The following is a 112762-nucleotide window of genomic DNA, read 5'->3' as shown; positions in this document are numbered from 1 at the left end:
CCAGGAGGTCAATATCGCCTCCTGTGAAGGGTTTCGGATGCCGGCCCGTGCGAGCTGGGATGGTCCGGGTTGAGGGCCGGCGTTCGAAAGCCTCCAGTGGAGGAAGCCGCGGCCCGGGGCCGTGCGCTATGGGGATTTCGCGGCGCGGCCTAGTTGGCGGGCTCGTGCGAGGCGTGGATCGAGGGCGCTATGTTCTGTCCGGGATGCCCGGCAGCCTGAGGTTTGCTGCGCCTGGGACGGATGCGGGCCCGCCGCAATCTCCATTTCCGTCGTCGGGCCGAAGAAGATCGCCCGCTCTCTGGCTGAGACCGGTTGTGGTCCGTCTGGGTGTCGCCCCGGCGCCATCGTCATGATGTGTCGATCCTGACGGCGAAGATGGTGCGCGGCGCTGTGCCCGGCGCGAAGCGCTCGACGAGGATCATGCGGCCACCGCAGCAGGGGCAAGGTGGCCTCCGCTCATCGACTGGATCGGATTGTTCGGCCGAGATCTCTGCTTCACGATCTGCCGTCATGGCGTCCGGTGTTGGCGCCGCGATGATCTGCCTGATGCGGGCGATGGTGCCGGCGCGCCGGCTCGAGGCGAGCAATCCATAATGCCGGATGCGGTGGAATCCGTCGGGCAGGACGTGGAGCAGGAAGCGGCGGATGAACTCGAAGGCCGTCAGCGTCATGGTCTTGCGCCAGGTCTCGCCGGCGGAGCGGGCGCGATAATCCTTCCAGCGGAACGTGACCCCGTGCCGATCCATGGCAATGATGCGGCTGTTGGCGATGGCGACGCGGTGGGTGTAGCGGGCGAGATAGGCCAGCACGGCCTCAGGTCCGCCGAAGGGGCGCTTGGCATAGACGACCCAGTCGGCTCGTCGCAGCGGCGCCAGCACGGTGGCGAAGGCCTCGGCTTCGGCCAGATGGGCGAGATCGCCATGGAAGGCGAGCCGCCCGGAAGCATTGAGAGCGGCGAGCCCTTCGAGGAAGAGCCTGCGGAACAGCCGCGAGAGCACGCGCACGGGCAGGAAGAAGCCAGGCCGGCACGGGATCCAGCGAGCGCTGTCAGGCGACAATCCGCCTCCGGGTGCGATGATGTGGAGATGGGGATGATGGGTCATCGCCGATCCCCAGGTGTGCAGCACCGAGGTGAAGCCGATGCGGGTACCGAGATGCCGGGGATCGCTCGCGATGGTGGCGAGCGTCTCGGCTGCTGCCTTGAACAGAAGGCCGTAGACGGCGGCCTTGTTTTGGAAGGCGATGGCCGCGACCGGTGCCGGCAGGGTGAAGACGAGATGATAGTAGGGCACGGGCAGCAGGTCGGCCTGCCGGTCCGCGAGCCAGTCCTTCGCCGCCGCGCCCTGGCATCGTGGGCAGTGCCGGTTGCGGCAGGAGTTATAGGCGATCGTCGCGTGATCGCAGTCGCCGCAGGCCATGACATGGCCGCCGAGCGCAGCCGTCCGGCAGGCCCGGATTGCACCGATCACCTTGAGCTGGCCACGGCTGAGCCGATGGCGCGCGAGGAAGGCGTCGCCATGTCGGTTCAGGATGTCCGCGACCTCCAGCGAAGGCCGCGCCATGATCGGCGCGGAGCGTTACGGCGGCGGCGGCGGCGCCAGCAGCGCGAGCGGGCTGGTCACCTCGCGCAGCGTCTTCAGCGCGACGCGGGTGTAGACGGCGGTGGTGTCGAGCTTCCTGTGGCCGAGCAGGACCTGGATCACCCGGATATCGGTCTTCCGTTCCAGCAGATGCGTGGCGAAGCTGTGCCGCAGCGTGTGCATCGACACCCGCTTGTCGAGCTTCGCCGCAACGGCTGCGGCATGGCAGGCCCGGTTGAGCTGGCGCGTCGTGATCGGCTGGCCCGGCTGCTGGCCGGGGAAGAGCCAGCCACGCGGGCGCTTCACCCGCCACCATTGCCGCAGGAGGTCGAGCAGGTCGGGCGCGAGCATGACATAGCGGTCCTTGCGGCCCTTGCCCTGCTCGACCCGGATCAGCATGCGCGCGCTGTCGACGTCGGCGACCTTGAGGTTGGCGATCTCCGACACGCGCAGGCCGCAGCCATAGGCGATACTCAGCGCGGCCCGGTCCTTCAGGCTCCGCGCATGGGCCAGCAGCAACGCCACCTCTTGCGTGTCCAGCACGACTGGCAACCGCTCCGGCGTCGGGATCCGCGCCATGCGGTCACCGAAGCCGGTCCGGCCCAGCGTGACGTGGAAGAAGAACCGCAGCGCCGTGCATGCCAGGTTCATCCGGGCGTAGCTGGCGCCGAGCGAGGCCAGGTGAAGCTGATAGCGCCGCAGGTCCTCCGGCTCGGCCCGGTCCGGCGGCAAGCCAAGGAAGGCCGTGAACTCACGCACCTGCCGGACATAGTCGCGCTGCGTGTGCTCGCTAAACCGGCGGATGGTCATGTCCTCGATCATCCGCTGGCGTAGCGGACTGACGGTGACGGGATCGATCATGGAAGCCTCCGAGGATCAGGGAAAACGACCCTGAAATCCTCGAATGCAGCGCCTCACAGGCAAAATCTCAGCAATTACCGAGCCGCAGCGCACTGCCGCGAGAGCGGCTTAGTCCATTGGCGCTAGGCTCCCTGACGGCAGGCAGCCTGCTCGCGGCACTGGGCGAAGGCTGGCGGCAGATTACCGGAGCTTCGGCTTGCGATAGCCCCGCGTTTCCCGCGTCACCCATTCGCGGAAAGCCATGACGCTGTGCAACTGCGCCTTTCGCTCGGGATAGACCGCGAAATACGAGTCTCCGGACAAGATCGGCGGGCCGAACGGCATGTGAAGTTCGTTGCGGGCGAGCTCCGCTTCGATATAGCAGGTCGGGACGATGGCGATTCCTATGCCTTGGAGCGCGGCATTGATCAGCATTTCGGTGTGCGCAAAGCGTGTTCCCTGGATTCGCCCTTGGTAGGTGAGCCCCGACAGGCGCAGCCAATGCAGCCATATGCTGGGACGGCTCGCGTTCTGAAGCAGGGGGAAGCCGGCAAAGTCCTTGTTATCCAGCCTCGTCCCAAGCGGGATCAGCTTGGGTGAGGTCACGACGGCGATCTCTTCGGCGAACAATTCGACCGATCTGGCATTGAGCCATGTCCCCACGCCTCGCAGGATGGCAACGTCCAGCCGCGTCGTCTCGAAATTGAGATCGGCGGGCGCTAGCGTGACCTCGACCGGGATGTCCGGATATGCGTGGATGAACGTCTCGATGCGCCGGGGCAGCCAACGGGCCCCCAAGGTCGGATGAGTGCCGATCATCAGCGAGCTGTCGACGGAGCGCCCGCGCACGGCATCGATTGTGATTTCCTGGAGCTTGTCGAGTGTCAGCGCAAGCTCGCGATAGTAGTTCGCACCCACCTCCGTGAGAACGAGGCGCGGCCCGGATCGATGGAAGAGGGAGACGCCGAGAAATTTCTCGAGATTATGGATTTGCCGGCTGATGCCGCTCTGCGTCAGTCCGAGATCTTCGGCCGCCTTCGTGAAATTCATGAACCGCGCGGCGGCCTCGAAAGCGTGCAGAGCTGATAACGACGGCAGATAACGTCTCATGAGAACCTCGCGGCTATCATGATTAAAAGTCATCTTAGAGGAAATTTTCAACGTTTTTGTTTCGTGCCGGGCTCATTCAAACTCTCTTCGACCGGCTCATAAAGTCGGGCATGAGCAACTGATCCGAGGGGGACAGTGACCTGCTCAGGCGTGCAAAATCCAAGCCGCAAGCGAACCGGAGAGGGGAAGAGTATGGACAGGCGTGAATTCAACAGGCTCCTGGGCTTGGGCGGGATTGCCGCTGCAGCGGGCCTTTACACCGGCAAGGGTGCTCTCGCCGCCGGTTCGCTGGAGCGAGTGAAATCCTCCGGCACCTTGCGCATCGCCGCAGTCGCCGATGGCGCTCCCTACTACCAGAAGATGGTGACGGACGGCAGCTGGCGCGGATTCTACGTCGATATCTGCCAGAAGCTGGCGGATGATCTCGGGGTCAAGCTCTCGATCCTCGAAACGACCTGGGGCAACTCGGTGCTGGATCTCCAGGCCGGCAAGATCGACGTCTTCTTCGGCCTGAATCCCACGCCGGAACGGCAGAAGGTCATCGATTTCTCTGGCCCCGTCTTCAAGAACGCCTTCACGATGGTGACCAAGAAGGGGCTCGGCGCGAAGAGCTGGAGCGATTTCGACAAGCCGGAGATGCGGATCGCGGTCGATGCCGGCTCGTCGCATGACGCCGCGGTGACGCGGCTGGCGCCGAAAGCGCAGGTCTCCCGCTTGAAGACCGCCAGCGACGCGACCGCGGCGCTGCAGGCCGGGCGTGTCGATGCGCAATGCCTGGTGCTGATCCTGTCGCTCTCGCTGCGCGCCAAGAATGCCGCGCTCGGCGATATCGTGATGCCGACGCCGGCCGATTTCACCACGTCGAATGCCGGTTTCCGGCGCGAGGAAGACCAGTCCTGGCGCGAATTCGTCGATGGCTGGATCAGCAAGCAGCGCGAGAGCGGTTTCGTGAAGAAGGCCATCGTCAAGAACATGGAACTTGTCGGCGTCAAGGAAAGCGACTTTCCTCCCGGTTTCGAAATCTGATCATCCGGCACGGCGGGGCTGCGGCCCCGCCACGCCTGATTTCGGTCGCGGGAATTCAAGACCATGTATGAATGGGATTTTTCGATCCTGTGGGGCTACCGTTGGTTGTTCCTGCAGGGGCTGGGGGTGACCGTGGCCTTCACCGCCGCGACCATCGCCGGTGGCCTGACCATCGGCATGACGGCGGCGATCTGCCTCCTGTCGCGTTTCAGAATCCTGCGCGGGTGTGCGCTCGGCTTCATCGAGATATTCCGCTGTACGCCCGTCCTGGTTCAACTGATCTGGTGCTACTATGCATTGCCGCTGATCGCGGGCATCGAAATGACGCCGATCTCGGCCTCCCTTCTCGCCTTGTCCTGCTATGGCGGCTCGTTCTACGCCGAGATCATCCGCGGTGGCATCGTCTCGATCGACACCGGCCAGTCCGAAGCGGCCTCGGCGCTCGGCATGACGCCCGGGCTCGCGATGCGCCGCATCATCCTGCCGCAGGCGTTGCGCCGGATGTTGCCGGCACTGATGAACCAGTCGATCCTCCAGTTCAAGAACACCTCTCTCGTATCCGTCCTGGCCGTCCCGGACCTGGTCTATCAGGGCCAGATCGCCGCGCATGACAGCTTCCGCCCGCTGGAAACCTATACGGCCGTGGCCGTCGCCTATTTCGCGATCCTTTTCCCGCTGACGCTTTATGTGCGTAGCCGCGAACGGCGCCTGGGAGCTGCCCGATGACGGCGAAAGCACCGATGATCGAGATCGCGCGACTGCGTAAGCGCTTCGGGCAGCTCGAGGTTCTCAAGGATATCAATCTTCAGGTCGAGCCAGGCGGCGTCGTCGCGTTGCTCGGGCCGTCAGGCTCCGGCAAGTCGACGCTGCTGCGCTGCATGAACCTGCTCGTGCAGCCCGATGACGGCACCATCCGCGTCGGCGAGACCACCTTCCGCTTCGGCCCGGCCATGGAGCAGCCGAAGGCCAAGTCGCTGGCGGCGTTCCGTTCCCGCACCGGGATGGTGTTCCAGAGCTTCAACCTGTTTCCGCACATGTCCGTCCTCGGCAACGTCATCGAGGCTCCGATCCATGTGAAAGACCTGGACCGAAAAACGGCGATCGACCAGGCCATGGCACAGCTCGAAAAGGTCGGGCTTGCGGACCGGGCCGCTCAAATGCCCGACACCTTGTCCGGCGGGCAGAAGCAGCGTGTGGCAATCGCCCGCGCGCTCGCCATGGAGCCCGAGGTCATGCTGTTCGACGAGGCGACCTCGGCCCTTGATCCCGAGCTAGTCGGCGAAGTGCTGCAGGCGATCCAGAAGCTTGCCGCGGACGGCATGACGATGGTCATCGTCACCCATGAGATCCCCTTCGCCCGCGATGTCGCGGATCGCGTGGTCTTCATGCGCGACGGCTATGTCGTCGAGGAAGGACCGGCCCGCGAGGTGATAGATAGCCCTCGCATGGACGCGACCCGCAGCTTCCTCAGCCACTTCCATCGCGTGGGTGACCGCACGGGCACAGCCACGCCATGAGTGCAGCCCGGCGCATTTACCTGGTGACGGGGGCAGCGAGCGGGATTGGGCAGGCGACCGCGCTCGCATTGTCCGGCCCCGATGCCGGACTGCTGCTCCATACGCGGGCCAACAAGAGCGGCCTCGAGGCTGTCGCCCGCGCGGCGTCAGAACGTGGCGCCGAAGTTGCGACCGCGCTCGGCGATCTCGCCGATCCCGGTTGCCCGGCCGCGTTGGTGGAGGCCGCCGCCGCTCGCTTCGGCCGGCTCGACGCCCTGATCTGCGTCGGCGGCGCAGCACGGCGCGGTCCAGCAAGCGCCCTCTCGCAAGAGGAGCTTCACACCGCGCTCGACGAAAGCGCCCTTGCCCTCGTCGCATTCCTCAAGGCCGCACGCCCGCTGCTCCTGACGAGCGCGGCGCCGCGGCTCATCGCAACCTCTTCCTTCACGGCTCATCTGTTGCGGAGCGATCTCGATGCCTTCGCGGCAACGGCCGCCAGCCGGGCCGCGCTCGAGACCACCGTCCGGCTCCTGGCACGCGAGGTCGCGGCAGATGGCATCACCATCAACGCCGTGGCACCGGGCCTGATCCGCAAGGATGCGGGACAGGGCAGCAAGCTCTCGCCTGAAGCGATCGCGCGGATGGAAGCCATCGTCCCGATCGGGAGGCGCGGCACACCCGAAGAGGTCGCCGCGGTCATCGCTTTTCTCGCCTCGCCGGCAGCATCCTACGTCACCGGTCAGATCTGGCACGTCAATGGAGGGCTGCTGTGAGCGCCGAAACCATCGAACGCATCAGGGTTTTCCTGATCGAAAGCCCGATCAAGATGCAACGTCAGCAGGGTGTCGGCGACGTCAAGGGCACGGTGAAGCGCGTGCTGCTCGAGCTGACCTCGTCTTCGGGCATCGTCGGCTGGGGTGAAGCTGCGCCCTGGGAGGTGTTCACCGGTACGGCGGAGGCTGCGGTCGCGGCCCTCGACATCTATCTGCGTCCGCTCGTCATCGGTGCACGGGTCGATCGTATCCGCGCGCTCACCTTGCAGATGAAGAAGGCGCTCGTCGGTCATGGCGAGGCCAAGCTCGCGATCGAAACCGCGATGTTCGACATCCTCGGCCAGGCGTCGGGGCTCTCGATCGCCACTCTGCTCGGCGGGCGCGTTCGCGACACGATCCCGCTGTCCTTCTCGATCGCTGACCCGGATTTCGCCGCGGACATGCGCCGCATGGAGGAGATGGTTCCGAAAGGCAACCGCATCTTCAAGGTCAAGACCGGCGTGAAGAGCCATGAGGAGGACGTGGCGCATCTCGAAGCCATGCGGAACGCCTTCGGCGACACGATCGACCTTCGCATCGACTACAATCAGGCGCTCCAGCCGTTCGGGGCGATCAAGAAGCTGCGCGACGTCGACCAGTTCAAGCCGACCTTCATCGAGCAGCCGGTGCCGCGGGATTGCCTGACGGCCATGGCCTCCTTCGCCGCGGATCTCGATACGCCGATCCTGGCCGACGAAAGCTGCTTCGACATGCGCGACCTGCAGGAGGTGATCCGGTTGCAGGCGGCCGATGCCATCTCGGTCAAGCTCATGAAGGCGGGCGGCATGCTGAACGCGCAGGCCTTGATGGCATTGGCCGATCTCGCGAGCCTGCCCGGCTATGGCGGCACGCTCTACGAGGGCGGCATCGCGCTGGCCGCCGGCACGCAGTTCATCGCCGCGACGCCGGGCATCTCGCTCGGCTGTGAATTCTACATGCCTCATCACGTTCTCACCGAGGACGTGCTGGAGGAGAAGATCGCGAACCGCAATGGCGAGGTCGTCGTGCCGGACGGACCTGGCCTGGGGATTCGCGTGTCCGAGAGATCCTTGAGAGCGAACGCACGCATTCTCGCGGAACGCTGACGCTCGACTGAAACCCACCTCTGCTCGCCCCCGCCGCTCCCGGCCGCCGCCGTGACGGAGAGGAGAGCTATTGCCCGAATGCCCGGAGGAAACGGGTCATGCCCAACGTCGCTCCAACACACAGCCTGATCATCGGCAGCGGCATCGTCGGCGCCTGCTGCGCGCTGGAACTGGCGCGCGCGGGCCATGCCGTCACCCTGATCGATAGCGGCGAGCCGGCTGGGCGGCAGTCCGCCAGCTATGGCCATGGCTGCTGGATCAGCCCGGCTTCGGTCGTGCCGATGTCGATGCCCGGCCTGTGGAAGAAGGTTCCTGGCTATCTGCTCAACCCGCATGGGCCGCTGGTCATCCGGTGGCGTCATTTTCCGCGGCTCGTGCCATGGCTGCTGCGCTTCCTCCGGGCCGGCTCCTCCGTGCCGCGCGTCGAGGCGACGGCCAGAGCGCTGGACCGGTTGCTCCACGATAGCCCGGATCGCCACGAGGAGCTGAGCCGCGAGGTCGGTGCGCCCGAGCTGATCCGGCGCGAAGGTCTGCTCTATGCCTATCCCGACAGGCGGGCCTTCGAGGCGGAAAGCCTGTCCTGGCACCTGCGGCGAATGACGGGATTGCGATGGCGAGAACTGGACGCCGCTGCCTTGGCCGCACGAGAGCCCGATCTCGACAAGCGCTACACCTTCGGTGTCCTGGCTGAGGCTGGCGCGCATTGCACCGATCCAGCTGCCTATATCGCGGCGATCGTCGCGGCGGCGCGTTCCCAAGGTGCCAAGATCGTCAGGGCGACTGCTCGCGAGATACTCCGCGACGAAACGCGCGTCCGCGGCGTACGCACCGACACCGGCGTGATCGCCTGCGACCGGGTCGTCATTGCGGCTGGGGCTTGGTCGAAGCGTCTCGCGCGCTCCGGGGGCGATCGCATCCCGCTGGAGAGCGAGCGAGGCTACCATGGCGTCATCGCGCTGGACGTCGGCGGCCCGCGCCACCCGGTGATGCCGAGCGACGGCAAGATGGCGAACACGCCCACAGTCGCCGGGCTGCGGTTGTCCGGCCAGGTCGAGCTGGCGTCGCTCGATGCGCCGCCGAACTGGAGCCGCGTCGATATCCTGATGGCGCATGCGCGCGGAACCTATCCTGCGCTCGCCGGCACTCAGGAGAAGCCGGTCGACCGATGGATGGGCCATCGGCCATCAACGCCTGACGGCTTGCCGGTCATCGGTCGCTCATCCCACTCGCCCGACATCTTCTACGCTTTCGGACACGGCCATGTCGGCTTCGCCGCAGGACCGGCGACGGGGCGCATCGTCGCCCAGCATGTCACCGGCCTGCCGGATGCGCCCGACATCACTGTGTTTTCGCCGCGCCGCTTCCGGCTTTTGGCGTGAGCGCCTGCGAATAGCGGCCCGGCACCCCTGCCGGTCGCCCCCGGCTTTGCCGATGCCGCCATCGCGTCGTTCGGCCCCATCCCTTGCTTTTCAGGAGACGAGACAATGCGTGGTGCAGATATCCTGGTCGAGATGCTGATCGGCTACGGCGTCGAGGTGGTGTTCGGCGTTCCCGGCGATACGAACGTGCCGTTCTATGAGGCCCTGCAACTGCGGGAAGGCCGCATTCGCCACGTCATGGCGCGCGACGAGCGCTCTGCCGGCTACATGGCCGATGCCTATGGCCGTTTCACCAGGAAGCCCGGCGTCTTCGAATGCCCGTCGGGCGCGGGCGCGATGTATTCGCTGCCGCCCGTCGCCGAGTCCAACGGCTCTTCTGTTCCCGTCATCCTGTTGACGATCGACATCCCCCTGCCCGGCGAAGGACGTGGGGTGCTGACCGAGCTCGATTGCGCGCGCCTCTTCGAGCCTGTCACCAAGATGTCGGTACAGGTGAAATCCGCCGAGAAGCTACCGGAGATCATCCGCCGCGCTTTCCGCGTCGCCTGCTCCGGCAAGCCGGGCGCAGTCCATCTGCAGATTCCGGAGGATATGTTGCTGGCCGGGGTCGATCCGGACCGGATCTCCCTCCATGTTGAGAGCGAATGCATCGAATTCCCCGCCTATCCGACGCTGCCGCCCCCGGAGAAGCTCGACACGATCATCGCCTTGCTGACCGCGAGCAAGCGCCCGCTGATCGTCTCCGGCGGCGGCGTCAATCGCTCCTGTGCAGGCCCGCAGGTGACGGAGCTGGCGGAGCGGCTGAACATACCGGTCTGCACGACGATGACCGGGCAGGGCACGATGCCGGACGACCACCGCCTTGCGGTCGGCGTCATCGGCGATAACGGCTTCCACCCACATGCCAACTGGGCGCTGGAAAATGCGGATTTCGTGCTTTTCATCGGCTCCCGCATGGGCTCGGTCGTGACGATCGGCTGGACCTTCCCGAAGATCACGCTGAACAGGCGCGTCGCCCAGATCGACATCGACCCGGAGATCATGGCGAACAACTACGAGAATGTCGTCTCGGTCCAGGGCGATGCCGGCCTCGTTCTGGAGCGCCTGATCGATCTGGTTCCCGTCGAGGTCGACGCTGGCAGAACGCAGGAATGGGTCGACGAGCTCAACGAGCTGCGAGCAAATTTCTGGGCGAACGCCGAAGTCCTGTTGAGCTCGGAAGCGACGCCGCTCCGTCCGGAGCGCGCCGTTCGCTGCTTCAACGAGGCGCTGGAACGCTATGGCAAGCCGGCTTTCATCTATTCGGATGCGGGCACTCCGACACCGCATATGACGCGTTTCCTCAAGCTCAGGGATCGCAGGACCCGCTTCGCGATCCCGCGCGCGTTCGGCGGCCTCGGTTCGGCGCTGCCCGCCACGGTCGGCGCCTGGTTCGCTGACAAGGAACGCCGGCCGATCGGCATGTTCGGAGATGGCTCCTTCGGGATGTCGGTCGGCGAACTTGAGACGCTCGTCCGCCTGCAGGTGCCCGCCATCCTCCTGCTGTTCAACAACGGCACCTTCGGCTGGATCAAGGGGCTTCACCGACTGAAGGGCCACAACCAGTGCTTCGGTGTCGATTTCACGCCGCCGCGTGGCCAGGCGATCGCCGAGGCTTTCGACGTGAAGGCCTGGACGGCGACGAATTCCGAGGAGCTCGATGCCGCGTTGGCAAGCGCTTTTGCCCATTCCGAAGGGCCGTGCCTGATCGACATCCATGTCGAGTCGATCGCTGACCGGGTGCCGCCGGTCTATTCCTGGTTGAACAAGCGCGGCCGCGATCCGCTCAGCATCGTTGCGGAGGATGTGCGCTATTTCTAGCGGGGCCGCGGCGCTGGTCAGGCTGTCGACATGTCTGACCAGCGTCGGTCAAAATCGCACCTTTCGTTCTTAAAATCGCCTTTAGAAAATGAAGCTGCGGCGCGACGGCGAGGTGTCAGCACTCCGCACTCGCGGATGTCCGCTTTCGAGGGTAGCGGGACTTGGTGGCCTGCCCGAAGGTGGACCTCGTCAGGACACGTCAGCGCGCCACGCTTTGCATTCTTCCGTCGACATCGCAGTCGCTACGGCGCGGCTCGTTTCGGGTCCAGAATCAGATCATCGGAAAGCGCCACAGAGGAGGCCGATCGCTCTCGGCCTGGGTCCGGCGAAGCCGCGTCGAGTGTCCCAAAGAACTCGCTGACTTGACTTCTGATCCGCCGTGCTTCGCCGTCGAGGTCGCGAGCCAGCGCCATCACTTCGGTCGCACTGGTGTTGGACAAGTCGGCCGCCTGGCGCACGGCCCTGGCGCTGGATAGAACACCTTTCGCATCGTCTGCCGCCGCCCGGATGGTAAGCGCGATCTGGGTGGTCGAGCGGCTCTGCTTGGCTATCTCGTCGGAGACGCCCTGACCGCTCGTCTGCGCGCCCAGCATCCGAGCCCGGATGCTCTGGAGTGCCTCGATGCAGTGTTGACTCGCCAACTGGATCGCCTCGATCTGGCGGCTGATCTCGTTGGTCGCGCCGCTCGTCTGGGCGGACAGGGACTTGACCTCGGAGGCGACGACCGAAAACCCGCGACCAGCCTGCCCGGCGCGGGCCGCCTCGATTGTGGCGTTGAGAGCCAACAGATTGGTTTGGCTGGCGATTTCGCTGATCAGCGTGGAGACGTTGTCGATCTGGTTCGTCGCATCCGCCAGTTGCGCGATGGCGAGGTCGGTCCGGTCGGCTTCGGCGATTACGTCGGCGGCGGTGCTGACCGAGGCCACCACTCGCGCCGCGATCTCGCGCCCCGTGCTGGAAATGCTCTCGGCGTCGGCAGCTACGCTGGCGACATGGTCGGCGGCGCGGCTGGAGGCCACCTCGGCCCGCTCGCTACCTTGGCGCGCATGCCCCGCCGCCGCCATCATGCTCTCCGATAGGCTCGCCACACTTTCGATCATCCGGCCGAGCCGGTCGAGCGAACTGCGCAATTGGGCGTCGAAGGCTGTTACGCGGGATTTCATGGCGGCGTCGCGCCGCAGCAAGGCCTCGCGCGCGTCGCGGAGCTGCAGCTTCTGCATATGTTCGGAGGCCGTCTTTTCGGAAGCAGCAAGTTCGGTAAGCGTGACGCCGTGCTGCCGCAGCAGCTTGGCGATCCAGATGGTCAGAAGGCTGATCATAAGGACGAAGAAGGCGACGACCCCGCCGAGGATCAGCGCCCGTTTTTTCCAGTACCGAAAGACCAACTCTCCAGGCATCGCGACGCTGATCTGGAGCGGGTAATCGCGAACAGCCTGGGCTAAGATCAACCCCTTGTCGCTGTCTTGAGGGCCGGCAATGTTGGTCCCAACGAACATGGTGCCGATGGTTTCGGCCGCCTGGGGCAGGTCGCGGAACAGGGCGGAATGGCCGGCATGCGAGCGCGCGACAGCGTCGTCAGCGTTCGGCAGGCTGGCAAGCAACACACCATCGCGGCGAAAGAGCGCGACCTGGACGAGCGCATCAGCCCGTGCCTTGTCGTAGAAGGCGTTCAGAAAACCAGTCTCGATTTCGACCATGGCGAGGCCGACCACGGCTCCGCTCCTGTTCTTGATCTTGCGGGACAAGGCCATCGTCCGCCCTGTCGCGCTTTGGCGGGGGACGGGCGCGGCCAGATGCAGCGTCAACGCAGGATCGGCCATATGGGCCAGGAAGGATTCCTTGTCCTTCAGGCTGACCGCGGGCCGGGGAAAGGACCGTGTCGAGCTGACGACTTCGCCGTGGATGTCGACGATCGTCACTGCGGTGATCTGCGGGATGGCGCGAGTGCGCTCAATCAAGGCATCGAAATGCTGGCGCGTGCCGAACTTCGCGCGAAGATCGTCGGGCGAGACGATATCGGTTCCGCTGCCGGCTTCGGACGAACTGCGTAACACCAGATCTGCGGTCGCGAGCGTATGGTGGGTTTGTTCAGTGAGCAGCGCCGCGAGAGTGCTGAGTTGCTGCCGCGATACATCGGTTGCAGTCTGGCGCCCCTGCCAGAGCGCCAAACCAGCAGTCCCGGCAATGATGGCGGCGGCGGCCAAGCCGCTCCATGCCATCAAGCGAGCGCGCTTGCCGATGGTTTCGCGCATGTCGGGTGCCAGGAGCTGAACAGCCGGCCTCGCGGTATCCGTCTTCACTGGCGCAAACTTTTGTCCAACCGAGTGGGCGCGATGGCTGTCAGCTGAATGTGGCAGAGAATGGTAACCCTCGCGTTAAGGCTTTTGCACCTTTAGAGCGTATTCCTCTCATCGCGACGCAAGGCCAGCCGGTGGTCGTATTCGGGCTGCGCGAGTTCATGAGCCTCCCGCTCGGTAAGCGCCGAAGGCCCCTTCTTCAGGTTCGCCTAGCGCTTCTCGATCTCTGCGAGCAGCTCCAGGTGCTTGATCTTCGCTTCCGCCGGATCGCGCGCGTGCCGAGGCTCTGCTTCTCCTCAAGCTTGCCGACGAGCTTCCGGAGATCGTCGGGGACGCGCTTGCGGAGCCAATAGGTGCCGGTCTTCGGATGCTTCCAGGGGCACGACATTGCGAGAGCCATTATGTACCACCCGTATGTACCACTCGGGCGGCTGCAAGCTCTTGATTTTCCCAGTCTCTCTGGAAAATCAACCCCTTGGCGGGATGATGGCGGACAGGGAGGGATTTGAACCCCCGATACCCTTGCAGGTATGCCGCATTTCGAGTGCGGTGCATTCAACCACTCTGCCACCTGTCCGCGGTCGCCTTCGGTCGAAGCGAGGCGGTTACTACACAAACCGCGCCCAGGGGGCAAGCCTCCCGAACAGGAGAATTCCACTCTTCACAGCCGCTTTCGCTTGACCTCCCCCGGCCTTGCGACTATCGAGCACCGTCCGGCGTGGGGAAACCCGCGCCCGATCTCTTTTGGCATGTGCGCTGCGTCGCATGCCGGCAAGAGCAAGCCAGACCACGCAATCGACTGCCAAAAAGCCGTCCCACGGGCCTCCATCCGGAAGCCGCGACAGGACGGGGCCGAACATGGAGGACAAAATGTTCGCAGTCATCAAGACCGGCGGGAAGCAGTTCCGCGTCACCGCCAACGACAAGATCACCGCTGCCAAGATCGAAGGCAACGCCGGCGACACCGTCGCGTTCGACTCGGTGCTGATGCTCACCGAAGGCGAGAAGACCACACTCGACGCCAAGACCCTCTCCGAGATCACCGTCGTCGGTGAGATCGTCGAGCAGGCTCGCGGCGAGAAGGTCATCGCCTTCAAGAAGCGCCGCCGCCAGAACTCCAAGCGCAAGCGCGGCTTCCGCGCCGAGCTGACCGTCATCCGCATCACCGACATCCTCACCGGCGGCAAGAAGCCGGAGATGAAGAAGGCCGATGCCGCTGCCCCGGCCGCCGCGAAGGCCAAGGCTGCCAAGGCCGAGGCTGGCGAGACCGAGGCGCCGAAGAAGGCCGCGGCCAAGAAGGCCCCTGCCAAGAAGGCCAAGGACGAGGCGTCCGAGGCCTGAGACCGGGTTTCCCGGCGCAGATAATCTACGCCGGATCACCATCGCCGAGACTGATCGTCCCGGTCTGTCGCTCCTGACAGAATGGTGCTCCGGCATTTCGTATCCGAGACGGGTGGCTTTCGCCGCCGATTCGGGTTAGAGAGACACGACAAGTTTTGAGGTAGGGCGTTATGGCTCACAAAAAGGCAGGCGGCTCGTCGCGTAACGGCCGTGATTCTGAAAGCAAGCGCCTCGGCGTGAAGAAGTTCGGCGACCAGGCGGTCGTTTCCGGCAACATCATTATTCGTCAGCGCGGCACCAAGTGGCATGCCGGCGCCAATGTCGGCATGGGCAAAGACCATACCCTCTTTGCGACGACGAATGGCCGAGTCCGATTCACGACGAAACTCGGCCGAGCTTTCGTCAACGTAGTCCCGGCCCAAGAGGCCGCAGAGTAAAAGGCGGATAGGGAAATCTCTCGATCCGCCGGTTCCATCGAACCGAACGGATCAAGGGGTAAAAGGCCCGAAACGGGTCTCCCGAAGGTCAGCGAAGGGGAGATGGGACCAAAATCCCAGCTCCCTTTTTTCGTTTGCGCCGACGGAGAGACGATATGTTCCCCGAACTGACCCGCGACGATGTCTTCCGGCTCGAGACCCGCCGTCTCTGGCTGCGTTGGCCCCGCATGGCTGATGCCAATGCCACCCTGCGCCTTGCCGGTGAAAAGGCGGTGGCGGAGATGACGGCATCGATTCCCCATCCCTACCCGTCCCAGGCGGTCGAGCCCTTCATCTTCGCGATGCGCAAGGGCAATGCGCTGGGCGAGCATCTCGCGCTGGCCATCACCCCGCGTTCGAAGCCGAACGAGCTGATCGGCATGATCAGCGCGCACAAGCAGGCGACGGGCGTGCCTTTCATCGGCTACTGGCTCGGCACCCCGCATTGGGGCAAGGGCTATGCGACCGAGGCGGTGCAGGGCCTGATCGACAGCCTGTTCTCGCTGATCGACCTACCCGCGATCGAGGCCGACACCCGCGTCATCAACCCGGCCTCGCGGCGGGTGCTGGAGAAGTCCGGCTTCCGATCCGAGGGCTCGTTCCTGAAGTCGCTGCCGGCGCGCGGCGGGCTGTTCCCCTGTGAGCAGTTCCGGCTCGACCGCTCGACCTGGGCGGCTCTGAAGAGCTGGAGCGCCAGCGGTTGGACTCATGCGCCCGAGCAGGAGTCCGACGAGGAGCCGGCGCGCACGCCGACGCTCGGCATGCCTCCGCGCCGCCAGCAGGAACAGGCCGAGCCCTGTTCGGCTTGAGGAGCGAGTCAGCCAAGGAGACAGCCTCCGCGCCGTCATTGCGAGGAGCGAAGCGACGAAGCAATCCAGGGGCGGCAGAGTTCCACGTCCCTCTGGATTGCTTCGCTGCGCTCGCGATGACGGAAAGGGTCAGGCGAGATCTTCGTAGAGGTCTTGCCATAGTGGATTGAGAGTCTCGATCAGCGCGAGTTTCTTCGCTCGCGAGCCCGCTTTGATCTGCTTTTCGCGCGCGATCGCTTCTTCCATGCGCTCGTGATGCTCGAACCAGACGAGCAGCTTGCAGCCATAGCGTTGCGTGAATCCCGGAGTCATCCCGACTCGATGCTGCCATGCGCGTTCGCCGAGATGGCTAGTGACGCCGACATAGAGCGTCCCATTGCGCCCGCTCGCCATGATGTAAACGGATGGCTCACGCATCGTCCTGCCCCCGCAGGCAAGATAGCGAAGCCTGCCCTGCCCGTCATTGCGAGCGCAGCGAAGCAATCCGGGGAGACTGGGTTGAACCGTTCAGCCCTGCCGCCCCTGGATTGCTTCGTCGCTTCGCTCCTCGCAATGACGGTCGAGGTTCGAGCCTTACTTCACGAAGGTCCCGTGCAGTTCGTCCTCGATATGGACGCGGATGATCTCCTCGAAGCTCGACTCCGCCTTGAAGCCGAGCGCCAGCGCCCGCTGCGGATTGAAGTTGCGCGGCCAGCCGGCGACGATCCCGTCGATCACCGGGTCGGTCTCGCGGCGGATGCGCTTCACGACGTTCTCGCCGGCGACCTTGCGCAGCGCCTCGATCTGCTCGGCGACGGTGCAGGAATAGCCCGGCATGGTCAGCGCCCGGCGCGGGCCGATCGCGGCCGTATCCATCGTCGCGGCATGGATCAGGAAGCCAACGGCCGAGCGCGGCGAGGCATGCCAGTGGCGCACCTGATCGGAGACCGGCAGCACCGCCTCCTCACCGTTCAGCGGCTCGCGGATGATGTTGGAGAAAAAGCCCGAAGCAGCCTTGTTCGGCTTGCCCGGCCGCACGCAGATCGTCGGCAGGCGGATGCCGACGCCATCGAAGAAGCCGCGCCGCGAATAATCGCTCAGCAGGAGCTCGCCGATCGCCTTCTGCGTGCCGTAGCTGGTCAAGGGCGTGGTGAAGAACTCGTCCTCGATCTTGTCGTGGAACGGCGCGCCGAACACCGCAATGGAGGAGGTGAAGACGACGCGCGGCTTGTAGCCGCTGCCGACCCGGCGGATCGCCTCGAACAGATAGCGCGTACCGTCGAGATTGATGCGATAGCCCTTGTCGAAATCGGCCTCGGCCTCGCCCGAGACGATCGCCGCAAGGTGGACGATGAGCTCGGGCCGCGTCGCGATCAGCTTTTCGGCCTCGCCCGGGAGCGACAGGTCGGAGATCACCGCCTCGAAATCGAAGGGCGCGGCCGGCGGCGGCGAAGCGACGACGACGTCCTGCGCCGTCACGCGGGTCACCGGCTTGCCGCCGAGTTGGCCGTCGCGCGCCAGGCGCTCGATGAACTTGCGCCCGACCATGCCGGCGCCGCCGAGAACGAGAATATGCATCGGTTCTGTCCTGAAGGTTCGCTTTTAAGTTTCGTCAGTTCGGAAGGTGGCCGCCGAGATCGTCGGCAATATGGACACGGATGATCTCGTCGAAATCGCGTTCGGCCGTGAAGCCCAGCGCCAGGGCGCGCTTCGCGTCGAAACGGGTCGGCCAGCCCGCGACGATCGCCGCGGAAGCGGGATCGGGCGCCCGCCGGATCAGCTTCACCGCCTTGACGCCCGCGATGCGCCGGAGCGCCTCGATCTGCTCGCCGACAGTGACGCAGACGCCGGGCATGGTCAGGTTGACGCGCGGGCCAAGCTGCTCGCGCGAGAGACCAGCGGCATGGATGAGGAAGCCGACAGCCGAGCGCGGGCTCGCATGGGTGAAGAGCACCTCATCGCTGACCGGCAGCAGCGCCTCCAGGCCTTGCAGCGGCTCGCGAATGATGCCGGAGAAGAAGCCGCCGGCCGAAGCGTTGGGCTTGCCCGGCCTGACCACGATCGAGGGGAAGCGGATGCCGACGCCCTCGACGAAGCCGCGCCGCGAATAGTCGGCCAGCAGCAATTCGCCGATCGCCTTCTGCGTGCCGTAGCTCGTCAAAGGCGTGACATGGAATTCGTCGGAGATCGAGGCTGGGAACGGCGCGCCGAAGATGCCGCTGGAGCTGGTGAAGACGAGCTTCGGCACATAATCCGCGCCGCCTTCGTGCCGGATCGCCTCCAGCAGGTTCAGCATGCCGTCGAGATTGACGCGGTAGCCCTTGTCGAAATCGCGCTCGGCCTCGCCGGAGATGATCGCGGCCAGGTGGAAGATCAGGTCTGGTCGCAACGCCGCGAGCTGCTTGGCGACGGCGGCATCACCGGCATCCTCGACGCGGATCGTCGCACGATCCGCAAGCTCCGGCGGAAGCGAAGCGCGCACGACATCGGTCAGCGTCAGCCTGTCGATCGCCTTGCCGGCGCATTGGCCCTCGCGGGCCAGACGCTCCGCCAACCTGCGGCCGACCATGCCGGCCGCACCCGTGATCAGGACATGCATGAGATCTCCCTGTCCGGTTCGTGTCTCGGGTCGCTCTTGCCGGCAACCGCGTCAGGAGAATGGAGGGCGATGGGCGCCCTCCACCCCGAAGTCAGGCTTCAGAGGGCGAAGCCGCCATCCGCCAGATGGATCTGGCCGGTGGTGTAGCTCGACTCGTCCGCCGCGAGATAAACCGCGAGCGCCGCGATCTCCTCGGCCGTGCCGAGCCGGCCCATCGGCTGCCGATCGATAAAGGCCTGCCTTGCGGCGGCCTCGGTCGTCTTGGTCGCCTGGGCGAGGTCCTTGATGCGCTGGTCGAGCGAGGGCGACTGGATCGTGCCGGGGCAGATCGCGTTCGCGCGCACGCCCTTCTTGATGTAGTCGGCCGCGACCGCCTTGGTCAGGCCGATCACCGCCGCCTTGGTCGCGCCATAGGCATAGCGGTTCGGGATGCCGCGCACCGAGCCCGCGCCGGACGCAATATTGACGATCGAACCCGCGCCCTTCGCCAGCATGGCGGGCAGGAAGGCCTGGATCGTGCGGTGCATCGACTTGACGTTGAGGTCGAAGGAGAAGTCCCAGGCCTTGTCGTCGGTGTCGAGCACCGTACCGTGATGGACGAAACCGGCGGCGTTCACGAGGATGTCGACGGGACCAACCTTCTCGGCGAAGGCATTGACCGCCTTGGACGAGAGCACGTCGAGCTTGCGCTTCTTCGCCTTCGGAATGCCTTCCAGCAGCGCGACATCCTTGTCGGTTGCCCAGACGGTGGCGCCTTCCGCGACGAAGGCCTCGGCGATGGCCCGGCCGATCCCCTGCCCCGCGGCGGTGACGACCGCGACCTTGCCCTTCAAACGTCCTGCCATGCTCGTTTCCTTTTATCAGCCGGCTTTTGCAAAGGTCTTGCGCATATGGGTCAGCCGGCGGTCGGCCATGTCCTCATGATGCGTGATGGCGTAACCCAACCGCTCGTACCAGCCGATGCGCTGGGTCAGCTTGGCGTTGGTGTAGAGATGCACTGAAGCATAGCCGAGCGCCCGCGCCCGCTCATCGGCGAAGCCCATCAGGGCCGAGCCGAGTCTGCGGCCCGCGGCTTCCGGCGCGACAGCCACGCTCCAGATCGTGAAGTCCTCGGGTTCGATATCGAGCACCAGCGCGGCTTCCAGCTCACCGCCCGCGCCTTCCGCGAGCCAGACCTCGTGCTCCGCGACGACCTGCGTGTAATCGGCGATGCGCGGCAATGAGGGTACGCCGATGATGCTCTCGTTCGGCGTATAGGCAGCGTTCTTGAGGGCGAGGATCGCTGGAATATCGGCCAGACCTGCCCGTCGCAGCGGAGCGGCGCCCGCCTGCCCCGCGATCTGGTTGAAGGCGCCGAGCGCGAGCTTCTGCTGCCCTTGCGCGTCGAAATTGGACGGCGCCAGCCAGCGCCGGAAGGCCTGAGCCCGCACCGGCCATTCGCCGTCGAGGATCGAGAACCAGGCGGTATCGCGATTGGCGCCCTTCACCACCATGTGCTGGCGGAACAGGCCCTCGAACTGGAAGCCGAAGCGCAAGGCGGCGCGCTTGGACGGCTCGTTCAGGTTGTTGCACTTCCACTCGTAGCGGCGATAGCCCAGCGAGAAGCCGTAATCGCCGACGAGATAGATCGTCTCAGTCGCCGCCCGCGTCCGCTGCAGCGCCGGGGAATAGGTGATCCAGCCGACCTCGAAAACGCCATGTTCGGGCCGGATCTCCATGATCCAGAGATGGCCCTTGGCCTTGCCGTCGGCCTTGTCGACCACGGCGAGCGGCACGATGCCGGCCTTGGCGACCATGCTCTCGAGCAGGGTGCGATAGGTTTCCTTATCTTTCGGCGGGGCAGCCGGCAGCCAGTCCCAGACGCTGTCCCGCGCGACATCGGTGGCCCAGATATCGTCGATATGCTTATCAACGTCGAGCGGCTCCAGCCGGCAATACTGGCCTTCCAGGACCTTGGCCAGCGGGAACGGCGGCGCTTTCCAGGCGAGAAGCGTCATGATGCCGCCTTTCCTTTCCAGCCCGTGAGATCGTGCCGGACCTCCCAGCCCGCACCGAGCTCGCCGGCAATGGCATGGACCAACGCCACACCTTCCGACTCCCAGGCCAGGCGCTCGACGACGTCGCCGAAATCGGAAGCCGATGGCTCGCTCTCGTCATAGATCGCGTCGAAGGCATCCATCCAGGCTTCGAGCCGGTCCGCCAGTTCCTCGGACAGGCCGACATCCTCGGCATCCACAGCCTTGCGCTTGCCCTTGGCATCGATCTGCCAGAGGCCGCTGAGGCCGAGCCATTCCGGCGCGAGCAGGAGTGTGCCGCTCATGAGCGCTCCGCGAGGTCTTTGGTGAAGAACGGGTTCAGCGGCGCGGAGGGGCCGTTGCCGGCAAAGCCCTTGAAGCTGCCCTCCTCCGCGATCAGGCGTGTCGCTTCGATGAAGGCGGCCCAGGCCGCCCGCGCCAGCGCCCCGCCGATCGAGATGCGCCGCGTGCCGGCAACCGCGACATCCGCGACCGACAGCCCGAAATCGCCATAGATCAATGTGTTCACCGGCTTGCCGCCGGCCGCAGCGACGATCGTCGCGATATCGGCGGAGGTCTTGGGGCCGGGTGCATAGAGCACATCGGCACCGGCCGCCGCATAGGCCTCGATCCGCCGCACCGATTCCTTCAGCGCCTCGGGATGCCCGGTCAGGAAGCACTCGGCGCGCGCCGTCAGCACGACACCCGAGCCGGTCTCGTCGATCGCCTTGCGGGCCGCCTTGATCCGCTCGACCGCAAGCTCGAACGGATAAAGCGGCTCGTCCTGGCGTCCGGTCGCATCCTCGATCGAGAGGCCGGCGACACCGGTCGCGACGCAGAGCTTCACATTGGCGGCGACACCGTCAGGCGTATCGGCATAGCCGTTCTCGAAATCGGCGTTGATCGGCAAGTCCGGGACCGCCTTCACGATCTCGGCGATATGGCTAAGCATCATATCGCGCGGCACGTCCTGGTCGGCGCGCCCCTGCGTGAAGGCATAGCCCGCGCTCGTCGTCGCCAGCGCCTTGAAGCCCTGCCCGCGCAGCCAGCGGGCCGAGCCGAAATCCCAGGGATTGGGCATCACGAAGCAGCCGGCCTCGTGGAGCTTGCGAAAGGCTTCGACCTGCGGGCTCTGTGCCATGATTTAAATCGTTTCAAATGGAAGCGGAACGAAGAGCTGCCATAGTGTCGAGGGTCGTATCGTTTGTCAGCCCCGTTGAACGCGCGTCGCGCAGCGAACGCCGTTGCGCAGGCGGAATGGCGTGGGGAGCAGCGCGGGCGGAAACGTAGGCGGAAGAGCGCCAGTGCCGCGTGTCATCCCGCACGCGCCGCGGCACGAAGTGCCGCTGCGCAGATGCGGGTTCGTACGACGAGAAGGCGCCCTTGCCGCGCTCGAAAAGGCGCCTTTTCTGGGTGACGGTCCCGTGTCTGCGCCGCGGCATTGCATGCCGCAGCGCGCACGGGATGACACCCTGCCTATACCCAGAGCACCCGCTCAGTGGTTGTCGCGCGGGATACCGAACTTCTTGTGGATCTTCTGGTACTTGACCGCCGGCTTGAGGACCATGCCCTCGGAGAGTTCGTCGACGATCTTGCGCTGGATCTCCTGCCAGGGCGTCTGGCTCTTCGGATACTTGTAGCCGCCCGAAGCCTTGAACGCCGCCTTGCGCTCGGCCAGCTCCTCATCCGAAATCAGGATGTTGGCGGTGCGCTTCTTCAGGTCGATGCGGACCTTGTCGCCCATCTTGAGCAGCGCGAGCCCGCCGCCGGTCGCCGCTTCCGGCGAGGCATTGAGGATCGAGGGCGAGCCCGAGGTGCCGGACTGGCGCCCGTCGCCGACGCAGGCGAGCGCGGTGACGCCCTTCTTGATGAGGTAATCCGGCGGCCGCATGTTCACGACCTCGGCTGCGCCCGGATACCCGATCGGGCCGACGCCGCGGATGAACAGGATGCAGTGCTCGTCGATGGCGAGCGCCGGATCGTCGATGCGGTGGTGGTAATCCTCCGGCCCGTCGAAGACGATGGCGCGCCCCTCGAAGGCCATCGGGTCCTTCGGGTTCTCCAGATAGCGCTTGCGGAATTCCGGCGTGATCACGCTGGTCTTCATGATCGCGGAATCGAACAGGTTGCCGGAGAGGTTGAGGAAGCCCGACTGGGCCTTCATCGGCTGGTCGTAGCTCTTGATCACCTCGCGGGCGATCGAGAAGGCGCCCTTGCAGTTCTCTTCGAGCGTCTTGCCGTTGGCGGTGATCGCGGGCTTGAGCTTGCCCTTCTCGATCAGCTCCGCGATCACGGCAGGCAGGCCGCCGGCGCGGTAATAATCCTCGCCGAGATATTCGCCGGCCGGCTGCAGGTTCACCAACAGCGGGATCTCGTAGCCGATCTTGGTCCAGTCCTCGTTGTCGAGCTTGACGCCGATATGCTTGGCGATGGCGTTGACATGGACGGGCGCATTGGTCGAGCCGCCGATCGCCGAATTGATGACGATGGTGTTCTCGAACGCCTCGCGCGTCAGGATCTTCGAGGGGATCAGGTTCTCCCAGACCATCTCGACGATGCGCTTGCCAGTGAGATAGGCCATCTCGTAGCGGTCTCGATAAGGCGCGGGGATCGCGGCGGCGCCGGGCAGCGTCATGCCCATGGCTTCCGCCAGCGAGTTCATCGTCGAGGCCGTGCCCATCGTGTTGCAGTGGCCGGCGGACGGCGCCGACGAGGCGACCAGATCGACGAAGCCCTTATAATCGATCTCGCCGGCCGCCATCATCTGGCGCGCCTTCCAGACAATCGTGCCGGAGCCGGTGCGCTCGCCGCGGAAGGAGCCGTTCAGCATCGGCCCGCCCGGCAGCGCGATCGCCGGGATATCGACCGTCGCGGCCGCCATGATCTGGGCCGGCGTGGTCTTGTCGCAGCCGGTGGTCAGCACGACGCCGTCGAGCGGATAGCCGTAGAGGATCTCGACCAGCGAGAGATATTGCAGATTGCGGTCGAGCGCCGCGGTCGGCCGTTTGCAGGTTTCCTGGATCGGATGGATCGGGAATTCGAAAGGCACGCCGCCCATCTCGCGGATGCCGTCGCGGACGCGCGATGCCAGCTCGATATGGTGGCGGTTGCAGGGCGCGATATCGGAGCCCGTCTGGGCGATGCCGATGATCGGCCGGCCCGACTGCAGCTCTTCCCGCGACAGGCCGAAATTCATCGTGCGCTCGATATAGAGCGCGGTCATGTCCGCATTGTCGGGATTGTCGAACCACGCCTTCGAGCGCAGCTGCTCGGGCTTGATGCGCCGAACGGGCTTCTTGCCGGGTGCCTTGGCCATCTCGTTTCCTCTCGTTCGGCGCGGCGCTGGCGGCCGCTTGCCGATCTCTCATTCAAACGATTTGAGACTAGCCATCATGCCCATCGCCTGCGGCTCGGCAAGGCCCAATCTGACTGATAGTCATACTATTTAATCATGCTGTATGCAGCATGCAACAATCCTACGATGCGTCGCCCGCGCTTGCCAGCCATGCCGGTTTGGCGCCAAGACAGGCATCTGAAGATTTCGACACCGATGATGCCGCAGCCATCTGCGCCGTCATTCCGGGGCGCCGCGCAGCGGCGAGCCCGGAACCCAGAACCGATGCGGTTTCTCGCAAGCCGCGGACCGAACGGACGCGCGTCGTAACGCACCGTCTCGGTTCTGGTTTCCGGGCTCAGGCCTTCGGCCTGCCCCGGAATGACGGTGAGGTTCCAGCGGGATCCGAGAACTGCCGCCGAGGAAACGCGCCATGACCCTTCACGTCGTCCCCTCCTTCTCCCGCATCGGCGAGGAGAACGCCTTCGCCGTGCTGGCCCGCGCCACCGAATTGCAGCGCCAGGGCAAGGACATCATCAATCTCGGCATCGGCCAGCCGGACTTTTCGACGCCGGACCATATCGTCGAAGCGGCGGTGAAGGCGCTACGCGACGGCCATCACGGCTACACCCCGGCCAACGGTATACTGCCCCTGCGCGAGGCGGTCGCCGCCGACCTGCACAAGCGCTTCGATGTCGAAGTCTCGCCCGAGAGCGTGATGATCGTGCCCGGCGGCAAGGTCACCATGTTCATGGCGATCCTGATGTTCGGTGAGCCCGGCGCCGAGATCCTCTATCCGGACCCCGGCTTCCCGATCTACCGCTCGATGATCGAATACACCGGCGCGACGCCGATCCCGGTGCCGATCCGCGAGGAGAACGGCTTCGCTTTCTCGGCCGAGGAGACGCTGGCGCTGATCACGCCGAAAACCCGGCTGCTGATCATCAACTCGCCGGCGAACCCGACCGGCGGCGTCACGCCCAAGGCCGAGATCGACAAGCTCGTCGCCGGGCTCGCCAAGTTCCCAGATGTCGCGGTGATGTCGGACGAGATCTACGACCAGATGGTCTATGACGGCGAGAAGCATGTCTGCCTTCTCAGCTATCCGGAAATCCGCGACCGGCTGATCCTGCTCAACGGCTGGTCGAAGACCTACGCCATGACCGGCTGGCGGCTCGGCTACTCGGTCTGGCCGAAGCCCTTGCTCGACAATGCCCGCAAGCTCGCGGTGAACTCGCATTCCTGCGTCAACGCCCCCGCGCAATGGGCGGGGCTGGCGGCTCTCACCGGCCCGCAGGACGCGGTGCACATGATGCTGGCGGAATTCGACCGGCGCCGGAAAGCGGTGGTCAAGGGCCTGAACGGCCTGCCCGGCGTCTCCTGCATCGAGCCCAAGGGCGCCTTCTACGCCTTCCCGAACGTCTCGCAGACCGGCTGGAAGGCGAAGAAGCTGGCCTCGGCCCTGCTGGAGGAAACCGGCGTCGCCACCATCGGCGGCCCCGATTTCGGCGTCCATGGCGAAGGCTATATCCGCCTCTCCTATGCCAACTCGCTGGAGAACATCGAGAGGGCGCTGGAGCGGATGAAGACCTTCCTCAGCACGGCGAAGGCGGCCTGAGAAGCTAAGCGCCGCGTCATGGCCCGCTCAGCGCGTCATTCTCGGGCGAAGCGAAGCGCAGGCCCGAGAATCTCATGACCAGAAAGCACTGGTTTTCGAGATGCTCGGGTCAAGCCCGAGCATGACCGCCAGGGCGGTCAATTCCGCGCGCTGGCGGTCACGCCGGGATCGACCTTGAAGCTCGACGCTTCGATCACGGCCGTGCCGATCATCGTCTTCACGGAGATGCGCACCGGCACCATCACATCGGTGCCCGCGATCGGCGCGAGCCAGGTCGTGATGTCCCGGTTCTCCGCCATGAACTTGGTGCTGGGCCGGAGCGCGCGGTGGCCGGCGATCGGCACGAAGCGCGCCTGGCAGATCGAGACCGGGCCGCTGTAGCCTTCGAGCTTCACGTTGCGGGTGCCGGCGCTCGACAGCTTGATGTCGTAGCGCGCCGCGCCGTCGAAGATCGGCAGCGTGCGGTTGCAGGCGCCGTCCTTGCCCTTGCCGTTGACCGGCATCAGGAAGGCGCTGAGCGGGTCGAGGATATTGCGCTTGTGCCCCTCGTTGAGCGGCACGCGATCCGGCTTCTCGTCGATCGGCGGCTCGATATCGATGCCGGCGACGGCGCCTTCGGCCAGCGCCATCCGCACCGTCCGGCTCTCGCTGGAATTGGCCGAGCTGACCGCAAAGGTCTTCGGCGCGAGCCTGCCACCGACGAGCGTGCCCGTCGCCGCGCCCGAGCCGCGCCCGCCCGTGACGCCACCGGCTATCCCTGTGAGCTTCGCCGACATGTCGAGCTTGTAGCCGGAATTGTCGATGCCGCCGCTGAGGCTCGCCGTGCCCAGGGTGATTCCCAGGAGCGAAACATCATAGCGCGCGTCGAGCGAGGCCGCGTTGACCCCAGCGCCCAGACAGGCGGCGAGGACGAGGCCCGCGAGGGACGATGCGACGGCGGACTTCATCCATTGTCTCCGGGACGGCGCGATCCTGCGCTGAATGCACTCTGAATCGGCCCGAATCGTGACCGCCTTCCCCGCGCAGCGAAGCGACGGCCGGTTGAAGCATCGGACCGCGATCTTTACACCCCGTTAACGCTGAAGGGGATGTGAACGGCTTGCCGGAGTTTTCCTTGACGCAGGCCGCGCCCTTGGCTATGGAACCCCGACTTCAAATTGACTTCCGGTGCTCGCCGGCACGTCGCGTGTCGGTTTTTTTGTTTGAGCGCCCCCGGGAACGTAAGGAACGATATCATGGCCCGCCGTTGCGAACTGACCGGGAAAGCCACCCTCACCGGCCACCTCGTCAGCCACTCGAACCGCAAGACGAAGACCGTCTTCCGTCCGAACCTCGTGAACGTCACGCTGCAGTCGGACGCGCTCGGCCGTTCGGTGCGCCTGCGCGTTTCGGCCAACGCCCTGCGTTCGGTCGAGCATCGCGGCGGCCTCGACGCCTTCCTGCTCAAGGCTGCGGCCGGCGACCTCTCGACCGGCGCGGCTTCGCTGAAGCGCGACCTCGAGAAGAAGCTCGCCGCCAACTGAGCGGTTAGCCTCTCCGGGTTTGAAGGAAGCGGCCGCAAGGCCGCTTTTTTCGTTTGGGCTTGGCACACGCTCCGCCGTCATTGCGAGCGAAGCGAAGCAATCCAGGGGACTGGGTCGAACCGTTCAACCCAGTCCCCCGGATTGCTTCGTCGCTCCGCTCCTCGCAATGACGGAGGGGCATCCTCTACGGAAGCAGCTCGAATTCCAGCAGGACCGTGCGCTGGAGGAACGAGAAATTGTCGTCCGAGATCAGGGTGAGGATCGTACGCCCCTGCTCCTGATGGACCGACAACCCCTCCATGTTATCGATCTCGAAGCCGAGATCGGCCTCGATCAGGCGCTGTCCATCCACCAGCGCGCCCGGCCGGATGTCGCGGCCAACGATTCGCCTGATCCGCATACCGACGCCCCGCAGCGGCTGATACCAACGCTCCAGCACCAGCAGGTCGCCGGAGGGCAGGAAGGCGAGATCGGTGATGTCGTAGCCGTCATGCCTGGTAACCTTGAACAGGCCGGGCTGGGGACCGCCGAGAATGGCGCCGAGCGTCGGCTCGTTCTCCTTGCCGGAACGTTCCGCAATCGCGACCAGCGCCCCCTTCAACGGCCCCGCAGGGATCACGCCGAGCGCCTCCAGCCCGCGATTGCGCGGCAGGCGCTTGATCTCGGGCGGCACCGGCACGGGCCGCGCACGCGCCTCGACGCCGTCGCGCGCCCAGTCGAAGCGGGCGATCTCGTGCTTCCGCTCGATCCCGACGAACGCCGTGCCATCATGGATGCAGAGGCTTTCCGTGTCGTAGAGCCCCGAGCGCACAAGCGGCCGGCCGGAGCCGCCGAGAATCGCCGCCATCTCGACCTCGTCGAGCCCGCTCAGCTTGCCGTTGCTGGAAGCGACCTTCGCGGTCAGCCAGTAGCCACGATCCGTCACCGCGACGAGATCGCGCCCGCCATTCAGGCGCGCGAGGCCCGAAAAGCCGCCGAAGCGCGGATGGCCGGACGAGAGCACGAGCCCACTGCGGAACTGCAGCGCGCCGAAGCGGCGCTGCTCCGGCCGGCGCGGCTCGAAGGCAGAGAGCGGCCGTGCCGAAATCCCGACGGGGAAGCGGGTCTGCTCCGCCGCACGCGCCGCACCGGGCAGCACGAGCGCGCCGAGCCCTGCCAGCGCGGCGCGGCGCGTGAGACGCATCAGTGCCCGCGGCGCTTGGAACCGGAGCCCGCGGGCCCGTCCTCTTCGAAGAGCTCGGCGAGCTTCTCGGTCATCACCCCGCCCAGTTCCTCCGCGTCGACGATCGTCACGGCGCGGCGATAGTAGCGTGTCACGTCATGGCCGATGCCGATGGCGATGAGCTCGACCGGCGAGCGCGTCTCAATCTCGGCAATGATATGGCGCAGATGCCGCTCGAGATAGTTGCCGGCATTGACCGAGAGGGTGGAATCGTCGACCGGCGCGCCGTCCGAGATCACCATCAGGATCTTGCGCTGCTCGGGCCGGCCGAGAATGCGCTTATGCGCCCAATCCAGCGCCTCGCCGTCGATATTCTCCTTGAGCAGCCCCTCGCGCATCATCAGGCCGAGATTCTTGCGCGCGCGCCGCCAGGGCGCGTCCGCCGCCTTGTAGATGATGTGGCGGAGGTCGTTGAGGCGGCCGGGATTGGCCGGCTTGCCCGATTGCAGCCAGGCCTCGCGTGACAGGCCGCCCTTCCAGGCGCGCGTCGTGAAGCCGAGCAATTCGACCTTGACGCCGCAACGCTCCAGCGTCCGGGCGAGAATGTCGGCGCAGGTCGCCGCGACCGTGATCGGCCGGCCACGCATCGAGCCGGAATTGTCGATCAGCAGGGTGACAACCGTGTCGCGGAAATTCGTGTCCGATTCCTGCCGGAAGGAGAGCGGCTGGAACGGATCGAGGATGATGCGCGGCAGGCGGGCCGGGTCGAGCGCGCCTTCCTCCAGGTCGAACTCCCAGGTACGGTTCTGCTGCGCCATCAGGCGGCGCTGCAAGCGGTTGGCGAGGCGCGCGACCACGCCCTGGAGATGGGCGAGCTGCTTGTCGAGATAGGCGCGCAGGCGCGTCAATTCCTCGGCGTCGCAGAGCTCCTCGGCCGTGACGACCTCGTCGAACTTCTGGGTATAGGCCTTGTAGTCAGTCTGCGGCCGCTCGTTGCCGCGGCTCTCGCGCGGACGCGGCGCCTCGCCGGCCTCCTCGGATTCGGAGTTCTCGTCCTCCTCGTCCCAGTCGCCGGCCGGCGCGTCGGTCGCCTCGGAGGCACCCTCCTGCAATTCCTCGGTCGCATCCTCGCTGACTTCGACCTCGGAGCGGTCGGCGCCGCTCTCCTGCTCGGATTCGCCTTCCTGCTGCTGCTGGTCCTCGGAAGACTGGTCCTGGTTGTCCTCGTCCTCCTCGGATTCGTCGCCCTGCGCGGTCTGCTCTGCCATGTCGAGCGCGGCCAGCATGTCGCGCACCGTGCGGGCAAAGCCGCGCTGGTCCTCGATCGTCTTCGTCAGCCGATCGAGTTCCGAGCCGGCCTTGGCCTCGATCTGCTCTCGCCAGAGCTCGACGACCTTCTCGGCCGCCTTCGGCGGCTTCAGGCCCGTCAGCCGCTCGCGCACCATCAGGGCGAGTGCATCCTCCAGCGGCGCGTCGGCCCGGTCGGTGATCTCCTCGTAGCGCCCGCCGCGATGATAGCGGTCCTCCAGCATGGCGGTGATGTTGCCGGCCATGCCCGACATCCGCCGCGAGCCGATCGATTCGACACGGGCCTGCTCGACAGCGTCGAACACGGCACGGGCCGCATCGCCTTCCGGTGCGGTGCGGCGGTGGATCGCGGCGTCATGGCAGGCGAGCCGGAGCGCCATCGAATCGGCATGGCCGCGCAGGATCGCGACATCGCCGGGGCTGAGCTTGCGCGGCGGCTCGGGCAGACGCGCCCGCTCGCCCACGAGCGAGGGCTTGTCGGCGGCGAAGACGATTTCCATCTCCGGCTTGCGTGCGATCGCCTTCATCGCGCCCGAGATCGCCCGCTTCAGCGGCTCGGCCGGGGCTTCCTTCGGCGTTCCTGGCTTCCGGTTCGAGATACTCATAGCGCCTTCGTGAAATGATGGAGCGTTTGACCGGCCACCGGATAGTCCTCCATCCGGCCGCACTCGCGATAACCGAGCCGGGGATAGAACCCCGGCGCCTGGATGCTCATCGTCGAGAGATAGACGCCGCGCGCGCCGTAATCCCTCGCCTGCTGCTCGGCCTCAGCCATGATGGCCGCGCCCTGCCCTGTGCCCCGCTGGCTTTCATCGATCCAGAACAGATCGACATGTAGCCATTCCCATTTCAGCTCGCCGACCAGCCCGCCGAGGATCGTGCCATCCGCAGCGCGCAGGCTGATCGTCAGCGGCGTGCCGTTGCGGGGGCCGACCCGGACCTGGTTATGGGCGCTCAGGCCACGCAGCACGGCGGCACGCGTCTCGTCCTGCTCGGGCTCGACCGTGATCGCGACCACAACCCCTCCTAGCGCGAACGCCCGTCGTACGGCGTCGGCGACAATTCGGTCGGCTCGACGCCGCCAAGGCAGCGGACATTGACCGCGACCATCGGCGTGCCGTCGGGTCCGTTCGCCCGAGCGAAGGCCTCGATGCCGCAGGTCTCGCAGAACAGATGCTGGATCTTCTGCGTGTGGAAGCGGTACTCGGTCAGCGCATCCTCGCCCTTGGTCAGGGTGAAGGCGCTGGCGGGCGAGAACGCGAGGATCGAGCCACGGCGCTGGCAGTAGGAGCAGTTGCAGGTGAGCGTCTTCCCGAGATCGGCCTCGACCTCGTAGGCGACCCGCCCGCAATGGCAGCTTCCCTGATACTGCGCCATGGCGCGTGTCCTCTCGTTAGCTGAGCACCACGTTCGCGGCGCTCTCCGGCAGTTCCTTGCCGAAGGAGCGCTGGAAAAACTCGGCTACCAGCGTGCGCTCCATCTCGTCGCACTTGTTCAGGAAGGTCACGCGGAAAGCGAAGCCGATATCGCCGAAGATCGCCGCGTTCTCGGCCCAGGTGATGACCGTGCGCGGGCTCATCACGGTCGAGAGATCGCCGTTCATGAAGGCGTTGCGGGTAAGATCGGCGACGCGGACCATCTTGTTGACGACGTCCTTGCCGTCCGGCGTGCTCTGGTAGTGCTTCGACTTCGCCAGGACGATCGCGACTTCGTTGTCATGCGGCAGGTAGTTCAGCGTGGTGACGATCGACCAGCGGTCCATCTGGCCCTGGTTGATCTGCTGGGTGCCGTGATAGAGGCCGGACGTGTCGCCGAGGCCGACCGTGTTGGCGGTGGCGAACAGCCGGAAGGCGGGATGCGGGCGGATGACGCGCTTCTGGTCGAGCAGCGTCAGCTTGCCGGACTGTTCCAGCACGCGCTGGATCACGAACATCACGTCCGGGCGGCCGGCATCGTATTCGTCGAAGACGAGCGCGATGTTGTTCTGCAGCGCCCAGGGCAGGATGCCGTCCTGGAACTCGGTGATCTGCTTGCCTTCCTTCAGCACGATCGCGTCCTTGCCGACGAGGTCGAGGCGCGAGACGTGGCTGTCGAGGTTGACGCGGACGCAGGGCCAGTTGAGGCGGGCGGCGACCTGCTCGATATGGGTCGACTTGCCGGTGCCGTGATAGCCCGAGATCATGACGCGTCGGTTATGCGCGAAGCCGGCCAGGATCGCGATCGTGGTGTCGCGGTCGAAGCGGTAATCGGGATCGAGGTCCGGCACATGCGGATCGGCTGCGGAGAAGGCCGGCACTTCGAGATCCGAATCGATCCCGAAAGTCTGGCGCACCGACAGCTTCATGTCGGGCAGGCCGGGCGCAGTCGTCGTCGTCATCATCTTGTCTCCAGGCGCGGGGCCATGACCGGAATTCGCCGGTTAACCCAGAGCCGACCGAAGAGGGAGGCGGATCGTCCCTCATTAGAGCGAAAGACCGGAAGCGGCAATTCGCAAAGCTGCACCCCGGCCCTCGCAAAGGGCATGCCGGCTCACCGTTCGGAAGGTCTCGCCTCCGCGAGGAGTTCCTTCACGATCGCTGCCGAGCGGGCCGCGCCGTCCCGATCGATCGGCAAGGCCGGCGGCTGGGCGCCGATGGCCTCGCCGACAGCATCCGCCAGGGCCACCGCATCCCCGACGAAATCGCCGGACAAGCGGAAGCACCGAGCCAACCCCGCCCGTTCCATCGCCTCGGCCCGGACCGTCTGCTCGGTCTCGTTGCCGGCATCGAAGGGCACGACGATCGCCGGCCGGCCGGCCGCAACGAGGTCGAGCACGGTATTGTAGCCGGCCTGGCTGATCGAGACCGTGCAACCGGCGAGCAATGCGGGAAAGTCCGGCCGCGCCCGCTCGATTACGACCTTCTCCGGAGCTTCAGCCGCGAGCAAGGCGAGATCGGAATCCGTCATGCCTCGCCCGGCGAGAAGCCGCCAGCGGCGCCCGGAGCGATCGAGGCGCGCCGCCGCGACCGCGCAGGCGAAAAGCGGCAGGGCGGCGGCCGAGCCGCCGCCCGAGACGATGACCTCGCCATTTTCCTGCACGGTGCCGGCCGGCCGGTCATCGGCGAGGTAGCCGGTATAGCGCAGCTTTTCGGCAAGCCCCTCCCCGACCGGCCATGACCGGTCGAGCGACAGGAAGCCGGCATCGCCATGGACCAAGACAGCATCGAACAGCCCGGCGATCCGCTCTTCGGCCTCGGCGATCCGGTCAGAACGCGGCGTCACCAGCACGTCGCGCACCGAGGAGAGCACAAGTGCCTCGGGCCTTGCCGTCTTCGCCGCCGCGATCAGCGACAGGAACTCCTCGGCCAATTGCCGCCGACCGAAGGGGAAATGCTCGGCGATCACGACATCGGGCCGCAGCCGCGCAGCCAGTTCTTCCAGCATGGCGATGCGAACGGCCTTGCGCTGCGGCTCGATCGGCTGGCCCGCTTCGTCGAGCAGCGTGCGGAAATCGGTGCCTTCGGTCCTGATGACAGGCAATTGCACGAAGGCGAAGGGCTCGCCGTCCATCGCGCGCAACGGTACGCCGCCACTGGCCAGCGTCACGGCAAACCCACCTTGCGCCAGCGCCCGCGCCAGATTCGCAGCCCGGACCAGATGGCCGCTACCGAGCAGATGCGTCACTGCGATCAGGACGGAGGCGCTCATACCCCCACGCCCGTCGAACGGCGCAGCATCGCAGCAACCCGGTCGAGCCCGGCCGCGGCTGAGAAATCCTGCGTCAGACGCGCGTAAGCCGCGTCGCCGAGAGCAGCCCGCTTCCCGGGTGCCCCCGCCAGCTCGTTCAGCGCAGCCGCCAAGGCCGCGACATCGCCCGGCGGCACCAGCAAACCTTCGACGCCATCGCGCACGAATTCCGGAATTCCCGCGAAATCGGTCGCGACGATCGGCAGGCCCTGGCTCGCCGCCTCCATCACCACATTGGGCAGGCCGTCGCGGTCGCCGTCGCCCGCCTCTTTCGAGGGCAGCACGAAGAGATCGGCCGCCCGCAAGGCGGCGATGACCTCGTCCTGCGCCTTTGGCCCGGCCCAGACGATCCGGTCGTCGAGCCCGAGCGCCTGCGTTTGCGCCTGCAAAGCCTTCAGCTTCTCGCCGCCGCCGATATGCGTCAGCCGCCAGTTCAGCGTGCAGGGCAGCTTGCCCAGCGCTTCCAGCAGGTCGTCAAAACCCTTCTTCGCCACGGCACGCCCGATGGTGACGAAGCGCACCGGATCGTCCGGGTCCGTGCCGTCTCGCAGCGATCGCACGCCCGGCGCCGGAAAGCGCGCGAGATCGAGCCCGTGATAGAGGAGCCCGACCTTGTCCGGCTGGTCCGAGAGACGTTCCAGCTCGCGGTGCCCGTCGCGCGTGCAGGTCACACCCCAGTCAGCGGAGGCGATCTTCTCGCGTTTTTCCCAGTCTTCGGTCGTCCAGATGTCCTTGGCATGGGCCGAGAACGACCATGTCAGGCCGCCGAGCAAGGCGGCGTAGCGGATCACCGAAGCCGGCGTATGCAGGTAATGCACATGCAGATGCCGGATATCGCCAGGCAACTCCCGCGCCATCACGCAGGCCTGCCCGAAACGGCGCCAGCGATTGCGCGTCCGGTCGCGAGTGAGATCGCGCAGGAAGACCGGCAAGAGCCGCAGCAAACCCGGCCTCAGCAGGGCCGCCAGTATTCCGCGCGCCACGCGAGCCGGCTCGTCGTGCAGATATTCCGGCAGATAGCGCACCGGCGCCGTGATCTGCTGGTGCATCAGATGCTTCGCCGCGTCGGTCGGATGGCGCAGCGACCAAATCTCGAAGGGGAGGCCGCGCTGCTGCAAGCCGAGCAACTCCTGCGCGATGAAGGTTTCCGACAGGCGCGGATAGCCCTTCATCGCGACCGCGATGCGCGGAGCCGTGCCCTCCGTCATCGCCGCCCGATCAGCATGAAGCGCGTATAGTTCTTCGTCGGCCGGGCGCCGGCGAACCAGACCTCCGCCAGCCCTGCCTGCTCGCGGAAAGCCTCGAGCGAGGGTACGCAGCTGCGATGGTCCGGCTCGCGAAAATAGTCGTTGGACTGCAGCACCAGCGGCAGACCCTGCGGCAAGGTCGCGATCCAGCCCGGCACGTCGGCGAGATGCTCGCAGCTCGTATTGATCACGAGCCCCGGCTTCGGACACTGCGCCGCGAAATCCATCGCCATCATGTCGGCCGTCATCGCCCGGAAGCGCCCCGCCGCAACATGGCGATGGTTCAGTATCTCAGCGATCGGCGCGCAGGTCGGGTCGATATCGAGGCTGACGATCTCCGGGATCGTAAGCCTTTCATCGTCGAGCAGCAGCGCGCCGAGCACGCCATACCAGGCGCCGAGCACCCAGACCGGACCTTCGGGCTTCGGATAGGTCTCCGTGAGCGCCTCGACCAGCCATTGCTTCGAGGCGATCTGCTTATGGTTGCAGGCAATCGAGAGGTCGGGCGGCGCGCCCTTGCCGTAGAGTCGCGCGATGTCGGCGACGATGCGGTTCCCCGACAGCGTCGCCATGCCGCGCAGCAGGTCGTGAAAGGCCTCTTGGGACGGCTCGGGTGTCATGCTTCAGTCGTCATCAGGGGAAGACGGCGGACCATAGACATGCGCGCCCGCAAAAAACCAGCCGCCCCGCGCAAGGATTAGTCCTTTTCGCCTGTCTCACCCTGTTCCTGCACCACCTCTGCCGACGCGGTCAGCTCACCGCCGGCCACCACAGGCACCGGCACCGCCACATCCTCGCGCTTGCGGCGGGCGATCTCCGGTGCGCTGGCGAAGCCATAGGCGGTCAATGGCTTTTCACGTCCCTTGATCGCGATCTTCAGGGGTGTCGTCCCGGCATAGCTGCGTGCGCTCGCCCGGATCGTGTCCTCGGAGACCACGATATCGGCGAGCACCCGCCGCGTCGCCGATTCGAGCTGGCTCGCGACCATGACCGTCTCGCCAACCGTGATCTCGCGCCGGCCGAGATTGTCGTTCTCGACCGCGCCGGTGATGGCGTCGCCGGTATGGATACCAATGCCGATCCGCAGAGGCAGCGGCAGCGCCGCCCCATATTCGCGGTTGAGCGCATCGACCGCGCGCACGATGTCGCCGGCGGCGGCGATCGCCGCCTGCGCCCCGCGCCCCGGCGTCCCCTCCAGGCCGAACACGGCCATGAAGCCGTCGCCATAGAAAGCGTCGATCCGCCCCTCATGCGCGGTGATCGCCTGCCCCATCTCGTCGAAGAAGCGGTTGAGCAGCCCGATGAGCTCGCGGGGCAATTGCCGTGCCGAGAGGGCCGAGAAGGCCCGGAGATCGGCCACCACCACGGTCAGGCCGCGCTTGCCGGCGGCATCGTCGAGCTCGAACGGACGCGCCGCCCCCGCATTGAGCCGCGAGGCGAGCAGAATCTGCACCTGCAGGTCGTCGCGCGGCCTGATCTGGCAGGCGAGCCGGACACCGTCCGGCGCCGAGATCCGCCGCAGCAGCTTGGCCTCGTTCGGGCCGGGCTTCGGCAGCTTGTCGTTGCCGTCCATCACCAGCACGCGGCAGGTGGCGCAGCGCGCCCGCCCGCCGCAGAGCGCGGCATGCGGAATGTTGAAGCGCCGAAACATCTCCAGCACCGTCGGCCCCGGCGCCAGCCGGCGCGTACCGTGGCCGACGAAGCGTACGGTGATCTGACGGGTCGTGCGGACCCTGATCTCGCGGATGCCGACGAAGAGCAGGAAGGAGGCGACGAGGCCATAGAAGGCGCCCTTGCCCCACATCACGTCGCGAACGAACATCGCCGTCTGGGCGTCGCTGACGAGTTCCGCCGGCATCGCCAGCCGCTCGGCCTCCCGCGCACCGACCGAAAAGCCGATCAGCGCCAGGACCGGGATCAGGATCGCCGCCAGCAGGAACGGGTCACGCCAATGGCGATAGCTGTCGCGGGCGCGCAGCATGAAATGGATGCCGATGATGCCATGCGTCCAGACAAGCAGCAGCAGCAGCGACTGGGTCATCGCCAGAGCCGGCCAGAGCCGGCGCAACACGGAACGATAGCTCTCGTCCACGCCGAAATAGATGCCCATGATCCGCGTGCTGATGATGTGGTCGACGAGCAGCAGCGGAATGGCGAGGCCGAGCGCGATCTGCAGCATCTCGCGCAGCGGCATCTTGAAGGTGCGCCGCTGCACAACCCGCAGCAGCGCGAAGACCGGATGAACGATCAGCGCGCCATAGAGCGCGACCGTGCCCGGCCAGGAATGCCAGAAGCCGTAGCGCCAGTCCTGCACCTTCTCCATGGCGTCGAGGCCAAGGATGCCGACGGCGTGGTTGAGGAAATGGGTCGTCGCGAAGACGAGCAGGATCAGCCCGGAGACGAACCGGATGTCCCGGCTCCAGGACGAGACCTGGTCCATGCTGGCGCCCATGCTGCCGCGGGGCGTCACGGTGCGGTTGGTGCCTGCGGCTTGCGGCCGGTTCATGCGCTGATCGACCTCGTCAAACGGTTGCGTGCCGATTCAGCAGCACGGAGGCGAGCCGGTGGACCCGGTCGGCCAGATCCCGACAGACCGCGAGGCTGAACTCGGGCACGGTCTGGAGCAGTTCGAAGAACAGGTCCTTCGGAATCCGCAGCGCCAGCACCTGCGACTTGGCGCGAATGGTCGTGCTGAACGGCTTGCCGCTGAGCAACGCCACATCGCCGGTGATGCTGCCGGTATCCTTGACGAAGGCCCGCTCCTCGCCGTCCTCGCCTGGTTGCAGGATTTCGACCTCGCCTTCCATGATGACGTAGACGCCTTCGAGCCGCTCCTGAGGGTGGATCAGGACGGCGCCGGGCTCGAACTGCAGGCGCTCGCCCATCAGGGCGACGAGCTTGAGCCGCGATGCCGGCATGCCCTGAAACAGCGGCAGGCTGCGCAGGCAGCCGAGATCGGTTTCCAGACTCATGACCGCGCCTCCACTCGCCCGGTGTCTTCGAAGCGTGATGCCCGATCGTTCGCCGCGTCGGGCGTGTCCTGCGCCTCGACCGTCCCGGCTTCTCCGTGGAACACCACCCGCAACGGGACGTCTCCCACGAGTTTAGCATCTCCGACCAGAAGAAACAGCGTCATCCCCGTGCAGTAGCTGCGCAGGCGGGCGACGATCTCCTTCGGCTCGTCCGAAATCGCGAGCAGCGCCGAGATATCGAGCACCGCGATCTGCGGCGCCTTGACCAGCGCCTCGACCAGCGGGATCGCCTGGCGCAGCCTGGCCGGCAGGAAGCGCCCGCGGATGCCGCTCTCGGTATCGAGCCCGAGCCGGTAGAGCGCGTCCCCCAGCCCCGAACGGGCGAGCGCCTGCAGCACGATCTCACCGACCTTGCGGGCAGCATCGGGCACGCCGTAGCCGATGCGCCCGAACATCAGGTTGTCGCGCACGCTGGCTCCGACCATCACCTTGTCGGGATCGTAGAAATCGACATCGTCGACCGCGCCGGCCGGGAGGTGCTTGCGGAAGCTCTCCCGCGCCCGGAGGATGCGGCGCTCCAGGCGGGCGTCGATCAGGTTCAACCTGTGCTTCGGCTCGATATAGCCGAGCGCCAGCGCGACGAGATCGCGTTCCGTCTCCGGATCGAGCGGGTTGCGCATGTCGTGCTTGGCCAGGACATCCGCCAGCTCGCTCAGGCGTTCGAACTCGAAGTTGGCGCCGAATGAATAGCGCTCGAACAGCGCATGGCCCGGCGGCAGGCCGGTGAAGATTTCGACCACGGTCGCGACGATCCGCCCGCCCATCTCGGCCAGCGGCTCGATCAGCGCCTCCGCCTTCAGGATCGAATGGGCATAGGGCTCGAACAGCAGGGTCGCGCTGTCGAAGCGCGCCGTGGTTCGCGTCCCGAAGATCAGGTTCTCGATGATCGGCGCATTGCGATTGTAGCGATCGAGCACGAAAGGCTCGATCAGGTCGCCCTGCTTGATCCGCGCGAGCTCGGCCGCGACCACGCGGCGCGCCTCGATGATGCGCTCGATCGCCTGCTCGCTGACGGGGCGCAGCACCTTGCCGCCGAGCCCAAGCTCATAGACCTCCTGCGTGCAGCCGAAAACGTCGAGCAATTCGTGGATTCGCGCGGCGAGCTCGGCCGCGTCGGTCACGCCGACCCCGGCATAATCTGTCCAGTCCGCCTCGAACGGGAAAGGCGAATTGCCCGAGCGGACCGCCTCGACGAAGCGGCGGTGCTCCGACGGGGGCACGACGCCGCGGGCTTTCAGGTCGGGGCGCCGGCGCCTGAGCGGCAGCAGGATGTTGTCGCGCATCGAGCCGGCGATGATCTCGGGCTCATCGCCGGAATAACCGATGATATGGCTCGCCCGCTCGACCGACATGCCCGCCAGCGGCTCGCCATCGATCAGCACGCGGCCGGTATAGCTCGTCGCCTGCCGGCCGAGAATCCGGCCGAGCACGTCCTTGCCGCCGCCTTGCGGGCCGATCACCACGACCATCCCCGGCCGGGCCAAGCTGAACGAGAGCGGCGTCAGCAGCGGCTGGCCGCGATTGTCCAGCATCTGCACGGCTTCGAGCCGGATCTCGCCCTTCGCCGGCAGGTCCGCGACGCCGTTCTCCTCCTCGAGGACGAGGGTCTCGTCGCTGTTGAACTGGGAGATGACCTGATCGTACTTGATCGTCACGTCGTTGCGCTGCTGGTCCCAGTCGATCAGTTCCTTGATCGGCGGCGGCAGGTCGCGATAGGCGGCGATCACCGCGACGAGCTGGCCGATGTCGAGCCGCCCCTGCAGCGCGAAGAAGCCGCCGATGGCGTAGAAGAAGAACGGCGTGATCTGGGCCAGCAGGTTGTTCAGGAACTTGACCGCGAATTTCCGCTTGTAGAGCGCGTAGCGGATGTCGAAGAGCCGGCCGAGCCGGCCGGCGATGTCGGACTGGACATAGGCCGTCGCGCCGTGCCCCTGGATCATCGGCCCGGCATCGACGATCTCGCCGATCCGGCCCGCGAGCTGGCGCGAGGCGATCTGGCGTTCGCGGCCGAGCCTGAGCTGCTCGCGCCGCAGGATCGGGATGATGATCGCCTGCGCGAGCACGATCAGCAGCGCGATCGAGCCGAGCCAGAAGCTCTGCGCCATGATGAAGACGAGCGCGGTCAGCGCCTGGCTGAGCAGGAAGACCGGCTGGATGAAGGCATCGCCGACGAAGCCGCCGACCGGCTCGATCTCGTCCTTGATCATGCTGGCGATCTCGGCCGGCTTGACCGCGCGGATCTCCTCCGGCCGGAAGCGCATCAGCTGGCTGAACAGGTCGTAGCGCATGCGCCTGAGCATCCGCTCGCCGAGGATGCCCTTGCGCACGTTGATGACGTATTTGAAGGCGCCGTTGATCAGGACCAGCAGCAGGAAATAGATGCTCAAGCCCAGGAGCAGGCCGTACTGGCCGACCTGGAACCCCTCCGAAATCCTGTAGCTTGCCCCGCCGAGCCAGGACGGCATGTGCAGGGTGAAGTCCATCAGCGTGGCGGTGGTCTTGCCGTTCCGGAAAGCTCCGCCCTGGATCGCATCGTTGACGATGCGCTTGGGCACGTCGAACGAGGCCCAATTGAAGGGAATCGAGACAAGGATGATCAGCAGGACGACGACCTGCTCGGCCCGGCTCTTCTGCCAGATGTAACGGAAGAGATTGGACTCCAAAGGGCAATCCTGTACCGAAGCGCTCGCGGCGCGAGCTCGAACGGGTCCGGCGGGCCCGAAGCGACCATATGTGGTGAGGTTGCAGCCGAGTGCAATGCGCGCCAGGCTGCAGCCATGCTGGCGTGGCGAACGGGAGGCATCGGTCATTTTCGGGGGAGCCGTAAAGGGGGTCGTCGCGTCGGGAGCGCTCTGCTGCGCGGTTGCCCTCGGCCTTGTCGGCGCGCCTGCCGCCCCGGTACGCGTCGAAGCCACGCAGCGCATCCTGCATGACGACTTTGATCGGGGAGGCTTCGCTCCCGAAGGCGGCCTGTTCTACAAGAACAACCCCGAACAGCGGGCAGGGCGCGTGATTTTCAGCGATGCCACGCCCGATCGCGGTATCGGCGCCCTGACCTTGATCGCGATGCCCTCCTGCCCTCCGCAGTCGATCGAGTGCAGCGAGCGGGCGGAGGTCTGGGAGCGCCCGGACGTGCTCGCCCCCTATGATCGGTCTGTCTGGTACGGCTTTGCCCTGCGCCTCGACGCCCCGCTCCCCCGGGATGATCGCAGATATGTGATCGCCCAATGGAAACGCGAGATCATCCCGGGCGCCGCGGGCGACTACTCACCCTTCCTGGCGCTGCGGCTCTACCGCGGCCGCCTCGGCATCACCGTCGAAACCGACCGGATTCTCTCCTACCCGATCGGCGGCGATGCACGCCCCGAAGGCTGCCTTCCGGGCGAGGCCCTCGTGCTGGACCGGCCCGGCACGCGCCAGACACGCGCTCTCGTGGCAGCGGAAAGCGGCGCGACGCGCGAGAATTATCCGAGCTATTTCAATGCCTGCGCACCCGGGATCCAGGTCACGCACCATGCAGACCTGCCTTCGCCGCAAAAGGGCTGGATCGACTTCGTCATCCGCTCGCAGCCCGGCCCACGCGGTGACGGCCATATCGAGGTCATCGCCGACGGCGTCCGTATCGTGACCGTGGAAGGCCATATCGGGCATAGCGGCCCCGGCCTCGACGACAACCAGTATTTCAAGATGGGGCCCTATCGCGCCCCGGCGCCCCTGCCCTGGAGCATCAGCTTCGACCATTTCCGGCGCGGGCCGCGTTGCAGCGATGTCATCCGCCTCGGGCAATGCCCGCCGGAACCACAAGTGTCGAAAGCGATTGGCAAGTTACCGCTTTCGACGTCTAGTAACGTCAGAAAGGAAGTGGAGCGTTAGGCTCCGGGGACGTATCGCGTCAGACCATGGACATCCTGCGTATCAGCGACCTGCGTATCGGCTTCACGATCCACGGCCTCGCCCGTGACGTCGTCAAGGGCGTGAGCCTGCGCGTCCCCGCGGGCAAGACCGTCGCGCTCGTCGGCGAATCCGGCTCCGGCAAATCGGTGATCTCCCAGGCCATCATGGGCCTGCTGCCCCGCGCCGGCGGCGTCACCGGCGGCGAGATTCTGTTCCGCGACCCGCAGGCCCCTGGAACCGTCGTCGACATCGCGGCGCTGCCCGCCGAGGGCGGGGAGATCCGGGCGCTGCGCGGCGGGCGCATCGGCATGATCTTCCAGGAGCCGATGTCCTCGCTCTCGCCGGTCCATACGATCGGCAACCAGATCGAGGAGGCGCTGCTCCTGCATCGGCCGATGCCGAAGGCGCAGGCCCGCGAACTGATCGAGGCGATGCTGAAGCGCGTCGGCTTCAAGAACCCGAAGCGGGCCTACGGCCTCTACTCGTTCGAACTCTCCGGCGGCCTGCGCCAGCGTGCCATGCTCGCCATGGCGCTGATCTGCCAGCCGGCCCTGCTGATCGCCGACGAGCCGACGACCGCGCTCGACGTCACCATCCAGGCCCAGGTGCTCGACCTGATGCGCGATCTTCAGGCCGAGATGGGCATGGCGATCCTGCTCATCACGCACGATCTCGGCGTCGTCGCCAACATGGCCGACGAGGTGGTGGTGATCTTCCACGGCGAGATCATGGAGCGTGGCCCGGTCGAGGACATCTTCCGCCGGCCGCGCCACCCCTATCTCAGAGCCCTGCTCGACGCCTCCCCGCATTTCGACATGCAGGATGGCGAGCGGCTGGTCGCCCTGCGCGAGGCCCGCCCGCGCCCGGCCGTCACCGCCCCGCCGCCGAAGCCCTCGGCGGACGCCGCCCCGCTCCTCAGCGTCCGCGGCCTGCACAAGACCTATGTCACGGGCTCGCGCAGCTTCTTCGGCAAGGGCAGCCAGACCAGCGTGAAGGCGGTCGACGATGTCGGCTTCGACATCAGGCGCGGCGAATGCCTCGGCCTCGTCGGCGAGAGCGGCTGCGGCAAGACCACGGTCAGCAAGATCGTCATGCGCGCCGTCACGCCCGATTCCGGCGAGGTCATCTTCGACGACGGACGCGAGCGCGTCGACGTGCTCAAGCTGCAGGGCGAGGACCTCCGCCATTTCCGCCCGCGCGTCCAGATGATCTTCCAGGACCCGGTCTCGTCGCTGTCGCCGCGCATGACCGTGATGAACATCCTGCGCGAGCCGCTGGTGATCCACGATCGTGGCAATCCGGCCGAGCAGGACGAGCGCGTGCGCAATCTGATGCAGGATGTCGGGCTCGATATCCGCTTCCTCAACCGCTACCCGCATTCCTTCTCCGGCGGCCAGCGGCAGCGCATCGGCATCGCTCGCGCGCTCGCGCTCGACCCTGAACTCATTATCTGCGACGAGCCGGTCTCGGCGCTCGACGTCTCCGTGCAGGCGCAGATCCTCAACCTGCTCAAGGACCTGCAGGCCGAGCGGGGCCTGACCTTCCTGTTCATCTCCCATAATCTCGCGGTGGTGAACTACATGGCGGACCGGATCGCGGTCATGGCCAATGGCCGGATCGTCGAGCTCGCGCCGCGCCATGCGCTCTTCACCCGGCCGGCCCATCCCTACACCAAGGCGCTGCTGCGCTCCGTCCCCTTCGCCGATATCGACCGCAAGCTCGACTTCAAGCTGGCCGCGCCCGGCGGCGCCTCGGACGACAGCCATTGGGGCAAAGCCTTCAAGGCCGGGCCCGACGAGGCGGCGCTGGCCCACCTGCCGCTCGGCGACGGCCATTACGTGCTGGCGCGGCCGAACGCCGATATCCGGGAGCTGGTGCCATGACGCAGCGCCGCCCGCATCCGACCCGCCGTACCACGCTGCTGCTGGGCTCCGCCGCCGTCGCGGGGCTGAACTTGCCACGCCTCGCGCAGGCGGTCCCCTTCTCGGGGACTGCGATCGACAGCCCGTTCTTCGCGGATCGCGTCTCTTCCGGCGCGCTGCCGCCGATAGCGGCACGCCTGCCCGCCACGCCTCGGATCATCGACCTGGAGAAGCTCGGGCGGCAGTCCGGCCGCCATGGCGGCAATATCCGCATGCTGATGGGCGACCAGCGCGACATCCGCATGATGACGCTCTACGGCTACACCCGGCTGATGGTCTACGATATCAACCTCGAGCTCGTGCCCGATGTGCTCGAGAGCTGCGATGTCGAGGATGGCCGCATCTTCACGCTGAGATTGCGCCAGGGCCATCGCTGGTCGGACGGATCGCCCTTCACCTCCGAGGATTTCCGCTACTGGTGGGAAGACGTCGCCAACAACAAGCGGCTCTCGCCCGGCGGCCCGCCGCAGGCCCTGTTCTCGGCCAACGAGCTGCCCGTCTTCGAGGTGCTGAGCGAAACCGAGATCCGCTACAGCTGGAAGACGCCGAACCCGATCTTCCTGCCGGCCCTGGCCGGGGCGCAGCCGACCTATATCTTCATGCCCTCCGCCTATCTCAAGCAATTCCACGAGCGTCATGCGCCCAAGCACGAGCTGAGCCAGCGGGTGAAGGAGAACCGCGTGCGCGACTGGGGCGCGCTGCATGAGCGGCTGTCGCGCATGTACCGGCCGGAGAACCCGAAGCTGCCGACGCTGGAGCCCTGGCGCAACACGACGCCCCTGCCGGCCGAGCAGTTCGTCTTCGAGCGCAACCCCTATTTCCACCGCGTCGACGGCCAGGGCCGCCAGCTCCCCTATGCCGATCAGGTGACGCTGACCATCGGCACCAGCTCGCTCGTGCCCGCCAAGGCCGCGGCCGGCGAGGCCGATCTCCAGGCCCGCTACATCCGGTTCGACAACTACACCTTCCTGAAGGAAGCCTCGAAGCGGATGAATTTCGACGTCAAGCTATGGAGGCGGGCCGAGGGCGCCTATTTCGCGCTGATGCCCAACCTCAACGCCATCGATCCGGTCTGGCGCGACCTCAACCGCGACCTGCGCTATCGCCGCGCGGTTTCGGTCGCGATCAACCGCAAGGACGTCAACAAGGTCATCTTCTTCGGGCTCGCCAAGGAAAGCGGCAACACCGCCCTGCCGGAAAGCCCGCTCTTCGATCCGCGCTTCGTCTCGCTCTGGACCCAGCACGATCCGGCGCTGGCGAACCGGCTGCTCGACGAGATCGGGCTGACGAAGCGCGACGATGACGGCATCCGCCTGCTCTCCGACGGGCGCAGGCTTGAATTCACCATCGAGACGGCTGGGGAGAACACCGAGGAGACCGACATCCTCGACCTGCTGAAGCAGGATTTCATCGATGTCGGCATCAAGATCTACCCGCGCTCGACCCAGCGCGACGTCTTCCGCCGCCGCATCGTCGCCGGCCAGACGGTGATGTCGGCCTGGGCCGGCATGGACAATGCGCTCGTCACCTCGGACATGGAGCCGGACGCGCTGGCGCCGACCTCCTCGGCCCAGTTCCAGTGGCCGCGCTGGGGCCAGTTCATCGAGACCAGCGGCCGCGAGGGTGAGCGACCGGCGCTGCCGGAGGTCGATGAACTCGTTCGGCTCTACGAGGAATGGCGGGTAAGCTCGACCCGCGATCAGCGCCGCGCCATCTGGCACAAGATGCTGGCGATCAATGCCGAGCAGCTCTTCACCATCGGCGTGATCAACAGCACGCTGCAGCCGATCGTGGTCTCCAAAGATCTGCGCAACGTCCCGGAGCAAGGCCTCTACAGCTTCGAGCCCGGCGCCTTCATCGGCCGCTACATGCCCGATACCTTCTGGTTCGACCGGCCACAGGCCGATCAGCAAGCGCCCAAGGCCTGATCCGTGCTGCTCCGCTACATCCTCAAGCGCATCCTGCTGATGATCCCGACGCTGCTGGTCACCAGCGCGTTGATCTTCACAGTGATCAACCTGCCCGAGGGCGACTACTTCGAGACGCTGGCGGCCGAGATGCAAGCCCAGGGCGAGAAGGCGGACATGAGCCGCATCGAGTTCCTGAAGCAGGAATACGGCTTCGACAAGCCGCCGGTCGAGCGTTATGTCCGCTGGGTCGCCGGCCTGCTCCAGGGCGACATGGGCTATTCCTTCGAGTACCAGCGGCCTGTGCGGGAGATCGTCGGCGACCGCCTGCTGCTGACCATGATGGTCTCCTTCGCCACCATCATCTTCACCTGGATCGTCGCTTTCCCGATCGGCATCTATTCGGCCACGCACCAGTATAGCTGGGGCGATTACGGCCTCACCTTCCTCGGCCTCGTCGGGCTCGCCGTGCCGCATTTCCTGCTGGCGCTGGTCTTCATGTATTTCGCCAATATCTGGTTCGGCACCTCGATCGGCGGCCTGGTCGACCCCGCCTATCTCAACCAGCCGATGAGCTGGGCCAAGTTCAGGTCGGTGCTTGAGCACCTCTGGATTCCCGTGATCATCATCGGCGCCGGCGGCACCGCGGGCATGATCCGAGCGCTGCGCGCGAACCTGCTCGACGAATTGCAGAAGCAATACTACGTCACCGCCCGCGCCAAGGGCCTGCCGCCCGGCAGGGCGCTGCGGAAATACCCCTTACGCCTGTCGCTCAACTTCTTCATCTCGGATATCGGCGACATCCTGCCCTCGATCGTCTCGGGCGCCGAGGTCGTCGCCATCGTGCTCTCGTTGCAGACGACCGGCCCGCTCCTGATCCGCGCGCTGCAGAGCCAGGACATGTATCTCGCCGGGTCCTTCCTGATGTTCCTCTCCTTCCTGACCGTGATCGGCGTGCTGATCTCGGACATCGCGCTCGCCATCCTCGACCCGCGCATCCGCCTCCAGGGAGCCGCGACCAAGTGAAGGCGACCACGCTCTCCCATCTGCCGCCGGACGGCTCAGCCCTGCCCCACGAGGTCTCGACGGCGCCGTTCGAGCCCTATGCCACCGAGGCGATGACGCCGGAGCAGGAGCGGATCTACCTCGCCTCGCAATGGCAGTTGATGTGGTGGAAATTCCGCAAGCATCGGCTCGCGGTCATCTCGGCGGTGGTGATCTTCGTGATCTACGCCATGGCGGCCTTCGCCGAGCTCCTGGCGCCCTATCACTACACGACGCGCAATACCGACTTCATCCGGGCACCCAGCCAGAGCGTCCATCTCTTCCACGAGGGCGATTTCGTCGGCCCCTTCGTCTACCCGTACACGATGCGCCTCAACATGGAGAACCTGAAGCGCGAATACGACGTCGACACCACGCGCCCGCAGAAGCTGCGCTTCTTCTGCCAGGGCGACGACTACCTGTTCTGGGGGCTGATTCCCGGCAACCGGCGCCTCGTTTGCGCGCCCGAGGGCGGCACCTTCTTCTGGCTCGGCTCCGACCGGCTCGGCCGCGACATGCTCTCGCGCATCCTCTATGGCGGGCGCATCTCGCTCTCGATCGGCCTGCTCGGCGTCTCCGTCTCCTTCGTGCTCGGCGTCATCATCGGCGGCATCGCCGGCTATTACGGCGGCCGCGTCGACCTCGTAATCCAGCGCATCATCGAGATCGTGCAGTCGCTGCCGCATATCCCGCTCTGGCTGGCGCTGGCTTCGATCCTGCCGCCTTCCTGGAGCCCGCTGCTGGTCTATTTCGGCATCACGGTGATCCTCGGCCTGATGGACTGGACGGGCCTTGCCCGCTCCGTGCGCTCGAAACTGCTCTCGCTGCGCGAGGAGGATTATGTCGTCGCCGCCCAGCTGATGGGGGCGAAGCCGCGCCGCATCATCGCCCTGCATCTGGTGCCGGGCTTCATGAGCCATCTCATTGCCTCCGCCACGATCACGATTCCCCGGACGATCCTCGGAGAGACCGCGCTCTCCTTCCTGGGCCTGGGCCTCAGGCCGCCTATCACCAGCTGGGGCGTGATGCTCAACGAGGCTCAGAATATCAATGTTGTGGCGCTCTATCCCTGGCTGCTCTATCCGGTCGTGCCCGTGATCGTGATCATCCTCGCCTTCAATTTCCTCGGCGACGGCCTGCGCGACGCGGCCGATCCCTACCGCTGAAGCAGCACACCGCCACCGCCACGAAGCTCCCTTTGCGCATCGCTTTCCACACCCCGCTCAATCCGGTCGGCGACGGCGGCGTCTCCGGCGACCGCCGCATGGCCCGCCAGCTGATGGCCGCACTCGAAAGCCTCGGGCATGTCGTCGAGCCGGTCGCTGCGCCGAAGACCTATTTCCGCGAGGCCGACCCCGCCCGCTTTTCCCGCTGTGCAGCCGATGCCGCGCGCCTGCGCGACGCCTTGCTCGCCGGATACCGGGAGGGCCAGCCGCGCCCGGATCTCTGGTTCACCTATCATAACTATTACCGCTCGCCCGACTTCCTCGGCCCCGAGATGGCAGCGCAGCTCGGCATCCCCTATGTCACCGCCGAGTCGAGCGATTCCGCACGGCGCGCTACCGGCCCATGGGCCGCGCAGACGGAAATCGTGCGGCACGGGATCGCAGCCGGCGATGTCCATTTCTACTTCACCGACCGCGACCGGCAGGGCCTCGAACCCTGGCGAAATGCGGGAACGGCCCTGCTTCCCCTGCCCCCCTTCGTCACGCTCGGCCCGGATCACGCGCAGCGCGCCGCCCTGTCCGGCCCGCCGCGCCTGGTCACCGTCGCGATGATGCGCTCCGGCGCCAAGCTCATGAGCTATCTCGCGCTCGCCCGCGTCCTCGATCGCTGCCGGGACGAGGACTGGGCGCTCGGCATCATCGGCGACGGCCCCTGCCGCGCCGAGATCGAAGTCGTCTTCGCCGGCCTGCCGGAGAGCCGCGTCACCTGGCATGGACAGCTCGAGCGCGAGGCCACGCAAGCCGAGCTCGCCCGCAACGACGTCTTCATCTGGCCCGGCATCGGCGAGGCCTATGGGCTGGTCTATCTCGAAGCCCAGTCGGCAGGGCTACCGGTCGTCGCCTTCGACAGCGGCGGCGTCGCCGAGACGGTCCGAGCCGGCGAAACCGCCCTGCTGGTTCCCGAACATGACGAGGCCGCCTTCGCCGCCGCGCTGAGTACGCTGCTGCGCGACAGAGCACTGCGCGAAAGCATGGGCGCCACCGCGCGCCGCTTCATCCGCAGCGAGCGCACGACGGAGCGTGCCGCCGAAAGACTGGCCGAGGGCCTCGCCCTCGCCGTTCGGAACCGCAGCACCAAGCCACGCGGAAAAGCCACGCCATGAACGCCACATCCTGGCAGGCGCTCGCCCTGGAACTCGATCGCTGGAGCGCGGCCGGCCGAAGGATCGACCTCTGGCTGCGCGACGACGACGCCGTCGCGCCAAGCCCCGCGCTTGATCGCCTCTCGGACCTCACCGAACGCTTTGCGGCCCCGGTCCTGCTGGCCGTCATCCCCCTGCTGGCCGAGCCCGCCCTGTCGGCAACCTTGCGCAGCAAGCCATTGCTGCGTCCCTGCCAGCATGGCGCCACACACCGCAATCACGCGCCTAAGGGCAGCAAGAAATCGGAATTCGGCGCCGAGCGTGAGGCAGCCGAGGTCGATGCGGAGATCGCATGCGGCTGGCAGCGCCTGCGCGATCTCCTCGGCGACGACACGCTGCCGATCTTCGTCCCGCCCTGGAACCGTATCGCGCAGGATCATGCCGCGCGCCTTAGCGCGCTCGGTTTCGCCGGCCTCTCCTGCTTCCGCGGCTATCGTCACGGTGCGGCGGGGGGGCCGCTCCTCCTCAACACCCATATCGACATCATGGACTGGCATGCCGGTCGGATCGGCCGCGCCGCCGCGGACATCCTGGACGAGCTCGTCGTCCTGCTCGCGCAGAGGCGGCAAGGCGAAACCGGCGACATCGCGCTGGGCCTTCTCCTGCATCACCGCGACCATGACGAGGCCGCCTGGACCTTCCTTTCCGACCTTATGCGCGCCGCCGCTCACCCGGCCGTCCGCGTGATCGATCCGGGCACGCTCATCCGGCCGTCCGGCGGCTGCCGGAAAGACGTTTCCGGCTTGCGATGACGTGATCCGCGCCCGGTGGATTATCGCAACAGACAGCTGCGCGACGGGCTTGGATCGTCCCCAGTGACCCGCTATAACCGTTCCAGAGTTTTCCAGCTGCGTTCGTCCTCGCCAAGAGGTCGTCTGGCCTTTTCCGGAGGGCGACGTTCCGATGCTTTCAAACGTCGTCGATCTCGCCGGCGCCGAACGCGCGCCGCGCAGCTCCCATGCGCCGCGCGTCCTGATCTACAGCCACGACACCTTCGGGCTCGGCCATATCCGCCGCTGCCGCGCCATCGCCAACGCGCTGATCGCGAGCTTCCCGCATATCTCGGTGATCATCGTCTCCGGCTCGTCGGTCATCTCGAGCTTCCAGTTCGGCGACGGCATCGACTATGTCCGCATCCCCGGCATCGAGAAGCAGAGCGACGGCAGCTACGAGCCGCATCACCTCAACCTCGACCTCAGCGATACCATCCGCCTGCGCACCGACATCATCAAGCAGACGGTCCTGTCCTTCGATCCCGACGTCGTCATCGTCGACAAGGAGCCGGTCGGCCTGCGCGGGGAACTGAAACCCTCGCTCGACATCCTGCGCCGGCGCGGCGCCCGCATCGTGCTCGGCCTGCGCGACGTGCTCGACGAGCCCGCTGCGGTGCTGGAGGAGTGGAGCCGCAACGGCGCGCTCGAAGCGCTCGACACCGTCTATGACGACATCTTCGTCTACGGGCTGGAGAACGTCTACCAACCCCTGACCGGCCTGCCGGGCCAGCAACGCTTCGCCGACAAGGTCCGCTACATGGGCTATCTCAAGCGCGCGGTGCCGAGCCCGATGCCGCCGAACCGCTATCCGCGCATCACCAAGCAGCCCTTCGTCCTGGTCACGCCGGGCGGCGGCGGCGACGGCGCCGGCGTCATCGACTGGGTGATCTCGGCCTATGAGGCCGACCCGACGATCGAATTGCCCGCGCTGATCGTCTTCGGCCCCTTCATGTCGCGGGAGAAGCGCAAGGAATTCGCCGAGCGCATCGCCCGCAATCCCAAGCTGGAGGGCCTCGGCTTCGAGCCGCGCCTCGAATTGCTGATGAACCGGGCGCACTGCGTCGTCGCCATGGGCGGCTACAACACCTTCTGCGAGATCCTCTCCTTCGACAAGCCGGCCCTGATCGTCCCGCGCGTCAGGCCCCGCCTCGAGCAGGCGATCCGCGCCGGCCGCGCCGACGAGCTCAATCTGGTCGACACCCTCTACGATCCCTCCCAGACCGGCGAGGGCGAACGCGATCCGCGCGTGATGGCCGCCGCGCTTCACGCGCTGCCGCGGCGCCCGCCCCCGTCGCAGGCCTTCATGCCCGACCTGCTCGACGGCCTGCCTGCGATCAGCCGTGCGCTCGCAGGCGATCTCTCGCTGCCCGTCCGCGGTCGCGCACTGGCGCAGACGGCTGCGACGAGCTGACCCACGGCCCAACCGTCGCCAGCCTCGTCCGGGCGCTGGCAAAGTCCCTCGCACCGTCCTAAGCCTGTTCTCATGACGTTTTCGAACACTCTCGTGTCCGTCGCGGTCGGCGCCGTCGCCATCGTGCTCCTGCTCGGCCTCATCAACATGCTGCGCGGCGGCAGCGCCAACACCTCGCAGCGATTGATGCGGCTGCGGGTCATCCTGCAGTTCGTCGCAATCGTCCTGATCGTCATCGTCCTGTGGTGGCGCAACGGCTGAGCGCCTGCGACAGCAGGTGCAAGCCTTTGAAATAAAAAGAATACCAGAAACATCCGCTTGTTGAGGAAGGATCGACCTGCCGGGTTTTGCCACATTCCGGACACGAGTATGTGTGTTTCACTAACGTCTCTTCACCCGCTCACCACCGAAGGCCCATGGTCCGCGTCGCGTTGCTGTCCCTTGCCGTTTGCCTGGCCGCCTCTGCCACTCACGCGCAGACCCGGTCGCTCTCGAGCAGTGTCTCCAGCTACGCTCCCGCCGCCGAGCCGCCCGCTCCGGCCTGGGAGGCCCGCGTCGGCGCCGGCCTCGCCAATCCCGGCGGCCGGGAGAGCGGCCTGCCGAATCTGAGCGCGGACCTGCTGTCGCCGCGCCTCATTCCCTTGAGCGACCGTATCGCCGCCGCCTTCATCCCCCGCTTCAACATGGGCGCGAGCGTCAACCTCAACGGCACGCGCTATGCCTATGCCGGCGCGACCTGGTCTTTCGACGTGACGCGCGACATCTTCGTCGAGGCGAGCCTCGGCGCCGCGCTGAACGACGGCAAGAACGGCCTGGTCGTCCCGGAGAATCGTCTCGCCCTCGGCTGCAATACCGGCACGCGCGAAGCCGCCGCCCTCGGCTTCCGGCTGACGGACCGCTGGAGCCTCGTCACCACGCTCGAGCATTTCAGCACGGCCGGCTGCGCCGACAAGCCGGGCACCGCCAATCGCGGCCCGGCCAATATCGGCGCCAGGCTCGGCTACACTTTCTGACGGATCGAGTTCTTCGAGCCCCACCCGGGGAATCTGGCTGGAAACTCCAGCCCTCATCCTGAGGAGCCGCGTCAGCGGCGTCTCGAAGGATGTTCCAGATGTCCCCGGAGCCTCCTGGAGCATCCTTCGAGACGCCATTTCTGCCGAAATGGCTCCTCAGGATGAGGGCTCAGGGGATTGCCAATCAGACTCTCGGAGTGAGGGCTGCGGCTTCCGGATCGGCGCTCGGCGCAGCGATGCCGCAAACGCGCTTCCGTCCGGCCCGCGCCGCGCTATAAGCGTGGCATGGTCAAGCTCAACCGCATCTACACGCGCACCGGCGACAATGGCACGACCGGCCTGACAAGCGGCCCGCGCCGGCCGAAATTCGACCTGCGCGTCGCCGCCTACGGCACTGTCGACGAGACCAATGCCTGCCTCGGCCTCGCCCGCCTGCATGCGGCAACGGAAGATGCCCTGGTCGACGCCATGCTCGGCCGCATCAGCAACGACCTCTTCGACCTCGGCGCCGATCTATCGACGCCGGAGACCGGCCAGCCGCTTGCCTTCGAGCCGCTGCGAATCATTCAGGCCCAGGTCGACCGGATCGAGGCCGAAATCGACGAGCTGAACGCGGATCTCGCTCCCCTGCGCTCCTTCGTCCTGCCCGGCGGCACGCCGGCCGCGACGCATCTCCATCTTGCCCGCACCGTCAGCCGCCGGGCCGAGCGCCTGATGACCGAGCTTGCCGCCACCGAGGGTGAGACGGTCGCCCCACCCGCGCTGAAATACATCAACCGCCTCTCGGACTTCCTGTTCGTCGCCTCCCGCTACCTCAATGCCAAGGCAGCAGGCGACGTGCTCTGGGTGCCCGGCGGGAATCGCTGAGATCAGCCATGTTCGTCCCCCTGCATGACGGCGTGCCGCTGCGCTTCATGCGAACGCCCTACATCACCTACGGGCTGATCGGCGCCAGCCTCGCCCTTCAACTCGTGCTGCTGCTCTGGCCCGGCGAGGAAGCGGAGCTGGCGATCATGGCCGGCTTCGGCATGATTCCCTCGGTGTTGTTCGGCACGGCACAATTGCCGGAGGGCCTCGCCCATCTCCCGGCCTGGGCGACCCTGTTCAGCAACATCCTGCTGCACGCCAATCTCGCGCATCTCGTCGGGAACATGCTGTTCCTCTGGGTCTTCGGCGACAATGTCGAGGATGCGATGGGCCATGCCCGCTTCCTCGTTTTCTTCTTCCTCTGCGGGCTCGGCGGTTCGCTCTTCCATGCCGGCCTGTATCCGGATTCGCAGCAGCCGCTGATCGGCGCCTCCGGCGCCATCTCCGGCGTCATCGCCTCCTATCTGATGATCTATCCGCAGGTCCGCATCTGGGGCCTCGCCTTCAACTGGATTCCGATCCACATCCCCGCCATCTATGCGCTCGGCGGCTGGATCCTGCTGCAGGCCGCCTCCGCCCTGTTCGGCGCCGACGGCAATGTCGGCTGGTGGGCGCACCTGGGCGGGCTGGCGACAGGCGCCGCGCTGACCCCGCTCTTCGTGCACCGCAGCATCGCCCTGTTCGGGCGCAAGGCCAGCCATGGCTGAAGCCGCGCTGTTTTGCCTCCGACTCGGGCCCGGACGGACGTTGACAAGCGCAAACGGGCGTCGTTACGGTCCCAGCGCATTCCAGCCGAGGGCCGCGATGCCGCTGTCCTGCCGTCAGGTATGGTGCGGCGCGAGGCTCATCTCTTCTAAACGGTGATCTGGCGATGAAGATCTTGGTGCCCGTGAAGCGGGTTGTCGACTACAACGTGAAGATCCGCGTGAAGGCGGACGGTTCGGGCGTCGAGCTTGCGAACGTGAAGATGTCGATGAATCCCTTCGACGAGATCGCTGTCGAAGAGGCGCTGCGCCTGAAGGAAGCCGGCAAGGCGACCGAGGTGGTCGTCGTCTCGATCGGCCCGGCGCAAGCCGCCGAGACGATCCGCACGGGCCTGGCGATGGGCGCCGATCGCGGCATCCTGGTCAAGGTCGACGGCACGGTCGAGCCTCTCGCTGTCGCCAAGCTGCTGAAGAAGGTCGTCGAGCAGGAGGCTCCCGGCCTCGTCATCCTCGGCAAGCAGGCGATCGACGACGATTGCAACCAGACCGGCCAGATGCTCGCCGCCCTGCTCGGCTGGGGCCAGGGCACCTTCGCCTCGAAGGTCGTGGTCGGCGACGGCGCGGTCGACGTCACCCGCGAGGTCGATGGCGGCCTGCAGACGGTTGCGCTGAAGCTGCCGGCGATCGTCACCACCGACCTGCGCCTCAACGAGCCGCGCTACGCCTCGCTGCCGAACATCATGAAGGCGAAGAAGAAGCCGCTCGACGAGACCACGGCCGAAGCGCTCGGCGTCGATGTCGCGCCCCGCCTCAAGGTCCTGAAGACGGTCGAGCCCGCCGGCCGCTCTGCCGGCGTCAAGGTGGCCAATGCCGCCGAACTCGTCTCCAAGCTCAAGACCGCCGGGGTGATCTGATGACCACGCTGCTGATCGCCGAACACGACAACGCCTCGATCAAGGACGCCACCGCCAAGGCGCTGACCGCCGCCGCCAAGCTCGGCGCACCCGTCCATGTCCTCGTCGCCGGCCAGGGCGCCAAGGCCGCGGCCGACGCTGCCGCCAAGCTTGCCGGCGTCGAGAAGGTGCTGCTCGCCGATGACGCGGCCTACGGCCATGCGCTGGCCGAGCCGCTTGCCGCGCTGATCGCCAAGCTGGCCGCCGGGTACGACGCCATCGTCGCGCCCTCGACCACGACCGGCAAGAACGTGCTGCCGCGCGTCGCCGCCCTGCTCGACGTGATGCAGGTCTCCGATGTCAGCGCGATCGTCTCGCCCGACACCTTCGAGCGCCCGGTCTATGCCGGCAACGCCATCCAGACCGTGCAGTCGACCGACGCCAAGAAGCTGCTGACCATCCGCACCGCCTCCTTCGCGGCGGCGGGCGAAGGCGGCTCGGCTGCGGTCGAGAGCGTCTCGGCCGCCGAGAACCCCGGCAACTCGTCCTTCAAGGGCGAGGAGGTCGCCAAGTCCGACCGTCCGGAGCTGGCCTCGGCCAAGATCATCATCTCGGGCGGCCGCGCGCTGGCCTCGGCCGAGAATTTCGGCAAGGTGATCGAGCCCGTCGCCGACAAGCTCGGCGCCGCTATGGGCGCCTCGCGCGCCGCGGTCGATGCCGGCTATGCCCCGAACGACTGGCAGGTCGGCCAGACCGGCAAGGTCGTCGCCCCCGAGCTCTACATCGCCGTCGGCATCTCCGGCGCGATCCAGCATCTCGCCGGCATGAAGGACTCGAAGGTCATCGTCGCCATCAACAAGGACGAGGAGGCGCCGATCTTCCAGATCGCCGATTACGGCCTCGTCGGTGATCTCTTCACCGTCCTGCCCGAACTCGACGCCGAGCTCGCAAAAGCCGGCAAGTAAGGCCGGCACCACCCTTCCGGGCCGCCTCAGGGCGGCCCGCTCCGCTCCTGCGGGAGCCTGAACGTTTCATCCGGGATCAAACCATGTCGGACCACGCGATCAAGACGATCGGCATCATCGGGGCAGGCCAGATGGGCAATGGCATCGCCCATGTCGCCGCCGCCGCCGGCTTCGACATCCGGCTGCATGACGTCGCCGAGGAGCGGATCAACGCCGCACTCGCCACGATCGACGGCAACATGGCCCGCCAGGTCTCCAAGGGCGCCCTCGCCGAGGACGAACGCCGCGCCGCGATCTCCCGCATCCAGCCTGCCATCGGCCTGGCCGATCTCGGTGATTGCGACCTCGTGATCGAGGCCGCGACCGAGAACGAGGAGATCAAGCGCAAGATCTTCACGGCGGTCTGCCCGCATCTGCGCCCGGACGCGATCCTCGCCTCCAACACCTCCTCGATCTCGATCACGCGCCTCGCCGCAGCGACCGATCGTCCCGAGCACTTCATTGGCATCCATTTCATGAACCCCGTGCCGCTGATGCAGCTCGTCGAGCTGATCCGCGGCATCGCCACCGATGACGGCACCTTCGAGCGCGCCAAGAGCCTCGTCGGCAGCCTGCACAAGACCGTCTCGGTCTCCGAGGATTTCCCGGCCTTCATCGTCAACCGCATCCTGCTGCCGATGATCAACGAGGCCGTCTACACGCTTTATGAGGGCGTCGGCTCGGTCGACGCGATCGACACCGCCATGCGCCTCGGCGCCAATCACCCGATGGGTCCGCTCCAGCTCGCCGATTTCATCGGCCTCGATACCTGCCTTTCGGTGATGCAGGTGCTCCATGACGGGCTGGCCGATTCGAAATACCGCCCCTGCCCGCTCCTGGTGAAGTACGTCGAGGCCGGCTGGCTCGGCCGCAAGACCAAGCGCGGCTTCTACGATTATCGCGGCGAGAAACCCGTCCCGACCCGCTGACGAATCAGGCCGGCAGCATAGAGGCTTCGAGAACCCGGCCCGAATCCAACACAGCCCATCATTTTACCGCTGCGGATGACGCGAATCCTCGTCCGCAGGCGGACGTTTGTCGCAGCCGCAACAAGTTCCTTCACATTCCTGTCGTCTCGCGCTTACATTGATCCTTGAGCGGGATTCGTCCCGCTCGATGAAGCGGAGGTGCGACGGGTTTGACGGCGCATGTGATGCATCCGATGGCATCGCCGGACAGCTGTCCGGCTTTGGTACTGAACGCCGATTTCCGGCCGCTCAGCTACTATCCCCTGTCGTTGTGGAGCTGGCAGGACGCGATCAAGGCGGTCTTCATGGACCGCGTCAACATCGTCTCCGAATACGATACCGTCGTCCGCAGCCCCAGCTTCGACATGCGGCTGCCCTCGGTGGTCTCGCTCAAGAGCTATATCAAGCCCTCGCGCACGCCGGCCTTCACCCGCTTCAACGTCTTCCTGCGCGACCGTTTCGCCTGCCAATATTGCCACACGCGTGACGAATTGACCTTCGACCATGTCATTCCGCGCTCCAAGGGCGGCCTGACCACCTGGGAGAACGTCGTCGCCGCCTGCTCGCCCTGCAACCTGCGCAAGGGCGACAAGATGCCGGCCGCGGTCGAGATGTTCCCGGCCCAGAAGCCCTATGCGCCGACGGTCAACGACCTTCACCGCAACGGCAAGCTCTTCCCGCCGAACTACCTGCACGAGAGCTGGCTGGACTATCTCTACTGGGATTCGGAGCTGGAGCCGTAAGGCCCGGCGCAGGTTCGCTCCATCTGCACGGCTCATCCTGCGGTGGGTTTCTTGTTCGCGTCGAAGACGCAACGCCGAAGACGTCCCTCGATGCCGGTCAGCACGCCGGTGGGGTCATCGACCGACCGGCCCCCCTCTGTTCCTGCATTAGGAAGAATGATTATTTAATATATCAGCATCATATTATCGGCGCCGTTACTGAAGGTCCTTCTTGCATGGCTTCGTTTTCGCCGGATGAATTCAGGTCGTCGATCGACCTCGAAAGCCGCAAATTCCATATGAAATCCTATTTCGAGAGCAGCTTCTACCGCCAATACCGTTCGGCAAGCATGATGTTGAACAGTCTGGGACGCAGCCCTCGCATTCTGTCATTGGGAGCCGGCGGCGCTTTCGTCGAGGAGATTGCCCGCAAGCAGCTTGACGCTTCGGTATTCGTTGTCGACTTCGCGGAAACACTGAAGATCGAGAGCGAGCTCTACGGAAACTTCGCCGGCATGTTCGCAGGCGATATCTCGGCGCCGGAATGGGTCTCGCCTCTCGATGAGGTCGATGCGGTCTTTTGGTTCGACAATATCGAGCATCTGCGCATCGACCCGACCAAGATCTTGCGGAAACTGCGCTCGGCGCTGTCGGAGAACGGCCAGATCTTCATCACGACGGATAATTTCGCCCGACTGAGGAACATCCTGAAGCTGATTTTCAACCGCTCGATCGTCGCATTGCCGCAGGACCTTTTCGCCGATGTCGATTTCGAGCACGAATATGTCCATCGGCGCGAATACACCCGGCCCGAACTGGAAGCCTGCCTGGCCAATGCCGGGCTGAAGCTCGTCGAGGTCGAGATGCTCTGGCAGAGCCCGTCCGAAAGCCTGAAGAAACTGCCGTTCCGGACCTTCGAATACCTGTTCCCGCGCTTTCGCCCGCATATGCTGATCCGGGCGCGAAAGGCATAGACTGCTGCCCACGGGCTACGCGGCGCCGGTGCGCCCGCGCAGCAGCCCGAGCACGGCGAGCAGGAAGAGTCCCGCCGAAGCCAGTGCATTCCAGCCGGCGAGCGACAGACCGAGGAAGCGCCAGGCAGCTTCCGAACAGGCGACGATCCGCGTCGTCTGCAACTGCTTCATGAAATCCTGCATGCCGCTCGCCGCCGAAGCCGCACCGCCGCAATCGTTCGGCCCCATGAACCAGCCCCACTCGACGCCGGCGTGATAGACGCCGAGGCCCGTGCTCCAGGCCATCAGGCCAGCCAGGCCCAGCAGGACGAGCCATTGCAGGCGCGGCGAGCGCGCCAGCACCAGTCCGGCCAAAGCCAGCCCGATCGCAGCGTAATGCGGCATCCGCTGCTCGAGGCAGAGCTTGCAGGGCCGCAGATGCAGGACGAGCTCGAAGAACCACGCCCCGGCGATCAGCGCCAGGCTGATCACGCCGATGAGGGCGATCAGCTGCCGCGCGCTGGGCAAACGACGCGAAGAAGGGGTGTCGGCGAGGGAAGCGGTCATGACGGGCTCAGCAGGAGAGAAGCTGGCCAGAGCCTGCGACGAGCTTGAGGCCGAAATAAAGCAGGATCAGCACGGCGGCGCCCAGCACCGCGATCACTTTCAGGCGACGTTCGATGAAGTGGCGGATGGTGGCGCCATAGCGCCTGAGCAGGAAGGCGAGCGCGAAGAAGCGCGCGCCCCGCGCCAGCACGCAGGAGATGACGAAGAAAGCCAGGCCGATATGGACGGCGCCGGCCAGGATCGTCACCACCTTGATCGGCGGCAGATGGGCAAGGCCCGAGGTCGTCAGCAGGATCAGCGTCGTATCCGGCCCGGCGCAGGCGCGCAGCGTCTCGAAGGCGCCGAGCTTGCCGTAGAAGGCGAGAACCGGTTTTGCCAAGGCCTCGAAGGCATAATAGCCGAGCGCATAGCCGGCGATGCCGCCCAGCACCGAGAACAAAGTCGCGATGAAGGCCAGCCGATAGGCCCGTAGCGGCCGGGCCAGCGCCATCGGCACGAACAGGACATCCGCCGGGATCAGGAAGAAGGAGCTCTCGACGAAGGCGACGACCCCGAGCCAGAGCTCTGCCCGCGGCCGGGCAGCGAGCGACATCGTCCATTCGTAGAGGCGCTTGAGCATGGCGCGCTCTAGAGCATGAGGCTGACAGTGACGCAACGGCTTCGACAGGCCGGGAGGACACCTTGTCGCACCAGCGCCCATCGGTTCGGCCCCAGCAGCGAAATACCTTGGCGATCACCCGCCAAAACCAGCGGGATCGGCCGTGCCAGCGATTGACCGGCATCCATCGATCGCTATAGTCCGCCCGCCTGCAAGGGCCCCTGTGGCGGAATTGGTAGACGCGCTCGACTCAAAATCGAGTTCCGCAAGGAGTGCTGGTTCGATCCCGGCCAGGGGCACCATTTCCCTTATCCGATACGAATGTGCTTTGCTCATCGCTCCGGTGGGGCGGCCTGATCGGCAGGCGGTCGTTCATCCCGGCGAATTCCTTGTATTCAGTCACGCTCCGACAAAGCGCACCGCGACATGCTTTGCCTGTGCGCCCCGGACTGCCCTGCCTGATCGGCGCCCCACCGAATTCCTATAAAATTCCTATTCTGCGACCGCGCCGGCCGTCTCGAACGGCTATGTCGCCAGCACGATAATCCCACCCATGGTCGATCCGCTCGCGTCCTCGCCTTCAACAGGAAGGCGGGTCCGCGCGCGCCGACCCATCGGTAACGCCCGGTCGAAAGGACCACGGCAATGGATATCGCCATGCTCGCGCTCGTGCTCGGCTTCTTCGCGGCAGCCCTCGCCTATGTCTCGGCCTGCAACGCGCTCTGAAGGAGCCATCCCATGTTCGTCGACTATCTCCTCGGCGGCGCGGTGACTGCGGTCCTGCTCGTCTATCTCACCTACGCGCTGCTGCGCCCCGAGCGCTTCTGAGCGCGAGGCATAGAGCTTCGAAAGCCCTCCCATGACACTCTCTGGCTGGATCCAGATCCTCGTCTTCTGCGCGGTCGTGCTCGCTTTGGTGAAGCCGCTCGGCAGCTACATCACGCGCGTCTTCAAGGGCGAGCGCACCGTCCTCTCCCCTGTGCTCGCGCCGGTCGAGCGCGGGCTCTATGCGCTCGCCGGCACGCATGAACGCGAGGAGCAGCACTGGAGCGCCTATGCGGTCGCCCTGCTGCTGTTCAACCTCGCCGGCCTGCTGCTGCTCTACGGGCTGCAGCGCTTTCAGGGCCTGCTGCCGCTGAACCCGGACGGCATGAGCGGCGTCGCACCCGACCTCGCCTTCAACACGGCGGTGAGCTTCGTCACCAACACCAACTGGCAGGGCTATGGCGGCGAGAGCACCATGTCCTATCTGACGCAGATGCTCGGCCTGACCGTGCAGAACTTCGTCTCGGCCGCGACCGGCATCGCCATCGCCGTCGCGCTGATCCGCGGCTTCGCCCGCGCCTCGGCCAAATCGGTCGGCAGCTTCTGGGTCGATCTCACCCGCGCGACGCTCTACATCCTGCTGCCGCTCTGCATCCTGCTGACGCTGGCCTATGTCGCCCTCGGCGTCCCGCAGACGCTCGACCCGTCGGTGACAGCGACGACGCTTGAAGGCGTGCAGCAGACCATCGCGCGCGGCCCGGTCGCCTCCCAGCTCGCGATCAAGATGCTCGGCACCAATGGTGGCGGCTTCTTCAACGCCAACTCGGCCCATCCCTTCGAGAATCCCGACGCCATCACCAATCTCCTCCAGATGGTCTCGATCTTCGCGATCGGGGCGGCGCTGACCAATGTCTTCGGCCGGATGGTCGGCAACGAGCGCCAGGGCTGGGCGATCCTCTCCGCCATGGGCGCCCTGTTCATCGCCGGCATCGCCGTCTGTTACTGGGCTGAGGCCGCCGGCAACCCGCTGGTCCAGGCGCTCGGCCTTCAGGGCGGCAACCTCGAAGGCAAGGAGATGCGCTTCGGCATCCCGCTTTCCACCCTCTTCGCCGTCGTCACCACGGCCGCCTCCTGCGGCGCGGTCAACGCCATGCATGGCAGCTTCACCGCCCTCGGCGGCATGATCCCGCTCCTCAACATGGAACTCGGCGAGGTCATCGTCGGCGGCGTCGGCGCCGGCTTCTACGGCATCGTGATGTTCATCGTTCTGGCGATCTTCGTCGCCGGCCTGATGGTCGGCCGCACGCCGGAATATCTCGGCAAGAAGATCGAGGCGCGCGAGGTCAAGATGGCGATGCTCGCCATCCTCTGCCTGCCGGCCGGCATGCTGATCTTCACCGCGATCGCGGTGGTGCTGCCCGGTGCCGTCGCCTCCACCGGCAATAGCGGCCCGCACGGCTTTTCCGAGATTCTCTACGCCTATACCTCGGCGGCGGCGAATAACGGCTCGGCCTTCGCCAGCCTCTCGGCCAACACACTCTGGTACAACGTGACGCTCGGCATCACGATGCTGGTCGGCCGCTTCCTGGTCATCATCCCGGCGCTCGCCATCGCAGGCTCCCTCGCCGCGAAGAAATCCGTGCCCGCCTCGGCCGGCACCTTCCCGACCGACGGCCCGCTCTTCGTCGGCCTGCTCGTCGGCGTCATCCTGATCGTCGGCGGCCTGACCTTCTTTCCCGCCCTCGCAGTCGGCCCGATCGTCGAGCATCTCTCCATGCTCGCAGGCCAGAGCTTCTGAGGGCGCCGCCATGGCAAGCTGCCTGCGCCAATTGCGCCGCGACGCCGTCCATCGGGACGCCGTCTCAAAGGAACAGGACAGGGCGCCCCCGCGCCCTGCCACCATCATCCTCGGCCTGACGGTCGCGCTGTTCCTCGTCCTGCTGCTCGTCCGGGCGCTCGCCGGCCTCGTCGCCGCTGCCTGAGCCGGACCTTACACCCTTCCGCTGGAGCCTCTTATGAGCCAGTCCAAATCCGCGAGCCTGATCGACGCCCGGATCCTGCTGCCGGCGCTTGCCGACGCCTTCCGCAAGCTCGACCCGCGCAGCCTCGCCCGCAACCCGGTGATGTTCGTCGTCGCCGTGGTCTCCGCGCTGACCACCATCCTTTTCCTGAAGGACCTTGCTACGGGAGGCGCCAATCTCGGCTTCTCCTTCCAGATCGTGCTCTGGCTCTGGTTCACCGTGCTCTTCGCCAATTTCGCCGAAGCGGTGGCCGAGGGACGCGGCAAGGCCCAGGCCGACTCGCTGCGCAAGACCCGCAGCGAGACCGAAGCCAAGCTGCTCTCGGGCGATGACCGCAGCCTGTTCCGGCTCGTGCCGGGCACTTCGCTCAAGGTCGGCGATGTCGTGCTGGTCGAAGCCGGCGACATCATCCCCTCCGATGGCGAGGTCATCGAAGGCGTCGCCTCGGTCAACGAAGCCGCGATCACCGGCGAATCCGCCCCCGTGATCCGCGAATCCGGCGGCGACCGCTCGGCCGTCACCGGCGGCACGCAGGTGCTCTCCGACTGGATCCGCGTGCGCATCACTGCTGCCGCCGGCTCGACCTTCATCGACCGCATGATCGCGCTGGTCGAGGGCGCCGAGCGCCAGAAGACGCCGAACGAGATCGCGCTCAACATCCTGCTCGCCGGCATGACGCTGATCTTCGTGCTCGCGACCGTGACGATCCCGAGCTTCGCCACCTATGCCGGCGGCTATATCCCGGTCGTCGTTCTGGTCGCGCTGTTCGTGACGCTGATCCCGACCACGATCGGCGCGCTGCTCTCGGCCATCGGCATCGCCGGCATGGATCGTCTCGTGCGCTTCAACGTGCTCGCCATGTCCGGCCGCGCCGTCGAGGCTGCCGGCGACGTCGATACGCTCCTCCTCGACAAGACCGGTACGATCACGCTCGGCAACCGCCAGGCGACCGAGTTCCGCCCCGTGCGCGGCGTCGGAGAGCAGGAGCTGGCCGATGCCGCCCAGATCGCCTCGCTCGCCGACGAGACGCCGGAAGGCCGCTCGATCGTCGTGCTCGCCAAGGAGAAATACGCCATCCGCGCCCGCGACATGGGCGCCCTGCACGCCACCTTCGTGCCCTTCACCGCGCAGAGCCGGATGAGCGGCGTCGATCTCGAGGGCTCGCAGATCCGCAAGGGCGCCGTCGATGCCATCATGAAATATGTCGAGGGCGTCGATGCCCGGTCCACGCCCGAGACCATCAGAGAGATCCAGGCCATCGCTGCCGAGGTGTCGAAGGCCGGCGGCACGCCGCTTGCGGTCGCCCGCGACGGCCGCCTGCTCGGCATCGTCCATCTCAAGGACATCGTGAAGGGCGGCATCCGCGAGCGCTTCACCGAGCTACGCCGCATGGGCATCCGCACGGTGATGATCACCGGCGACAATCCGATGACCGCCGCAGCGATCGCGGCCGAGGCCGGGGTCGACGATTTCCTCGCCCAGGCCACGCCTGAGAACAAGCTCGCCCTGATCCGCGAGGAACAGGCCAAGGGCAAGCTCGTCGCCATGTGCGGTGACGGCACCAACGATGCGCCCGCCCTCGCCCAGGCCGATGTCGGCGTCGCCATGAACACCGGCACGGTCGCAGCCCGCGAGGCCGGCAACATGGTCGATCTCGATAGCGACCCGACCAAGCTCATCGAGATCGTCGAGATCGGCAAGCAGCTCCTGATGACGCGCGGCGCGCTGACGACCTTCTCGATCGCCAACGACGTCGCCAAGTATTTCGCGATCATCCCGGCGATGTTCCTGGCCTTCTATCCGCAGCTCGGCGCTCTCAACGTCATGGGGCTGCAGACGCCGCAGAGCGCTATCCTCTCGGCGATCATCTTCAACGCGCTGATCATCGTCGCGCTGATCCCGCTCGCGCTGAAGGGGGTGAAGTACCGCGCCGTCGGCGCCGGTGCACTGCTCAGCCGCAACCTCGCCGTCTACGGGCTCGGCGGCCTCGTCGTCCCCTTCATCGGCATCAAGGCCATCGACATGGCCATCACCGCCATCGGCCTCGTCTGAGGAGGCTTGGAAAACTCAGCCCTCATCCTGAGGAGCAGCCACAGGCTGCGTCTCGAAGGATGCTCCAGATGGTTCCGGAGCCTCCTGGACCATCCTTCGAGACGCAGCCTGTGGCTGCTCCTCAGGATGAGGGCTGAGGGAATTTCAAACGGGCTTTAAGGAGCCACAACCATGCTCAAGCAGATCCGCCCCGCCCTCGTGATGATCGTCGCGCTTGCAGCGATCACCGGCCTCGCCTACCCGCTCGCCATGACCGGCATCGCCCAGGCCGTCTTCCCGCGCCAGGCCAATGGCAGCCTGATCGAGAAGGACAGCAAGATCATCGGCTCCAGCCTGATCGGCCAGAGCTTCACCAGCGAGCGCTATTTCCACGGCCGCCCCTCGGCGACATCAGGCACCGACCCGAGCGACGCGACCAAGACCGTCGATGCGCCCTATAACGCCGCCAATTCCGGCGGCTCCAATCTCGGACCGACCAATCCGAAGCTGATCGAGCGCGTCAAGGCTGAGACCGAGAAGCTCAAGGCCGAGAATCCCGACGCGCCGGTGCCGATGGAGCTGGTGACGACCTCGGGCAGCGGGCTCGACCCACATATCTCGCCGGAAGCCGCCTATTTCCAGATCGCGCGTGTCGCCAAGGCGCGGAGTGCCGACCCGGCGACGCTGAAAGCGCTCATCGATACCCATGTCGAGCCGCGCAAGCTCGGCTTCCTCGGTGAGCCCGTGGTCAACGTGCTCGCGCTAAATCTCGCTCTCGACGGCGCCGCCCAGCGCTGACACAAAGGCCACGGCGGCGCGCGAAGCGCCGCCGTTTTCCCCTGCGGACCCACATGACCATCGCCGACAGCCATCGCGAGACGAGAGGCAGGCCCTCCCCCGAGGCGCTGCTGGCGAGTGCCCAGCGCGAGGGGCGCGGGCGCCTGAAGATCTTCCTCGGCGCGGCGCCGGGCGTCGGCAAGACCTATGAGATGCTGACCTCCGGCCGCGCCCGCCGGGCCGAGGGCGTCGATGTCGTGATCGGCGTCGTCGAGACCCATGGCCGCAGCGAGACGAAAAGCTTGGTCGACGGCTTCGAGATCGTCCCGCGCCGGCTCGTCGACTACAAGGGCCGCGCGCTCGACGAAATGGACCTCGACGCGATCCTGGCGCGCCGCCCAGCTCTCGTCCTCGTCGACGAGCTCGCCCACAGCAACGCGCCCGGCAGCCGACACCCCAAGCGCTATCTCGATGTCGAGGAATTGCTGTCGCGCGGCATCGACGTCTACACCACGCTCAACATCCAGCATGTCGAGAGCCTGAACGACGTCGTAGCCCAGATCACCCGCATCCGCGTGCGCGAGACCGTGCCGGATTCGATCGTCGACCGCGCCGACGATATCGAGATCATCGACCTGACGCCGGCGGACCTGATCAAGCGCCTCGAAGAAGGCAAGGTCTATCTCGGCAAGACCGCCAAGCGCGCCGTCGCCAATTATTTCTCGCCGGGCAATCTGACGGCGCTGCGCGAGCTGGCGCTGCGCCGCACCGCGCAGCGGGTCGACGACCAGCTCCTCAGCCATATGCAGGAACATGCGATCTCCGGCCCCTGGGCGGCAGGCGAGCGCATCCTGGTCTGTATCGACGACAGCGTCGGGGCGCCCGCCCTGATCCGCCATGCCAAGCGGCAGGCCGACCGCCTGCGCGCGCCCTGGAGCGCGCTCTATGTCGAGACGCCGCAGGCCGCCGCCCTGTCGGAAGCGGCGAAGACGCGAGTCGCCAATGCGCTGAGGCTCGCGACACAGCTCGGCGCCGAGGCGATCACCTTGCCCGGACAGGACGTGGCGGGCGAAATCCTCCGACACGCGGCTGCCGGCAACGTCACCCAGATCATCGTCGGCAAGCCGGCCAAGCCGCGCTGGCGCGAATGGCTGAAGCCTTCCGTCTCGCATGAATTGATCAGCCGCGCCGGCGATATCGGCGTCCATGTCGTCGCCTTGCGGGACCAGCCGCCGGAGGCGGATGCCGGCGTCTCGGCCAGCGGCAAGCCCAGCTTCTCGCCCCGGCCCTATCTCGCAGCACTGGCCTATGTCGCGGCAGCGCTCGGCGCGGCGGAACTGCTCAGCCAAATCATGGACCTGCGCAATATCGCGCTCGTCTTCCTCACCGCCGTGCTCGTCTCGGCCGTGACTGCGGGGCTGTGGCCGGCCCTGTTCGCCTCGATCCTCAGTGCGCTCGCGCTGAATTTCTTCTTCATCCCGCCGATCTATACGCTCACGATCGCCGATCCCGAAAATGTCGTCGCGCTCGGCTTCTTCCTGCTCGTCGCCCTGATCGCCTCGAACCTTACCGCCCGCGTCCAGCGCCAGGCCAATGCCGCCCGCCAGCGCGTCCGCACCACCGAGGACCTCTATCTCTTCTCGAAGAAGCTCGCCGGCACCGGCACGCTCGACGACGTGCTCTGGGCCAGCGCCTTCCAGATCGCCTCGATGCTGCGCCTGCGCGTGGTCATCCTGATGCCGGACGAGGGCACGCTCACGGTCCGCGCCGGCTATCCGCCCGACGACACCCTGGTCGATGCCGATATCGCCGCCGCGCGCTGGGCCTGGGAGCATGACCGCCCGGCCGGTCGCGGCGCCGACACGCTGCCCGGCGCCAAGCGGCTCTACCTGCCCCTGCGCACCGGCCGCACCGCGATCGGCGTGATCGGCCTCGACGACGACAAAGACGGCCCGCTGCTGACACCGGAACAGCAGCGCCTGCTCGATGCGCTGGCCGACCAGGCCGCCGTCGCCATCGAGCGCATCCAGCTCGTCGCCGATGTCGACCGTGCCAAGCTCGCGGCCGAGGCCGACCGCCTGCGCTCGGCCCTCCTGACCTCGATCTCGCATGACCTGAAGACGCCGCTGGCCTCGATCATGGGCGCGGCCGGCACCTTGCGCGACTATCGTCAGGCTTTGCCGGAAGAAGATCGCTTCGCCCTGCTCGCGACCGTGATCGACGAGTCCGAACGGCTCAACCGCTTCATCGCCAATCTCCTCGACATGACCCGGATCGAATCCGGCGCGATGGAGCCGAACGCGGCGCTGGTCGATGTCGCCGATGTCGTTGGCAGCGCGTTGCGCCGCGCCAACAAGATCACCGCCGGCCACAACGTCGAGACCGCTCTGCCGGACGACCTGCCGATGCTCAGGCTCGACCCCGTCCTGTTCGAGCAGGTGCTGTTCAACCTGCTCGACAACGCCGCGAAATACGCGCCCGCCGGCAGCGCCATCGTCATCCGCGCCCGGCAGCAGGGCCGCGAGGTTCTGGTGACGATGACCGACGAGGGGCCAGGCCTGCCGCCCACCGATCTCGAGCGCGTTTTCGACAGCTTCTACCGCGTCCGCAAGGGCGATCAGGTCCGCGCCGGAACCGGGCTCGGCCTCGCCATCTGCCGCGGCTTCGTCGAGGCGATGGGCGGCACGATCACCGCGGCCAACCGGACGGACCGCAGCGGCGCGGTCTTCACCATCCGCATGCCGGCCGAACTCCAGCCCGAGCCATTGGAACCGCAGACATGACGGCAACGGACATCAAGGTGCTGGTCGTGGACGATGAGCCGGCGATCCGCCGCCTGCTGCGCGTCGGCCTCTCGACCGAGGGCTATGCCATCCGCGAGGCCGCGACGGCACGCGAGGCGATCGAGCGCATAGCCGAGGACTTGCCCGATCTCGTCATCCTCGATCTCGGCCTGCCGGATATCTCCGGGCAGGAGCTTCTGCAGAAATGGCGCGCCGAAGCGCTCGCCTTGCCGATCGTCATCCTGTCGAGCCGCACCGACGAGGCCGGCATCGTCGAGGCCCTCGAGAACGGCGCCGACGACTATGTCACCAAGCCTTTTGGCATGAAGGAATTGGCGGCGCGCCTGCGGGTCGCCTTGCGCCACAAATTGCAGCAGCAGGGCGAGAAGCCGATCTTCCAGACCGGTGAACTCTCGGTCGATCTGGTCAAGCGCATCGTCAGGCTGGGCGAGCAGGAGGTGAAGCTCTCGCCCAAGGAATACGACATCCTGCGTATCCTCGTGCAGCATGCCGGCAAGGTGCTGACCCACCAGTTCCTGATGAAACAGGTCTGGGGCGCCTCGGCCGATGTGCAGTATCTGCGCGTCTATGTCCGGCAGTTACGCCAGAAGATCGAGCGCATCCCCGACCAGCCGCAATACATCACCACCGAGACCGGCGTCGGCTATCGCCTGCGCGAAGCCGAGTGAGCCTCGCCACCCGGCCTTCCCAGCCGGGCGCGCAGAAAGACATCTGCATGATCCCATCCGACATCATCCGCCCGCGTTCCATCGTCAGGCTCTCCGCCGCGACCAAGCCCGCCCTCTTCCGCGCCCTCGCGAAGAAGGCGGCCGAACAGCTTGCACTGCCCGAAGCCGCGATCCTCGATGCATTGAACCGGCGCGAGGCCTTGGGCTCCACCGGCGTCGGCGGCGGGCTGGCGATGCCGCATGCGCCGGTCGAAGGTCTCGCCGAGCCCTTCGGCCTGCTGGCGCGATTGGAGAAACCGATCGCCTATGAGGCGATCGACGGCGCACCCGTCGATATCGTCTGCATGGTCCTGACACCCGTGAATGGCGGGCAAGGCCGCATCGACGCGCTGGCCTGCATCGCCAGGCACCTGCGCCCGGCCGAGATCCGCGACCGTATCCGTAGTGCCGCAGGCGGAGAGGACATCTACGCGCTGCTGCTCGAAGCGGGCTGATCCTCAGGGGAAAGCGGCGCGGTCCAGGCCTCGACGAAATGCATTACCGTCTCAGCGATAGCGCCGCTGCACGGTGAGATGGGCAATCATGGTGAGCAGGATCGTCGCCGTCATCAGGATGAAGGAGATCGCGCCGCCGAAGGGCCAGTTGTTCTGCTGCGCGAACTGCCCGTAGACCAGCGGTCCCATCATCTGGAATTTCGGCCCGCCCAGCAGCACCGGCGTGGCATAGGCGTTCATCGCCAGGATGAAGGTCAGGATCGTGCCGGCGAGGATGCCGGGCAAGGCCAACGGCCAGAGCACGCGGCGGAACATCGCGGCAGGGCCGGCGCCGAGGCTGAAGGCGGCCTCCTCGACATTGCGCGGGATGCCCTCGATCACGCTCTGCAGCGTCAGCACCATGAAGGGCAGGTTGACCGCGATGATGCCGATCAGCACGGCGTTCTCGGTATACATGATCTCCAGCGGCTGATCGATCAGCCCCAAGCCCATCAGTGAGGCATTGAACGCGCCCTTGCTGCCGAAGAGTGTCATCCAGCCGGCCGCACGCACCGCATTGCCGACAAAGAGCGGCAGCACCACCGCGATGACCATCAGGTTCTTGAAGCGGCTCTGCGTCCGCGCCAGTACATAGGCGAGCGGAAAGCCCATGATCAGGCAGGCCAGCGTGCAGATCACCGCGACGCGCACCGTGCGGGCGAGCACGTTGAGATAATAGGCGTCGGTGAAGAACTTGACGTAGTTCTCGATCACCAGCGCATCGACCATGAACTGGCCGGGCACGAACTTGTTGAGCGAATAGCGGAACAGGATCGCCAGCGGCCCGATCAGCATGAGCGCGACGAAGAGCGTCGCCGGCACGACGAGCAGGCCGGCGAGTCTGGTGCGGGTGCCGGCGACGGCTTCGGGAGCGGCGCTCATGCCGTGAACTCGTCATGCTCGGGCTTGACCCGAGCATCTCTGGACGATTTGGCGCGGTTCATGAGGACACTCCCCTCATCGTCACGAGATTCTCGGGTCTGCGCTACGCTTCGCCCGAGAATGACGGCTTGCATGATCGTCAGCCCTTGAAGACCTTGTCCCACCATTCCTTCATCGCCGAATCGTTCTTGGCGAGGAAGGCGTAGTCGAGGTCCCTGAGGGTCTTCTCCTCCTCAGGCGTGAAGCCGATGCGCTTATGCAGCGCCGGATCGACATTGAGGCCGGTAACGGTGCCGTTATAGCCCATGTCGACGGCGAAGGCCTCCTGCGGCGCCTTGGCCAGCATCGCGTCCATATAGGCGTAGGCGTTTTCCTTGTTCGGCGCATTCTTCTGGATCACGAAGCCCGAGACATAGGTCGGGATGCCCTCGATCGGCGAGACCGCCTCGCAGGGGATGCCGGCGTTCTGCCACTGCACGACGCGCGCCTTCCAGATCGCGCTGATGCCGACTTCCTCGTTCTTCATCGCCTGAGCGAAGGCCTCGTTGGTCGGATAGACGCGCGCGCCAGCCTTCTTGACCGCGAGCAGGACTTCCTTGGCCTTCTCGATGTCGTTCATGTCCTTGCCGCCGGTCGCGGCCATCGAGGCCGCGATGAAGATCGACTGGTACTGGATGTCGATGAAGCCGATCTTCGAGCCCCATTTCGGATCGAGCCAGTCCTTGAAGCCCTTCGGCGCCGGCGAGATGATCTTGGGATTGTAGATGACGACGTTGCCGGAATAGATGTGCCCCATGCCATAGGGGTATTTCATCGTCGGCAGCAGGTTCTTGGCGTTGGGCAGCTTGGAATAGTCGATCTGCTCGAGCACGCCGGCCTCGTTCATCTCGAACATGTTGGCGGCCGACAGGCCCTGGATGTCGACAGTGCCGCGCGGCAGGCGCTTTTCCGCGACCATCTTGGCGCGGCGCGGCGCGTCACCCGCCTGATCCTGCACCACCTCGAGGCCCTTGGGCTTGAGGATCGGGTCCTCGATATTCTTGGTCAAAAGCCGGGCATAGTCGCCACCCCAGGTGCCGACGACGACACGCCCGCCGGATTGGGCGAAGGCCGGCATGCCCGTCGCCGTGGCGAGCGCGGCCGCGCCAGCGCCTTTCAGAAGATCCCGCCTGTCGAATGAAGCCATGGTATTCCCCTCGTTTCTGGACGCCGATTGGGGGCCGTCAGGCCCCTTGCGGATAGACGAGCCCGGCGCTTTCGGCCCAGCCTATCGTGATGCTCTCGCCGACATGCGGCTCGGCGAGTCCGACCTTGTTCGGGATCTGCAGGAGCATGCGGTCCTGCTCGTTGAGCGCGACCTGCACATCGAGTTGCGCGCCGAGATAGGAGGCATGCTCGATCCGCGCCTGAAAGCGGTTCGGCAAACCCTCCGCCTCGCCGCCGACCGCGATCCGCTCGGGCCGCAGCGCCAGCGTTGCCGGCCCGGACGCGGCAGCCGCAGTACAGGCGATGTCGAGCCCGCCGGCGGTGCGGAAACGGCCCTGCCCTGTGACCTGCCCCTCGACGAAGGCGCTGCGCCCGATGAAGCCGGCGACGAAGCGGTCAGCCGGCTTCTCGTAGAGCTCGCGCTGGGTACCGATCTGGCGCACCTGCCCCTTTTCCATCACGACGAGGCGGTCCGCCATCGTCAGCGCCTCCTCCTGGTCATGGGTCACCATGATCGTGGTCAGGCCGAGCTTTTGCTGCAATTCGCGGATCTCGATCCGCACCTCCAGGCGCAGCTTGGCATCGAGATTGGAAAGCGGCTCATCGAGCAGCAGCACTTGCGGCTCCATCGCCAGCGCGCGCGCCAGGGCGACGCGCTGCTGCTGGCCGCCGGAAAGCTGGCGCGGATAGCGCTCGTCGAAGCCGCCGAGCCGCACGAGCCTGAGCGCCTCGGCGACACGCGGGCCGCGCTCGGCTTGCGGCACCTTGTGCATCTCCAGACCGAAGGCGACGTTCTGCGCAACCGTCATATGCGGGAACAGCGCATAGCTCTGGAAAACCAGCCCGCAATGGCGCTTCCACGGCGGCAGGTTGGTGACGTCCTGCTCGCCGATGGTGATCGCCCCCGAGGTCGGCGCGATAAAGCCGGCGATCATGCGCAGGGTCGTGGTCTTGCCGCAGCCGGAGGGGCCGAGCAACACCAGGAACTCACCATCGGCGATGGTGATATCGACATCATCGACCACCGTGAGAGCGCCGTAAGTCTTCTTCAGGTGCGAAATCGAAAGCCGCGCCATCCGTTCACACCACCCGGCTCAGTTTGACATAGCGATCGGTCACGATCATCGCGACGCAGATCAGGACGATCTGGATCAGCGAGGCCGCCGCCACCGTCGGATCGATCTTCCATTCGAGATACTGGAGGATCGCGATCGGCAGCGTCGTGCGCCCCGGCCCGACCAGGAAGAGGCTCATCTCCAGATTGCCGAACGAGGTCACGAAGCCGAACAGGGCGGCGGCGACGATGCCGGGCCGGATGCTCGGCAGAGTCACCCGCCAGAAGGTCGTGACCGGGCCTGCGCCCAGATTCTGCGCGGCCTCCTCGATCGAGCGGTCGAAGCCGACGAGGCTCGCCGTCACCAGGCGCACCACCCAGGGAATCACGACGAGCGTATGCGCGGCGATGAGCCCGCCGAGCGAGCCCATCACCGGCAACTGCGTGGCGATCTCGACCTCGATCTGGAAGACATAGGTCGCGGTGCCCAGCACGATCCCCGGCATCACCAGCGGCAACAGCAGCAGCGTGCTGACGCCGCCGCCCAGCGGAATGCGATGGCGCACCAGCGCGAGGCTCGCCGGCACGCCGAGGAGAAGACCGATCAGCGTGGACGCTACGGCGACCTGAAGGCTCAGCATGAAGCCGTCGATGAAGGGCTTGTTGTTCGCCGCCCCGGCGAACCATTTCAGCGAGTAGCCCTCTGGCGGGAAGGAGGGAATCTCCTGCCGGAAGAAGGCGAGCCAGGTCACGAAGATCAAAGGAAGCAGGATAAAGCCGAGCGAGAGCCCGGCTGCACCATTGAGCGCGTAGCGCCCGAATCGCTGCGAACCGGCGCTCACCCGGCTTGTCCCCGATGGCAGGCCATACCCTGCCGCATGTTGTCCGCTCTGGAGGCCAAGACCATTCCCTCGTTGGAGCGGCAGTTTGCGACGCCACTTACAAACAGTGAAGCCTGCATTTCCATCATGCGCTGGCCGGCGGTTGGGCAGGGCTCAATGCAGCGTGTTCTTGTGGAAGGCGCCGCCCTTCATGATCGCGGCCAGGTGCTTGCCCTGCTCCTGGAACAGCGCGAGGTCCTTCAGCGGATCGCCGTCGACAAGAATCAGGTCGGCGAAGGCGCCGGTCTGCACCGTGCCGAGCTTGCCTTCCATGCGCAGGATCTGGGCACCGACCGTCGTCGCCGAGCGGATGATCTCCAGCGGCGAGAGCACCTCGCGGCGCAGCAGGAACTCGCGCGACTGCTCGCTCTGCAGCTGGCCGAGCAGGTCCGAGCCATAGGCGACCGGCACGCCGGCACGCTTGCAGATTTCGAGGGAGCGCAGGCCGCCATCGATGACGAGGTCGTTCTTGGCCAGCATGTCGCCGGTCATGCCGAACTCGGCCGCGCGCTCCTTCATCGCGTAATAGGCGACGAGATTGGCCGTGAGGAACATGTTGTTCTCCGCCATCAGCTTGGCCGAGGCTTCGTCGATCAGGTTGCCGTGCTCGATCGCGCGCACGCCGCATTGCGCCGCCCGCGTGATCGCCTCCGGCGTATAGGCATGGGCGCAGACATAGCGGCCGAAGGCCTTCGCCTCCTCGACCGCGGCCTTCACCTCATCGACGCTGAACTGCATCGAATCCAGGGGATCGTAGGGGCTGGCGACGCCGCCGGACATCATGATCTTGATATGGTCGGCGCCGAGCCGCATCTGCTCGCGCACCGACTTGCGCACCGAGGAGACACCATCGGAGACGTTCATCGTATAGGCCATGGCGTTGCAGCAATGGCAGCGCGCGCCGAAATCGGTGCGCCGGCGCGGGTCGCTATGGCCGCCGGTCGGGCCGATGGCGGCGCCGGCGATGAACAGGCGGGGACCAGAGACATCACCCTTCTCGACCGCTTCCTTGATGCCCCAGTCGGCGCCGCCGGTGTCGCGCACGCTGGTGAAGCCGCGATCGAGCATGCCCTTCATCAGCCGGACAGCGCGCGCCGTCATCAGCGTCAGCGGCATGCTCTCCATCGTCCGGATATAGACCTCGGACAGGAAGACATGGACATGACTGTCGATCAGGCCGGGCATCAGCGTGCGCCCGCCGCAATCGATCACATCGGCCTTGGCGGGCTTCAACGGCTTGTCGGAGAGCTCACGGATCGTGTCGCCCTCGACGACGAGTTCGTAGCCCTGTCGGAGCTCACCGAAACCGGGTTCGAGCAAAGCGAAGTTCTTGAAATGCAGCATCGTCATCACCGCCTCCGAATAGGCCTGCGAGCGAGCACCGGGCTCCAGACGGCCGCATGATATGCACGCAGCATCCAAGTTGTCGACAGCGCAAAACGGGTGATTGGGCGTTCGGAGGATATCGTTCGCCCGCAGCCGGATTCGAGGAGTCCGGCAACCCGCCGACGCACGGCCTGACGGCCCCCCCCGATCGCACCCTTGCTGTCGACGCTGTGGAATGCGAGAAGGCCGGGCCGTGCGAACGGGGCCGGCCATGCCGGAATGGAAGCACTGTTTCTCCATTCACCCGCTTGCGAGCCGAACGGCAAATCTGCTGTTGATTTCACACTGATGAGACATCGTTCGCACCTGACAGCCACTGCTTGGCCATTACCCGATCGGGCGATCGGGGCCGGCTCGCGGCTGGATCACGGATTGTGAGGCTGGCTTGCGCATTCTCCTGTTGAACCCCAACACCATGCCGGAGATGACGGCACTGGTGACCCGCGTGGTCCTGCCCTATCTGCCGCCGCAGGCCGAGCTGGTGCCAGCCACGGGCCGTTTCGGCGCGCATTACATCGCCAGCCGCAGCGCCGGGGTCATCGCGGCCCATGCAGCGCTCGAGGCCTTCGCCGAGCATGGCCAGGATTGCGATGGCGTCTATCTCGCCTGCTTCGGCGACCCCGGCCTGCTCGCCCTCAAGGAAATGGCCCGGATCCCGGTGATCGGCATGGCCGAGGCCAGCAGCCGCTATGCCGCGGAGAAGGCCGAGCGCTTCGCCATCGTCACCGGCGGCGAGCGCTGGGGGCCGATGCTGCACGAATTCGTCGGCTCGATCGGATTGGGCGATCGCCTCGCCGCCGTCGAGACCGTCGCGCCCACCGGCGCCGATATCGCCCGCGACCCGGACGGCTCGATCGCCATGCTCGCGGAGGCCTGCCGCCGCGTCGCCAAGCGTGACGGCGCGGGCGCTGTCATCCTCGGCGGCGCCGGGCTCGCAGGTCTCGCCTCCCGCGTCCAGCCGCATGTCGACGTGCCCGTGATCTGCTCGGCCGAGGCCAGCATCCGCATGCTGCTGGCCGAACTCGACCAGCCCAAGCCGAAGCCGCGGGAGGGCGACCTCGCCCTGCCCGCACCGGTCGCCAGCACCGGGCTCTCGGAAGGCCTCTCCCGACTGCTGGCCCAGCCCTGAACGACGCCGCTCAGCCCTTGTCGGCGAGCGAGGTGCCGTTCAGCCCCGCGATCCAGTCCGAGAGCATCGGCACATAATCCTCGCCCTTGCCGCTGGCAACGGCGGCGGCATAGCTGTTCTTCACGGCGTTGCCGATCGGGTTGGCGACGCCGGCCTCATTGGCCACGCTCTCCAGATAGCGCACGTCCTTCAAGGCGTTGGTCAGCGTGAACTTGTGGGCGTCGCGGTCACGCTCCAGCACGTATGTCATGAAGGTCTGGTAGAAACCGCAATCCATGCGGCTGCCGCGGATGACGCTGTCGAAGGTCTGGGGCGTGATGCCGATCTTCTGGCCGAGGGCGAGCGCCTCCGCATAGATCGCTGCATAACCCAGCGACAGGAAGTTGTTGATCAGCTTCATCTTGTGGCCGTCGCCGACCGGCCCGAGATGCACGATCTTCTGCGCCCAGGCCTCGCAGGCGGGCTTGATCCGGGCGAAGACCTCGGGCGAGGCCCCGACCATCGCCGAGAGCTGGCCGAGCGCGGCCTGCGCCGGCGTGCCGCCGAGAGGCGCATCGGCGAGATGCAGGCCCTTCGCCTCCAGTTCCGCCGCAAGCTTCACCGTCACCGTCGGATCCGAGGTCGAACAATCGACGATCACGGTGCCCGGCTTCGCCCCAGCCATGATGCCGTTCTCGCCCTTCAGCACGGCCTCGACCTGGGCCGAGCCGGTCACGCACAGGAAGATGATCCCGGATCGCGCCGCAAGCTCCTTCGCCGTCTTCGCCTCGACGGCACCGGCGGCAACCAGCTCCTCGACTGGCTTGCGGTTGCGGTGTCCCATCACGGTCAGCGGGAAGCCCTTGTCCACGAGATTGCGGGCCATGCCCTGCCCCATCAGGCCGACGCCGATGAAGCCCACGGACTCTTTGGTTGCAGTCATCTTCTCATTCTCCCGCTGATATGGTTGAGATGGAGCCGGAAGTCGGCGAAATGGCCGGATCGGAAGCCGGCCTTGAGGCCCGCGCTCAGTGTGGACGAGTCATGACCGCCAGCGACCCGCCGGGGCCTAGCCAGCCCAAAAGCCCGACACCCGCCGGCCGTGCGCGTGTCACCCTGCAGGTCATCGCCGAGCGTCTCTCGGTCTCGACCGCGACGGTGTCGCTCGCGCTGCGCGGCTCGCAGCTCGTGGCGGAAGCGACACGCAACCGCGTGCGTGAGATCGCCCGCGAGATGGGCTACAGCTACAACCGCAGCGCCGCGTCCCTGCGCACCGACCGCACCAACATCATCGGCGTCGGCTTCCACGACATCACCAACCCCTATTTCGCCGAATTGCTGGCCGCGATCGAGGAGACGGCCGGCCGCAACGACCGCTCGATCCTGCTCGGCACCTATGCCGAGAACCTCGACCGGCAGCAGCGCGTGCTCAGCACCCTCGCCGAGTACCGGCCGGACGGCATGGTGCTGTGCTCGGCAGGCGGCAGTACGGCGGAGAGCCTCAGCCCCCTGATCGATGCCGGCGTCCCCATTGTCCAGCTCTCGCGCGAGATCCCGGGGCTCGACCTTGACTTCGTCGGCTCCGACGACCGCCACGGCACCAATCTGGCGATGGAGCACCTGATCGGACTCGGTCATCGCCGCATCGCCTTCCTCTGTGCGAACGAGAGCATCTCGACCGGCCGCAACCGCTATGCCGGCTATCGCGACGCGCTCGCCCGCCATGGACTGCCTTTCGACCCGGCGCTGGTCCATGTCGATTACGGCACCCGCGAGAACGGGCTGACAGGCATCCAGAAGGTGCTCGACGCGCATGATCCGCCGACGGCCGCCGCCTGCATGAACGATCTCGCCGCTTTCGGCGCCATGCTCGGCCTGCACCATCGCGGACTGGAGGCCGGCCGCGACTTCTCGATCGTCGGCTGCGACGACGTGAAGGAAGCGGCGCAGTGGTTCCCCGCGCTCACCACGATCTTCAACTTCCAGAACGAGATGGGCGCCAAATCGGCCGAGTTCCTGCTGAACCGCATCGCCGACCCCACCGCCCCGACGCAGCGCCTGCTGCTGACGCCGGCGCTGATCGTCCGGGGAACGACCTGCCCGCCGCGTTAGGCCCTCGCCCATCGAGCCCTCATCCTGAGGAGCGCTTCGGAGAAGCGCGTCTCGAAGGATGCTCCAGATGGTTCCGGAGCCTCCTGGAGCATCCTTCGAGACGCCGCTGCGCGGCTCCTCAGGATGAGGGCTGAGGATGTCGGGCACCGGACCAACGCCCGTCACGCATCGTTGGCGGGCTTGGCGTTGAGCGCCCGATAGGCCCGCACGACCTGTGAATCGTCGCGCCCGCCATGGCCGAGGCCGGACGCCGAGAGGAACATCTGGTGTGCAGCCGCCGCCAGCGGCAGCGCCGTCTTCGCGGCACGCCCGGCATCGAGCACGATGCCGAGGTCCTTGACGAAGATGTCGACGGCGCTCGCCACCACCGGATCGGGCTCATGCATGCGCGGCCCGCGATCCCGGAGCATCCAGGACGAGGCGGCCGAGCCGCCCATGATCTCGAACAGCAGGCGCCCGTCGATGCCGGCCTTCTCGGCCAGCGAGAGCGCCTCGGCCGCGACAGCGATATGCACCCCGCAGAGCAGCTGGTTGACGGTCTTCACCGTCGCGCCCTGCCCGGCCTTCTCGCCGACATGGAAGACCTTGTCGCCGAGCGCATCGAGCACCGGCTTCGCCCGCGCGAAGCTATCTTGGGGCGCACCGACCATGATGGTGAGCGTCGCATTGCGCGCACCGTTCACGCCGCCGGAGACCGGCGCGTCGATGAAGTGCCGCCCGGTCTTCGTGACCTCCGCCGCGATCGCTTCCGCATCGCCCGGCGGACAGGTCGCCATCAGGATGACGGTCGCGCCCGGCGCCAGAACGCTGAGTGCCCCAGCCTCGAACAGCACCGAGCGCGCCTGCGCGGCATTGACCACCATCAGCACCAACGCCTCGGCGCCATCAGCCGCTTCCTTCGCGCTCACCGCCGCGTGCCCGCCGGCCGCGACCAGCGCATCACGCGCCGCTTCGCGCATGTCGAAACCGGTGACGCGGAACTGCTTCTTCACGAGGTTCTCGGCCATCGGCGCGCCCATGGCGCCAAGCCCGACGAAGGCGATGCTGGAGATCGGTTGAGCGGACATGAGGCAGACATTCTCGCAACGAAAGCGGGCACAGCTTACGCCATGCCCGCAAGACAGCCGGCATCAGCGCCGGTTACTCCTTCACCGCGCCCGTCATGGACGCGACGTAGTAGTCGACGAAGAAGGAATAGAGGATCGCCACGGGGATCGAGCCGAGCAAGGCACCGGCCATCAGCGAGCCCCAGTGATAGACGTCGCCCTCGACGAGCTGGGTCAGCACCGCGACCGGAACCGTCTTCTTCTCCGCCGACTGGATGAAGGCGAGCGCGTAGATGAACTCGTTCCAGGACAGAGTGAAGGCGAAAATGCCGGCCGAGATCAGGCCGGGCATGGCGAGCGGCAAGGTGATCCGCCACAGCGTCTGCAACCGCGTCGCCCCGTCGATCATCGCGCATTCCTCGAGCTCGTAAGGGATCGACTTGAAATAGCCGATCAGGAGCCAGGTGCAGAACGGGATCAGGAAGGTTGGGTAGGTCAGGATCAGCGCGAGCGGCGAGTCGAACAGGCCGAACTGGAAGATCAGCGTCGCGAGCGGGATGAACAGGATCGAAGGCGGCACGAGATAGGCGAGGTAGATCGCGAGGCCCACATATTGCGAGCCCTTGAACCGCAGGCGCTGGATCGCATAAGCGGCGAGCACGCTGGAAAACAGCGAGAGCGCCGTCGCCACCGCCGCGACCATCATCGTGGTCCACAGCCATTGCGGATAATCGGTCTGGAAGAGCAGCTTGTGGATGTTCTCCAGCGTCGGCGACTTCACCCAGAACGGGTTGTTGTTCTTGTAGTCGAGCAGCTCCGCGTTCGGTTTGATCGCCGTGATCGCCATCCAGTAGAATGGGAAGAGCAGCACGAGCAGGAAGAGCGACAGCGGCAGGTAGAGCGTGATGAAGCGCCGCGGGCCGGACGACCAGTCGATGACGCCGTCGCGCTCCTTGTCGGTCAGATGCGGGCGCGCTCCGAGGGTTTGATCAGTCATTGTCTTCCCCCTGCTGCCACTTGCGCCGGGCGAGGCCGAAATAGCTGAACAGCGTCGCCATCACGAGAAACGGGATCATCGCGACCGCAATCGCCGCGCCCTCGCCGAGCTGGCCGCCGGGAATGCCGCGCTGGAAGGCAAGCGTCGCCATTAGATGCGTTGCGTTGACCGGCCCGCCGCGGGTGATCGCATAGACCAGCTGGAAATCGGTGAAGGTGAACAGCACCGAGAAGGTCAGCACCACCGCCAGGATCGGCATCAGCATCGGCAGCGTCACATGCCGGAAGCGCTGCCAGGAATTGGCGCCGTCCAGCATCGCGGCCTCGTAGAGCGAGGGTGAGATCGTCTGCAGACCGGCTAGCAGGCTGATCGCGACGAAGGGGATGCCGCGCCAGATATTGGCGGCCATCAGCGAGAACCGCGCCGGCCAGGGCTGGCCGAGGAAGTCGATATAGGTGTCGCGCCAGCCGAGCACGTCGACCAGGACATAGGAGATGATCGAGAACTGCGGATCGTAGATCCACCAGAAGGCGATGGCCGAGAGCACGGTCGGCACGATCCAGGGAATCAGGATGATCGCCCTGAGCAGCGATTTGAACGGCAGATGGTTGTTGAGCAGCAGCGCCAGCCAAAGGCCGAGCGCGAATTTCCCGAACGTCGCCACGCCCGTATAGAGCAGCGTGTTCCAGACCGAGGTGATGAACACCCTGTCGTACCAGAGCGACTCGAAATTCTCGAAGCCGATGAACTGCCCGACGCGGCCGATGCGCGTGTCGGTGAAGGCGAGCCAGATGCCCAAACCCAGCGGATAGCTGAGGAAGACCAGCAGGAAGCCGGCCGCCGGCAGCAGGCACAGGAAGATCAGGAACGGCTTGTAGTCGAACAGACGCACCAGCCAGTTGTGTTGCAGGCTGTGGACGGTTCGCGCTTCGGCGGCAGCTACGGCCATGGCGCCCTCGCGTTCAGGTCGGCGGTGGCATCGGGCCAAAACGTAGAAGCTACGTCCCAGACAGTTCCGATACGATTTCTCGTCGGCCGCCGGGCGAACCGGCGGCCGCGTGTCTCCGGGTCAGCGCAGGGCGCGCATCAGGTCCGGTAATAGCGCTTGGCGCGGCGCTCGGCTTCCTTGGCAGCCTCTTCCGGCGTCGCCTGGCCGGAGCAGACGGAAGCGACCATCTGAACGACCACGTATTCGGCGTTGACCGTGCCGGCAGCCTCGTTGATCGAGCCCTTGTAGCCGCTCCAGAGCGCCCGCTCCCAGGTGTCGCGATAGACGACGATCTTCGGATCGCTCGACCAGACCTTGCTCTCCGCATAGGCCTTCAGCGGCTGTGTCCAGTAGCCGTAGCAGCCGGTCAGCCACTTGTCGTACTGCTCCTTCTCCATCATGAAGCGGAGATATTCCTTCGCGGCGTTCGGGAACTTCGTGTGCTTGAACGCCATGGCGTTGATGATCAGCGCCGGCTCCGACGGGCGCCCGAGCGGACCGACCGGCATGGTGGCGTGGTTCAGGTCCTTGCCGATCGCCGCGGTCTTCTCGTCCTTCGAGTTCTTGATCGAGAAATACAGCGAGACGCCGTTCTGGGTCAGGCCGATTTCACCGGCCGTCAGCGCCTTGTTGTTGCTGATGTCGAGCCAGGAGAGCGTGCCGGGGATGAAGGTCTCGTAGAGCGCCTTGGCGTATTTCAGCGCCTCGATCGTCTCCTTCGAGTTGATCGCGACCTTGTTGTTCTCGTCGACCATGTAGCCGCCATGGGTCCAGACGAGCCAGTTGCAGAAGGCGTTGCCATCACCAACCGCATTGCCGAGCGCGAAGCCGGCGGGATGCCCGATCTCCTTGAGCTTGCGGCAGAGCTTGAGGAAGTTGTCGAGATCCTTCGGGAAGGTGTCGAAGCCCGCTTCCTTGACCCAGGATTCGCGATAGACCGCCGGCGCACCGGAGGCGCCCATCGGGATCGAGACCCACTGGCTGGTCTTGTCCTTCTTGCCGTATTTCTCGGCGATCGGGTACCAGCCGCCGTATTTCTTGCCGAGCCCCTCGGCGATGTCGGTAAGGTCGATCAGCTTGTCCGAGAAGATATGCGGATCATCGGCCCAGCCGACGACGACATCCGGCCCGGCGCCGGTATTGGCGGTCACAGCCGTCTGCGGGCGCAAATCCTCCCAACCGGCATAGTCGACCTTGACCTGCACGCCGGTCGCCTTCGTGAAGGCCTCGGTGTTCTCGTTGAAGATGGCCTGGTCGGGATCGACGAACTTGGTCGGGCGCAGCACGCGTAAGCTCGCGCCCGGCTCGATCTTGGCCTGCGCGATGGACGGCGCGAGCGGCAGCGTCGCCCCCGCGGCGAGCCCGGCGCCGCCGATCAGAACGTCTCTTCTTGAAATGCTCATGGAAACCGTCTCCTCCGTTGGTGCGGCGGCGGCCTGCATGGGACCACCGTCCTGCATGATGATGGGCGTTGACAGCGATCATCCGCCGCCCGCCTTTTGCGCGGCGGCGAATTCCTTGGAGCTGGCCCGATCGGGCTGGATCGCCCGGATCGGAAGCCGTCTCGAACCTAGGCATCAAGAACGCGCGGCTCGACCGGATCGCAGCGCAATCCGGACGGTTGCGTGCCCTAGATCCGCTTGCCGGTCGCGGCGTCGAAAAGATGCGTCACGCTGGTATCGGGGGTGATGCCGATCGTCTCGCCGGGCTTGGCCGAGATGCGCTCGCGGAAGATGCAGGTCAGGTCCTGCCCACCGCAGCGGACGACGACCTGCGTCTCCGAGCCCATCGGCTCGACGACCGCGACCTCGGCCTTCAGGCCGTTGGGATCGAGCCGGATATGCTCGGGGCGGATGCCCAGCACCGCTGACAGCCCATCGGAGCCGATCGGGTGCTTGCCGATCGGCCAGACCGTGCCGCCCTCGGTCTCGAAGCCGTTACCGACGATCTTGCCTTTGAGCAGGTTCATCGAGGGCGAGCCGATGAAGGCGGCGACGAAGAGGTTCGCCGGGTTGTCGTAGAGATCGAGCGGGGCACCCATCTGCTCGACGATGCCGTCATGCATCACGACGATCTTGTCGGCCATGGTCATGGCCTCGATCTGGTCGTGCGTGACATAGACCGTGGTGGTCTTCAGGCGCTGGTGCAGCTCCTTGATCTCGGTGCGCATCTGCACGCGCAGCTTGGCGTCGAGGTTCGAGAGCGGCTCGTCGAACAGGAAGACCTGCGGATCGCGCACGATGGCGCGGCCCATGGCGACGCGCTGACGCTGGCCGCCGGAGAGCTGGCGCGGATAGCGATCGAGCAGCTTGGCGAGGCCCAGGATCTGCGCAGCCTTGTTGACGCGCTCGTCGATCTCGCTCTTCGGCGCCTTTCGGAGCTTCATCGAGAAGGCCATGTTGTCGGCGACCGTCATATGCGGATAGAGCGCATAGTTCTGGAACACCATGGCGATGTCGCGCTCCTTCGGCGGAACGTCGTTCACCACCTTCGGCCCGATGCGAATCTCGCCGCCCGAGATGTTCTCGAGCCCCGCGATCATGCGCAGCAGGGTCGACTTCCCGCAGCCCGACGGGCCGACCAGGATGACGAACTCGCCGTCGTTGATGTCGATATCGACGCCGTGAATGACCTGCGTCGACCCGTAGGCCTTGCGCACATCGGCGATCTGGACTGAGGCCATGCCGTCCTTCCCTGCTTTCCGTTCCCTGATCCCAGGCTCGCCCTTGGGCGGCTTGTGACCACAATCGGCTTCTTGTGACCGAATGATGAAAGCGGACATCCCTGTTCCGGGCGATTGTGTCCGTTCCAATCTACGATAAAGTCATACGATAGAAGCGGCCCTGTCAAGCGCCGCCACAGCCTCGGCCATGCCGCAAATTCAGGCTGACCCGAGGCGCCCGAGGGAGGGGTACCAGCGATGCGCGTACGCGACTTCTCGCGGCCGACGACGCTCAATCCGGACCGGCTTTTCGGCCAGGTCGCCCAGAAGCTCGCCGTCGCGATCATCACCGGCAGCGTCCGGGCCGGCGAGGTCCTGCCGAACGAGGACGACCTGCGCTCGGAAATATCGGTTTCGCGCACCGCCTATCGCGAGGCTGTCAAGATCCTGACCGCCAAGGGGCTGGTCGAGGCGCGCCCGAAGAGCGGCACCCGCGCCGCGCCGCGCGAACGCTGGAACCTGCTCGACCCCGACGTATTGTCCTGGCATTTCGAGGCCGATCCCAACGAGAAATTCATCCGCGATCTCTTCGAGTTGCGCCGTTTCGTCGAGCCCAGCGCCGCCCGCCTCGCCGCACAGCGCCGGACCTCGGCCGATATCGCCCGCATCGAGGCGGCCTATCGCGGCATGGCCGACGGCACGCCTTACGCCGAAAGTACGATCCGGGCCGACCTCGCCTTCCACGAAGCGATCTTCGCCGCGTGCCAGAACGCCGCGCTGCAATGCCTCTCCAGCGCAGTCATCGCGACGCTGCAATGGTCATTGCTGCTGAAGACGGGCGACGAGGCCGCCTATATCGAATCCCTGCCCGACCACGAGCATGTGCTGCTCGCCATCATCGATCGCGACGGCGACCTCGCCTCGGCCCGCATGGCCGGCCTGGTCATCGACAGCCTGAACACGACGCTGGCATCGCTCGGCACGCATGTCGCCACGGAGACTGGGAAGATCGCCAGAATAAAGCATACTAAATAAACGCTTCGCATCGACAGCGAAGCGTGTTCGGATAGCGCTCATGCGGCGGCGGGGCTATGCCGTCCCGGCAGGCTGCGCCATTGCATTTTAATCGATTCAGACCAGCCGAATCAACGACCTTCGCCACCCCACACGGACAGCCCGACAATGACAGCCTCCACCAAGCCCGAAATCGTCATGACCGGCCCGCTGATGGCCTATGCCGCCGACCAGCTCAAGGCGCGCTTCACCGTCCACGAACTGTGGAAGGCGGCGGATCGCGATGCCCTGCTGCGCGAGGTCGCGGATCGCGTGCGCGGCGTCGCCGCCGGCGGCGGCCACAACCGGGTCGACGGCGCGCTTTTCGATGCGCTGCCCAAGCTTGAGGTCATCTCCAGCTTCGGCGTCGGCTACGACCATGTCGACGCTGCCGAGGCGGGCCGGCGCGGCCTCACCGTCACCAACACGCCCGACGTGCTCACCGACGAGGTCGCCGATCTCGCGCTTGGCCTGCTGATCGCCACCGTCCGCCAGCTCCCACAGGTCGATCGCTACCTGCGCGAAGGCAAGTGGCTGAAGGGCGCCTATCCGCTCACCACCTCGCTGCGCGGGCGCAAGGTCGGCATCGTCGGCCTCGGCCGCATCGGCAAGGCGGTGGCGCAGCGTGTCGAGGCCTTCGGTCTGCCGGTCGTCTATCACGGCCGCTCGCGCCAGCCTGACGTGTCCTATCCCTACTATCCCTCGCTGGTCGACATGGCCGCCGATGTCGACACGCTGATCTCGGTCGCGCCGGGCGGAGCCTCGACCCATCACATCATCAATGCCGAGGTGCTGAAGGCGCTGGGCCCCAACGGCATCCTGGTCAATGTCGGTCGCGGCACGGTCGTCGACGAGCAGGCGCTGATCAAGGCGCTCAACGACAAGACCATCCTCTCCGCCGGCCTCGACGTGTTCGAGGACGAGCCGCGCGTGCCCGCAGAGCTGATCGCGATCGAGCATGCCGTGCTGCTGCCCCATGTCGGCTCGGCTTCGGTCCATACCCGCGAAGCGATGGGCCAGCTTCTGGTCGACAACATGGTTTCATGGTTCGATGGCAAGGGGCCGCTGACGCCCGTGTCGGAGACACCATGGAAAAAGGCCTGATCCGCCGGCTGCTGCCGCTCCTGATCCTCGCCGCCGGCGCCCTGCCGGCGGTCGCCCAGACGGCGCCGCTGCCGCGTGGCGCCGACAAGGCTCCTGAGGCGATCCGCCGCTGGCTGGGCGCCTGGGAGCTCGGGCTCGCCGATGCATCGAAAAGCTGCACCGTCACCCTCGGTGCGGAGCCAGCCGGCAATCGGCGCCAGTTGCGCTTCCCTGCCACCTGCCGGCGTGCTCTGCCCATCCTCGACACCGCCGTGTCCTGGACGCTGAACGGGAGCGGACAGCCCCAGTTCATGGATGCTGGCGGCAAGGAACTCGTCGGTTTCCAGAGCGGTACGCCCGAAGCCGGCCTCGACGGCAAGGGCAGCGACGGCAAGGCCTACAAGCTCGCGTCGCGGGACCATCCGCGCGTTTCCCCGAAAGCCCCACAGAATCCGGCGGCGAGCGCGGCCCAGCGCATCACGGCCGTCGACCCCGCGACGGCGCCAGCGCCTTCTTCCCTGCCGGGCCGCTATGTCCTGATGCGCCAGCAGAACCGCGAGGCTTGCCGGCTCGTGCTCTCGCCCGCATCTGCCGATGGCCGCCAGGCCGCCGCTTTCGAGGGGATGTGTCCGGATACCGGGCTGACCATCTTCGACCCCGTCGGCTGGCGCTATGCCGAGGGCCGCCTGACGCTCGTCGCCCGGCGCGGCCACGGCACCGACCTCGTCTTCGAGAACGGCCAGTGGCGCAAGGACCCGGCGGTCGGGGCGCCGCTCCTGATGCGGAAGCTCACGCCGTAGGAATTGCCCTTCGCCCGATCGATGCTCTCCGTCATTGCGAGGAGCGTCAGCGACGAAGCAATCCAGGGGAACGTAGAGTTCTACCGCCCCTGGATTGCTTCGCTGCGCTCGCAATGACGTCTGATGCTGCTGGAGCCTGGCCTATTTACTCCGCAGCCGCCGGGCTCAGCACGCCCCTGCGGATCTGGTCTTCCTCGATCGATTCGAAGAGTGCGCGGAAATTGCCCTCGCCGAAACCGTCATCGCCCTTGCGCTGGATGAACTCGAAGAAAATCGGTCCGACCACCGTGGCCGAGAAGATCTGCAGCAGCACCTTGCTCATCCGCCCCTGTTTCTCGCCGAGCGCGACCGCGCCCTCGCCATCGATCAGGATGCCATTGGCCTTGAGCCGCTCGACCGGCTCGCCATGGTTCGGCACGCGGGCATCGACCTTCTCGTAATAGGTCGCGGGTGGCGACGGCATGAACGGCAGGCCGTTGCCGCGCAGGGCCTCGACGCTGGCATAGATGTCGCGCGAACCCATCGCGACATGCTGGATGCCCTCGCCCTTGTACTGGCGCAGGTATTCCTCGATCTGGCTCTTGTCGTCGAGCGACTCGTTGATCGGGATGCGGATCTTGCCGCAGGGCGAGGTCAGCGCCCGCGAGATCAGGCCGGTCAGCTTGCCCTCGATATTGAAGAAGCGGATCTCGCGGAAATTGAACAGCTTGCCGTACCAGTCGGCCCAATGGTCCATGCGGCCGCGCATGACGTTATGGGTGAGGTGGTCGAGGTAATACAGGCCGGCCTGCTCCGGATGCGGATCGCGCTCGCCGATCCACTCGAAATCGACGTCCCAGATCGAGCCCTTCTCGCCATAGCGATCGACAAAATAGAGCAGCGAGCCGCCAATGCCGCGCACGGCGGGGATCGCGAGTTCGCCCGGCCCGATCGCACTCTCATAGGGCTCGGCGCCGAGCGAAACCGCCCGCTCGAAGGAGTGCTTGGCATCGACGACGCGGAAAGCCATGGCACAGGCGCAGGGGCCGTGCTGAACCGCGAAGGCCTGGGCGAAGGAATCGGGCTCGGCATTGACAACGAAATTCACGTCGCCCTGCCGATAGAGCGTCACCTGCTTCGAGCGGTGGCGTGCGACCTTGGTGAAGCCCATCGTCTCGAACAGGGCGCCGAGCTTCTCCGGCTCGGGATGGGCGAACTCGACGAATTCGAAACCGTCCGTCCCCATTGGGTTGGCAGCCGAGATCGCGGGCGGAGCGGCGTCGTGCGGAAACGGACCCATGGGCATTCCTCCTGTCTGCTCTTGTCGGGATGGCCCATGATCGCGCAAGCATCAGGCGATTTGCATGCAAACTTGCCTCGTTCAGAAATCTCGATGCATGATCTACGCATCAATGGCGCCATGGATGCATGATATGGCTACGCTCGACGCTCTCGACTGGCGCCTTCTGGACGCGCTCCAGAACGACGCCTCCCTGACCAACGCAGCGCTGGCCGAAACGGTCGGACTGTCCGCGAGCCAGGTCTCGCGCCGGCGGCAGCGATTGGAGCAGGAAGGCGTGATTCGCGGCTACCGCGCGGCGCTGGAGCCTTCCGCCGTCGGCCTCGGCGTCATCGTCTTCATCCATGTCGCGCTCGATACCCATACCCGCGACAATGCCCGCCGCTTCCGCGACCTCGTGCGATTGACGCCCGCGATCCTCGAAGCCCATGCCCTGACCGGCGAAGCCGATTATCTGCTCAAGGTCGCGGTCGGCGACCTGAAGGCGCTCGCCCAGCTCGTCAACGAAATCCTGATGCCGCATGAGAGCGTGGCCCGCGTCCGCTCTGAAATCGCGCTGGAAACGCTGAAGGAACCGGGACTGCTACCTCTGCCGATGACTTGAGCGCCGAGCTGTGCAAACTGGCGCCTTGGTCGCGCCGCTTTCATGCGGCTGATCGATCTCGACTGCGCGGCATGACGGCCGCCAACAGGAGAAACAGAGACATGTTCAACGCCAAATCCCTGCTCGACGCCCTGATCAGCGCCGGCAGCCAGGCCGGCGCACAGGCCGGGCAGCAGGGCGGCCTCGGCGGCATGCTCGGCGGGCTGGCCGATCAGGTCCAGCGCTCGGGCGGCCTCGGCGGACTGGCGGGGCAGATCCTGACCCAGGCGACGCAGGGCCTGGGCGATGCGGCGCGCCAGACGGGCGTGCAGCAAGGCGCCGGCGATGCGCTCGGCCGGGTCACCGGCGGCAGGACGCCCGACCAGCTGATCGAGCAGGCCAAGGGCATGTTCAACAGCAACCCGGCTTTGGCGACTGCGGTGCTCGGCGGCCTCGGCGCCCTTGTCTTCGGCACCAGCACGGGCCGCGCGGTCGCGAGCTCCGCCGCCAAGCTTGGTGGCCTCGCCCTGATCGGCAGCCTCGCCTACAAGGCCTACCAGAACTATCAGGCCGGCAAACCGCTGCTCGACGCCAGCCAGCAGGAGCTGCTGCCCGCCCCGGCCGGAACCGGCTTCGAGCCGCAGGCGGCGAGCGAGGCGACGACACTGACCTTCATCCGCGCGATGATCGCGGCAGCGGCCGCCGACGGCCATATCGACGCCGAGGAGCGCAATGCCATCCTCGGCGGCCTGAAGGAGGCTGGCCTCGAGCAGGAGGCCCATGAGTGGCTGGCGCAGGAGCTGGCGAACCCGGCTTCGATCGATACGCTGGTCGAGGCGGCCGAGAGCCCCGAGCTTGCCGCGCAGATCTACACGGCGGCGCGCATCGCCATCAATCCGGACAATGCCGCCGAGAAGGACTTCCTCGCCGGTCTCGCCGGCTCGCTCGGCCTCGATGCCGAACTCGTCGCCAATATCGACGCGGCCGCCAGCGCGGCCAAGGTCTGACACCTATCGGATTGCGTCTGGCTGACGCCGGATGGCCCATTGCTGCGGGCGGGAGGGCCAATCCCGGCAGGAACGCCCGCTTGCCACCGGCAACCTTCGTGGCGTCGTTCCCGCCCGGGAGCGACGCCACCGCCCCTTTCGGCCCGAGCCTCTCGCCGAATGGCTGCCGCGGGGCATGCCCGGACTGGTCCGGAAAATAATTCCCCGTCTCTTTGAACCGATCGATCCGTGCCCGCGACCAATGGGCATAGAGGGCGACATCTTCGCTCTCGCAACGATCGGGAGAGACGAGCATGACCACGTTCCGCAAGACGCTGACCGCGACCCTCGCGGCCGTGACCCTGGCCGCCACCTTCATGGCTTCCGGCGCCGAGGCGCGCCCGCGCTGGGGTTACCGCTACGGCGGCTGGGGTGTCGGGGCCGGTGTGGTCGGGGCCATCGCTGCGGGCGCGATCATCGCAGGCGCCACCCGCCCCGCCTATGGCTACGGCTACTATGACGCCCCGGCCCCCGTCCGCTCCTGCGACATGGTCGAACGCTTCGACCGCTGGGGCAATGTCATCGGCTACCGCCGGGTCTGCGGCTACTACTGAGCTTCCCCGGACGGCCCTGTTTCGAGACCCAAGACTCAAAAGGCCGGCGCAAGCCGGCCTATTTTTGTTGCCCGTCGACGAGCCTGCCGCCTTGGAGGCTGCGATCGAACGGTGCGGAACGCTTCAGGCTCTCGGGTCGACCAGCCGGCGAGGACCGCGGCTGCGCACCGGCACGGGAACGGGTTGCGGCGCGACAGGCGGCGCAAGCAGTGCGCCGAGACGCAGGAACAGGCGTACGATCAGATCCATGTTTCCCTCAGATCCGGGCCATCGAGATATGGCCTTGTCACGGCGAGAATGCCGCCGAAACCCCTTCAAATGCATTAGGGGCCGCAGCCGACTTGCTTCTAGCGTTAAGCCTCCGCTGACGGGACCGCAGAAAAGCGGCGCAATTCTGTCCGTGCGAACTCAACTTTCGTGATGCCCGCGTCGGATGCGCCTGACCGCCAGCCAGACGCCGGCCAGCGCCACCGGCACGAACAGGGCCGTCGCGACGCCGATATCCGGCATCGGCCAGCCCGCCTCCTTGGCTCCCTTCGCGAGATAGCCGAACAGGCTGACGACGTAATAGGCGATGGCAGCGACCGACAGGCCCTCGACCGTATGCTGCAGGCGCAGTTGCAGCCGTGTGCGCTCGTTCATCGCGGCCAGCAGGTCGCGATTCTGCTGCTCCAGCGCGACGTCGACGCGGGTGCGCAGCAGGTTGGAGGCCCGCCCCAGATTGCGCGAGAGATCGGCCAGCCGCCCGACCAGCATCTGGCAGGTCCGCATCGCCGGCGCCATCCGGCGCGACAGGAAAGCAGAGATCGTCGGCCAGCCCTCATGCGGCTGCTCGCCGATCGCGGCAAGCCGTTGCTGCACGATGTCGCTATAGGCGCGGCTGGCGCCGAAGCGGTAGCCGGCCACGGTCGCCTCAGCCTGGAGCCTGGCGGCGAGCGCCGTCATCTCGTCGAGCAGGGCGTTGTCGGCGGCAAGTCCGTCGGTCCGCGTCATCGTGCTGGCGATGCGCACCAGCGCCTCCTCCGTCGAGCGGACGAAGGGCCCGACGCGATGGGCCTCGGGCAGGCCGAGAAGGGCGAGCGTGCGGTAGGTCTCGATCTCCAGCAGACGCTGCACCAGCGCGCCCGCCTGAGCCGGCGTCAATGCCCGGTCCCGCACCAGGATGCGGACGAACCCGTCGGCACAGGCCCGGAAATCGGTCGCCGCCATGGCCGCGCCGCCATCGACCGAGACCACCGCCAGGCTGGAGGCATCGAAAAGCCTGTCGAACCCCTCGGTCGGCCGCTCGACGATCAGATGCAGGTCGACCGAGACGAGATGCGGCCCCGGTTGCGGCAGTTCGAGCATCGGCTGCGGCAGCATCGTGGGCGGCGGCTCGAAGGGCTGGCCGCCATTGGCCGGCAATTCCCAGCTATAGGTGGTGAACTCGCTATGCTGCTCCCAGCGCAGCCCGGTATCGTTGAGCCGTGCGCGATGATGCTTGGCCCCTTCCAAGGGGCCGGCGACGCCGCGCTCGGCACAGAAGCGCGCCAGCGCCGCGCGATCCGCGGCGGCCTGCTCGCCATCGGTCAGGAAGGCGAAATGCAGGACGCGGCTCGGTGTCGCCATCGGCGCGAAGGGGCGGGCATGCACCTCGCCCAGGATCGTGCCTCGATCGGGATGCGCGATCAGCCGCGACGGCGCGGGGTGCGACGCCTGAACCTCAGCCGCGTTGCGCGTGTCGTCCATCACCGCCCCCGCCTTTCCGGATGGCACCAGCTTGCCTTAGGTCATCTGATGCGCCAACCGTCGCAACGCCGCAGGGCCGGGCGCTGCTGCCATGGCCTGTCGCCCCCGGTCGCAATGCTGATGACGATCAAGCTCGGCGAGCCATCACATGCCCCTTCCCAACCGCGTCAGACCCGATGGCACGCTCTTCGCCGATCCGGCGCGCGGCACCTTCTATGGCAACCGTGGCGGCCGCTTCCACGACCCCTCGGCGCATGAAGTCCCCACCCGCATGCAGGCGACGCGCCAGTGGCTCTGCTGCGTCCTCTCCTTCAAGGGGCGCAAGCGCAAGGTCTGGGGCCGCGGCTATACCGAACTGTTCTTCTGCGACGAGGTGACGGCGCTCGCCGCAGGGCATCGCCCCTGCATGGAATGCCGGCGACAGGATGCGCTCGCCTATCGCGAGGCGCTCGTCCGTGGCCTCGGTCTCCCCGAGACGCCGCTCTTTCCCGAGATCGACCGCATCCTCGACGCCGATCGCCGGGACGGCCGGATGAAGCGCACGCATCGGCTGCCGGCCGAGCGATTGCCCGACGGCACGATGCTGCTTTCCGGCAACGAGGAAGGTTTCCTGGCGCTGCGCGGGGCGTCCGCCCTGCTCTGGTCGCCCGGTGGTTATGTCGGCCGGCGCGAACGCCCGACCGGCTTCGTAACGGTGCTCACGCCCCCCGCTACGCTCGCGGCGCTGGAGCACGGCTACCACCCGCAATGGCATCCGAGCGCCGAGGCTTTCGAAACGGCCTGACAAGCCCTGGAAAGAAACGTCCTCCCTCCGAAAGATGTTGCCGCAGCATCGTTGATCCAACGAGGGGCTGCACATGCGTTTCGTCATCCTGTTGTGGTTCTTCATGAAGTAGCGTTCGGCTGCGTCGCTTGGAGAAGGCCGGGCCCAGCGCCCGGCCTTCTCGTTTGCGGCGGCGCTTCCCGCCATGAACTGACAGGCGATCATGCTTTCCCGGCATGATCCCGCCATCGCAACCACGCAACAGCTCCCCTATATGCCGCCCATGCCAGACACGACTTCGCCGATCATCTCGGTCTCCGGCCTCTCGAAGACCTATGCCTCCGGCTTCAGCGCGCTGAAATCGGTCGACCTCGCGATCAGGCGCGGCGAGATATTCGCCCTGCTCGGCCCCAACGGCGCCGGCAAGACGACGCTGATCAGCATCATCTGCGGCCTTGTCCGGCCGAGCACCGGCACGGTCACGGCCGATGGCCACGACATCCTCCGCGATTACCGCGCCGCCCGCTCGGCCATCGGCCTCGTGCCGCAGGAACTGACCACCGACGCCTTCGAGACGGTGTGGTCCACGGTGAATTTCAGTCGCGGCCTCTTCGGCAAACCGAAGGACCCGGCCCTGATCGAGCGCATCCTCAAGGACCTCTCGCTCTGGGAGAAGAAGGACAGCCAGATCCGCATGCTCTCGGGCGGCATGAAGCGGCGCGTCATGATCGCCAAGGCGCTCTCGCACGAGCCGCGCATCCTCTTCCTCGACGAACCGACCGCCGGCGTCGATGTCGAGCTGCGGCAGGACATGTGGCAGATGGTGCGCCGCCTGCGTGACGAGGGCGTCACCATCATCCTGACGACCCATTATATCGAGGAAGCCGAGGAGATGGCCGACCGCGTCGGCGTCATTTCCAAGGGCGAGATCATCCTGGTCGAGGAGAAGGCCGAGCTGATGCGCAAGCTCGGCAAGAAGCAGCTCTCCCTCCAGCTCCAGCAGCCGATCGCGGCCGTGCCGGAGGCACTGGCGAGCTTCGACCTCAAGCTCTCGGCCGCCGGCGACGAGATCGTCTACACCTACGACACACAGGCCGAACGCACCGGCATCACCACCTTGCTGCAGGGCCTGGCCGAGGCGGGTATCCGCTTCCGCGACCTCAGCACCAGCCAGAGCTCGCTCGAGGACATTTTCGTGAGCCTCGTCAAGGAGCGCCGCTGATGACTGGCCTGAACCTGCACGCCATCGCCGCGATCTACCGCTTCGAGATGGCCCGCACCTGGCGTACGCCCTTGCAGAGCATCGTCTCGCCGGTGCTCTCGACCTCGCTCTATTTCATCGTCTTCGGCGGCGCGATCGGCTCGCGCATGCAATCGGTCGAGGGCGTGCCCTATGGCGCCTTCATCGTGCCCGGCCTGATCATGCTCTCGCTGCTGACGCAGAGCATCGCCAACGCCTCCTTCGCGATCTATTTCCCGAAATTCACCGGCACGATCTACGAATTGCTCTCCGCCCCCGTCGCCTGGTGGGAGGCGGTGATCGCCTATGTCGGCGCGGCCGCGACCAAGTCGATCCTGCTCGGCCTGATCATCCTGTTGACCGCCGCCTTCTTCGTGCCGCTGCGGATCGAGCATCCCGTGATGATGCTGCTCTTCCTCGTGCTGACGGCGACGACCTTCAGCCTGTTCGGCTTCATCATCGGCATCTGGGCCGATGGCTTCGAGAAATTGCAGGTCATTCCTCTGCTGATCGTGACACCGCTCGCCTTCCTCGGCGGCTCCTTCTACTCGATCTCGATGCTGCCGCCCTTCTGGCAGACGGTGACGCTGTTCAATCCGGTGGTCTACCTGATCAGCGGTTTCCGCTGGAGCTTCTACGGGCTCGCCGATGTCAGCCTGGGTGTCAGCCTCGGCATGACCCTGATCTTCCTCGCCGCCTGCATCGCGACCGTCGGCTGGATCTTCAAGACGGGCTATCGGCTGAAGAATTGAACAGGAAGGCCGTCCTCTCCGTCATTGCGAGCGCAGCGAAGCAACCCAGGGGGACTGGGTGAGCGGCTCAGCCAGTCCCCTGGGTTGCTTCGTTGCTTCGCTCCTCGCAATGACGACGCGGCGTAACGAACAAGCGCAATTGACTTCCGCCCCCCTTCCGTCTTCATGCGCGCCATGACCGATCTTTCGACCCTTGAAGCGTCCGCGGCCTCCGCTGCACCGCATGCGCGCCGGCGCACCTTCGCCATCATCTCGCATCCGGACGCGGGCAAGACGACGCTGACCGAAAAGCTGCTCTATTTCGGCGGCGCCATTCAGCTCGCCGGCGAGGTGCGCGCCAAGCAGGGCCGCCGCCAGACCTCATCAGACTGGATGAAGATCGAGCGCCAGCGCGGCATCTCGGTCGTCACCTCGGTGATGACCTTCGAATATGGCGGCCACGTCTTCAATCTGCTCGACACGCCCGGCCACGAGGACTTCTCGGAAGACACCTATCGGACGCTCACTGCGGTCGACGCCGCCGTCATGGTGATCGACGCCGCCAAGGGCATCGAGGACCGCACCAAGAAGCTGTTCGAGGTCTGCCGGCTCCGCGACATCCCGATCGTCACCTTCATCAACAAGGTCGACCGCGAGACGCGCGACCCCTTCGACCTGATCAACGAGATCGAGACGACGCTGGCGCTCGACGTCGCGCCGATGACCTGGCCGGTCGGTCGCGGCCGCGAATTCGTCGGCACCTACGATCTCAAGGCCAATACCTTCCGCCGCAACCAGAAGGGCGACGAGCGCGCCGAGGACCGCCAGGTCTCGGGCTGGGACGATCCGCTCTTCGACGAATTGCTGCCGCACGGCGCCGCCGAGACCTGGCGCGAGGAAGTCTTCCTCGCCGCCGAGGGGTTGAAGCCCTTCGATCTCCAGGCCTTCCGCGAGGGCCATCTGACCCCGCTCTATTTCGGCGCGGCGCTCCGCGACTACGGTGTGCGCGACCTGATCGATGCTCTGGGCCGCTATGCGCCGAGCCCGCGCGCGCAAGCATCCGACAAGCGCCCGATCGAGGCGGACGAGCCGAAGATGACCGGCTTCGTCTTCAAGATCCAGGCGAACATGGACCCGAACCACCGCGACCGCATCGCCTTCATGCGCATCTGCTCGGGCAAGCTGTCACGCGGCATGAAGGCCAAGCTCGTCCGCACCGGCAAGCCGATGCCGCTCAACGCGCCGCAATTCTTCTTCGCCCGCGACCGCTCGATCGCCGAGGAGGCCTTCGCCGGCGATATCGTCGGCCTGCCGAACCACGGCACCCTGCGCATCGGCGACACGCTGACCGAGGGCGAGGACATCGTCTTCAAGGGCGTGCCGAGCTTCGCCCCGGAAATCCTGCGCCGCGTCAAGCTCAAGGACGCGATGAAGGCCAAGAAGCTACGCGAGGCGCTACAGCAGATGGCCGAGGAAGGTGTCGTCCAGCTCTTCCTGCCGCATGACGGCGCGCCCGCCATCGTCGGCGTCGTCGGCGCCCTTCAGCTTGACGTGCTCAAGGAGCGCATGGACGCCGAATATTCGCTGCCCGTCGATTTCGAGCCCTGCCAGTTCTCGATCGCCCGCTGGGTCTCTTCGGACGACAAGGTGGCGCTGCAGAAATTCGTCGGCCACAAGCCCTCGGCCATGGCCGACGATCTCGACGGCGACCCGGTCTTCATGGCGTCCAGCCAGTTCACGCTGAAATACGACGCCGAGCGCGCGCCCGACATCACCTTCTCGGACGTGAAGGACTATCAGAAGGTCACGAAGGCCTGATCGGCTTCCGTGACCTGAAAGTCACAGCAGGCCGCCGCCTCCCCCGCGGTTGATCCGCATCAATTCGCGTCGCGCGAAACAGGCGCTGATGGAGCCATGAGCTGGAGATGCCGACAGGCAGCCCGGCTTACCACTCCAGGGGCTTCCGCCATGACGTTTCGTTCGATCACCCTTTCCCTCGCCGCCGCGCTGCTCGGCGCCACCGCGCTGACCGGCGCGCAGGCGGCAGACCTGCCGTCCACCAAGGTGGCCCCGATCGCGCCTGTCCTGACGCAGTGGAGCCCGTGGATGATCCGCGGCCGTGCGCTTTTCGTCGTCCCGCAGGAGAAGGCCAGCCTGAACATCGGCGGCGCGCCAATCGTCGGCGGCAAGGTCGATATCTCGAACTCGGTCGTGCCCGAGCTCGACATCACCTATTTCTTCACGAAGAACATCGCCGCCGAACTCGTCCTCGGCGTCACCCCGCATAACGTGAAGGGCGCGGGCAGCCTTGCCGGGGCGCGCATCGGCTCAGCCTGGCTGCTGCCGCCGACCTTGATGCTGCAATACCACTTCACCGATCTCGGCGCCTTCAAGCCCTATGTCGGCGCGGGCGTGAACTACACCGTGTTCTTCAACGAGAAGGCCAAGGGCGGCTTCACCGATTTCGACCTGAAGGACTCCTTCGGCTTCGCCCTCCAGGCCGGCTTCGACTATATGATCGACCAGCATTGGGGCTTCAACTTCGACGTCAAGAAGCTCTTCCTGGAGCCCAAGGTGAAGGTGAACAACGGCCTTGTCGCCGGCAAGGTCAAGATCGACCCCTGGCTGATCGCCGCGGGCGTGACCTACCGCTTCTGAGCCATCAGGCCTGTCGGAGCGACGAAGGGAGCGGTAAGCCGCTCCCTTTGTCATGGCTCTGCGGATTAGCGCTCGGCAAAGCCCAGCGGGATCGCCGAGGTCGACTTCAGCTCCTCCATCGCGAACATCGAGGTCACGTCGCTGAGGTCGATGCGCGAGATCAGCTTCTTGTAGAGCGCGTCATAGGCGGCGATGTCGGAGACGCAGGCCTTGAGCAGGTAGTCGATCTCGCCGCTCATCCGGTAGAAATCGACGATCTCCGGCAGGTCCTGCACGGCGGCATGGAAGCGTTCCAGCCATTCCATCGAATGCCGCGCCGTCCTGACCGCGATGAAGACGGTGACGCCGGCCTTGAGCTTGTCACGATCGAGCAGGGCGACGCGCCGCTTGATATAGCCGCCCTCCTCCAGCTTCTGCACCCGCCGCCAGCAGGGCGAGGATGACAGTCCCACCGCCTCGGCGAGTTCGGCGAGCGGCTGGCTCGCATCCTCCTGCAAGCGCGCCAGGATGCGCAGGTCGAAGGCATCGAGCTTGGCCATGGCTCCTCGCGAAAATCGGAATCTGCTTCCCTCTTGGAGAGTGAAGCAGAGAATAATTTCCATGTATTATCGCATGATGGGCATATAATTCCAAATGGGGATGAAAATTCTCCATCTCCGCAAACCGCTTCCCGCTTTCGACGCGTATGATTTCTCCAACTGATCGAGAGGGGAATGGCATGCAGGGTTTTCTTAGCGAGGAGCGGCGCGGGGCCGTGTTGCGCAACCTGCGGACCGATGCGGGCACGCTGACGCGCGACTATCTGAGCGCCGCGCGCGAGGTGCTGCAGGAGTTCGTCGCCATGCCCGACCTGATCCAGCGCCTGCCGCTGGAGCGCAAGGCCGGCAGCTATAGCCGCAACCTGCTCGCGGGCAACGAGGCCGTCAGCGTCTGGGCGATCGTCTGGGGCGAGGGCTCGGCCACCTCGATCCACGACCATCATTGCTCCTGCTGCTTCGGCGTGGTCTCCGGCACCGTGACCGAGACCTGGTATCGCGCCATCGACACCAATCGCGCCGTGCCGACCGAGGAGCAGGAGCGCAAGCCCGGCTATGTCGCCTGCATGCTGCCCTCGGGCCCGAATATCCATCGCATGCGCAATTTCGGACCGGGCGAAGCGATCTCGATCCATATCTACGGCTTCGACCACGAGGTTCACACCTCCTCGATCGAAACCGAGTACACCGCCGTCAGCGGCTGATTTCCTCTCGCCGGCGCATTTTATCCCCGGCCTCGCGGCAGCGGCGATGATGCCCTCCTTCTCGGGAGGGCATTTTCATGTCGATGCGCGCCATCGGAACCTGGTTCGGCCCCGGTCGTCCCACCGAACCGGCCTTGGCTGTGACCCGCGAGCGCCTGCTGGGTCTCGCTCCCTCAGCCAATGCCGCGATCGTCGCCGGCATCGCCGAGCGCTTCGATCAACTCGCCTACGACCACGCCGTCACGACGCAATTGCGCATCTGCCATTTCCTGGCGCAGGCCGCCCATGAGACCGACGGCTTCCGCACGCTCGAGGAATATGGCGGTCCCGCCTATTTCGTCCGCTACGAGGGCCGGCGCGATCTCGGCAACACCCAAACCGGCGACGGCATCCGCTATCACGGCCGCGGCATCTTCCAGCTGACCGGCCGAGCCAATTACCACCGCTTCGGCCAGATCCTCGGCATCGACCTCGAAGCCGAGCCCGGGCGGGCGAAGGAGCCAGAGACCTCGCTGCGCGTCGCTTTCGCCTATTGGACCGAGCGCGCCATCAACGTAGCCGCCGATGCCGACGATAGCGAACGCGTGACCAGGCTGATCAACGGCGGCCGCAACGGGCTGTCGGAACGGGCGCGTTATCTCGCGAAGGCGAAGGGGATTTGGACCTGACCACGCAGAAGGCGCCCGTTGGAATGCTGGCCGTCGCGCGGGTCCCGCAATACAGCTACCCGATCGAGCGTTCGATCACCTTCATCACGGTCGCGCGCAATTCCGCGATGGTGAAGGGCTTGGCCATCACCTCAGACACGATCGTCTCAAGGCTCTTGGCCCGCTCGCGCTGCTCGGCATAGCCGGTCATCAGCATGATCGTCAGCTCCGGGAACTGCTGCTTGGCGGCGAGCGCCAGCGCGATCCCGTCCATCAGCGGCATGCGGATATCGGTCAGCAGCAGGTCGAAGCGCCCCTGCTCGGCTTCGAGGATGTCGAGCGCCTCGGCCCCGTCCGATGCGGTCAGGCAGCTATGTCCATCGAGGCTCAGGCCGCGCGCGACCAGCACGCGCAGCGGCTCCTCGTCATCGACGACCAGAATACGTGACATGAACGCTCCTCAGATACCGGGTAATCCGGCCTGATCATCGGTCTCGACCACGCCGACGAAGGGCAGCTGTCGATAGGAATGGGCCACGTCCATGCCGTAGCCGACCACGAAATAGTCGGGGCATTCGAAGCCGACATAATCCGCCTGGATGTTGACCGCCCGCTTATGCGGTTTCTCCAGCAGCACGGCGGTGGAGACCTTGGCAGCCCCCCGCGCCGCCAGCAGGTCCTTGGCGAAGGCCAGCGTCCGGCCGGATTCGAGGATATCGTCGACCAGCAGCACATCGCGCCCGCGCACTTCGCTCTGGACATCGCGCAGGATCTCGACCTGGCCCGAGGAGACGGTTCCCGAGAGATAGCTCGACAGATGGACAAACTCGACCTGCGGCGAGAGCCCGGTGCGGTGCATCGCCCGGATCAGGTCGGCGGCGAACATGAAGCTGCCCTTCAGGACGGCAACGACGAGCAGGTCCTTCGGGTTGCTGGCCGCGATGGCCTGCGCCATCTCCTCGTTGCGCCGCGCGATCGTCGCTTCGTCGTAGAGAACCCTGATGCGCCGTTCCGGCATGATGACTCCGTTTCGATACCCGGCCGCAGCCGGCCCCGCGTGACGCCGATGCGCCGAAGGCCTGTTGAGGCGACAATATGTGAACACCGTCCGGCTGCTGGTCCGGCTCGGTCGACAGATACCCGTCCTAGCAGCCTCAGTGCTTGCTGGCGAGATTGGCCGCGCTCTGCGCCGAGGTGAAGCGCACCCTGACCGACTGCCCCTGCTCCGGCGGAGAGGCCAGCCGTGCCCGGAAGCGGATCAGCTCCGCCGGCTGCAAGCTCGTGCGCGGCGGCTCGGTCGTCCAGGTGTAGAGCGTCGCGCCGGCGGCATCCCTGACCGCAACCTCGATCGGCGGCACCATGGTCTTGCTCTTGGTGACGTTGGTGACATCCCCCTCGACGACGAGGAAGCGGTTCTGCCCGTCCTCGACGAGGCCACTTTCGATCGAGCTGAGGCTGAGACCCCGGACATTGACGGGCATGCCGATCTTCTCGAACAGGCCTGCAAGCTGCGGCGCCGCACGGACCGCCGCCTCGCGCTGCCAGACCACGCCGCCAAGCAAGACAAGTCCCGCGAGCGCGGCAACAGCCGGCAGCCCGGCCCCTCCGCGACGCAGAATGGCGCCTGGCGCCTTGCGCGCCTTGCCGGAAGGCTTGCCGCGGCGCTTCGGCCCGGCGGCAGGCGGCGCCTCGACGGCAGGTGCCTCCCCGGCCTCATCCTGGCGCGCGCCTTCGGCGGCGATTGCGGTGATCTCGGCCTCGATCGACGCGGCGCGCTCCAGCTCCTCGGCGAGCAGCGCCTGGGTCTCCGCCGCGCTGGGCGGCTCGGGAAATGCGGTAGGTTCGACATGCCACGACGTCTTGCAGCCGGCGCATCGCACCTTGCGCCCTTCCGGCCCCAGTTTGGCCGCGTCGAGCTCATACTGGCTCGCGCAGGATGGGCAGACGATCAGCATGGGTGCGAGCCAACTCCTTCAAACCGGTGGCCATGAGCGATTCGGCCCGGCCGACGTTGCCCCCGTGCCTTGGCCGGCGGCAAGGCGCCGCATGACGGCAGCCGTTGCGCGCGTCTCCATTGGCGCAATTTATGGTTAACGCTCCGTGAAGAATCGCTGGGGCAGATTGGTCGCATCACGATCTTTCCGCGCCCCCCGGCTTGCGGTGTAGGATCGTCTGCGGATTCGCAAGAGATCGGTTCAGCGAGGAAGACCGTTTGGTTCGGTTCGAGAATGTCGGCCTGCGTTACGGCATGGGCCCGGAGGTGCTGAAGGACATCAACTTCAGCATCGAGCCGCGCTCGTTCCAGTACCTCACCGGCCCCTCCGGCGCCGGCAAGACGACGCTGATGCGCCTCATCCTGATGGCGTTGAAGCCGACGCGCGGGCTGGTCAACCTGTTCGGCCAGGACGTCTCGCGGCTGGATCCCGACACGCTCACCGCCTTCCGCCGCCGCATGGGCGTCGTCTTCCAGGATTTCCGCCTGCTCGATCACCTCACCGTCTATGAGAATGTCGCGCTGCCGCTGCGCGTCCTCGGCAAGGAGGAGGCGAGCTACCGCGCCGAGGTCGTCGAATTGCTGCGCTGGGTCGGGCTCGGCGAACGCATGCATGCCGTGCCCCCCGTCCTCTCCGGCGGCGAGAAGCAACGCGCCGCGATCGCCCGCGCCCTGATCAGCCGGCCCGAGCTCCTGCTCGCCGACGAGCCGACGGGCAATGTCGACCCCGGCTTGGGCCGGCGCCTGCTGCGGCTGTTCATGGAGCTGCAGGCGCTCGGCACCGCCGTGGTCATCGCGACCCACGACCTCAACCTGATGGATATCTACGACGCGCCGCGCCTCGTGCTCGCCGACGGACACCTGCATGTCGACGCCTGAGGTCAGCGACCGGGAAACCGGGCGGGCAGAGCGCGGCCTGCCCGCCAATCTCCGCCGGGACCAACCGCTCGTACCCGTCGACAATGTCGCCGGCCGCGCACTGATGGCCGTGATCGCGATCCTGACCTTCCTCGCCTCGCTCAGCGCGGGCGCAGCCGTCCTCGCCGCGCGCGCCTCCGATCAATGGCGCGGCGCCATCTCCAACGAGATGACCATCCAGGTCCGCCCCGACTCGCATCGCAAGATCGACGACGACGTGGCGCGCGCCGTCATGCTCGCGAGCGGGTTGAAGGAGGTCGAGAGCGTCCGTGCCGTGCCCAAGGCCGAATCGGACAAGCTGCTAGAGCCCTGGCTCGGCACGGGGCTCGATCTCGTCGAATTGCCGGTGCCGCGCCTGATCGTGCTCAAGCTCAGGCCGGATGCCGGCGCCGATCTCGCCGGCTTCGGCGCGGCGCTGCGCCGCGAGGTACCGACCGCGACGCTGGACGACCACCGGCTTTGGGTCAGGCGCCTCTCCGCCATGGCCGGCACCATCATCGCCTCGGGCTTCGCCATCGTCCTGCTCGTCCTGACCGCGGCGGCTCTCGCCGTCGCCTTCGCCACGCGCGGCGCCATGGCCGGCAGCCGCGACAGCGTCGAGGTCCTGCATTTCGTCGGGGCCAACGACGATTTCATCGCGCGGGAATTCCAGAGCCGCTTCATCCGGCTCGGCCTCCGCGGCGGATTGTTTGGAGGCCTCGCCGCGATCGCCACGATCGGCGTGCTCGGCTTCCTCGCTTCGCGCTGGAGCGCGACGCCCGAGGCGGAGCAGTTGCAGGCCCTGTTCGGCGCCTTCGAGATCGGCTGGACGGGCTATGGTGCCGTCCTCCTCGTCGCGCTGGTCGTGGCGGCGATCGCCGGCCTGGTCTCGCGCTTCACGGTCCGCCACCACCTGAGGATGCTGGCATGAGCATCCCGACGAGCGCGCGCCGTCAACAAAGCCTTAACGCCTGCGGCAAGGCCGGACGCGGGCGTGCCGCCGTTATGCCCGATTGGCACGCTACGACGGCAGCGTCATGGCCATGATCGGCAGCACCAACGACCATCTCACGATGGCGCCTTCCGCTTCCGCGCCCCGGGACGGCAAGCCCGCCCGGTCGATCTCGCTGCGTCGCATTCTCGGGTTGGCGGCGGCGACCGTCGTCGGCATCGGCGTGCTGCTTTTCGGCATCGGCTATGTCCGCTTCGCCGCGATGATCGACGGGCGCGAACGCACGGACACGCCGCGCACCGATGCGATCGTTGTGGTCACTGGCGGAGCCCAGCGTGTCGGCGATGCTATCGGCTTGCTTGGCGCCGAGCGCGGACAACGGCTTTTGATCAGTGGCGTCAACGAGAGGACCGGCCGCGAGGAACTCGCCAAGCTGAACCCGGCTTCGCGCGATCTGCTTTCCTGCTGCGTCGACCTCGACTATCGCGCCCGCAACACCATCGGCAACGCGATCGAGACCCGCCGCTGGGTGCGTCGCCACGGCTTCCGCTCGCTGCTGGTGGTGACCTCGAACTACCATATGCCGCGCACGCTCGCCGAATTCGGGCACGCGATGCCGGGCGTCCAGCTCGTCGCCCATCCGGTCGTGACCGACCATATCGACACCGCCGGCTGGTGGAACCGCTGGTCCGTCGTCAAGGTGCTCGCCCCGGAATATGCGAAATACCTCGCCGCGCGCCTGCGCAGCTTCGTCGAAAGCGATCCGGAAAATTCGCGCCTCTCGGTCATCATCGGCGGCCGCAAACCGGTTTCGCCGAAGCCTGCCGACACCTTGGGGCCCGCCGCCGAAAAGCGCACGCGCCTGCTGGGCCAGCATCGCCACGAAGGTTGATGCCGAACGGCAAGCTCGATCGTCGCGCGTCCGATCAGACGCGATAACGATGATCAATCCGATGCCATAGCGCTTGACCGGAAGGGCGTCTCAGGCTCATTGCGCAGCATGCTCGTCCTGCGCTCCCTCGCCTTCAACACCCTGTTCTATGCCAATCTCATCCTCTGGCTGATCTTCGCGGTCCTGCCCTCGCTGCTCTTGCCGAAGCGGGTCCTGCTGGCGGTCGCGATCGGCTGGTCGCGCTCTTCGCTCTGGCTGATGCGCGTCGTCGCCGGCATGCGCTGCGAGATCACCGGCATCGAGAACATCCCGCAGGGAGGCCTGATGGTCGGTGCCAAGCACCAGTCCTTCCTGGAGACCTTCGCGCTGGTGACGGTCTTCCGGAATCCGGTCTTCATCCTGAAGCGCGAACTGACCTGGATCCCTGTCTTCGGCTGGGCCTTGACGAAGATGCGGATGATTCCCGTCAACCGCGGCGCGCGGGCCCGCGCGCTCTCCCATGTCACGCGCCGCGCCAAGATCGAGCTCGGCCAGAACGGCCGCCAGCTCCTGATCTTCCCTGAAGGCACCCGCCGCGCGCCAGGGGCCCCGCCCGCCTACAAATTCGGAGCAGCCCATCTCTATGCCGAGCTCGGCGTGCCCTGCGTCCCGGTTGCCCTGAACACCGGCCTCTACTGGCCGCGCCGCAAGTTCCTGCGCCGCCCGGGCACGGTCCGCATCGTGATCCTGCCGCCGATCGAACCGGGTCTCGACAAGGTCTCGTTCCAGCACCTGCTGCAGGAGCGGATCGAGGCCGCAAGCGACCACCTCCTGGCTCAAGGCCGGGCCGAGCTCGCCGCGCGCGGCATGGACCCGCTCGCCAACTCCTGACAGGCCCTGACAGCAGAACCTCGGCCGAAATGCGGTTTCGCGATCGGCGGCGCTTGACTTATCCCCATGTCGTTCCCATTTTGTTCCTATCACAGGAGGAACGGACATGGCCGCTCTCGCCTATCGCTACACCCCCGATCTCTTCGACGAGGCGCCGGCCGCCCGCGAAATGCCCCTGCGCAGCACGGCCGCGCTGAGCGAGCGCCGCTTCACCGCCTGGCGCGGTCGCTCCGGCCGGCGCTATGTCGCCTCGGTCTTCACCGTCGACGACACGCATGCGCTCAGCTTCACCGATGCGGTCCTGCTCGCGATCTCCGCCGATCGGCGCGTCATCGCCGCCCGCGATTCCGGCCCCTTCGGCATCGAGGCGGCATTGGGCCGCTGGCAGCGCGCGGTCCTGGCCGCCGGCGCCTGCGAGATCCATGTCCACCTGCTCGCCGAGGACGGAATGAGCCGTCGCGCCGCCCTGCTCGACCTGATGCCGGAAGCGAACCCGGAAGGCTGATCAACCCGCGAGCGGCGGGTGGGGCGCACCCAGCCCCGGCGCCAGCTGCTGCGCCAGCCCGGCCAGAACGGGATCGAAGATACCCATCTTGCGCAGATGCTCATGCGTCTGCAGCACATAGTCCGGGTTCTCGCCGGACTGGCCCCTGCCTTCGCGCACGAGCTTGAGCAGCTGTTCCGGCGGCAGCTTGCCGGCATATTGCAGGTGCTTGCGGTCGGCGACATAGACGATCCCGCGCACCTGCCGGCCGTCCTCCAGACTCAACGGAACATGGCGCTCGAGATAGACCGCCGTCGCCTGCTCGCGCGCCCGGAGATAATCAACAGTCTCCTGCGCCTGCCCGGCCGCGACGCGGAAGGCAAGGCCCCGGCAGACCCCGCCACGATCCAGCCCGAGCACTAACCCCGGCCGCTCCGGCGTACCGCGATGCACATGCGAGAACACGCAGAGCGAACGATGATAGCCGCGGAGGCGCGCCTGCACGCTTTCCTCGAAGGCGAAGCCCGGCCGCCAGATCAGCGAGCCGTAGCCGAAGACCCAGAGATCCGTTGCGCCGAATTCGGTCGTCATCCTCGTCCCATAATTTGGCCGCGCCGGCCTGCTTGCTTGAGCATCAGACCGAAAAGCGGTACCCGCCTTTCGAGCAAATCCGGTGCCACGACAACGAGATAGACCGCCCGCGAAAGCAACCCGGGCGATCTAACGATCCGCCCGCCTCCGCGCAAGGAACGCCTGCCGCATGACCGATCCCCTTCCGACGCGCCGCCGCAGCCGCTTCTGGCTCTACGGGCCCTTCGTGCTGCTCGTCGTCCTGGCCGCAGCCTGGTCCGCCTTCTGGTTCTATGCACGCGGCCGCATCGCGACCGAGGTCGACGTTGCGCTGGCGCGCGAGGTCGAGCGCGGCCGCACCTGGACCTGCACCGATCGCAGCATCGGCGGCTTCCCCTTCCGCATCGAATTGCGCTGCAACGCGCTAAGCCTGACCTCGACCCGCTGGGGCGATGCGGTGCGCGTCGAGACCGGGCCTGCCGTCGCCGTCGGCCAGATCTATTCGCCCGGCCTTGTCATCCTCGAGGCATCGAGCCCGGCGAAAGTCACCCTGCCCGAAGGCCGCGTGCTCGATCTCACCTGGAAGAATCTCGATGCCAGCCTCGCCTGGCGCAGCCCGGAGCGCTTCGCGCTCGTCGCCAGCGAGCCGCGCGGCGTTCTGACCGTACCCGGCCTCGCCAGCGAGACCTGGGGCGCTGCCACGCTCGAAGCGCACCTGCGCCGCAATCCGACGCGCCCCGCCACCGATCAGGCGGTGGACATCGCAATCACCGCCAAGGGCACCCTCCTGCCGCCGATCGATGCCCTGCTCGGCAACACGGAAGCCGGTGAGATCGACCTGCAGGCGACGCTCACCCAGGCCGAGAGCTTCCGGAAGGGCTTCAATCCCGACGCCCTCGAAAGCTGGCGGACCGCCAACGGCACCCTCGAGCTGACCCGCGTCGTCTCGACCAAGGGCAGGGCTCGTGTCGATGGCAGCGGCCAGTTGCAGCTCGACCCGCTGCACCGCGTCGCCGGCGATCTCCAGCTGGCAGCCGCCGGCATCGAGCAGATCGGCGGCCTGCGCATCGGCAACCTCCTGGGCGGCCTTGGCGGCCTCCTCGGCGGCCGTGGCGGCAACGGCGCCGCGACATCTGGCCTGACGACACTGCCGCCGGTCTCGCTGCGCGAGGGCCGGGTCTTCATCGGCCCCTTCCGCCTGCCGCTCCAGCCGCTGCCGCCGTTGTATTGAGGCATTTGCAGGCCGTCATGCTCGGGCTTGCCCCGAGCATCTCTGGACACGAAGGCGCTGGTGCCTCTTCCGGCATGAGTTTCTCGGGTCAACGCTCCGCGCCGCCCGAGAATGACGCCCTTATGAAAAAGGGGCGCCGCGAGGCGCCCCTTAACTGTGTTGGAACCTGAGATCGAACTCACGCCGCCGGCAGCGCAGCGCGCGGCGCCTCGATCCGGGTGATCGCCTTCTTCACGGCCTCCTGCACCTTCTCGAAGGCGCGGACCTCGATCTGGCGCACGCGCTCGCGCGACACGCCGAACTCCTCGGAGAGCTGCTCCAGCGTGATCGGATCCTCGGCGAGACGGCGCGCCTCGAAGATGCGGCGCTCGCGCGGATTGAGCACCTCCAGCGCCTCGCGCAGCGCCGAGTGGCGGTTATCCGCCTCCTCGGAATCGGCGAGGCGGCGCTCCTGGCTTTCCGAATCGTCGACCAGCCAGTCCTGCCACTCGCCCTCGCCATCCTCGCGCAGCGGCGTGTTGAGCGACGCGTCACCGCCAAGGCGGCGATTCATGTCGACCACGTCCTGCTCGTTGACGCCGAGCTTGGTCGCAATCTGCTGGACCTGATCGGGGCGCAGATCGCCCTCGCCCAGCGCCGAGATCTTGCTCTTGGCCTTGCGCAGGTTGAAGAACAGCTTCTTCTGGTTGGCGGTGGTGCCCATCTTCACCAGCGACCACGAGCGCAGGATGTATTCCTGGATCGAGGCCTTGATCCACCACATCGCATAGGTGGCCAGCCGAAAGCCCTTCTCGGGCTCGAAGCGCTTCACCGCCTGCATCAGGCCGACATTGCCTTCCGACACGACTTCGCCGATCGGCAGGCCGTAGCCGCGATAGCCCATGGCGATCTTGGCGACGAGGCGCAGATGCGAGGTGACGAGCTTATGCGCCGCGTCGCGGTCGCCATGCTCGCGCCAGCGCTTGGCCAGCATGTATTCCTCGCTCGGTTCCAGCATCGGGAACTTGCGGATTTCATCGAGATAACGTGACAGTCCGCCTTCGGCGGACAGGACGGGCAGCGAAGCACTCGCCATGCTCGTTCTCCTCATCGAGGCCCCCGCTTGGCGGCAGGCCCTCCGCGCGATCAACCTTCGCGCAGGCTTCGGACCCGGCAAAACGATCCAACGCGGGAACCTGTCATCGGTTCGGTCGGAACGTTCGCTTGCGGCGCCCCCTTGGCCATCCGCATCCGAACAACCCCAGTATATGCGAACTCACTCTGGCGGAAAGGTGGCAAAACCGCCGGTTTCGCTCACAGCCGCGCGAGAGCTGCTTGCAGATTCGCAAAGTCCTCGGGCGGCTCGGATTCGAACAGCATCTCCTCGCCGGTCGCCGGATGCTCGAAGCCGAGGATCGCGGCATGCAATGCCTGCCGCCCGAGCGCGGCCAGCGCAGCTTGCGCATCCGTCGGCAAACGCACCGCCTTGGTAGCGAAACCCGAGCCATAGAGCTGGTCGCCCAGCAAGGGATGGCCGATATGGCTCATATGCACGCGAATCTGGTGTGTCCGCCCGGTTTCGAGGCGGCACTCGATCAGGCTCGCCAGCGGCTCGGTCTCGTCGAGGCCCTTCAGCAAGGGCGGATAGCGTTCGAGCAATTCGATATGGGTGATCGCCTCGCGCCCGCGCCCTTCCTTCACCACGGTCATCTTCTCGCGGTTGCGGGTCGAGCGCTCGATCGGCGCATCGATCGTGCCTTCGCGCAGGCGCGGCACGCCCCAGGCGATCGCGAGATAGGCGCGCTGCAGCGGCCCGGTGCGGCCATGGTCGGCGAATTGCTTGGCGAGCTTCTGATGCGCACGGTCGTTCTTGGCGACGACGAGCAGGCCGCTCGTATCCTTGTCGAGCCGGTGCACGATGCCCGGCCGCCTGACTCCGCCGATGCCGGACAGGCTCTCCCCACAATGGGCGATCAGGGCGTTGACCAGCGTGCCGTCCTCATGCCCGCCGGCCGGATGGACGACGAGCCCCGCCGGCTTGTCGATCACGATCAGGTGCTCGTCCTCGTAGACGACGTCGAGCGGAATATCCTGCCCAACGGGATCGGCCGGCTTCGCCGCCGGCATAACCAGGGCGATCGTATCGCCCTCGACCACCTTGCGGCTGCCATCGCTGAAGACGGCGCCGTTGAGGCTGACCCCACCCTCCTTGATGACCTGCTGCAAGCGCGCGCGCGAAATCTCGCCGGCAAGCAGGGCGAGCGCCTTGTCCAGGCGCTGGCCGGCCTGCTCGGGGCCGACCGTCAGGGTGACGGTGGCATTCGGATCGAGAATGGATGTCATCGCGCCGCTATAAGGCGCAAGCGCCTCGGCCGCACGCCTTTTCCGCAGTTCGAGACCAAACCTCCACCGTCATCCCGGACGGAGCGAAGCGAAGATCCGGGATCCATTCCGGAGCCTCACCAAGACATGTTCCGGAATGGATCCCGGGTCTCCCTACGGTCGCCCGGGATGACTATGGAGGGCGGAAGAAGCGACAGTCGTCAGCCGAACAGCCTGAAGCCGCCCTTCTTCGGTTCCGGCGGCGGCTCCTCCTCCGGTCCCGGATCGTCCGGCGCATGCGAGACCGGGAAGATCACCGGCTTGGGCGATGCCGCCTCGCGCTGTGTGGGCTTGCTTTCGACCGGCTTGGCCTCGGCAGGCTTCGGTTCAGCGGGTTTCGCGGGCTCGACGACCGCCTCCACCGGCTTCGGCTCGGCAGCCGGCTTCGGTTCCTCCTTCGGAACCGACGGCGCGGCAGCGGCGACCGGCTCCGGCTTGGGCTCTTCCTTCGGTGCGGGCGGAGGCGGCGGAGGAGGTGGCGGCGCAACAGCCGCGGGCTCGATCGTCGTGACGCTCTCGGCCTTGACCTCGATCAGCTTGGTTGAATCATCGAGATCGGCGAGCACGTCGTCGGCGGCCTGCGCCTTGCTGCCGAGCGTCGCCGGCGGCACGGTCCAGACGAAGGCATCGAGCCGGCCGGTGATCGGCGAGACCGGCATCCAGTGATCGGAAACCAGCCCGTCGGCGACCCAGGCGGCATCGCGCGGCGCCCGCGTCGCCCGTGCCAGCCATTCGCGCACCCGGCCCGCAGCGCCGTGTTCGGCATCCTCCAGCTCCGCCATCAGCAGGCAGGCCCGCACCGAGGCTCCGCCCGCCAAAAGCGGTTTCAGCGTCTCGCGCGCCTTCTGGAATTCGCGCGCCTGGATCGCGGCTCCAGCCAGCGCCAGGACGCTTTCCGGATCGGAGGGACGCAGCTTCGTCAGCGTGACCGCGCGGTTGAGGCGATCGAGCGCGCTGTCACCTGGCCGCGCATCGAGATAGGCCGCGGCGATGTCGGGATGCGGCGCATCCTTCCAGGCGGCTTCCAGCAGCTTCGACGCCTTGCGGACATCGCCGCGCTCGGCGAGCATCCGGCCAGCCAGAGCAGCGGCCGGCGTCAGCGCTGGCGAAAGCTTCGCTGCTTCGAGCGCGGCAGCGAGCGCCTTCTCGGGTTCATTGTCGCGCGCCTGCAGGGCCTCGGCGGCCAGCAGCACCGCGCGCTGGCGGCGTGCCTCGGCCTTGTCGGCGAGCCTGAGCGCGGCACGGCGCTCGACGGCCGTGCGCGCCGCCTGCCAGTCGCCGGCCTGCGTGTGAAAATCGAGCAGGGCGTCATTGGCCCAGGCCAGCGAAGGCGAGCGGCGTACCGCATCGTCGGCAAAGGCACGCGCGGCAACGGCATCCCCGCGCCGCTTGGCCTCGACGAAGAGCCCGCGCAGGCCCAGCACCCGCGTCTCGGATTTCTCCAGCATCGCCTTGAAGGCGGCCTCGGCCTGCGCCCGGTCGCCGCTCAATTGCGCGGTCTGCGCTTCCAGCAGCAGGGTCAGCGGCTCGTTCGGAACGAAGCGACGGGCCTCGCCGGTATAGCGCCCGGCAGCAACGGGATCACCCGCACCGATCGCGACCATGCCGCGCGACACGGCCTCGAAGCCACGCGCCCGGCGCCGCGCCCGCGACGACAGGCTGAAGGCGGAGGGCAAGCCGAAGACGAAGCGAAAGATCGCCCAGACCAGCAGGACGAGGAAGGCGAGCGCGACGACGCCGATCGCCGCCAGCGCCACGCTGGTCTCGATCCGGTAGCCCTGCCAGAGCACGGAGACTTCGCCCGGCCGGTCGGCGAGCCAGACGGCGCCAAAGGCAAGGCAGGCGAAGACGGCGAGGTAGACGAGAACGCGAACCATGGACCTCTCAACCCTCCGTCAGCCGGCCACGCCGAGCGCCGCAACCGCATCCTGCGCGATTTTGGCGATCGCCGCATCCGCTGCGGCACGCTTCTGCAGATCGGCGCCGAATTCCGCACTGGCACGGCGCGCCGGCTCAGGCAACTGAGCCCACAGGGCCGCAGCCTTGACGATATCCCCGGCAGCGATGGCGCTTTCCAGCCGGATCGGCAGCGTCGCGGGGTCGGTCGAACCGCTGTCGCCGACCGGGCGGACGGTGACGACGCGGCTCGTCAAGGCGAGCAGCTTGTCGCTCCAGCTGTCGGAAGCCGGCATCACCTCGCGCTGGAACATCGCGCCATGCTTGCGGAAGCCCGCCTGCAGCATATCGCGCGTCGGCGCGCCACCAGCGGAGACGGCCGCCAGGGCGGCGACATCCGCCTGTGCCACGCCGCTTTTCGTCAGAGCTGCGATATCGCCGGCGAAGGGCCGCCCGCCGGCAAGCGCACGCTGCACCCGCTCCGCGAGCACGATCCGCGCTGCCGCCATTGCTTCGGGACTGGCGCCTGCCGCAGCCTTCGCCTGCGTCTCGACATTGCCGAGCCGCCCCGCGACCTGGTCGAGGCGCTGGCCGACGGACGCGGCCGCCGCTTCCGCGCGCTGAGCCTGGGCGCTCAGCGCGCTCGTATCCGGCGCCTGCGCGTTACCGAGCGAAGCAAGCTTCGCCGTCACCGCCTGAAGCGCGGAGCCGGCCTTCGCCGCCGCTTCCGATGCAGCGACCGCCTTGCGGTCGGCGGCAGCCGCACTGGCCTGCGCAGCCTCCAGCCGGCTGCGCAACTCCACAATCGCCTCGCTGCTTCCCGAAGAGGCAGGCTTGGGCAGAACGTAGGACACGAGCGCACCGCCGATCACGCCACCAGCGAGGGCCGCCGCGGCGACCGCGAACCAAGGCGTGCGAGCCGGCGCTTCGCGCTCGGCCGGCGCACGCGCCTCGACAGGCGGCGGCGCGAATTCCTTCGGCAGCGCTTCGGTCGGCGCAACCGCTTCGGGCGAAGGCTTTTCGCCTCCCGCTTCACCGACGGCTTCCGGCATGGGCACGGCCTTCAGCTCGACGGTCGGCGGCGTGCGTTGCAGGCTGCCGCGTGGCTGCGGCCGGGCCGGGTCGGTGAGCCGCTCGCGCGCCGAGACCTGCTCCAGCGCCGCGAGCATCCCCGCCTCCTCCGGGTGCTCCGCCACCAGCACCGTGCTGGCGCCGGCCGCGATGAGCGGCGAGGCGACATCGGCAGAGAGCGCGACATGGGTGAGTTCGAGCGCCTCGTCGGCGACGCCGGCCGCCTGTGCCAGCGTGATGAAGGTCCGCGCCCCACGCGCCGAATAATGCAGCGCGGCGCCACCGGCGCCATGCCGCAGCGCGGCCTGCGTATCCTCCGGCAGGACCGAAACCGGCTCCGCTGCATAGGCGGTCCAGAGCGTGACCTCATAGCCGGCCTCGCGCAGGCGGTCCGGCATGTCCTCCTTGCGGTCGCGCCCGACGATCATCAAGAGCTTCGCGGGCGCCGGCAGCGTCCGCTTGATCAGTTCGATCAGGTCGTTGCGGTCGCCGTTGGCACTGCGGGTATCCTCCAGCCCGGCCTCGCGCACCTTTGCGGCCGTGCGGCTCCCCACGGTGAAGATCGGCAGGTCTCGCCAGGCCGCAGGCCCATCGGCCAGCGCCGGCACGCCGTTGCCACTGGTCAGCACGAGCGCGTCGAACGCGCCCTCGGGCGCAGCGTCCGTCAGGCGGATCACCTCGAAGAGCGGAGCGACGACCGGCTCGAAGCCGTGCTCGGCGATGGCGCGTGCCGTCCGCTCGGCATCAGGACGGGGACGAAAGACGAAGACGCGCATTCACAGCTCCTGACGAGACAGGCAACGAGCACCGGACGATCCGCGAACGATGCAGCATTCCGCGTTCGGGCTGCATTGAGGCGGAACAATGATGCCGTGCATGCCGTCTCCCATTTTGTCTCTGGCGCAAAGGCAGCAACCCGCGGCCCTTGGCCTTGCATCCTGCCCCGCACTATACGAA

General features: G+C 66.5%; 108 protein-coding genes, 2 tRNA genes and 1 pseudogene. 59 read left to right on the top strand and 52 right to left on the bottom strand.

Going from position 1 to position 112762, the window contains the following annotated elements; translation table 11 throughout:
- Positions 1-347 precede the first annotated feature (347 nt).
- From Q0Q02_RS06240 to Q0Q02_RS06230, 3 genes are all read right to left on the bottom strand, one after another.
- Complete coding sequence (locus Q0Q02_RS06240) at positions 348-1562, bottom strand: IS91 family transposase (RefSeq protein ID WP_293807800.1); 1215 nt, start codon at positions 1560-1562, stop codon at positions 348-350.
- 15 nt (positions 1563-1577) lie between these two features.
- On the bottom strand, positions 1578-2441 hold the full coding sequence (locus Q0Q02_RS06235; protein ID WP_293807798.1) for a tyrosine-type recombinase/integrase: 864 nt from the start codon (positions 2439-2441) through the stop codon (positions 1578-1580).
- A 180-nt stretch (positions 2442-2621) separates the two neighbouring features.
- Positions 2622-3530: a LysR substrate-binding domain-containing protein gene (locus tag Q0Q02_RS06230; RefSeq protein ID WP_293807796.1), complete on the bottom strand. Its 909-nt coding sequence runs from the start codon at positions 3528-3530 to the stop codon at positions 2622-2624.
- A gap of 192 nt (positions 3531-3722) precedes the next feature.
- Here Q0Q02_RS06230 and Q0Q02_RS06225 point away from each other — a divergent pair, with 192 nt between their 5' ends.
- From Q0Q02_RS06225 to Q0Q02_RS06195, 7 genes are all read left to right on the top strand, one after another.
- Positions 3723-4556 carry a transporter substrate-binding domain-containing protein gene (locus Q0Q02_RS06225; protein WP_293807795.1) on the top strand — a complete coding sequence of 278 codons (834 nt, stop codon included), beginning with the start codon at positions 3723-3725 and terminating at the stop codon, positions 4554-4556.
- Positions 4557-4619: 63 nt separating this feature from the next.
- Positions 4620-5282, top strand: a complete 663-nt coding sequence (locus Q0Q02_RS06220) for an amino acid ABC transporter permease (RefSeq protein WP_293807793.1) — start codon at positions 4620-4622, stop codon at positions 5280-5282.
- Positions 5279-6073: an amino acid ABC transporter ATP-binding protein gene (locus Q0Q02_RS06215; protein ID WP_293807791.1), complete on the top strand. Its 795-nt coding sequence runs from the start codon at positions 5279-5281 to the stop codon at positions 6071-6073. The genes Q0Q02_RS06220 and Q0Q02_RS06215 overlap by 4 nt, the downstream gene beginning before the upstream one ends.
- Complete coding sequence (locus Q0Q02_RS06210; RefSeq protein WP_293807789.1) at positions 6070-6825, top strand: SDR family oxidoreductase; 756 nt, start codon at positions 6070-6072, stop codon at positions 6823-6825. Before Q0Q02_RS06215 ends, Q0Q02_RS06210 begins: the two co-directional genes overlap by 4 nt.
- A complete protein-coding gene (locus tag Q0Q02_RS06205) occupies positions 6822-7949 on the top strand; it encodes an enolase C-terminal domain-like protein (RefSeq protein WP_293807787.1) in 1128 nt (375 codons plus the stop codon). The genes Q0Q02_RS06210 and Q0Q02_RS06205 overlap by 4 nt, the downstream gene beginning before the upstream one ends.
- Positions 7950-8047: 98 nt before the next feature.
- Positions 8048-9328, top strand: coding sequence for an FAD-binding oxidoreductase (locus tag Q0Q02_RS06200; protein WP_293807785.1), 1281 nt, complete (start codon positions 8048-8050; stop codon positions 9326-9328).
- A 105-nt stretch (positions 9329-9433) separates the two neighbouring features.
- Positions 9434-11188, top strand: coding sequence for a thiamine pyrophosphate-binding protein (locus Q0Q02_RS06195; RefSeq protein ID WP_293807783.1), 1755 nt, complete (start codon positions 9434-9436; stop codon positions 11186-11188).
- 242 nt (positions 11189-11430) lie between these two features.
- Here Q0Q02_RS06195 and Q0Q02_RS06190 read toward each other — a convergent pair whose 3' ends face one another.
- From Q0Q02_RS06190 to Q0Q02_RS06185, 3 genes are all read right to left on the bottom strand, one after another.
- Positions 11431-13440 carry a methyl-accepting chemotaxis protein gene (locus Q0Q02_RS06190; protein ID WP_293807781.1) on the bottom strand — a complete coding sequence of 670 codons (2010 nt, stop codon included), beginning with the start codon at positions 13438-13440 and terminating at the stop codon, positions 11431-11433.
- 244 nt (positions 13441-13684) lie between these two features.
- Positions 13685-13873 carry a DUF6538 domain-containing protein gene (locus Q0Q02_RS23795; RefSeq protein WP_367275022.1) on the bottom strand — a complete coding sequence of 63 codons (189 nt, stop codon included), beginning with the start codon at positions 13871-13873 and terminating at the stop codon, positions 13685-13687.
- A gap of 99 nt (positions 13874-13972) precedes the next feature.
- A tRNA-Ser gene (locus tag Q0Q02_RS06185) sits at positions 13973-14062 on the bottom strand.
- Positions 14063-14355: 293 nt separating this feature from the next.
- Between Q0Q02_RS06185 and rplU the strand changes: the two genes are divergently transcribed.
- The 3 genes from rplU to Q0Q02_RS06170 all read left to right on the top strand — a co-directional run bounded on the left by rplU (position 14356) and on the right by Q0Q02_RS06170 (position 16111).
- A complete protein-coding gene (gene rplU, locus Q0Q02_RS06180; protein ID WP_293807779.1) occupies positions 14356-14826 on the top strand; it encodes a 50S ribosomal protein L21 in 471 nt (156 codons plus the stop codon).
- Positions 14827-14996: 170 nt separating this feature from the next.
- The gene (gene rpmA / locus Q0Q02_RS06175) at positions 14997-15263 is read left to right on the top strand and encodes a 50S ribosomal protein L27 (RefSeq protein ID WP_199085184.1); all 267 of its coding nucleotides are present in this window, start codon (positions 14997-14999) and stop codon (positions 15261-15263) included.
- Between the two features lie 155 nt (positions 15264-15418).
- Positions 15419-16111, top strand: a complete 693-nt coding sequence (locus Q0Q02_RS06170; RefSeq protein ID WP_293807777.1) for a GNAT family N-acetyltransferase — start codon at positions 15419-15421, stop codon at positions 16109-16111.
- A gap of 129 nt (positions 16112-16240) precedes the next feature.
- On the opposite strand, the gene Q0Q02_RS06165 is transcribed toward Q0Q02_RS06170, so the two are convergent.
- From Q0Q02_RS06165 to Q0Q02_RS06130, 9 genes and pseudogenes are all read right to left on the bottom strand, one after another.
- The gene (locus tag Q0Q02_RS06165) at positions 16241-16528 is read right to left on the bottom strand and encodes a GIY-YIG nuclease family protein (protein ID WP_293807776.1); all 288 of its coding nucleotides are present in this window, start codon (positions 16526-16528) and stop codon (positions 16241-16243) included.
- Between the two features lie 156 nt (positions 16529-16684).
- Positions 16685-17668 carry a D-erythronate dehydrogenase gene (gene denD, locus Q0Q02_RS06160; protein ID WP_293807775.1) on the bottom strand — a complete coding sequence of 328 codons (984 nt, stop codon included), beginning with the start codon at positions 17666-17668 and terminating at the stop codon, positions 16685-16687.
- A 34-nt stretch (positions 17669-17702) separates the two neighbouring features.
- Entirely contained in the window at positions 17703-18689 is a 987-nt protein-coding gene (denD, locus tag Q0Q02_RS06155) for a D-erythronate dehydrogenase (protein WP_293807773.1), read from the bottom strand.
- A 98-nt stretch (positions 18690-18787) separates the two neighbouring features.
- On the bottom strand, positions 18788-19534 hold the full coding sequence (locus Q0Q02_RS06150) for an SDR family oxidoreductase (protein ID WP_293807771.1): 747 nt from the start codon (positions 19532-19534) through the stop codon (positions 18788-18790).
- A 15-nt stretch (positions 19535-19549) separates the two neighbouring features.
- Positions 19550-19909, bottom strand: a complete 360-nt coding sequence (locus Q0Q02_RS23790; protein WP_367275021.1) for a GNAT family N-acetyltransferase — start codon at positions 19907-19909, stop codon at positions 19550-19552.
- Between the two features lie 144 nt (positions 19910-20053).
- Positions 20054-20686, bottom strand: a pseudogene (locus Q0Q02_RS23785) (GNAT family N-acetyltransferase); the annotation flags it as partial.
- Entirely contained in the window at positions 20683-21009 is a 327-nt protein-coding gene (locus Q0Q02_RS06140) for a hypothetical protein (RefSeq protein WP_293807768.1), read from the bottom strand. The pseudogene Q0Q02_RS23785 and the gene Q0Q02_RS06140, both read right to left, overlap by 4 nt.
- A complete protein-coding gene (locus tag Q0Q02_RS06135) occupies positions 21006-21845 on the bottom strand; it encodes an isocitrate lyase/phosphoenolpyruvate mutase family protein (RefSeq protein ID WP_293807766.1) in 840 nt (279 codons plus the stop codon). The genes Q0Q02_RS06140 and Q0Q02_RS06135 overlap by 4 nt, the downstream gene beginning before the upstream one ends.
- Before the next feature lie 354 nt (positions 21846-22199).
- Positions 22200-24020: an IlvD/Edd family dehydratase gene (locus tag Q0Q02_RS06130; protein ID WP_293807764.1), complete on the bottom strand. Its 1821-nt coding sequence runs from the start codon at positions 24018-24020 to the stop codon at positions 22200-22202.
- A 451-nt stretch (positions 24021-24471) separates the two neighbouring features.
- On the opposite strand from Q0Q02_RS06130, the gene Q0Q02_RS06125 reads away from it, so the two are divergent.
- Complete coding sequence (locus tag Q0Q02_RS06125; protein WP_293807762.1) at positions 24472-25656, top strand: pyridoxal phosphate-dependent aminotransferase; 1185 nt, start codon at positions 24472-24474, stop codon at positions 25654-25656.
- Between the two features lie 137 nt (positions 25657-25793).
- On the opposite strand, the gene Q0Q02_RS06120 is transcribed toward Q0Q02_RS06125, so the two are convergent.
- Positions 25794-26603: a DUF3108 domain-containing protein gene (locus Q0Q02_RS06120; protein ID WP_293807760.1), complete on the bottom strand. Its 810-nt coding sequence runs from the start codon at positions 26601-26603 to the stop codon at positions 25794-25796.
- Between the two features lie 288 nt (positions 26604-26891).
- On the opposite strand from Q0Q02_RS06120, the gene rpmB reads away from it, so the two are divergent.
- The gene (rpmB, locus tag Q0Q02_RS06115; RefSeq protein WP_293807759.1) at positions 26892-27179 is read left to right on the top strand and encodes a 50S ribosomal protein L28; all 288 of its coding nucleotides are present in this window, start codon (positions 26892-26894) and stop codon (positions 27177-27179) included.
- A gap of 184 nt (positions 27180-27363) precedes the next feature.
- Here the strand turns inward: rpmB and Q0Q02_RS06110 are convergent, their stop codons facing one another.
- The 11 genes from Q0Q02_RS06110 to Q0Q02_RS06060 all read right to left on the bottom strand — a co-directional run bounded on the left by Q0Q02_RS06110 (position 27364) and on the right by Q0Q02_RS06060 (position 40317).
- On the bottom strand, positions 27364-28362 hold the full coding sequence (locus Q0Q02_RS06110) for an esterase-like activity of phytase family protein (RefSeq protein WP_293807757.1): 999 nt from the start codon (positions 28360-28362) through the stop codon (positions 27364-27366).
- Entirely contained in the window at positions 28362-30254 is a 1893-nt protein-coding gene (gene cobT, locus Q0Q02_RS06105) for a cobaltochelatase subunit CobT (protein ID WP_293807756.1), read from the bottom strand. Before cobT ends, Q0Q02_RS06110 begins: the two co-directional genes overlap by 1 nt.
- A complete protein-coding gene (locus Q0Q02_RS06100) occupies positions 30251-30667 on the bottom strand; it encodes a GNAT family N-acetyltransferase (protein ID WP_293807754.1) in 417 nt (138 codons plus the stop codon). The genes cobT and Q0Q02_RS06100 overlap by 4 nt, the downstream gene beginning before the upstream one ends.
- Before the next feature lie 8 nt (positions 30668-30675).
- On the bottom strand, positions 30676-31026 hold the full coding sequence (locus tag Q0Q02_RS06095) for a GFA family protein (protein ID WP_293807752.1): 351 nt from the start codon (positions 31024-31026) through the stop codon (positions 30676-30678).
- Positions 31027-31042: 16 nt separating this feature from the next.
- The gene (gene cobS / locus Q0Q02_RS06090) at positions 31043-32026 is read right to left on the bottom strand and encodes a cobaltochelatase subunit CobS (protein WP_293807750.1); all 984 of its coding nucleotides are present in this window, start codon (positions 32024-32026) and stop codon (positions 31043-31045) included.
- A gap of 152 nt (positions 32027-32178) precedes the next feature.
- Complete coding sequence (locus Q0Q02_RS06085) at positions 32179-33336, bottom strand: glycosyltransferase (RefSeq protein ID WP_293807748.1); 1158 nt, start codon at positions 33334-33336, stop codon at positions 32179-32181.
- Positions 33333-34583 carry a glycosyltransferase family 4 protein gene (locus Q0Q02_RS06080; RefSeq protein WP_293807746.1) on the bottom strand — a complete coding sequence of 417 codons (1251 nt, stop codon included), beginning with the start codon at positions 34581-34583 and terminating at the stop codon, positions 33333-33335. Before Q0Q02_RS06080 ends, Q0Q02_RS06085 begins: the two co-directional genes overlap by 4 nt.
- Entirely contained in the window at positions 34580-35242 is a 663-nt protein-coding gene (locus Q0Q02_RS06075; protein WP_293807744.1) for a class I SAM-dependent methyltransferase, read from the bottom strand. Before Q0Q02_RS06075 ends, Q0Q02_RS06080 begins: the two co-directional genes overlap by 4 nt.
- A gap of 77 nt (positions 35243-35319) precedes the next feature.
- Positions 35320-37128 (bottom strand): adenylate/guanylate cyclase domain-containing protein, encoded by a 1809-nt coding sequence (locus Q0Q02_RS06070; RefSeq protein ID WP_293807742.1) that lies wholly within the window; start codon positions 37126-37128, stop codon positions 35320-35322.
- A gap of 16 nt (positions 37129-37144) precedes the next feature.
- A complete protein-coding gene (locus tag Q0Q02_RS06065; RefSeq protein WP_293807741.1) occupies positions 37145-37594 on the bottom strand; it encodes a Crp/Fnr family transcriptional regulator in 450 nt (149 codons plus the stop codon).
- Positions 37591-40317 (bottom strand): ABC transporter ATP-binding protein/permease, encoded by a 2727-nt coding sequence (locus tag Q0Q02_RS06060; RefSeq protein ID WP_293807739.1) that lies wholly within the window; start codon positions 40315-40317, stop codon positions 37591-37593. The genes Q0Q02_RS06065 and Q0Q02_RS06060 overlap by 4 nt, the downstream gene beginning before the upstream one ends.
- Positions 40318-40411: 94 nt before the next feature.
- On the opposite strand from Q0Q02_RS06060, the gene Q0Q02_RS06055 reads away from it, so the two are divergent.
- The 17 genes from Q0Q02_RS06055 to Q0Q02_RS05975 all read left to right on the top strand — a co-directional run bounded on the left by Q0Q02_RS06055 (position 40412) and on the right by Q0Q02_RS05975 (position 58118).
- Entirely contained in the window at positions 40412-41527 is a 1116-nt protein-coding gene (locus Q0Q02_RS06055; RefSeq protein WP_293807737.1) for a heparin lyase I family protein, read from the top strand.
- Positions 41528-41553: 26 nt separating this feature from the next.
- Positions 41554-43431, top strand: a complete 1878-nt coding sequence (locus Q0Q02_RS06050; protein WP_293807735.1) for an ABC transporter ATP-binding protein — start codon at positions 41554-41556, stop codon at positions 43429-43431.
- A complete protein-coding gene (locus Q0Q02_RS06045; protein WP_293807733.1) occupies positions 43428-45398 on the top strand; it encodes an ABC transporter substrate-binding protein in 1971 nt (656 codons plus the stop codon). Before Q0Q02_RS06050 ends, Q0Q02_RS06045 begins: the two co-directional genes overlap by 4 nt.
- Positions 45399-45404: 6 nt before the next feature.
- Positions 45405-46403, top strand: coding sequence for an ABC transporter permease (locus Q0Q02_RS06040; protein ID WP_293807806.1), 999 nt, complete (start codon positions 45405-45407; stop codon positions 46401-46403).
- The gene (locus Q0Q02_RS06035) at positions 46400-47587 is read left to right on the top strand and encodes an ABC transporter permease (RefSeq protein ID WP_293807731.1); all 1188 of its coding nucleotides are present in this window, start codon (positions 46400-46402) and stop codon (positions 47585-47587) included. The genes Q0Q02_RS06040 and Q0Q02_RS06035 overlap by 4 nt, the downstream gene beginning before the upstream one ends.
- Before the next feature lie 32 nt (positions 47588-47619).
- Positions 47620-48750 carry a glycosyltransferase family 4 protein gene (locus tag Q0Q02_RS06030; RefSeq protein ID WP_293807729.1) on the top strand — a complete coding sequence of 377 codons (1131 nt, stop codon included), beginning with the start codon at positions 47620-47622 and terminating at the stop codon, positions 48748-48750.
- Positions 48747-49541, top strand: coding sequence for a polysaccharide deacetylase family protein (locus Q0Q02_RS06025; RefSeq protein ID WP_293807727.1), 795 nt, complete (start codon positions 48747-48749; stop codon positions 49539-49541). Before Q0Q02_RS06030 ends, Q0Q02_RS06025 begins: the two co-directional genes overlap by 4 nt.
- A gap of 151 nt (positions 49542-49692) precedes the next feature.
- The gene (locus Q0Q02_RS06020) at positions 49693-50973 is read left to right on the top strand and encodes a glycosyltransferase (protein ID WP_293807726.1); all 1281 of its coding nucleotides are present in this window, start codon (positions 49693-49695) and stop codon (positions 50971-50973) included.
- 72 nt (positions 50974-51045) lie between these two features.
- Entirely contained in the window at positions 51046-51234 is a 189-nt protein-coding gene (locus tag Q0Q02_RS06015) for a twin transmembrane helix small protein (protein WP_199086659.1), read from the top strand.
- 155 nt (positions 51235-51389) lie between these two features.
- Positions 51390-51986: an acyloxyacyl hydrolase gene (locus tag Q0Q02_RS06010; RefSeq protein ID WP_293807723.1), complete on the top strand. Its 597-nt coding sequence runs from the start codon at positions 51390-51392 to the stop codon at positions 51984-51986.
- A 285-nt stretch (positions 51987-52271) separates the two neighbouring features.
- Positions 52272-52853, top strand: coding sequence for a cob(I)yrinic acid a,c-diamide adenosyltransferase (locus Q0Q02_RS06005; protein WP_293807721.1), 582 nt, complete (start codon positions 52272-52274; stop codon positions 52851-52853).
- 8 nt (positions 52854-52861) lie between these two features.
- Complete coding sequence (locus Q0Q02_RS06000; RefSeq protein ID WP_293807719.1) at positions 52862-53560, top strand: rhomboid family intramembrane serine protease; 699 nt, start codon at positions 52862-52864, stop codon at positions 53558-53560.
- 164 nt (positions 53561-53724) lie between these two features.
- Entirely contained in the window at positions 53725-54471 is a 747-nt protein-coding gene (locus Q0Q02_RS05995) for an electron transfer flavoprotein subunit beta/FixA family protein (protein WP_293807717.1), read from the top strand.
- A complete protein-coding gene (locus Q0Q02_RS05990) occupies positions 54471-55415 on the top strand; it encodes an FAD-binding protein (protein ID WP_293807715.1) in 945 nt (314 codons plus the stop codon). The genes Q0Q02_RS05995 and Q0Q02_RS05990 overlap by 1 nt, the downstream gene beginning before the upstream one ends.
- Before the next feature lie 83 nt (positions 55416-55498).
- Positions 55499-56383, top strand: coding sequence for a 3-hydroxybutyryl-CoA dehydrogenase (locus tag Q0Q02_RS05985; RefSeq protein ID WP_293807714.1), 885 nt, complete (start codon positions 55499-55501; stop codon positions 56381-56383).
- A gap of 224 nt (positions 56384-56607) precedes the next feature.
- Entirely contained in the window at positions 56608-57165 is a 558-nt protein-coding gene (locus Q0Q02_RS05980) for an HNH endonuclease (RefSeq protein WP_293807712.1), read from the top strand.
- Between the two features lie 215 nt (positions 57166-57380).
- Positions 57381-58118 carry a class I SAM-dependent methyltransferase gene (locus Q0Q02_RS05975; protein WP_293807710.1) on the top strand — a complete coding sequence of 246 codons (738 nt, stop codon included), beginning with the start codon at positions 57381-57383 and terminating at the stop codon, positions 58116-58118.
- A gap of 15 nt (positions 58119-58133) precedes the next feature.
- Here the strand turns inward: Q0Q02_RS05975 and Q0Q02_RS05970 are convergent, their stop codons facing one another.
- Positions 58134-58664 carry a disulfide bond formation protein B gene (locus Q0Q02_RS05970; RefSeq protein ID WP_293807708.1) on the bottom strand — a complete coding sequence of 177 codons (531 nt, stop codon included), beginning with the start codon at positions 58662-58664 and terminating at the stop codon, positions 58134-58136.
- Positions 58665-58671: 7 nt separating this feature from the next.
- The gene (locus tag Q0Q02_RS05965; protein ID WP_293807706.1) at positions 58672-59283 is read right to left on the bottom strand and encodes a YqaA family protein; all 612 of its coding nucleotides are present in this window, start codon (positions 59281-59283) and stop codon (positions 58672-58674) included.
- A 196-nt stretch (positions 59284-59479) separates the two neighbouring features.
- Here Q0Q02_RS05965 and Q0Q02_RS05960 point away from each other — a divergent pair.
- The 9 genes from Q0Q02_RS05960 (at position 59480) to Q0Q02_RS05920 (ending at position 68822) form a co-directional block, all read left to right on the top strand.
- Positions 59480-59564 (top strand) — tRNA-Leu (locus Q0Q02_RS05960).
- Positions 59565-60000: 436 nt separating this feature from the next.
- Complete coding sequence (locus Q0Q02_RS05955; protein ID WP_173044066.1) at positions 60001-60090, top strand: K(+)-transporting ATPase subunit F; 90 nt, start codon at positions 60001-60003, stop codon at positions 60088-60090.
- A 31-nt stretch (positions 60091-60121) separates the two neighbouring features.
- The gene (gene kdpA, locus Q0Q02_RS05950) at positions 60122-61825 is read left to right on the top strand and encodes a potassium-transporting ATPase subunit KdpA (protein ID WP_293807704.1); all 1704 of its coding nucleotides are present in this window, start codon (positions 60122-60124) and stop codon (positions 61823-61825) included.
- Positions 61826-61835: 10 nt separating this feature from the next.
- Positions 61836-62009, top strand: a complete 174-nt coding sequence (locus Q0Q02_RS05945) for a hypothetical protein (protein ID WP_293807702.1) — start codon at positions 61836-61838, stop codon at positions 62007-62009.
- A 33-nt stretch (positions 62010-62042) separates the two neighbouring features.
- Positions 62043-64100, top strand: a complete 2058-nt coding sequence (gene kdpB / locus Q0Q02_RS05940) for a potassium-transporting ATPase subunit KdpB (RefSeq protein WP_293807700.1) — start codon at positions 62043-62045, stop codon at positions 64098-64100.
- Positions 64101-64271: 171 nt separating this feature from the next.
- Positions 64272-64877: a K(+)-transporting ATPase subunit C gene (locus Q0Q02_RS05935; protein WP_293807699.1), complete on the top strand. Its 606-nt coding sequence runs from the start codon at positions 64272-64274 to the stop codon at positions 64875-64877.
- 53 nt (positions 64878-64930) lie between these two features.
- Positions 64931-67639 carry a sensor histidine kinase KdpD gene (locus Q0Q02_RS05930; protein WP_293807697.1) on the top strand — a complete coding sequence of 903 codons (2709 nt, stop codon included), beginning with the start codon at positions 64931-64933 and terminating at the stop codon, positions 67637-67639.
- A complete protein-coding gene (locus tag Q0Q02_RS05925) occupies positions 67636-68328 on the top strand; it encodes a response regulator transcription factor (protein ID WP_293807695.1) in 693 nt (230 codons plus the stop codon). The genes Q0Q02_RS05930 and Q0Q02_RS05925 overlap by 4 nt, the downstream gene beginning before the upstream one ends.
- 47 nt (positions 68329-68375) lie before the next feature.
- Positions 68376-68822: a PTS sugar transporter subunit IIA gene (locus Q0Q02_RS05920; protein WP_293807693.1), complete on the top strand. Its 447-nt coding sequence runs from the start codon at positions 68376-68378 to the stop codon at positions 68820-68822.
- A gap of 51 nt (positions 68823-68873) precedes the next feature.
- Here the strand turns inward: Q0Q02_RS05920 and Q0Q02_RS05915 are convergent, their stop codons facing one another.
- The 5 genes from Q0Q02_RS05915 to Q0Q02_RS05895 form a co-directional block, all read right to left on the bottom strand.
- A complete protein-coding gene (locus tag Q0Q02_RS05915) occupies positions 68874-69743 on the bottom strand; it encodes an ABC transporter permease (RefSeq protein WP_293807691.1) in 870 nt (289 codons plus the stop codon).
- A 139-nt stretch (positions 69744-69882) separates the two neighbouring features.
- Positions 69883-70929, bottom strand: a complete 1047-nt coding sequence (locus tag Q0Q02_RS05910; RefSeq protein WP_293807689.1) for an extracellular solute-binding protein — start codon at positions 70927-70929, stop codon at positions 69883-69885.
- 37 nt (positions 70930-70966) lie between these two features.
- Positions 70967-72025, bottom strand: coding sequence for an ABC transporter ATP-binding protein (locus Q0Q02_RS05905; RefSeq protein ID WP_293807687.1), 1059 nt, complete (start codon positions 72023-72025; stop codon positions 70967-70969).
- A gap of 4 nt (positions 72026-72029) precedes the next feature.
- A complete protein-coding gene (locus Q0Q02_RS05900) occupies positions 72030-72845 on the bottom strand; it encodes an ABC transporter permease (protein WP_293807685.1) in 816 nt (271 codons plus the stop codon).
- Between the two features lie 153 nt (positions 72846-72998).
- On the bottom strand, positions 72999-74234 hold the full coding sequence (locus Q0Q02_RS05895; RefSeq protein ID WP_293807683.1) for an amidohydrolase family protein: 1236 nt from the start codon (positions 74232-74234) through the stop codon (positions 72999-73001).
- 421 nt (positions 74235-74655) lie between these two features.
- On the opposite strand from Q0Q02_RS05895, the gene Q0Q02_RS05890 reads away from it, so the two are divergent.
- Complete coding sequence (locus tag Q0Q02_RS05890) at positions 74656-75399, top strand: aspartate/glutamate racemase family protein (protein WP_293807681.1); 744 nt, start codon at positions 74656-74658, stop codon at positions 75397-75399.
- Positions 75400-75409: 10 nt separating this feature from the next.
- On the opposite strand, the gene Q0Q02_RS05885 is transcribed toward Q0Q02_RS05890, so the two are convergent.
- Positions 75410-76321, bottom strand: coding sequence for an NAD(P)-dependent oxidoreductase (locus tag Q0Q02_RS05885; RefSeq protein ID WP_293807679.1), 912 nt, complete (start codon positions 76319-76321; stop codon positions 75410-75412).
- 101 nt (positions 76322-76422) lie between these two features.
- Here Q0Q02_RS05885 and Q0Q02_RS05880 point away from each other — a divergent pair, with 101 nt between their 5' ends.
- Positions 76423-77490, top strand: coding sequence for a LacI family DNA-binding transcriptional regulator (locus Q0Q02_RS05880; protein ID WP_293807677.1), 1068 nt, complete (start codon positions 76423-76425; stop codon positions 77488-77490).
- 161 nt (positions 77491-77651) lie between these two features.
- Here the strand turns inward: Q0Q02_RS05880 and Q0Q02_RS05875 are convergent, their stop codons facing one another.
- The 5 genes from Q0Q02_RS05875 to Q0Q02_RS05855 form a co-directional block, all read right to left on the bottom strand.
- Positions 77652-78557, bottom strand: a complete 906-nt coding sequence (locus tag Q0Q02_RS05875; RefSeq protein WP_293807675.1) for an NAD(P)-dependent oxidoreductase — start codon at positions 78555-78557, stop codon at positions 77652-77654.
- A 73-nt stretch (positions 78558-78630) separates the two neighbouring features.
- Positions 78631-79533: a carbohydrate ABC transporter permease gene (locus Q0Q02_RS05870; RefSeq protein ID WP_293807673.1), complete on the bottom strand. Its 903-nt coding sequence runs from the start codon at positions 79531-79533 to the stop codon at positions 78631-78633.
- Complete coding sequence (locus Q0Q02_RS05865) at positions 79526-80482, bottom strand: sugar ABC transporter permease (protein ID WP_293807671.1); 957 nt, start codon at positions 80480-80482, stop codon at positions 79526-79528. The genes Q0Q02_RS05870 and Q0Q02_RS05865 overlap by 8 nt, the downstream gene beginning before the upstream one ends.
- Before the next feature lie 137 nt (positions 80483-80619).
- Entirely contained in the window at positions 80620-81924 is a 1305-nt protein-coding gene (locus tag Q0Q02_RS05860) for an extracellular solute-binding protein (RefSeq protein WP_293807669.1), read from the bottom strand.
- 227 nt (positions 81925-82151) lie between these two features.
- Complete coding sequence (locus Q0Q02_RS05855; protein ID WP_293807668.1) at positions 82152-83204, bottom strand: sn-glycerol-3-phosphate ABC transporter ATP-binding protein UgpC; 1053 nt, start codon at positions 83202-83204, stop codon at positions 82152-82154.
- A 237-nt stretch (positions 83205-83441) separates the two neighbouring features.
- Between Q0Q02_RS05855 and Q0Q02_RS05850 the strand changes: the two genes are divergently transcribed.
- From Q0Q02_RS05850 to Q0Q02_RS05840, 3 genes are all read left to right on the top strand, one after another.
- Positions 83442-84218, top strand: coding sequence for a FadR/GntR family transcriptional regulator (locus Q0Q02_RS05850; RefSeq protein ID WP_293807666.1), 777 nt, complete (start codon positions 83442-83444; stop codon positions 84216-84218).
- Positions 84219-84395: 177 nt separating this feature from the next.
- On the top strand, positions 84396-85340 hold the full coding sequence (locus tag Q0Q02_RS05845; protein WP_293807804.1) for a 2-hydroxyacid dehydrogenase: 945 nt from the start codon (positions 84396-84398) through the stop codon (positions 85338-85340).
- A complete protein-coding gene (locus tag Q0Q02_RS05840) occupies positions 85325-86119 on the top strand; it encodes an AprI/Inh family metalloprotease inhibitor (RefSeq protein WP_293807665.1) in 795 nt (264 codons plus the stop codon). Before Q0Q02_RS05845 ends, Q0Q02_RS05840 begins: the two co-directional genes overlap by 16 nt.
- A gap of 145 nt (positions 86120-86264) precedes the next feature.
- On the opposite strand, the gene hppD is transcribed toward Q0Q02_RS05840, so the two are convergent.
- On the bottom strand, positions 86265-87398 hold the full coding sequence (gene hppD, locus Q0Q02_RS05835) for a 4-hydroxyphenylpyruvate dioxygenase (RefSeq protein WP_293807663.1): 1134 nt from the start codon (positions 87396-87398) through the stop codon (positions 86265-86267).
- A gap of 133 nt (positions 87399-87531) precedes the next feature.
- Here hppD and Q0Q02_RS05830 point away from each other — a divergent pair, with 133 nt between their 5' ends.
- From Q0Q02_RS05830 to Q0Q02_RS05820, 3 genes are all read left to right on the top strand, one after another.
- Positions 87532-88002, top strand: a complete 471-nt coding sequence (locus tag Q0Q02_RS05830; protein WP_293807662.1) for an Lrp/AsnC family transcriptional regulator — start codon at positions 87532-87534, stop codon at positions 88000-88002.
- Between the two features lie 101 nt (positions 88003-88103).
- Positions 88104-88988, top strand: coding sequence for a DUF533 domain-containing protein (locus tag Q0Q02_RS05825; RefSeq protein WP_293807660.1), 885 nt, complete (start codon positions 88104-88106; stop codon positions 88986-88988).
- Positions 88989-89281: 293 nt separating this feature from the next.
- A complete protein-coding gene (locus tag Q0Q02_RS05820) occupies positions 89282-89581 on the top strand; it encodes a hypothetical protein (protein ID WP_293807658.1) in 300 nt (99 codons plus the stop codon).
- Between the two features lie 123 nt (positions 89582-89704).
- Here Q0Q02_RS05820 and Q0Q02_RS05815 read toward each other — a convergent pair whose 3' ends face one another.
- A complete protein-coding gene (locus tag Q0Q02_RS05815; protein WP_293807656.1) occupies positions 89705-89830 on the bottom strand; it encodes a hypothetical protein in 126 nt (41 codons plus the stop codon).
- Positions 89831-89989: 159 nt separating this feature from the next.
- Positions 89990-91309, bottom strand: a complete 1320-nt coding sequence (locus Q0Q02_RS05810) for a DUF3422 domain-containing protein (protein ID WP_293807654.1) — start codon at positions 91307-91309, stop codon at positions 89990-89992.
- A gap of 148 nt (positions 91310-91457) precedes the next feature.
- Between Q0Q02_RS05810 and Q0Q02_RS05805 the strand changes: the two genes are divergently transcribed.
- The 5 genes from Q0Q02_RS05805 to Q0Q02_RS05785 all read left to right on the top strand — a co-directional run bounded on the left by Q0Q02_RS05805 (position 91458) and on the right by Q0Q02_RS05785 (position 96701).
- A complete protein-coding gene (locus Q0Q02_RS05805) occupies positions 91458-92093 on the top strand; it encodes a hypothetical protein (protein WP_293807652.1) in 636 nt (211 codons plus the stop codon).
- Positions 92094-92355: 262 nt separating this feature from the next.
- On the top strand, positions 92356-93294 hold the full coding sequence (locus Q0Q02_RS05800; protein WP_293807803.1) for an ABC transporter ATP-binding protein: 939 nt from the start codon (positions 92356-92358) through the stop codon (positions 93292-93294).
- An 8-nt stretch (positions 93295-93302) separates the two neighbouring features.
- A complete protein-coding gene (locus Q0Q02_RS05795) occupies positions 93303-94064 on the top strand; it encodes an ABC transporter permease (protein WP_293807801.1) in 762 nt (253 codons plus the stop codon).
- 174 nt (positions 94065-94238) lie between these two features.
- Complete coding sequence (locus Q0Q02_RS05790) at positions 94239-95861, top strand: peptide chain release factor 3 (protein ID WP_293807650.1); 1623 nt, start codon at positions 94239-94241, stop codon at positions 95859-95861.
- A gap of 150 nt (positions 95862-96011) precedes the next feature.
- Positions 96012-96701, top strand: coding sequence for an OmpW family protein (locus tag Q0Q02_RS05785; RefSeq protein WP_293807649.1), 690 nt, complete (start codon positions 96012-96014; stop codon positions 96699-96701).
- A gap of 65 nt (positions 96702-96766) precedes the next feature.
- Here Q0Q02_RS05785 and Q0Q02_RS05780 read toward each other — a convergent pair whose 3' ends face one another.
- Complete coding sequence (locus Q0Q02_RS05780; RefSeq protein WP_293807647.1) at positions 96767-97240, bottom strand: Lrp/AsnC family transcriptional regulator; 474 nt, start codon at positions 97238-97240, stop codon at positions 96767-96769.
- Between the two features lie 179 nt (positions 97241-97419).
- Here Q0Q02_RS05780 and Q0Q02_RS05775 point away from each other — a divergent pair, with 179 nt between their 5' ends.
- Positions 97420-97941 carry a cysteine dioxygenase family protein gene (locus Q0Q02_RS05775; protein ID WP_293807645.1) on the top strand — a complete coding sequence of 174 codons (522 nt, stop codon included), beginning with the start codon at positions 97420-97422 and terminating at the stop codon, positions 97939-97941.
- 77 nt (positions 97942-98018) lie between these two features.
- The gene (locus Q0Q02_RS05770; protein WP_293807643.1) at positions 98019-98609 is read left to right on the top strand and encodes a glycoside hydrolase family 19 protein; all 591 of its coding nucleotides are present in this window, start codon (positions 98019-98021) and stop codon (positions 98607-98609) included.
- A 55-nt stretch (positions 98610-98664) separates the two neighbouring features.
- On the opposite strand, the gene Q0Q02_RS05765 is transcribed toward Q0Q02_RS05770, so the two are convergent.
- The 3 genes from Q0Q02_RS05765 to Q0Q02_RS05755 form a co-directional block, all read right to left on the bottom strand.
- Positions 98665-99039 (bottom strand): response regulator, encoded by a 375-nt coding sequence (locus Q0Q02_RS05765; protein ID WP_293807641.1) that lies wholly within the window; start codon positions 99037-99039, stop codon positions 98665-98667.
- A gap of 9 nt (positions 99040-99048) precedes the next feature.
- Positions 99049-99606 carry a hypoxanthine phosphoribosyltransferase gene (gene hpt, locus Q0Q02_RS05760; protein WP_293807640.1) on the bottom strand — a complete coding sequence of 186 codons (558 nt, stop codon included), beginning with the start codon at positions 99604-99606 and terminating at the stop codon, positions 99049-99051.
- Positions 99607-99742: 136 nt separating this feature from the next.
- Complete coding sequence (locus Q0Q02_RS05755) at positions 99743-100543, bottom strand: zinc-ribbon domain-containing protein (protein ID WP_293807639.1); 801 nt, start codon at positions 100541-100543, stop codon at positions 99743-99745.
- Positions 100544-100800: 257 nt separating this feature from the next.
- On the opposite strand from Q0Q02_RS05755, the gene ftsE reads away from it, so the two are divergent.
- The 5 genes from ftsE to Q0Q02_RS05730 all read left to right on the top strand — a co-directional run bounded on the left by ftsE (position 100801) and on the right by Q0Q02_RS05730 (position 104697).
- Positions 100801-101460, top strand: a complete 660-nt coding sequence (gene ftsE / locus Q0Q02_RS05750) for a cell division ATP-binding protein FtsE (RefSeq protein WP_173043988.1) — start codon at positions 100801-100803, stop codon at positions 101458-101460.
- On the top strand, positions 101447-102409 hold the full coding sequence (locus Q0Q02_RS05745; protein WP_293807637.1) for an ABC transporter permease: 963 nt from the start codon (positions 101447-101449) through the stop codon (positions 102407-102409). The genes ftsE and Q0Q02_RS05745 overlap by 14 nt, the downstream gene beginning before the upstream one ends.
- 106 nt (positions 102410-102515) lie before the next feature.
- Positions 102516-103322, top strand: a complete 807-nt coding sequence (locus Q0Q02_RS05740) for a YdcF family protein (protein WP_293807635.1) — start codon at positions 102516-102518, stop codon at positions 103320-103322.
- A gap of 108 nt (positions 103323-103430) precedes the next feature.
- A complete protein-coding gene (locus tag Q0Q02_RS05735; protein WP_293807633.1) occupies positions 103431-104192 on the top strand; it encodes a lysophospholipid acyltransferase family protein in 762 nt (253 codons plus the stop codon).
- A 106-nt stretch (positions 104193-104298) separates the two neighbouring features.
- Positions 104299-104697 carry a hypothetical protein gene (locus tag Q0Q02_RS05730; protein ID WP_293807631.1) on the top strand — a complete coding sequence of 133 codons (399 nt, stop codon included), beginning with the start codon at positions 104299-104301 and terminating at the stop codon, positions 104695-104697.
- On the opposite strand, the gene Q0Q02_RS05725 is transcribed toward Q0Q02_RS05730, so the two are convergent.
- A complete protein-coding gene (locus Q0Q02_RS05725; protein ID WP_293807629.1) occupies positions 104698-105267 on the bottom strand; it encodes a gamma-glutamylcyclotransferase in 570 nt (189 codons plus the stop codon).
- Between the two features lie 169 nt (positions 105268-105436).
- Here Q0Q02_RS05725 and Q0Q02_RS05720 point away from each other — a divergent pair, with 169 nt between their 5' ends.
- Complete coding sequence (locus Q0Q02_RS05720; protein ID WP_293807628.1) at positions 105437-106477, top strand: DUF2125 domain-containing protein; 1041 nt, start codon at positions 105437-105439, stop codon at positions 106475-106477.
- 178 nt (positions 106478-106655) lie between these two features.
- Here Q0Q02_RS05720 and rpoH read toward each other — a convergent pair whose 3' ends face one another.
- The 4 genes from rpoH to Q0Q02_RS05700 all read right to left on the bottom strand — a co-directional run bounded on the left by rpoH (position 106656) and on the right by Q0Q02_RS05700 (position 112581).
- Positions 106656-107552, bottom strand: coding sequence for an RNA polymerase sigma factor RpoH (gene rpoH, locus Q0Q02_RS05715; protein ID WP_257732662.1), 897 nt, complete (start codon positions 107550-107552; stop codon positions 106656-106658).
- 218 nt (positions 107553-107770) lie between these two features.
- Entirely contained in the window at positions 107771-108799 is a 1029-nt protein-coding gene (locus Q0Q02_RS05710; RefSeq protein WP_293807626.1) for an RluA family pseudouridine synthase, read from the bottom strand.
- Positions 108800-108999: 200 nt separating this feature from the next.
- Positions 109000-110715 carry a heme biosynthesis HemY N-terminal domain-containing protein gene (locus Q0Q02_RS05705; protein WP_293807624.1) on the bottom strand — a complete coding sequence of 572 codons (1716 nt, stop codon included), beginning with the start codon at positions 110713-110715 and terminating at the stop codon, positions 109000-109002.
- An 18-nt stretch (positions 110716-110733) separates the two neighbouring features.
- The gene (locus Q0Q02_RS05700; RefSeq protein ID WP_293807622.1) at positions 110734-112581 is read right to left on the bottom strand and encodes a uroporphyrinogen-III synthase; all 1848 of its coding nucleotides are present in this window, start codon (positions 112579-112581) and stop codon (positions 110734-110736) included.
- Positions 112582-112762: the final 181 nt, after the last annotated feature.

This window comes from uncultured Allobosea sp. (genome assembly GCF_945956895.1).
In the GTDB taxonomy this organism is placed as follows: domain Bacteria; phylum Pseudomonadota; class Alphaproteobacteria; order Rhizobiales; family Beijerinckiaceae; genus Allobosea.
This window is presented reverse-complemented; position numbering and strand designations above follow the sequence as displayed.

Bases quoted from the DNA above. Each gene is read 5' to 3' on its own strand.
- Q0Q02_RS06240 (WP_293807800.1), bottom strand. From the start codon at position 1,562: ATGGCGCGGCCTTCGCTGGAGGTCGCGGACATCCTGAACCGACATGGC.
- Q0Q02_RS06235 (WP_293807798.1), bottom strand. From the start codon at position 2,441: ATGATCGATCCCGTCACCGTCAGTCCGCTACGCCAGCGGATGATCGAG.
- Q0Q02_RS06230 (WP_293807796.1), bottom strand. From the start codon at position 3,530: ATGAGACGTTATCTGCCGTCGTTATCAGCTCTGCACGCTTTCGAGGCC.
- Q0Q02_RS06225 (WP_293807795.1), top strand. From the start codon at position 3,723: ATGGACAGGCGTGAATTCAACAGGCTCCTGGGCTTGGGCGGGATTGCC.
- Q0Q02_RS06220 (WP_293807793.1), top strand. From the start codon at position 4,620: ATGTATGAATGGGATTTTTCGATCCTGTGGGGCTACCGTTGGTTGTTC.
- Q0Q02_RS06215 (WP_293807791.1), top strand. From the start codon at position 5,279: ATGACGGCGAAAGCACCGATGATCGAGATCGCGCGACTGCGTAAGCGC.
- Q0Q02_RS06210 (WP_293807789.1), top strand. From the start codon at position 6,070: ATGAGTGCAGCCCGGCGCATTTACCTGGTGACGGGGGCAGCGAGCGGG.
- Q0Q02_RS06200 (WP_293807785.1), top strand. From the start codon at position 8,048: ATGCCCAACGTCGCTCCAACACACAGCCTGATCATCGGCAGCGGCATC.
- Q0Q02_RS06195 (WP_293807783.1), top strand. From the start codon at position 9,434: ATGCGTGGTGCAGATATCCTGGTCGAGATGCTGATCGGCTACGGCGTC.
- Q0Q02_RS06190 (WP_293807781.1), bottom strand. From the start codon at position 13,440: ATGCGCGAAACCATCGGCAAGCGCGCTCGCTTGATGGCATGGAGCGGC.
- Q0Q02_RS23795 (WP_367275022.1), bottom strand. From the start codon at position 13,873: ATGTCGTGCCCCTGGAAGCATCCGAAGACCGGCACCTATTGGCTCCGC.
- rplU (WP_293807779.1), top strand. From the start codon at position 14,356: ATGTTCGCAGTCATCAAGACCGGCGGGAAGCAGTTCCGCGTCACCGCC.
- rpmA (WP_199085184.1), top strand. From the start codon at position 14,997: ATGGCTCACAAAAAGGCAGGCGGCTCGTCGCGTAACGGCCGTGATTCT.
- Q0Q02_RS06170 (WP_293807777.1), top strand. From the start codon at position 15,419: ATGTTCCCCGAACTGACCCGCGACGATGTCTTCCGGCTCGAGACCCGC.
- Q0Q02_RS06165 (WP_293807776.1), bottom strand. From the start codon at position 16,528: ATGCGTGAGCCATCCGTTTACATCATGGCGAGCGGGCGCAATGGGACG.
- denD (WP_293807775.1), bottom strand. From the start codon at position 17,668: ATGCATATTCTCGTTCTCGGCGGCGCCGGCATGGTCGGGCGCAAGTTC.
- denD (WP_293807773.1), bottom strand. From the start codon at position 18,689: ATGCATGTCCTGATCACGGGTGCGGCCGGCATGGTCGGCCGCAGGTTG.
- Q0Q02_RS06150 (WP_293807771.1), bottom strand. From the start codon at position 19,534: ATGGCAGGACGTTTGAAGGGCAAGGTCGCGGTCGTCACCGCCGCGGGG.
- Q0Q02_RS06140 (WP_293807768.1), bottom strand. From the start codon at position 21,009: ATGAGCGGCACACTCCTGCTCGCGCCGGAATGGCTCGGCCTCAGCGGC.
- Q0Q02_RS06135 (WP_293807766.1), bottom strand. From the start codon at position 21,845: ATGGCACAGAGCCCGCAGGTCGAAGCCTTTCGCAAGCTCCACGAGGCC.
- Q0Q02_RS06130 (WP_293807764.1), bottom strand. From the start codon at position 24,020: ATGGCCAAGGCACCCGGCAAGAAGCCCGTTCGGCGCATCAAGCCCGAG.
- Q0Q02_RS06125 (WP_293807762.1), top strand. From the start codon at position 24,472: ATGACCCTTCACGTCGTCCCCTCCTTCTCCCGCATCGGCGAGGAGAAC.
- Q0Q02_RS06120 (WP_293807760.1), bottom strand. From the start codon at position 26,603: ATGAAGTCCGCCGTCGCATCGTCCCTCGCGGGCCTCGTCCTCGCCGCC.
- rpmB (WP_293807759.1), top strand. From the start codon at position 26,892: ATGGCCCGCCGTTGCGAACTGACCGGGAAAGCCACCCTCACCGGCCAC.
- Q0Q02_RS06110 (WP_293807757.1), bottom strand. From the start codon at position 28,362: ATGCGTCTCACGCGCCGCGCCGCGCTGGCAGGGCTCGGCGCGCTCGTG.
- cobT (WP_293807756.1), bottom strand. From the start codon at position 30,254: ATGAGTATCTCGAACCGGAAGCCAGGAACGCCGAAGGAAGCCCCGGCC.
- Q0Q02_RS06095 (WP_293807752.1), bottom strand. From the start codon at position 31,026: ATGGCGCAGTATCAGGGAAGCTGCCATTGCGGGCGGGTCGCCTACGAG.
- cobS (WP_293807750.1), bottom strand. From the start codon at position 32,026: ATGACGACGACGACTGCGCCCGGCCTGCCCGACATGAAGCTGTCGGTG.
- Q0Q02_RS06085 (WP_293807748.1), bottom strand. From the start codon at position 33,336: ATGAGCGCCTCCGTCCTGATCGCAGTGACGCATCTGCTCGGTAGCGGC.
- Q0Q02_RS06080 (WP_293807746.1), bottom strand. From the start codon at position 34,583: ATGACGGAGGGCACGGCTCCGCGCATCGCGGTCGCGATGAAGGGCTAT.
- Q0Q02_RS06075 (WP_293807744.1), bottom strand. From the start codon at position 35,242: ATGACACCCGAGCCGTCCCAAGAGGCCTTTCACGACCTGCTGCGCGGC.
- Q0Q02_RS06070 (WP_293807742.1), bottom strand. From the start codon at position 37,128: ATGAACCGGCCGCAAGCCGCAGGCACCAACCGCACCGTGACGCCCCGC.
- Q0Q02_RS06065 (WP_293807741.1), bottom strand. From the start codon at position 37,594: ATGAGTCTGGAAACCGATCTCGGCTGCCTGCGCAGCCTGCCGCTGTTT.
- Q0Q02_RS06055 (WP_293807737.1), top strand. From the start codon at position 40,412: ATGCGCGCCAGGCTGCAGCCATGCTGGCGTGGCGAACGGGAGGCATCG.
- Q0Q02_RS06050 (WP_293807735.1), top strand. From the start codon at position 41,554: ATGGACATCCTGCGTATCAGCGACCTGCGTATCGGCTTCACGATCCAC.
- Q0Q02_RS06045 (WP_293807733.1), top strand. From the start codon at position 43,428: ATGACGCAGCGCCGCCCGCATCCGACCCGCCGTACCACGCTGCTGCTG.
- Q0Q02_RS06025 (WP_293807727.1), top strand. From the start codon at position 48,747: ATGAACGCCACATCCTGGCAGGCGCTCGCCCTGGAACTCGATCGCTGG.
- Q0Q02_RS06020 (WP_293807726.1), top strand. From the start codon at position 49,693: ATGCTTTCAAACGTCGTCGATCTCGCCGGCGCCGAACGCGCGCCGCGC.
- Q0Q02_RS06015 (WP_199086659.1), top strand. From the start codon at position 51,046: ATGACGTTTTCGAACACTCTCGTGTCCGTCGCGGTCGGCGCCGTCGCC.
- Q0Q02_RS06010 (WP_293807723.1), top strand. From the start codon at position 51,390: ATGGTCCGCGTCGCGTTGCTGTCCCTTGCCGTTTGCCTGGCCGCCTCT.
- Q0Q02_RS06005 (WP_293807721.1), top strand. From the start codon at position 52,272: ATGGTCAAGCTCAACCGCATCTACACGCGCACCGGCGACAATGGCACG.
- Q0Q02_RS06000 (WP_293807719.1), top strand. From the start codon at position 52,862: ATGTTCGTCCCCCTGCATGACGGCGTGCCGCTGCGCTTCATGCGAACG.
- Q0Q02_RS05995 (WP_293807717.1), top strand. From the start codon at position 53,725: ATGAAGATCTTGGTGCCCGTGAAGCGGGTTGTCGACTACAACGTGAAG.
- Q0Q02_RS05990 (WP_293807715.1), top strand. From the start codon at position 54,471: ATGACCACGCTGCTGATCGCCGAACACGACAACGCCTCGATCAAGGAC.
- Q0Q02_RS05985 (WP_293807714.1), top strand. From the start codon at position 55,499: ATGTCGGACCACGCGATCAAGACGATCGGCATCATCGGGGCAGGCCAG.
- Q0Q02_RS05980 (WP_293807712.1), top strand. From the start codon at position 56,608: ATGCATCCGATGGCATCGCCGGACAGCTGTCCGGCTTTGGTACTGAAC.
- Q0Q02_RS05975 (WP_293807710.1), top strand. From the start codon at position 57,381: ATGGCTTCGTTTTCGCCGGATGAATTCAGGTCGTCGATCGACCTCGAA.
- Q0Q02_RS05970 (WP_293807708.1), bottom strand. From the start codon at position 58,664: ATGACCGCTTCCCTCGCCGACACCCCTTCTTCGCGTCGTTTGCCCAGC.
- Q0Q02_RS05965 (WP_293807706.1), bottom strand. From the start codon at position 59,283: ATGCTCAAGCGCCTCTACGAATGGACGATGTCGCTCGCTGCCCGGCCG.
- Q0Q02_RS05955 (WP_173044066.1), top strand. From the start codon at position 60,001: ATGTTCGTCGACTATCTCCTCGGCGGCGCGGTGACTGCGGTCCTGCTC.
- kdpA (WP_293807704.1), top strand. From the start codon at position 60,122: ATGACACTCTCTGGCTGGATCCAGATCCTCGTCTTCTGCGCGGTCGTG.
- Q0Q02_RS05945 (WP_293807702.1), top strand. From the start codon at position 61,836: ATGGCAAGCTGCCTGCGCCAATTGCGCCGCGACGCCGTCCATCGGGAC.
- kdpB (WP_293807700.1), top strand. From the start codon at position 62,043: ATGAGCCAGTCCAAATCCGCGAGCCTGATCGACGCCCGGATCCTGCTG.
- Q0Q02_RS05935 (WP_293807699.1), top strand. From the start codon at position 64,272: ATGCTCAAGCAGATCCGCCCCGCCCTCGTGATGATCGTCGCGCTTGCA.
- Q0Q02_RS05930 (WP_293807697.1), top strand. From the start codon at position 64,931: ATGACCATCGCCGACAGCCATCGCGAGACGAGAGGCAGGCCCTCCCCC.
- Q0Q02_RS05925 (WP_293807695.1), top strand. From the start codon at position 67,636: ATGACGGCAACGGACATCAAGGTGCTGGTCGTGGACGATGAGCCGGCG.
- Q0Q02_RS05920 (WP_293807693.1), top strand. From the start codon at position 68,376: ATGATCCCATCCGACATCATCCGCCCGCGTTCCATCGTCAGGCTCTCC.
- Q0Q02_RS05915 (WP_293807691.1), bottom strand. From the start codon at position 69,743: ATGAGCGCCGCTCCCGAAGCCGTCGCCGGCACCCGCACCAGACTCGCC.
- Q0Q02_RS05910 (WP_293807689.1), bottom strand. From the start codon at position 70,929: ATGGCTTCATTCGACAGGCGGGATCTTCTGAAAGGCGCTGGCGCGGCC.
- Q0Q02_RS05905 (WP_293807687.1), bottom strand. From the start codon at position 72,025: ATGGCGCGGCTTTCGATTTCGCACCTGAAGAAGACTTACGGCGCTCTC.
- Q0Q02_RS05895 (WP_293807683.1), bottom strand. From the start codon at position 74,234: ATGACGATGCTGCATTTCAAGAACTTCGCTTTGCTCGAACCCGGTTTC.
- Q0Q02_RS05885 (WP_293807679.1), bottom strand. From the start codon at position 76,321: ATGACTGCAACCAAAGAGTCCGTGGGCTTCATCGGCGTCGGCCTGATG.
- Q0Q02_RS05880 (WP_293807677.1), top strand. From the start codon at position 76,423: ATGACCGCCAGCGACCCGCCGGGGCCTAGCCAGCCCAAAAGCCCGACA.
- Q0Q02_RS05875 (WP_293807675.1), bottom strand. From the start codon at position 78,557: ATGTCCGCTCAACCGATCTCCAGCATCGCCTTCGTCGGGCTTGGCGCC.
- Q0Q02_RS05870 (WP_293807673.1), bottom strand. From the start codon at position 79,533: ATGACTGATCAAACCCTCGGAGCGCGCCCGCATCTGACCGACAAGGAG.
- Q0Q02_RS05865 (WP_293807671.1), bottom strand. From the start codon at position 80,482: ATGGCCGTAGCTGCCGCCGAAGCGCGAACCGTCCACAGCCTGCAACAC.
- Q0Q02_RS05860 (WP_293807669.1), bottom strand. From the start codon at position 81,924: ATGAGCATTTCAAGAAGAGACGTTCTGATCGGCGGCGCCGGGCTCGCC.
- Q0Q02_RS05855 (WP_293807668.1), bottom strand. From the start codon at position 83,204: ATGGCCTCAGTCCAGATCGCCGATGTGCGCAAGGCCTACGGGTCGACG.
- Q0Q02_RS05850 (WP_293807666.1), top strand. From the start codon at position 83,442: ATGCGCGTACGCGACTTCTCGCGGCCGACGACGCTCAATCCGGACCGG.
- Q0Q02_RS05845 (WP_293807804.1), top strand. From the start codon at position 84,396: ATGACCGGCCCGCTGATGGCCTATGCCGCCGACCAGCTCAAGGCGCGC.
- Q0Q02_RS05840 (WP_293807665.1), top strand. From the start codon at position 85,325: ATGGAAAAAGGCCTGATCCGCCGGCTGCTGCCGCTCCTGATCCTCGCC.
- hppD (WP_293807663.1), bottom strand. From the start codon at position 87,398: ATGGGTCCGTTTCCGCACGACGCCGCTCCGCCCGCGATCTCGGCTGCC.
- Q0Q02_RS05830 (WP_293807662.1), top strand. From the start codon at position 87,532: ATGGCTACGCTCGACGCTCTCGACTGGCGCCTTCTGGACGCGCTCCAG.
- Q0Q02_RS05825 (WP_293807660.1), top strand. From the start codon at position 88,104: ATGTTCAACGCCAAATCCCTGCTCGACGCCCTGATCAGCGCCGGCAGC.
- Q0Q02_RS05820 (WP_293807658.1), top strand. From the start codon at position 89,282: ATGACCACGTTCCGCAAGACGCTGACCGCGACCCTCGCGGCCGTGACC.
- Q0Q02_RS05815 (WP_293807656.1), bottom strand. From the start codon at position 89,830: ATGGATCTGATCGTACGCCTGTTCCTGCGTCTCGGCGCACTGCTTGCG.
- Q0Q02_RS05810 (WP_293807654.1), bottom strand. From the start codon at position 91,309: ATGGACGACACGCGCAACGCGGCTGAGGTTCAGGCGTCGCACCCCGCG.
- Q0Q02_RS05805 (WP_293807652.1), top strand. From the start codon at position 91,458: ATGCCCCTTCCCAACCGCGTCAGACCCGATGGCACGCTCTTCGCCGAT.
- Q0Q02_RS05800 (WP_293807803.1), top strand. From the start codon at position 92,356: ATGCCAGACACGACTTCGCCGATCATCTCGGTCTCCGGCCTCTCGAAG.
- Q0Q02_RS05790 (WP_293807650.1), top strand. From the start codon at position 94,239: ATGACCGATCTTTCGACCCTTGAAGCGTCCGCGGCCTCCGCTGCACCG.
- Q0Q02_RS05785 (WP_293807649.1), top strand. From the start codon at position 96,012: ATGACGTTTCGTTCGATCACCCTTTCCCTCGCCGCCGCGCTGCTCGGC.
- Q0Q02_RS05780 (WP_293807647.1), bottom strand. From the start codon at position 97,240: ATGGCCAAGCTCGATGCCTTCGACCTGCGCATCCTGGCGCGCTTGCAG.
- Q0Q02_RS05775 (WP_293807645.1), top strand. From the start codon at position 97,420: ATGCAGGGTTTTCTTAGCGAGGAGCGGCGCGGGGCCGTGTTGCGCAAC.
- Q0Q02_RS05770 (WP_293807643.1), top strand. From the start codon at position 98,019: ATGTCGATGCGCGCCATCGGAACCTGGTTCGGCCCCGGTCGTCCCACC.
- Q0Q02_RS05765 (WP_293807641.1), bottom strand. From the start codon at position 99,039: ATGTCACGTATTCTGGTCGTCGATGACGAGGAGCCGCTGCGCGTGCTG.
- hpt (WP_293807640.1), bottom strand. From the start codon at position 99,606: ATGCCGGAACGGCGCATCAGGGTTCTCTACGACGAAGCGACGATCGCG.
- Q0Q02_RS05755 (WP_293807639.1), bottom strand. From the start codon at position 100,543: ATGCTGATCGTCTGCCCATCCTGCGCGAGCCAGTATGAGCTCGACGCG.
- Q0Q02_RS05745 (WP_293807637.1), top strand. From the start codon at position 101,447: ATGTCGACGCCTGAGGTCAGCGACCGGGAAACCGGGCGGGCAGAGCGC.
- Q0Q02_RS05740 (WP_293807635.1), top strand. From the start codon at position 102,516: ATGGCCATGATCGGCAGCACCAACGACCATCTCACGATGGCGCCTTCC.
- Q0Q02_RS05735 (WP_293807633.1), top strand. From the start codon at position 103,431: ATGCTCGTCCTGCGCTCCCTCGCCTTCAACACCCTGTTCTATGCCAAT.
- Q0Q02_RS05730 (WP_293807631.1), top strand. From the start codon at position 104,299: ATGGCCGCTCTCGCCTATCGCTACACCCCCGATCTCTTCGACGAGGCG.
- Q0Q02_RS05725 (WP_293807629.1), bottom strand. From the start codon at position 105,267: ATGACGACCGAATTCGGCGCAACGGATCTCTGGGTCTTCGGCTACGGC.
- Q0Q02_RS05720 (WP_293807628.1), top strand. From the start codon at position 105,437: ATGACCGATCCCCTTCCGACGCGCCGCCGCAGCCGCTTCTGGCTCTAC.
- rpoH (WP_257732662.1), bottom strand. From the start codon at position 107,552: ATGGCGAGTGCTTCGCTGCCCGTCCTGTCCGCCGAAGGCGGACTGTCA.
- Q0Q02_RS05710 (WP_293807626.1), bottom strand. From the start codon at position 108,799: ATGACATCCATTCTCGATCCGAATGCCACCGTCACCCTGACGGTCGGC.
- Q0Q02_RS05705 (WP_293807624.1), bottom strand. From the start codon at position 110,715: ATGGTTCGCGTTCTCGTCTACCTCGCCGTCTTCGCCTGCCTTGCCTTT.
- Q0Q02_RS05700 (WP_293807622.1), bottom strand. From the start codon at position 112,581: ATGCGCGTCTTCGTCTTTCGTCCCCGTCCTGATGCCGAGCGGACGGCA.